This window comes from Frondihabitans cladoniiphilus (assembly GCF_039544345.1).
Taxonomy (GTDB): domain Bacteria; phylum Actinomycetota; class Actinomycetes; order Actinomycetales; family Microbacteriaceae; genus Frondihabitans; species Frondihabitans cladoniiphilus.
Window position 1 is genome coordinate 223227 of sequence record NZ_BAABLM010000005.1, and the last position, 115343, is coordinate 338569.

General features: G+C 70.5%; 85 protein-coding genes and 1 tRNA gene (2 of these 86 cut by a window edge). 44 read left to right on the forward strand and 42 right to left on the reverse strand.

Going from position 1 to position 115343, the window contains the following annotated elements; genetic code table 11:
* From ABEA39_RS13035 to ABEA39_RS13060, 6 genes are all read left to right on the forward strand, one after another.
* Positions 1-225, forward strand: the final stretch of a protein-coding gene (locus ABEA39_RS13035; protein ID WP_345376336.1) for a carboxylate--amine ligase/circularly permuted type 2 ATP-grasp protein. Its footprint begins 2292 nt before the window's first position; the window shows 225 of its 2517 coding nt (coding positions 2293-2517); its start codon lies off the left edge, out of view; the stop codon is at positions 223-225.
* A 16-nt stretch (positions 226-241) separates the two neighbouring features.
* Complete coding sequence (locus ABEA39_RS13040; RefSeq protein WP_345376337.1) at positions 242-2026, forward strand: N-acetylglutaminylglutamine amidotransferase; 1785 nt, start codon at positions 242-244, stop codon at positions 2024-2026.
* 41 nt (positions 2027-2067) lie between these two features.
* The gene (locus ABEA39_RS13045; protein WP_345376338.1) at positions 2068-3900 is read left to right on the forward strand and encodes a S9 family peptidase; all 1833 of its coding nucleotides are present in this window, start codon (positions 2068-2070) and stop codon (positions 3898-3900) included.
* A 168-nt stretch (positions 3901-4068) separates the two neighbouring features.
* On the forward strand, positions 4069-10521 hold the full coding sequence (locus ABEA39_RS13050) for a beta strand repeat-containing protein (protein WP_345376339.1): 6453 nt from the start codon (positions 4069-4071) through the stop codon (positions 10519-10521).
* Positions 10522-10647: 126 nt separating this feature from the next.
* A complete protein-coding gene (locus tag ABEA39_RS13055) occupies positions 10648-12336 on the forward strand; it encodes an APC family permease (RefSeq protein WP_345376340.1) in 1689 nt (562 codons plus the stop codon).
* Positions 12337-12545: 209 nt separating this feature from the next.
* Positions 12546-13190, forward strand: coding sequence for a TetR/AcrR family transcriptional regulator (locus ABEA39_RS13060; protein WP_345376341.1), 645 nt, complete (start codon positions 12546-12548; stop codon positions 13188-13190).
* A 270-nt stretch (positions 13191-13460) separates the two neighbouring features.
* Here the strand turns inward: ABEA39_RS13060 and ABEA39_RS13065 are convergent, their stop codons facing one another.
* From ABEA39_RS13065 to ABEA39_RS13085, 5 genes are all read right to left on the reverse strand, one after another.
* The gene (locus ABEA39_RS13065) at positions 13461-15215 is read right to left on the reverse strand and encodes a hypothetical protein (RefSeq protein ID WP_345376342.1); all 1755 of its coding nucleotides are present in this window, start codon (positions 15213-15215) and stop codon (positions 13461-13463) included.
* A complete protein-coding gene (locus tag ABEA39_RS13070) occupies positions 15212-16156 on the reverse strand; it encodes an amino acid--[acyl-carrier-protein] ligase (protein WP_345376343.1) in 945 nt (314 codons plus the stop codon). The genes ABEA39_RS13065 and ABEA39_RS13070 overlap by 4 nt, the downstream gene beginning before the upstream one ends.
* Positions 16153-17382 (reverse strand): acyl-CoA dehydrogenase family protein, encoded by a 1230-nt coding sequence (locus tag ABEA39_RS13075; RefSeq protein WP_345376344.1) that lies wholly within the window; start codon positions 17380-17382, stop codon positions 16153-16155. The genes ABEA39_RS13070 and ABEA39_RS13075 overlap by 4 nt, the downstream gene beginning before the upstream one ends.
* On the reverse strand, positions 17382-18092 hold the full coding sequence (locus tag ABEA39_RS13080; RefSeq protein WP_345376345.1) for an acyl carrier protein: 711 nt from the start codon (positions 18090-18092) through the stop codon (positions 17382-17384). Before ABEA39_RS13080 ends, ABEA39_RS13075 begins: the two co-directional genes overlap by 1 nt.
* A gap of 167 nt (positions 18093-18259) precedes the next feature.
* Positions 18260-20875, reverse strand: coding sequence for a non-ribosomal peptide synthetase (locus ABEA39_RS13085; protein ID WP_345376346.1), 2616 nt, complete (start codon positions 20873-20875; stop codon positions 18260-18262).
* A 331-nt stretch (positions 20876-21206) separates the two neighbouring features.
* On the opposite strand from ABEA39_RS13085, the gene ABEA39_RS13090 reads away from it, so the two are divergent.
* Both ABEA39_RS13090 and ABEA39_RS13095 read left to right on the forward strand, forming a co-directional pair.
* Positions 21207-21953, forward strand: a complete 747-nt coding sequence (locus ABEA39_RS13090; RefSeq protein WP_345376347.1) for an SDR family oxidoreductase — start codon at positions 21207-21209, stop codon at positions 21951-21953.
* Positions 21954-22006: 53 nt separating this feature from the next.
* A complete protein-coding gene (locus ABEA39_RS13095) occupies positions 22007-23662 on the forward strand; it encodes an ABC-F family ATP-binding cassette domain-containing protein (RefSeq protein WP_345376348.1) in 1656 nt (551 codons plus the stop codon).
* Positions 23663-23720: 58 nt separating this feature from the next.
* On the opposite strand, the gene ABEA39_RS13100 is transcribed toward ABEA39_RS13095, so the two are convergent.
* The gene (locus ABEA39_RS13100) at positions 23721-24287 is read right to left on the reverse strand and encodes a dihydrofolate reductase family protein (RefSeq protein WP_345376349.1); all 567 of its coding nucleotides are present in this window, start codon (positions 24285-24287) and stop codon (positions 23721-23723) included.
* Positions 24288-24424: 137 nt separating this feature from the next.
* Here ABEA39_RS13100 and ABEA39_RS13105 point away from each other — a divergent pair, with 137 nt between their 5' ends.
* Entirely contained in the window at positions 24425-24982 is a 558-nt protein-coding gene (locus tag ABEA39_RS13105; RefSeq protein ID WP_345376350.1) for an acyltransferase, read from the forward strand.
* Between the two features lie 35 nt (positions 24983-25017).
* Here ABEA39_RS13105 and ABEA39_RS13110 read toward each other — a convergent pair whose 3' ends face one another.
* Positions 25018-26223, reverse strand: a complete 1206-nt coding sequence (locus ABEA39_RS13110) for a glycosyltransferase (RefSeq protein ID WP_345376351.1) — start codon at positions 26221-26223, stop codon at positions 25018-25020.
* A gap of 90 nt (positions 26224-26313) precedes the next feature.
* Here ABEA39_RS13110 and glgX point away from each other — a divergent pair, with 90 nt between their 5' ends.
* A complete protein-coding gene (gene glgX, locus ABEA39_RS13115; RefSeq protein ID WP_345376352.1) occupies positions 26314-28341 on the forward strand; it encodes a glycogen debranching protein GlgX in 2028 nt (675 codons plus the stop codon).
* Between the two features lie 112 nt (positions 28342-28453).
* Positions 28454-28969: a GNAT family N-acetyltransferase gene (locus ABEA39_RS13120; RefSeq protein WP_345376354.1), complete on the forward strand. Its 516-nt coding sequence runs from the start codon at positions 28454-28456 to the stop codon at positions 28967-28969.
* A gap of 193 nt (positions 28970-29162) precedes the next feature.
* Here the strand turns inward: ABEA39_RS13120 and ABEA39_RS13125 are convergent, their stop codons facing one another.
* The 7 genes from ABEA39_RS13125 to kdpF all read right to left on the reverse strand — a co-directional run bounded on the left by ABEA39_RS13125 (position 29163) and on the right by kdpF (position 38723).
* The gene (locus tag ABEA39_RS13125) at positions 29163-30089 is read right to left on the reverse strand and encodes a DUF429 domain-containing protein (protein ID WP_345376355.1); all 927 of its coding nucleotides are present in this window, start codon (positions 30087-30089) and stop codon (positions 29163-29165) included.
* 753 nt (positions 30090-30842) lie between these two features.
* Complete coding sequence (locus tag ABEA39_RS13130) at positions 30843-31544, reverse strand: response regulator transcription factor (RefSeq protein WP_345376356.1); 702 nt, start codon at positions 31542-31544, stop codon at positions 30843-30845.
* On the reverse strand, positions 31541-34138 hold the full coding sequence (locus ABEA39_RS13135) for an ATP-binding protein (RefSeq protein WP_345376357.1): 2598 nt from the start codon (positions 34136-34138) through the stop codon (positions 31541-31543). Before ABEA39_RS13135 ends, ABEA39_RS13130 begins: the two co-directional genes overlap by 4 nt.
* A gap of 4 nt (positions 34139-34142) precedes the next feature.
* Positions 34143-34766, reverse strand: coding sequence for a potassium-transporting ATPase subunit KdpC (gene kdpC / locus ABEA39_RS13140; RefSeq protein ID WP_345376358.1), 624 nt, complete (start codon positions 34764-34766; stop codon positions 34143-34145).
* 10 nt (positions 34767-34776) lie between these two features.
* A complete protein-coding gene (gene kdpB / locus ABEA39_RS13145) occupies positions 34777-36939 on the reverse strand; it encodes a potassium-transporting ATPase subunit KdpB (RefSeq protein WP_345376359.1) in 2163 nt (720 codons plus the stop codon).
* A 3-nt stretch (positions 36940-36942) separates the two neighbouring features.
* On the reverse strand, positions 36943-38634 hold the full coding sequence (gene kdpA / locus ABEA39_RS13150; protein ID WP_345376360.1) for a potassium-transporting ATPase subunit KdpA: 1692 nt from the start codon (positions 38632-38634) through the stop codon (positions 36943-36945).
* Positions 38634-38723: a K(+)-transporting ATPase subunit F gene (gene kdpF / locus ABEA39_RS13155; protein ID WP_345376361.1), complete on the reverse strand. Its 90-nt coding sequence runs from the start codon at positions 38721-38723 to the stop codon at positions 38634-38636. Before kdpF ends, kdpA begins: the two co-directional genes overlap by 1 nt.
* Positions 38724-39009: 286 nt before the next feature.
* Here kdpF and ABEA39_RS13160 point away from each other — a divergent pair, with 286 nt between their 5' ends.
* Positions 39010-40167: a VIT1/CCC1 transporter family protein gene (locus ABEA39_RS13160; RefSeq protein ID WP_345376362.1), complete on the forward strand. Its 1158-nt coding sequence runs from the start codon at positions 39010-39012 to the stop codon at positions 40165-40167.
* Between the two features lie 151 nt (positions 40168-40318).
* Here ABEA39_RS13160 and ABEA39_RS13165 read toward each other — a convergent pair whose 3' ends face one another.
* Complete coding sequence (locus tag ABEA39_RS13165) at positions 40319-41170, reverse strand: phosphatase PAP2 family protein (protein ID WP_345376363.1); 852 nt, start codon at positions 41168-41170, stop codon at positions 40319-40321.
* Positions 41171-41297: 127 nt separating this feature from the next.
* Here ABEA39_RS13165 and ABEA39_RS13170 point away from each other — a divergent pair.
* A tRNA-Arg gene (locus ABEA39_RS13170) sits at positions 41298-41373 on the forward strand.
* A 245-nt stretch (positions 41374-41618) separates the two neighbouring features.
* Here ABEA39_RS13170 and ABEA39_RS13175 read toward each other — a convergent pair.
* The 3 genes from ABEA39_RS13175 to ABEA39_RS13185 all read right to left on the reverse strand — a co-directional run bounded on the left by ABEA39_RS13175 (position 41619) and on the right by ABEA39_RS13185 (position 47042).
* Positions 41619-43391 (reverse strand): glycoside hydrolase family 3 protein, encoded by a 1773-nt coding sequence (locus ABEA39_RS13175; protein ID WP_345376365.1) that lies wholly within the window; start codon positions 43389-43391, stop codon positions 41619-41621.
* 64 nt (positions 43392-43455) lie between these two features.
* A complete protein-coding gene (locus ABEA39_RS13180; RefSeq protein ID WP_345376366.1) occupies positions 43456-45675 on the reverse strand; it encodes a glycoside hydrolase family 3 C-terminal domain-containing protein in 2220 nt (739 codons plus the stop codon).
* Between the two features lie 50 nt (positions 45676-45725).
* Entirely contained in the window at positions 45726-47042 is a 1317-nt protein-coding gene (locus tag ABEA39_RS13185; RefSeq protein ID WP_345376367.1) for an MFS transporter, read from the reverse strand.
* 127 nt (positions 47043-47169) lie between these two features.
* Between ABEA39_RS13185 and ABEA39_RS13190 the strand changes: the two genes are divergently transcribed.
* The gene (locus ABEA39_RS13190; protein WP_345376368.1) at positions 47170-47820 is read left to right on the forward strand and encodes a TetR/AcrR family transcriptional regulator; all 651 of its coding nucleotides are present in this window, start codon (positions 47170-47172) and stop codon (positions 47818-47820) included.
* Positions 47821-47866: 46 nt separating this feature from the next.
* On the opposite strand, the gene ABEA39_RS13195 is transcribed toward ABEA39_RS13190, so the two are convergent.
* Positions 47867-49684: an FUSC family protein gene (locus tag ABEA39_RS13195; protein WP_345376369.1), complete on the reverse strand. Its 1818-nt coding sequence runs from the start codon at positions 49682-49684 to the stop codon at positions 47867-47869.
* Between the two features lie 419 nt (positions 49685-50103).
* Here ABEA39_RS13195 and ABEA39_RS13200 point away from each other — a divergent pair, with 419 nt between their 5' ends.
* Genes ABEA39_RS13200 through ABEA39_RS13220 form a run of 5 tightly spaced genes read left to right on the forward strand, consistent with a single transcriptional unit; the run spans position 50104 to position 53173 of the window.
* Positions 50104-50880, forward strand: a complete 777-nt coding sequence (locus ABEA39_RS13200) for a glycosyltransferase family 2 protein (RefSeq protein ID WP_345376370.1) — start codon at positions 50104-50106, stop codon at positions 50878-50880.
* Positions 50867-51490, forward strand: coding sequence for a PI-PLC domain-containing protein (locus ABEA39_RS13205; protein WP_345376371.1), 624 nt, complete (start codon positions 50867-50869; stop codon positions 51488-51490). Before ABEA39_RS13200 ends, ABEA39_RS13205 begins: the two co-directional genes overlap by 14 nt.
* The gene (locus ABEA39_RS13210; protein WP_345376372.1) at positions 51487-52125 is read left to right on the forward strand and encodes an HAD family hydrolase; all 639 of its coding nucleotides are present in this window, start codon (positions 51487-51489) and stop codon (positions 52123-52125) included. Before ABEA39_RS13205 ends, ABEA39_RS13210 begins: the two co-directional genes overlap by 4 nt.
* Positions 52122-52853 carry a glycosyltransferase family 2 protein gene (locus ABEA39_RS13215; RefSeq protein WP_345376373.1) on the forward strand — a complete coding sequence of 244 codons (732 nt, stop codon included), beginning with the start codon at positions 52122-52124 and terminating at the stop codon, positions 52851-52853. Before ABEA39_RS13210 ends, ABEA39_RS13215 begins: the two co-directional genes overlap by 4 nt.
* Complete coding sequence (locus ABEA39_RS13220) at positions 52850-53173, forward strand: hypothetical protein (protein ID WP_345376374.1); 324 nt, start codon at positions 52850-52852, stop codon at positions 53171-53173. The genes ABEA39_RS13215 and ABEA39_RS13220 overlap by 4 nt, the downstream gene beginning before the upstream one ends.
* Positions 53174-53189: 16 nt before the next feature.
* Here ABEA39_RS13220 and ABEA39_RS13225 read toward each other — a convergent pair whose 3' ends face one another.
* From ABEA39_RS13225 to ABEA39_RS13245, 5 genes are all read right to left on the reverse strand, one after another.
* Positions 53190-54449 carry a glycosyltransferase gene (locus ABEA39_RS13225; RefSeq protein ID WP_345376375.1) on the reverse strand — a complete coding sequence of 420 codons (1260 nt, stop codon included), beginning with the start codon at positions 54447-54449 and terminating at the stop codon, positions 53190-53192.
* Positions 54442-56445 (reverse strand): hypothetical protein, encoded by a 2004-nt coding sequence (locus ABEA39_RS13230; RefSeq protein ID WP_345376376.1) that lies wholly within the window; start codon positions 56443-56445, stop codon positions 54442-54444. Before ABEA39_RS13230 ends, ABEA39_RS13225 begins: the two co-directional genes overlap by 8 nt.
* Positions 56442-56648: a hypothetical protein gene (locus tag ABEA39_RS13235; RefSeq protein ID WP_345376377.1), complete on the reverse strand. Its 207-nt coding sequence runs from the start codon at positions 56646-56648 to the stop codon at positions 56442-56444. The genes ABEA39_RS13230 and ABEA39_RS13235 overlap by 4 nt, the downstream gene beginning before the upstream one ends.
* The gene (locus ABEA39_RS13240; RefSeq protein WP_345376378.1) at positions 56641-58443 is read right to left on the reverse strand and encodes a glycosyltransferase; all 1803 of its coding nucleotides are present in this window, start codon (positions 58441-58443) and stop codon (positions 56641-56643) included. Before ABEA39_RS13240 ends, ABEA39_RS13235 begins: the two co-directional genes overlap by 8 nt.
* A 137-nt stretch (positions 58444-58580) precedes the next feature.
* Positions 58581-59816 carry a glycosyltransferase family 2 protein gene (locus ABEA39_RS13245; RefSeq protein ID WP_345376379.1) on the reverse strand — a complete coding sequence of 412 codons (1236 nt, stop codon included), beginning with the start codon at positions 59814-59816 and terminating at the stop codon, positions 58581-58583.
* Positions 59817-60075: 259 nt separating this feature from the next.
* Between ABEA39_RS13245 and ABEA39_RS13250 the strand changes: the two genes are divergently transcribed.
* From ABEA39_RS13250 to ABEA39_RS13290, 9 genes are all read left to right on the forward strand, one after another.
* Positions 60076-60888 (forward strand): GntR family transcriptional regulator, encoded by an 813-nt coding sequence (locus ABEA39_RS13250; RefSeq protein WP_345376380.1) that lies wholly within the window; start codon positions 60076-60078, stop codon positions 60886-60888.
* A 256-nt stretch (positions 60889-61144) separates the two neighbouring features.
* Positions 61145-62062, forward strand: a complete 918-nt coding sequence (locus ABEA39_RS13255) for an ABC transporter permease (protein ID WP_345376381.1) — start codon at positions 61145-61147, stop codon at positions 62060-62062.
* Positions 62059-62979 carry an ABC transporter permease gene (locus ABEA39_RS13260; RefSeq protein WP_345376382.1) on the forward strand — a complete coding sequence of 307 codons (921 nt, stop codon included), beginning with the start codon at positions 62059-62061 and terminating at the stop codon, positions 62977-62979. The genes ABEA39_RS13255 and ABEA39_RS13260 overlap by 4 nt, the downstream gene beginning before the upstream one ends.
* 59 nt (positions 62980-63038) lie before the next feature.
* Complete coding sequence (locus ABEA39_RS13265; protein ID WP_345376383.1) at positions 63039-64739, forward strand: ABC transporter ATP-binding protein; 1701 nt, start codon at positions 63039-63041, stop codon at positions 64737-64739.
* An 80-nt stretch (positions 64740-64819) separates the two neighbouring features.
* On the forward strand, positions 64820-66397 hold the full coding sequence (locus ABEA39_RS13270; RefSeq protein ID WP_345376384.1) for an ABC transporter substrate-binding protein: 1578 nt from the start codon (positions 64820-64822) through the stop codon (positions 66395-66397).
* A gap of 8 nt (positions 66398-66405) precedes the next feature.
* On the forward strand, positions 66406-67029 hold the full coding sequence (locus tag ABEA39_RS13275) for a flavin reductase family protein (protein WP_345376385.1): 624 nt from the start codon (positions 66406-66408) through the stop codon (positions 67027-67029).
* A 50-nt stretch (positions 67030-67079) separates the two neighbouring features.
* Positions 67080-68396: an NtaA/DmoA family FMN-dependent monooxygenase gene (locus ABEA39_RS13280; protein ID WP_345376386.1), complete on the forward strand. Its 1317-nt coding sequence runs from the start codon at positions 67080-67082 to the stop codon at positions 68394-68396.
* Position 68397: 1 nt separating this feature from the next.
* The gene (locus ABEA39_RS13285; protein WP_345376387.1) at positions 68398-69711 is read left to right on the forward strand and encodes an NtaA/DmoA family FMN-dependent monooxygenase; all 1314 of its coding nucleotides are present in this window, start codon (positions 68398-68400) and stop codon (positions 69709-69711) included.
* 121 nt (positions 69712-69832) lie between these two features.
* A complete protein-coding gene (locus ABEA39_RS13290; RefSeq protein WP_345376388.1) occupies positions 69833-70654 on the forward strand; it encodes an alpha/beta hydrolase in 822 nt (273 codons plus the stop codon).
* A 113-nt stretch (positions 70655-70767) separates the two neighbouring features.
* On the opposite strand, the gene ppsA is transcribed toward ABEA39_RS13290, so the two are convergent.
* Positions 70768-73164 (reverse strand): phosphoenolpyruvate synthase, encoded by a 2397-nt coding sequence (ppsA, locus tag ABEA39_RS13295; protein WP_345376592.1) that lies wholly within the window; start codon positions 73162-73164, stop codon positions 70768-70770.
* A gap of 187 nt (positions 73165-73351) precedes the next feature.
* Positions 73352-75187: an FUSC family protein gene (locus tag ABEA39_RS13300; RefSeq protein ID WP_345376389.1), complete on the reverse strand. Its 1836-nt coding sequence runs from the start codon at positions 75185-75187 to the stop codon at positions 73352-73354.
* On the opposite strand from ABEA39_RS13300, the gene ABEA39_RS13305 reads away from it, so the two are divergent.
* Both ABEA39_RS13305 and ABEA39_RS13310 read left to right on the forward strand, forming a co-directional pair.
* Positions 75186-76712: a phosphatase PAP2 family protein gene (locus ABEA39_RS13305; RefSeq protein ID WP_345376390.1), complete on the forward strand. Its 1527-nt coding sequence runs from the start codon at positions 75186-75188 to the stop codon at positions 76710-76712. The two genes, ABEA39_RS13300 and ABEA39_RS13305, sit on opposite strands and share 2 nt — an antisense overlap.
* Before the next feature lie 113 nt (positions 76713-76825).
* Positions 76826-77794, forward strand: a complete 969-nt coding sequence (locus ABEA39_RS13310; protein WP_345376391.1) for a L,D-transpeptidase — start codon at positions 76826-76828, stop codon at positions 77792-77794.
* A gap of 226 nt (positions 77795-78020) precedes the next feature.
* Here ABEA39_RS13310 and ABEA39_RS13315 read toward each other — a convergent pair whose 3' ends face one another.
* Entirely contained in the window at positions 78021-81584 is a 3564-nt protein-coding gene (locus ABEA39_RS13315; protein ID WP_345376392.1) for an esterase-like activity of phytase family protein, read from the reverse strand.
* 167 nt (positions 81585-81751) lie between these two features.
* Here ABEA39_RS13315 and ABEA39_RS13320 point away from each other — a divergent pair, with 167 nt between their 5' ends.
* Positions 81752-82978, forward strand: a complete 1227-nt coding sequence (locus tag ABEA39_RS13320; protein ID WP_345376393.1) for a MalY/PatB family protein — start codon at positions 81752-81754, stop codon at positions 82976-82978.
* A 155-nt stretch (positions 82979-83133) separates the two neighbouring features.
* Here ABEA39_RS13320 and ABEA39_RS13325 read toward each other — a convergent pair whose 3' ends face one another.
* The 9 genes from ABEA39_RS13325 to ABEA39_RS13365 form a co-directional block, all read right to left on the reverse strand.
* The gene (locus tag ABEA39_RS13325) at positions 83134-84054 is read right to left on the reverse strand and encodes a DUF2690 domain-containing protein (RefSeq protein WP_345376394.1); all 921 of its coding nucleotides are present in this window, start codon (positions 84052-84054) and stop codon (positions 83134-83136) included.
* A gap of 178 nt (positions 84055-84232) precedes the next feature.
* On the reverse strand, positions 84233-85291 hold the full coding sequence (locus ABEA39_RS13330) for an AI-2E family transporter (RefSeq protein WP_345376395.1): 1059 nt from the start codon (positions 85289-85291) through the stop codon (positions 84233-84235).
* A 220-nt stretch (positions 85292-85511) separates the two neighbouring features.
* On the reverse strand, positions 85512-87059 hold the full coding sequence (locus ABEA39_RS13335; RefSeq protein WP_345376396.1) for a GMC family oxidoreductase: 1548 nt from the start codon (positions 87057-87059) through the stop codon (positions 85512-85514).
* On the reverse strand, positions 87056-88099 hold the full coding sequence (locus ABEA39_RS13340; RefSeq protein WP_345376397.1) for a gluconate 2-dehydrogenase subunit 3 family protein: 1044 nt from the start codon (positions 88097-88099) through the stop codon (positions 87056-87058). Before ABEA39_RS13340 ends, ABEA39_RS13335 begins: the two co-directional genes overlap by 4 nt.
* 117 nt (positions 88100-88216) lie before the next feature.
* A complete protein-coding gene (locus tag ABEA39_RS13345) occupies positions 88217-90661 on the reverse strand; it encodes a hypothetical protein (RefSeq protein ID WP_345376398.1) in 2445 nt (814 codons plus the stop codon).
* A gap of 139 nt (positions 90662-90800) precedes the next feature.
* A complete protein-coding gene (locus tag ABEA39_RS13350) occupies positions 90801-92177 on the reverse strand; it encodes a glycosyltransferase family 2 protein (protein WP_345376399.1) in 1377 nt (458 codons plus the stop codon).
* A 237-nt stretch (positions 92178-92414) separates the two neighbouring features.
* Entirely contained in the window at positions 92415-93464 is a 1050-nt protein-coding gene (locus ABEA39_RS13355; protein ID WP_345376400.1) for a glycosyltransferase family protein, read from the reverse strand.
* The gene (locus ABEA39_RS13360; protein ID WP_345376401.1) at positions 93461-94402 is read right to left on the reverse strand and encodes a WcbI family polysaccharide biosynthesis putative acetyltransferase; all 942 of its coding nucleotides are present in this window, start codon (positions 94400-94402) and stop codon (positions 93461-93463) included. Before ABEA39_RS13360 ends, ABEA39_RS13355 begins: the two co-directional genes overlap by 4 nt.
* Positions 94403-94437: 35 nt before the next feature.
* Positions 94438-95439 carry an SDR family oxidoreductase gene (locus tag ABEA39_RS13365; RefSeq protein ID WP_345376402.1) on the reverse strand — a complete coding sequence of 334 codons (1002 nt, stop codon included), beginning with the start codon at positions 95437-95439 and terminating at the stop codon, positions 94438-94440.
* Positions 95440-95830: 391 nt separating this feature from the next.
* Between ABEA39_RS13365 and ABEA39_RS13370 the strand changes: the two genes are divergently transcribed.
* The 5 genes from ABEA39_RS13370 to ABEA39_RS13390 all read left to right on the forward strand — a co-directional run bounded on the left by ABEA39_RS13370 (position 95831) and on the right by ABEA39_RS13390 (position 101822).
* Positions 95831-97018 carry a glycosyltransferase gene (locus ABEA39_RS13370; RefSeq protein WP_345376403.1) on the forward strand — a complete coding sequence of 396 codons (1188 nt, stop codon included), beginning with the start codon at positions 95831-95833 and terminating at the stop codon, positions 97016-97018.
* The gene (locus tag ABEA39_RS13375) at positions 97015-98211 is read left to right on the forward strand and encodes a glycosyltransferase (protein ID WP_345376404.1); all 1197 of its coding nucleotides are present in this window, start codon (positions 97015-97017) and stop codon (positions 98209-98211) included. Before ABEA39_RS13370 ends, ABEA39_RS13375 begins: the two co-directional genes overlap by 4 nt.
* The gene (locus tag ABEA39_RS13380; protein WP_345376405.1) at positions 98208-99275 is read left to right on the forward strand and encodes a glycosyltransferase; all 1068 of its coding nucleotides are present in this window, start codon (positions 98208-98210) and stop codon (positions 99273-99275) included. The genes ABEA39_RS13375 and ABEA39_RS13380 overlap by 4 nt, the downstream gene beginning before the upstream one ends.
* Positions 99263-100261, forward strand: coding sequence for a glycosyltransferase family 2 protein (locus ABEA39_RS13385; RefSeq protein ID WP_345376406.1), 999 nt, complete (start codon positions 99263-99265; stop codon positions 100259-100261). The genes ABEA39_RS13380 and ABEA39_RS13385 overlap by 13 nt, the downstream gene beginning before the upstream one ends.
* A gap of 502 nt (positions 100262-100763) precedes the next feature.
* Positions 100764-101822, forward strand: coding sequence for a hypothetical protein (locus ABEA39_RS13390; RefSeq protein WP_345376407.1), 1059 nt, complete (start codon positions 100764-100766; stop codon positions 101820-101822).
* 12 nt (positions 101823-101834) lie between these two features.
* Here the strand turns inward: ABEA39_RS13390 and ABEA39_RS13395 are convergent, their stop codons facing one another.
* Positions 101835-102056: a hypothetical protein gene (locus ABEA39_RS13395; protein ID WP_345376408.1), complete on the reverse strand. Its 222-nt coding sequence runs from the start codon at positions 102054-102056 to the stop codon at positions 101835-101837.
* 186 nt (positions 102057-102242) lie between these two features.
* Between ABEA39_RS13395 and ABEA39_RS13400 the strand changes: the two genes are divergently transcribed.
* The gene (locus tag ABEA39_RS13400; RefSeq protein WP_345376409.1) at positions 102243-102851 is read left to right on the forward strand and encodes a TetR family transcriptional regulator C-terminal domain-containing protein; all 609 of its coding nucleotides are present in this window, start codon (positions 102243-102245) and stop codon (positions 102849-102851) included.
* Between the two features lie 27 nt (positions 102852-102878).
* On the opposite strand, the gene ABEA39_RS13405 is transcribed toward ABEA39_RS13400, so the two are convergent.
* Positions 102879-103859 carry a bifunctional methionine sulfoxide reductase B/A protein gene (locus ABEA39_RS13405; RefSeq protein ID WP_345376410.1) on the reverse strand — a complete coding sequence of 327 codons (981 nt, stop codon included), beginning with the start codon at positions 103857-103859 and terminating at the stop codon, positions 102879-102881.
* A gap of 102 nt (positions 103860-103961) precedes the next feature.
* Between ABEA39_RS13405 and ABEA39_RS13410 the strand changes: the two genes are divergently transcribed.
* The 5 genes from ABEA39_RS13410 to ABEA39_RS13430 all read left to right on the forward strand — a co-directional run bounded on the left by ABEA39_RS13410 (position 103962) and on the right by ABEA39_RS13430 (position 109646).
* The gene (locus ABEA39_RS13410) at positions 103962-104831 is read left to right on the forward strand and encodes a glycoside hydrolase family 16 protein (RefSeq protein WP_345376411.1); all 870 of its coding nucleotides are present in this window, start codon (positions 103962-103964) and stop codon (positions 104829-104831) included.
* Between the two features lie 162 nt (positions 104832-104993).
* The gene (locus ABEA39_RS13415) at positions 104994-105881 is read left to right on the forward strand and encodes a glycoside hydrolase family 16 protein (RefSeq protein WP_345376412.1); all 888 of its coding nucleotides are present in this window, start codon (positions 104994-104996) and stop codon (positions 105879-105881) included.
* Between the two features lie 147 nt (positions 105882-106028).
* On the forward strand, positions 106029-107426 hold the full coding sequence (locus ABEA39_RS13420) for an MFS transporter (RefSeq protein WP_345376413.1): 1398 nt from the start codon (positions 106029-106031) through the stop codon (positions 107424-107426).
* A gap of 144 nt (positions 107427-107570) precedes the next feature.
* The gene (locus ABEA39_RS13425; protein WP_425556980.1) at positions 107571-108497 is read left to right on the forward strand and encodes an aldose 1-epimerase family protein; all 927 of its coding nucleotides are present in this window, start codon (positions 107571-107573) and stop codon (positions 108495-108497) included.
* 549 nt (positions 108498-109046) lie between these two features.
* Positions 109047-109646 carry a TetR/AcrR family transcriptional regulator gene (locus ABEA39_RS13430; protein WP_345376415.1) on the forward strand — a complete coding sequence of 200 codons (600 nt, stop codon included), beginning with the start codon at positions 109047-109049 and terminating at the stop codon, positions 109644-109646.
* Here ABEA39_RS13430 and lgt read toward each other — a convergent pair.
* Positions 109609-110547 (reverse strand): prolipoprotein diacylglyceryl transferase, encoded by a 939-nt coding sequence (lgt, locus tag ABEA39_RS13435; protein ID WP_345376416.1) that lies wholly within the window; start codon positions 110545-110547, stop codon positions 109609-109611. The genes ABEA39_RS13430 and lgt overlap by 38 nt on opposite strands.
* A 75-nt stretch (positions 110548-110622) precedes the next feature.
* On the opposite strand from lgt, the gene ABEA39_RS13440 reads away from it, so the two are divergent.
* Positions 110623-111873 (forward strand): MFS transporter, encoded by a 1251-nt coding sequence (locus ABEA39_RS13440; RefSeq protein WP_345376417.1) that lies wholly within the window; start codon positions 110623-110625, stop codon positions 111871-111873.
* A 169-nt stretch (positions 111874-112042) separates the two neighbouring features.
* Here the strand turns inward: ABEA39_RS13440 and ABEA39_RS13445 are convergent, their stop codons facing one another.
* Positions 112043-113272, reverse strand: coding sequence for an MFS transporter (locus ABEA39_RS13445; protein ID WP_345376418.1), 1230 nt, complete (start codon positions 113270-113272; stop codon positions 112043-112045).
* Positions 113273-113360: 88 nt separating this feature from the next.
* On the opposite strand from ABEA39_RS13445, the gene ABEA39_RS13450 reads away from it, so the two are divergent.
* Entirely contained in the window at positions 113361-114464 is a 1104-nt protein-coding gene (locus ABEA39_RS13450; protein ID WP_345376419.1) for an NAD(P)/FAD-dependent oxidoreductase, read from the forward strand.
* 41 nt (positions 114465-114505) lie between these two features.
* Here ABEA39_RS13450 and ABEA39_RS13455 read toward each other — a convergent pair whose 3' ends face one another.
* Both ABEA39_RS13455 and ABEA39_RS13460 read right to left on the reverse strand, forming a co-directional pair.
* Positions 114506-114745, reverse strand: a complete 240-nt coding sequence (locus tag ABEA39_RS13455; protein ID WP_345376420.1) for a hypothetical protein — start codon at positions 114743-114745, stop codon at positions 114506-114508.
* Positions 114746-114835: 90 nt separating this feature from the next.
* Positions 114836-115343 carry the 3' portion of an MMPL family transporter gene (locus ABEA39_RS13460; RefSeq protein ID WP_345376421.1) on the reverse strand. It continues 1628 nt past the right edge of the window, so the window shows 508 of its 2136 coding nt (coding positions 1629-2136); the start codon falls outside the window, past its right edge — the gene reads right to left on this strand; the stop codon is at positions 114836-114838.

Here is a 115343-nt window from a genome sequence, read left to right on the forward strand (position 1 = left end):
CAGGAGGTCGTGACGCTGTCCTCGCATCCCACCCTCCTGCCCAGCGGTCTCGAGCCGCGCCACGTCGACCTGCGCGCGTTCGTCTATCTGACGGGCATCGCGCCCGGCGAGAGCCGGCTCGCCGACCTCGGGCTCACCCGGGTCGCACCCGAGGGCAGTATGGTCGTCAACTCGTCGCGGGGCGGCGGGGCGAAGGACACCTGGATCATCGGACGGACGAACTGACGAAGGGCACGACCGTATGTGCGGACTAGCAGGAGAGATCCGATTCGACGGTCTCCGCTCGGATGCCGGAGACGTGGCCCGCATGACGGGCTGCCTGGTCCACCGCGGACCCGACGGCGACGGCATCTGGACCCGCGGCCCGGTCGGTCTCGGCCACCGACGACTCTCGATCATCGACCTGACGACGGCCGGCTCGCAGCCCATGGTCGACGCCGAGCTCGGCCTCACCATCGTCTACAACGGGATGATCTACAACTACGAGTCGCTCCGCGACGAGCTCCGGTCGAAGGGGCACCACTTCTTCTCGACCTCCGACACCGAGGTCGTGCTGAAGAGCTACGCCGAGTGGGGCACCGACTTCGTCGACCACTTCCTCGGCATGTTCGCCATCGCGATCTGGGAGCACCGCACCGGTCGGCTGGTCCTGGCCCGCGACCGCCTCGGCATCAAGCCGCTCTACCTCGACCGGACCCCCGAGCGCCTCCGCTTCGCCTCGACGCTGCCGGCGCTCCTCGCCGGCGGCGGCACCGACACCTCGATCGACCGCGAGGCGCTCGCGACCTACATGACCTTCCACTCGGTCGTGCCCGCCCCTCGCACGATCCTCGCCGGCGTGAAGAAGCTGCCGCCGGCGACCGTCGCCGTCGTCGAACCCGACGGCCGCACGACCGAGCACGTCTACTGGACGCCGTCGTTCACGCGCGACCCCGACAAGGCCGACTGGAGCGAGAAGGACTGGCAGGAGGCGCTGCTCGCGTCGCTCCGGACCGCCGTCGAACGGCGGATGGTCTCCGACGTCCCGGTCGGGGTGCTGCTCTCCGGCGGCATCGACTCGAGCCTCGTCGTGGCGCTGCTGGCCGAGGCCGGGCAGAAGGACCTCGCGACGTTCAGCATCGGCTTCGACTCGGCGGGCGGCGAGTCCGGCGACGAGTTCGAGTACTCGTCGATCGTGGCGAAGGAGTTCGGCACCGACCACCACCGGATCCCGATCGACAGCACCAAGCTGCTGCCCGGCATCGACGGGGCGATCGCCGCGATGAGCGAGCCGATGGTGAGTCACGACTGCGTCGCGTTCTACCTGCTCGCCGAAGAGGTGTCGAAGACGATCAAGGTGGTGCAGTCGGGTCAGGGCGCCGACGAGGTGCTCGGTGGCTACGACTGGTACCCGCCCCTCGCCGACGTGCCGCGCGACGGGGCCGCCCGGGCCTACGCCTCCGTCTTCTCGGACCGCTCCTGGCACGACCTCTCCCGCCTGCTGAACCCCGAGTGGTTGGCCGCGAGCGACGTGCCGACCGGGTTCATCGAGTCGCAGTTCGCCGCCCCCGGGGCCGATACGGCGGTGGATGCGGCTCTCCGGCTCGACACCACCGTCATGCTGGTCGACGACCCGGTCAAGCGCGTCGACAACATGACGATGGCCTGGGGGCTCGAAGCCCGGGTGCCGTTCCTCGACCACGAATTCGTCGAACTGGCGGGGCGCATCCCCCCGTCTCTGAAGCTCGCCGACGGCGGAAAGGGCGTGCTCAAGCGCGCCGCGCGCGGGGTCGTGCCCGACGCGGTGATCGACCGCACGAAGGGCTACTTCCCGGTGCCGGCGATCCGGCAGCTCGAAGGCCCGTACCTGGCGAGGGTGCGGGATGCCCTGACCGACCCGGCAGCGCAGCGTCGCGGTCTCTTCGACCAGGCGTCCGTCGAGGCGCTCCTGGCGAACCCGAACGAGACGCGCACCACCCTCGGCTCCAACGCGCTGTGGCAACTCGCGTTGATCGAGATGTGGCTGCAGGCGCAGGGAGTGCAGTGAGTGGAGGGTTCGTGGAGCCCGGCGTCGCTAGCATCGGCGGGATGCACGACGACCTGACTTCTTCGCTGGTGTCCGCCTGGGGTTCGTGGGGCCCGACGATGACCCGGAACGCTCGACGGGTGGCGTTCATCAGCGACCGCACCGGCGTCCCCGAGGTCTTCGTCCAAGACGTGGTCGTCGACGGCGAGCTCCCGACGCCGACCCGCATCGTGCTCGAGGAGACGACCGACCCCGTGGTGGCCGTGTCGTGGTCGGCCGACAGCGCCTGGCTGGCCCTGGCCCTGGCCACCGACGGCGGCGTGCGCCAGCAGGTCTGGGTCGTCCGTCCCGACGGCACCGACGCGCACCGCATCGCCGGGTCGCGCGACCAGCACGCCGAGCTCGGGCCGTGGAGCCGCAGCGGGCACCGGGTCGTCGTGTCGTTGCCGTCGGCCGAACCCGAGCAGCCGGCCCGGTCGTACCTCGTCGATCCCGACTCGGGCGATCGCGACGACCTCGCCGTCGGCGAGCTGATCCACATCCTCGACGTGTCGGTGGAGGAGCGCCTCGTGATCCTGCGCGACGGCCGCCGCGGCGAGGAGTTCGTCGTGGTCGTCGACCGGCTCACCGACGAGGACCACCCGCTGCTCACCTCGCCGCACGCCGGTTCGGCCGAGGTCGCCCTGATCCGCCCGGCTCCGGAGGGCGACGAGAGCCCGCTCGTGGCCTACGTGTCCACCGAGGCCGGGCTGCCGCGCCGACAGCTCGTCTCCATGCCGATCGGTCCGCACGGCTGGCGCGGCACCTCGCAGGTGCTCGCCGGACGCGACGACGCCGAGCTCGAGGCCCTCGACGCCGACGACGCCGGCCGGGTGTTACTGCTGGTCTGGAACGTGGCGGGTCGCAGCGAGTTGGAGCTCTTCGACACGGCCCACGGCACCCGCAGCGTCGTCGACGGCCTCCCCGGCTCCGTCGTGACCAACCCCGTCCTCAGCCGCGACGGTCGAAGCGTGCTGCTCGCCGTCGAAGGCCCCGAGCGCCCCCGTGAGCTCTGGCGCCTCGACACCACGAGCCACACCTGGTCGCGCGTCACGACAGGACCGTCGCTGCCGGAGGTCGACCTGGTCGTGCCGACGCTCGAGACGTTCGTCGCGCGCGACGGCCTGGCGATCACGGGGTGGCTCTACCGGGTGCCCGGCAGTGCATCCCCCGGCCCCGCCCTTCTCCACCTGCACGGCGGCCCCGAGTCGCAGGAGCGCCCGACCTTCTCGGCCCAGCACCAGGCCCTGGTCGCCGCGGGCATCGCCGTGTTCGCCCCCAACATCCGAGGCTCGTCCGGCTTCGGGCGCGACTTCGTGCACGCCGACGATCTCGAGAAACGGTGGGATGCCCTGGCCGACGTCGTCGACGCCGCGGGGTTCCTGGCCGACTCGGGTGTGGCCGACCCCGCGCGGATCGCCGTCACCGGACGCTCGTACGGCGGCTACGCCACCCTCGCCTCCCTCGCGTTCACCCCCGAGGTGTTCGCCGCCGGCGTCGACGTCTGCGGCATGAGCGACTTCGCGACGTTCTACCGCGACACCGAACCGTGGATCGCGGCTGCCGCCGCGACGAAGTACGGGCACCCGGTGGACGACGAGGCGCTGCTCGAGACGCTCTCTCCGATGTCGTGCATCGACGACGTGACCGCGCCGCTCCTGGTCGTGCACGGAGAACTCGACACGAACGTGCCGATCGGCGAGGCGCACCAGGCCGTCGATGCGCTGCGCGCTCGCGGTGCCGAGGTCGAGTACCTCGAACTGGCCGGCGAGGGGCACGAATACCGACGCCTCGATTCGCGGCTGGCGCTGGTCGAGGCGATGGTGGCGTTCCTGCGGCGGACGCTCGACGCCTGACGCGCTCGTGTGCGCTGCCCGACGCGCTCGCGCCCGACGCGCTCGCCGCGCGAGATCACATTCGCCACTCCATTAACAGAAAGGTCTTGGGAAATCCTGCCCCCCGTCCTAGGGTGAAAAACAGACGGAAGGGTTCGGGGCCTCTCCGCAGAACGAAGGCAGGCGTCAGTGGTCGGGTCGAATTCGCGGGGATCGAGCACAGGCGGATCGGGCACCGGCAACGGCAAGGCGGCGCGGCTGAAGCGACGCGGCTTCGCTCTTCTAGCCGTCGTCACAGCTGCCTTCGTGCTCGGAACGACGGCGATCGCAGCCCCGGCGTCCGCCGCGGGTAACGCCGCCCTGACCGTGACCAAGTCCGTCTCGCAAGAGAACCTGGCGCCTGGCGACGAGTTCACCTACTCGATCCTCACCTCCTGTTCCGACAACGACTGCGTCGACGCCACGCTGTCCGATCCGCTGCCCGCCCAGTTCGCCGGATTCCCGATCCTGCAGACCCGGATCACGACGACCTACCCGAGCACCCGGGCGTTCACCGGCTCCTGCGCCACGACGAAGACCGTCTCGAGCGACTGCGTGTTCGGCGTGACCTTCGGCGAGAGCCTGCCGGGAGGCGGTATCGGCATCAAGGCCGGCGACTCGTACACGGCCACGATCACTCTGCAGGTGCCCGCGAGCCTCCCCGCGACCTGGCCGTACAACGGCAGCACGATCCCGAACGTCGCCACGGCCTCCTCGCCGACGGCCGTGCGAGACGCCTCCGACGAGGCCGACGTCGTCGTCACCGTGCCCACGATCGTCGGCACGACGCTCGGCAAGACCTGGGCTCCGGCTTCGCAGCAGTTCTCGCCCGGAGCCTCGTCGACCATCACCCTGACGCCCGCCAACACCTCGAACGTGCCGGCGACCTCGCTCGTCGTGCAGGACCCGACCACCGCGGCCGCCGGTGCGACGACGCTCGACGCCTCCAACCCCTTCACCGTGACCGACTTCGCCGGCTTCGGCACGCCGGTGCTCCCGGCCGGGGCGACGACCGTGCAGGTGGACGCCTACGTGCTCACCGGCGGCTCGTACCAGTGGGTGCCCGGACAGCCTCGCGCCCCCGGAGCCATCGCGCTCCCCGACGGCGTCACTCCCACTCAGGTCGCCGGCCTCCGTTTCACCTTCGGCACGACGATCGACCCGAACGGCGCGGCGGGCAGCGTTCCGATCACCGTCGAGCAGCGCGCGACGCAGCGGGTCGCGACCGGCACCGGCGCGTCGCTCGTCGGCGGGGCCTCCCTGACGAACGCCGCGCAAAGCACCGTGACGACGGCGGGCGGCTCGAAGTCGGCTGCTGCCACCGCTCCCTATGCGATCACGCCGCTCTCGGCGGCCGTCGCGGCCAACAAGACGATCACCCCCGGCACGATCCCCGCCGGCACCACCGCCGCCGCCTCGATCACCGGCACCAACCAGTCGAACGGCCCGCTCGACACCCTCACCCTGGCCGACCGCGACTACTTCACCGCCGACCTGCTGTTCGGCGGTTTCTCAGCGGCGCTCACGTACCCGAGCGGTGCGACCGCCGCATCCGTCGTCTGGCACTTCAGCACCGGACCCGACATCACCGTGCCGTTCGCCTCGGGCAGCACCCCGGCGGCACCCACGCCGCCGGCCGGCGCGTACCTGACCGGCTTCGACCTCACGTACACCGGAGCCATCGCCTCGGGCGCCGCGGCGACCGCGCCGTACTCCATCGCCCCCACCGTCGGCATCGTCGCGGCCCAGAACTCCGTCTCGACCACGAACACCCTCACGGTCTCCGGATCCAACGCGTCCGGTCCGGCCACGCCGGCCACGGCCACAGCGCCTCTCCAGATCGTGACGCCGCAGCTCTCGGTCAAGCTCGCAAAGACCCTCTCGCCCGGCGCGAACAACCCCGTCGCCCCCGGCGGCACCGTCGTCGCGCAACTCAAGGCCACGACCGACTCGGGCACGGCCTTCGTCGACCCGAGCACCATCGTCGTCACCGACGGCGCGGGCTCGAACGCCAGCTTCTGGGGCGCCTTCAATCCGGTGTCGATCGCCTCGACGCAGGTGCCCGCCGGGGCGTCGCTGCTCATCGAGTACACGACCGACGGCACGAACTACCGCACCCTGACCCAGGTGCCCGCGACCGACGGCGGCCAGGTCTACCGCGGTCCGATCGACCCGGCGTTGGTCGGCACGATCACCGGTCTCCGGTACACGTTCTCGAACCCCGACGGCTTCTCGGCCGGCACCACGGTCTCGCCGAACACGGTCTTCCAGGCGCGCTCCACGATCCGCGGAACGTCGACACCCACCTCCGTCGCCGACGCTCCGGCCAGCACGTACACGAACGCCGCAGCGGTGCTCGCCACCGGCACCGTGGCCGGACGCCCGCCGCTGACCTCCACCGACACCGCACAGGCTTCCGCCGCGATCCGCACGTTCTCGGGCGTCGGCCAACTGCTCGCCGACAAGAACTGGACGACGCCCACCTTCTCCGGCGACCTCGCCACCGTCGACGCGCAGTCCGGTCAGCAGGCCGGCACGAGCCTCGGTTGGGGAGTGAACGCGACCGGCTACGGATCCGTCGTGGTGAGCGACCCGAACACCGCTCAGGGCAGCCCCGCCCAGACCACCTTCCAGGCGTTCGACCTCAAGGCCGTCGCCCCGGTGACGTACGCGGCCGACCCGCTGCTCCAGTGGGACTCCGTCTCGACCGTGGAGCTGTACCAGAACGGCGCCTGGACGACGGTCGCACCGCCGACCGGCTCCTGGATGTCGAGCCGGGGGTTCGCGGGCTACACGTTGTCCGCGGGGGAGTCGGCGGCCACGACCGGCGTCCGGATCACAGTCGTGCCGAACGACGCCGCGCGTGCGGCCAGCACCGACCCGACCGCGCCGGTCGCCGGAACCGGCATCGCACCCTCGTCGACCACCCGTCACTTCGGCCTGGTCTGGCAGCTCCGGAACACGGTGCGGGTCGCCACGAACGGCGCGACGCCGTGGGTCACGTCGACGCACGGCTACAACGTGTCGGGCAGCAACAACACCGTGAGCAATACCGATTCCGTCTCGGCGACGCTCCTCGACGGCTCGTCCGGCGGATCGCGGACGGCCTCCGACACCATCTCCATCGTCGACCAGCCGCCGGGGGTGCGGGTGACCAAGACGAGCACCCCGACGACCGTGGTCGTGCCGCAGCCGGGCGACGTGCCGCAGAGCGGGTACCCGACGAGCGCGTTCCAGGTCGTGGCTTCGAACACGTCGACGGCACGGGCATCCTACGTTCGGGTCTCGGATCCGATGCCGTGCCTCGCGACGAACACGGGCGCCTGCACCTCGTCGGCCACCGGCTGGAGCACCGACCCCTACGCCGGGCAGGCCTACTCGGCCACGAACCCGTTCGAGCGGCTGAATCTCACGGGCATCGCCTTCACGCTGCCCGCCGGTCAGGTCGACCCGAACGCCACGATCGTGACCCTGCAGCACTACTCGGGCACCGGCACCGCCACGACGACCACCCAGGTCACGCTCGCTCAGGCGCGCACCCTGACGGCCGCCGCCTTGGCCGACGTGGTCGGGGTCAGCGTGCTGTTCCAGGGCACCGACCCGGCCACGAACGGAGGCTCGATCGGCACCGGCGCCGCCTCGCGTCTGACCATGACGCTGTCGACGCAGGTCCGGGCCACCCTGCGCAGCACTCCCGCGGTGTTCACGACTCCGTTCACGATCACGAACTACACGTTCGCGCAGACCTACGACCCGGTGCTCGCCCCGACCGCCACGCCCAACTCGAACGCCAACGCCCCGCTGGCGCTGACGCAGGGCGCGCTCGACGTCACGGCCTCGAAGGCCATCTCGCCTTCGAGCCTGCTGGAGGCGAACCGGTTCGCGCCCGTCACGGTCACCCTCGGCGCCACGCAGGGGCCCAAGGCGACGGTGCCGACGAGCCAAGTGACCATCACCGACTCCGATCAGACCTTCTGGTCGCAGTTCCGCCTCGCCTCCTTCGCGCCGAGCGATGTCACGCTGCCTGCGGGGGCGACCCGGGTGCAGGTCGACGTGCAGCTGAACGGCTCGTCGACGTGGACCACCGGCACTCCTGCGGCCACCGCCGCCCTGCCAGCCGGCACCGACCTGACCCAGGTGTCGGGCATCCGCTTCGTCTTCGACCGGGCCGACCAGGGGCTGTTCTCGAACACGGCACCGCCGACGACGTTCCAGGCGTCCGCGGTGCTCCATGTCGTGCTGCTTCCGGCGGTGCGGGGCACCGGCGCGGGCACGCCGGCCGATCCGGGCACGCCGATCACCTTCCCGAGCACGATCACCGATCAGGTGCAGACGCTGACGCACCGCTACACCGACTCCGGTCTCTATCCCGACGTCGCGGCGAACGCGAGCGCGGGCATCTTCCTCGACCCCGGCACCTTCCAGCTCGACGTGCACAAAGACCCGCAGGACGGCATCCACACCGTCACGGTCGGTGACCCCGTGCCCTGGACCCTCACCTTCACGAACAAGGGCACCGGCTACCTGACCGTCACGAACCTCGTCGACACCCTGCCGACGTCGCTCGAGTGGGACGGCGTCGCTCCGACCTTCGCCGACTCGAACGGCGGCCTGCTCGGAACGGCCGGCATCACCACGGCCTACGACCCCGCCGGCCGCACGCTGACCTTCACCTGGCCGACCGCCTCGCAGCGCATGGCGCCGGGGGAGTCGATGACGATCACGCTCGGCATCGCCCTGCAGCCGGGCCTCACCGCCTCGCAGCGGGCGACCAATCAGGTGACCGTCACGACCGTGCAGTCGCTCGCCGCCTGCACCAATGCCTCGACCAACGGCCAGGGCACCCTCGCGGGGCTCGCCGACAACCAGTGCGGGTCGTCGAACTTCGTGCAGCCGAGCCCCGGCGCCGCGCTCTTCACGTCGAAGGGCGTGAAGGGCGACGTCGTCGACCCGCTCGTCACGGGAGCGACCGGACCCGCCGGCACCACCTGCCTGCCCGACTCGCAGGGCTTCTACAAGTCGCCCTGCGCGGCGAACACGCGGGTCGGCGGCACCGACGAATGGAAGCTGCTCGCCTCGAACAGCGGCACCGTGCCCTACACCTCGCTGACGCTGGTCGACCCGCTCCCCGTGCAGAACGACCGGCTGCTCGCGACGGGCACGGCGCGCTCGTCGAGCTTCCGACCGGTCTTCGACGAGGGCTTCGGGATGCAGTTCTCGGCTCCGGCCGGGACGACGATCACCTGGCAGGTCACCACCGATTCGAACGTCTGTGTCGGAACGAGCGCGACCACGACCACCTGGGCATCGGGCGACCCGACCTGCACGGCGAACACCTGGACCGCGAACACGGCGTTCACCGGTGACTGGAACACCGTGACGGGCCTCCGCGCCATCCTCGACTTCTCGACGACGGCCGCGCGCCAGCTCAGCCCGGGTGCCGGTGTCTCGGCGATCTATCGCACCGTCGACGCCCCGCGCACCGCGGCGGACCAGTCGCTCGTGCCGACGACGCTGAACTACGCCGACGCAGCCCTGCCCGCCGGCACGGCCAGCCCGTTCGCCTGGAACCAGTTCGGTGCGACGGCCGTGCCGAGCCAGGGCACGCGGACCATCCTCGGTGCGCCGATCAAGGCCGGCGTCACGATGAGCTCGGGCCCGCTGACGATCAGCAAGGCCCTGACCGGGGCCGCAGCCGTCGACGCTCCGACCTCGTTCGACGCGAACGTGGTCTGCACGGTGGCCGGGGCGTCCGTCGACCTGGGCGCGTTCTCGACGGTGACCCTCGACGCGGCCGACGCGTACTCGGTCGTCGTGCCGGGCATCCCCCTCGGCTCCTCCTGCTCGGTCACCGAGGCGGGCGGCCCCGGCAGCTATGGCGAGGCGAGCCGGTCGGTGTCGAACGACAGCGTGCGGATCCTGAGCGCCACGCCTGCGACGACCGGCGCGGGCGACCAGGCGGTCACGATCACGAACGACTACGAGTACGGCCAGCTCACCGTCGACAAGACGGCCTCCACCTCGACCGTGCAGGTCGGGACGGGCGTGCCCTACGACATCACGGTGTCGAACGTCGGCGGGCTGCTCGCCCGCGACTTCACGGTCACGGACACGATCCCGGCGGGCGCCACGGTGGATGCCATCGGCCAGGGCGGAGTCCTCGCGAACGGCGTCGTCACCTGGAACGTGCCGGTGCTCGCCGCCGGGGCCAGCGCGACGTTCACGATCACGCTCTCGTACGCCGGCGCCGGCTCGTTCACGAACCAGGCGGCCGTCTCGGATCCCACGGGCCTCACGCCGTTCCGGCGGTCGCTGGTCGTCGACCCCTGCCTGACGGCGACGACTCAGGCATGCGCGCCGGTGACCGTGACGGTGGCGGCGCCCCCCGGGACACCGGGTGGCGGCGCCGGTGGTGGCAGCACCGGGACGGGCACGGGCTCGGGCGCCGGTTCGGGCGTCTCCGGGAGCGGTGGCCACTCGTCGCTCGCCGCGGGGGTGCTCGCCTTCACGGGCTCCAATCCGACAGGCGTCGTCGGCATCGCTCTGGCGCTGCTGCTGGCAGGCCTGGCCCTGGTGATCGTGCGGCGGCGTCGGCGGATCTGACCGGGGCGTCACGGCCTTGTGAACATCATGTTTCGCAGGGCCGTGACCCCCTCTCGGGGGTAGTAGCTTGGGCGAATTCCTCGCGACCTTTGCGCGGAGTGCAGGTTTCGACCGAGGGGAACGCCCATGACCCAGTCCGTGCAATCGTCAGGAACAGCAGGAGCCGCGGCGGACTCGCCCCGGCTCAAACGCAACGTCGGCTTCTTCGGCCTGACGTTCGTCTCCCTCGGATCGATCATCGGGTCGGGCTGGCTGCTCGGAGCCCTGTCGGCGGCCGAGACGGCGGGCGGCGGCGGCTCGCTCGTCTCGTGGGTGCTCGCGGCGATCATGCTCATCGTGCTCGCGCTGATCCACGCCGACCTCGGCGCCGCGTACCCCGTCTCCGGCGGCACCGCGCGCTATCCGCACTATGCGTTCGGCGGTTTCGCCGGCTTCACGGCCGGGTGGGTGACCTATCTCCAGGCCGTCGCCATCGCGCCCCTCGAGGTGGAGGCGAGCCTCGGCTACGTCAACTCCGTCGGCAGCATCAAGCAGAACTTCGCGCTCGTCAACGTCGACGGCACGCTGACCTACCGGGGCATCATCATCGGCATCCTCGCGATGCTCCTGTTCATGTTCATCAACCTCGGCGGGGCGAAGCTCATGTCCGACAGCAACACCGGCATCGTCATCTGGAAGATCGCCGTGCCGCTCCTGACCGTCATCGTCCTGCTGATCCTGACCTTCCACCCCGAGAACTTCACCCACGGCGGTTTCGCGCCCTTCGGCTTCAAGGGGATCTTTGCGGCACTGCCCGTAGGCGTCGTCTTCGCCCTGCAGGGCTTCGAACAGGCCACGCAGATGGCCGGCGAGGCGAAGAACCCGAAGAAGGACGTCTCCCGCGCCATCATCACCGCCATGATCGTCGGCGCCCTGCTCTACATCCTGCTCGAGGTCGCCTTCGTGGGAGGCCTGAACCCCACCAAGATCGGCGACTGGACGAGCCCCATCGGCTCCGGCGACTACGGCCCGTACTACACGATCGCGATCACGGCGGGCGTGGGCTGGCTCGCCGTCATCCTCATCATCGACGCGGTCATCTCGCCCGGCGGAACCGGACTCATCTACGTCGGCACCACCGCGCGCATCTCGTACGCGCTCGGGCTGCCCAAGGCCCTCTCCCGCCTGTCGATCCGCGGCGTCCCGATCTGGTCCGTCCTCGTGGCGACGCTCTTCGGCATGGTCGCCCTCGCGCCGGCTCCGAGCTGGCAGCAGCTCGTCTCGCTCATCACCGGTGCCACGGCGATCATGTACGCGTTCGCGCCAGTCTCCCTCGGAGCCCTGATGAAGGGCGATCTGCGCCGGGAGCACCCGTACCGCCTGCCCTACCCGAAGGTGCTCCTGCCCGTCGGCTTCGCCTTCGCGAACCTCATCATCTACTGGGGCACCTGGGCCGCCACCTGGAAGCTGGCGGTGGGCCTCCTCCTCGGCCAGGTCATCTTCGTCATCGCCGCCCTCGTGAACGCGGCGAACATCGACGTGGCGAAGGCGCGGTGGAAGTCGGCGCTGTGGATCTGGCCCTGGTTCCTCGGGCTCATCGTCATCGGCAAGCTCGGCAACTTCGGTTCCGACGTCAAGGGCGCCGGCTTCTGGTCGCACCCGCTGCACGTCCTGCCGAACGAGATCGACGCCCTGGTGGTCATCGCCTGGAGCTTCGTCATCTACTACTTCGCCGTCTCGACGGTGCAGAAGACGGAGAACATCGAGGAGATCGTGGCCAGCGACGCCGTCGAGGACGAGTTCGGCGACCTGGCGGTCAAGCCCGGCATCGCCTGAGCGGAGGCGTACGGTGGACGAGCCCCTCCGGAGCGTGATTTCAACACACGAGCCGGCGGGGCTTCGTCGTTCCCGGGTTGCCGGATGCTGTCGAACTGTCGGGCATGCCGGGTAAATGCACGACAGGTGTCGGACAGGGGGATGCACGCTGGTAGAATAAGGGTACGTCCGAGTTTCGTAATCGGTCCCTTGTGCAGGAAGAAGACCCCGTGCCCACAGCCAACCGTGTCGGGCGCCCCCGTGATCCGTTCATCGAGGGCAAGCTCCTCCGCGTCACCCAGCAGCTCATCGCCGAGATCGGGATCGACGCACTCACCATGAACCGCGTGGCCGAACGGGCCGGGGCGAGCAAGGCGACGCTCTATCGGCGCTGGGACGACAAGCGCTCGTTGGTGCGCGATGCCGTGGCCGCCTTCGACGTCGACACGAGCATCCCCAATACCGGCGCTCTCCGCACCGATCTCGAGGCGCTGATCCGCACCTGGGTGAGCCCCATCGGGTACCCGCCGTCGGAGTTCCGACACGTCATCGCGGCCATCTCCCGCGACCCCGACATCTGGCGGGCCTTCGACGCCGCCACGCACGCCGAACGGACTCGGGCCCTGACGGTGGTCGTCAAGCGGGCCGTGCAGCGCGGCGAGGCCGAGCCGCTGCGGTACGACGCCGCGTTCGTCACCCGAGCCGTGCACGCGTTGGCCGTCGAGCACGCCGCCCAGCGCGAACTTCCGCTCGACGAGGCGTTCGTCGCGCGCGTCATCGAGAGCGTCGTCGAGCCGGTCCTGGGCGTCGGCAGGCACCCCGAGCAGGACGCCGCCGACGCCGCGTCGGGGATTCCGCTGCACGTCCGCCGCTGAGCGTTCGAGCTCGGTGTCTTCGGTGCTGCCCGCCGGATTTCGGTCCGTCCCCCGCTTTCGGCAGGCTGGACCCGTCGTTTCGGCTCAGGCCCGTGGTTTCGGCAGGCTGGGCCCGTCGTTTCGGCTCAGGCCCTCGTGATCGCGGACGGGGGCGTGCCGAAACGAAGGGGGCAGCGTGGGGGCAAAGACCAACCCCCGCCACCGGTGGACCCCCTTCTCGAGCATGGGGCCCGCCCGCGACGGGGGTTCAGCAGCGCTGGGTTCGCAGCGCTACCGTCGGTCGTCCAGCCCGAAGGACCGGACGGCCAAGTCGATCGAGCGCTCGATGGCCTCGGCACGGATGCCGGGGCTGTAGAGCGCGTGGTCACCGGTCGCCCGTTCGACGACCTCGAGGTGGCCAGGGGTGTCGGCCAGCCGCTTGACGGCGGTGGCGCCTCCGTGAGCGGCGAAGACCCGTGCATCCTTCGCCCCGTTGAAGAGCAGGACGTCGGTGCCGGAGGCCAGCGCGCGGCGCAGGTTCGGCTCGGCGAACTGCACGTAGCCGCGGGCGGCGAGCGCGTTCAGGGCACGGTAGGGCAGGTGCTCCTTGGCGTAGGCCACGGCGCGGTCGACCCAGCGCGGCCCCACCGGCGGGGCGTCGGCGAGGACTCCCGCGGCCAGCTCGCGCGGTTCGGAGGGGCGGACGCGGTGGTCGTTCATCGCGAGCGAGGCGATGAACTTCGTCTTCTCCGGAGAGGCGACGAGACCCAGCCAGCCGCCGACGCACATGCCGACGACGCCGACCTTCTCGCGCGGCAGGTCGAGGTAGTCGAGCGACGCGTCGCCGTCCTCCACCCAGGCCTGGGTGAAGAGCAGGCTCGGTTCGCCGGGGGTGACTGTGCCGGTCTCGCCCGTGCCGCGGCGGTCGACTCGGAGCACGCGCATCCCCCGGGCCGCCAATTCGCGCGCGAGAACGACCTGGTGCCGCGTCGCACCGGTGCGGTGTTCGGCCGAGCCGTTGTGGAGCACGACGGCGGGGATGCTCGAGTCGGCTCCCCGAGGACGGGTCTCGATCGCGAAGAGCCGGTTCGGCCCCACGCGCACGATCTTCTCGGAGAGGTCGGCGTCGGCCGCCCGGAAGAGGGCCTCGTCGACCGCCACCGGCGCCGTCAGCGGTGACGTCGATCCGGCGAAGTGCTCGGCGAGCCAGTCGACGACGACACGGACGCTCGTCGCGGGGATCGTGGCGAGGATGCTGGAGAGGTCGAGGCTGTCCTCGTGGCCGGGGACGTCGACCGTGTCGATGAGGTCGGTCGCCGACCGGAGGGACTTGGGGACGGTGCCCGTCGGGCCCTCGCGCAGAGCGACGAGCACGGGCATCCGGCTCGCCGTCTCGGGCGCGTAGTCGAGCGACGACACGTGGTCGGCGAACGACGTGGGGAACTCGGCTCCGGCGATCTCGACGACGCCGTCGGGAGTCGGCTCGGCCGTCTCGCCCATCTCGATCGTGTAGAGGGACTTCTGGCGACGCAGCCATTGGCGGCCCGAGGGGCTGGCGTCCCAGAGGACGAGACCGGAGGCGCACACGTCGGAGGCGGCGGCCGCGGAGGCGACCAGGGCGCCGCTGCCCAGGCCGAGGTAGACGATGCGCTCGACGCCGGCTGTGCGCAGGGCGTCGGCCGCGATGGCCGCACCGCGCTCGAGGGAGTCGTCGGCCAGGGGCACGGTGGAGTCGCCGAAGCCGGGGTGGTCGTAGCGGACGGCGGCCACGCCGGAGAGGGCGATGCGGTCGGCCAGGTGGCGGAGGGTCCGATACGCCACGGCGTACTCGTAGCCGAGCGGAGGGCAGATCACGACACCGGTGTCGGCGCCGCCTCCCGGCAGGTGCAGGGTCGCGAGGACGCTGCCGCCGTCGAGCCAGGTGTCGACGACGGTCTGCGTGCCCGGGCGGGACGGCAGGGTCGGGCGCCGGTCCGCCGCTTTCGGGGCGGCGGAGCGGTCCGGGCGGGGCGTACGGCCGGCGGGGGTCGGATGCAGCGCCGTCATCGGTCCAGCGCCAGAAGATCGAGGACTTCCGTGGGCCAGGTCTTCAGGTCGGTCCCGTGGGTGCGGACGAGGGCGAGGACCACGCGCTCGAGGCCCCAGCCGAGGCAGGCGCTGTGAGCGGCGTCGCCCTCGGCCGTCTCGATGCCGAAGGTCGCGCCGAAGTGGTCGCCGTGGCGGTTCGCCGAGGCGATCGCAGTGCCTTCGTCGAGGTCGCCGTAGATGGGCACGACGATCTCGAGCTTGGCCTCGTCGGCGAGCTGGTTGCGGGCGAGGAAGCGGCCGGTGCGACCGAAGAACGGGTCGTTGGCGGCGACCGTCTTCGCGTCGAGGCCGAGTTCGAGCAGCCCCTCGAGCTGGCGGGCGGCCATGTCGTTGCGGAAGGTCCGGGCATCCTCGTCGGCTCCCACGAAGACCAGCTCGTGCTGGCGGAACGCCTGCAGGCGCATGGGGTCGCGCGAGGGCTCGTGGCGGAAGCAGAAGCCCTCGAGGTCGAAGACCTGGCCGCCCTCGGGGAGGGTGCCGCGGAGGCGCTCGTAGAGCGGGTGGCAGACGGCCGGCACGAGCATGGTCTCGGCGGGGCTCAGCCAGGAGTCCCACTGCTCGCCGTTGGCGCGCGCGTTGACGAGCTGCTTGTGCTCGGCCTCGGTGCCCTGGAAGCCGTTGATGGCCCCGGTCAGGTGCGGGAACGAGACGATGTAGTCGGTCTGCTCGAACTCGGCACGCGGGAAGACGGGTGCGAAGCGGAGGCGCGCGGCGTCGAGGTCGGCGAAGCGGGTCTGCACGAAGCGGGCGACGCCCTCCACGGCGTCCTCGAAGCGGCCGGAGCGAGCGTACAGGCCCGGTTCGCCGGCGGCGACGAGCCACTTGGTGTCGAGGATCTCGGCGCGGAACGCGTCGCGGGCGGAGTCGAGGGCGGAGGTCTGCGTGAGGGTGTCGGTCATCGGTGGGCCTTCTTGCGCTGGAGGAGGGAGATCTGGGCGTTGTTGCCGAGGATGCGGTCGTTGTTCACCATGACGGCGGTCCCGTAGGAGTCGCGCAGCAGGCGGCCGACGCTGACCTCGGAGTCGAGTCGGTAGCCGGCGATCCCGGCGATGAGCATCGCTTTCGACGTGATGGCGATGACCGACTCGGAGGCGGTGATCTTGAGGGAGTTGAACCGCATCGTCAGTGCCACGCTGGTGAGGACCTCGGGGTCCTCGACGTGGTCCTCGAAGGTCCTGGTCGCGTCGTCGACCAGTGCCTCGAACGCGGAGAGCTCGGTCAGGAGCTCCGCAAGCCGGGTGGCCGACGGGGGCAGGGTGCCGATCGTCTTGCGAGCGGCGGCGAGCACGACGGCGCGAGCCCGGTCGGCGGCGGCGGTCGCGATGCCGAACCACACGGCGGCCCACAGCACGTGCGAGACGGGCAGCATGGTCTGGCTCGAGATGGTCGCGAAGTCGACGTCCATCACGTGGTCGGCGGGCACCTCGGCGCGCAGCTCGAAGCCGGCGCTGCAGGTGCCGCGGAAGCCGAGAGTGTTCCAGTCGCTGGTCTGCGTGAGGCTCGTCTGCGGGCTCGGGCAGATGACGACGACCTGGTCGGATGCCGCGCTGTCGGCGGTGCGGCGGGCGGTGGCGAGCACCACGTCGGCCTGCGCGCCGTAGGAGATGACCGGGGTGGCCTTCGAGAGCGACACCCAGTCGTCGGCGAGGGGCTCGACGGAACAGCCGCTGGTGCGCGTGTTTCCGCCGATCCCCAGCTCGGTGGTCGCCGAGGCGAGAAGCGAGCCGTGGGATGCCACTCGGGCCAGGGTCGCGCGGGACGTCGCCGAGTCGGCCCCGTGGCGCGTCATCATGAGCACCTGGATCTGGTGCATGGCGAAGACCATGCCCGTGGCGGAGCAGGCCTCGCCGAGGAGGCGCGAGATCTCGACCAGGTCGGCCATGGTGGCGTCTTCGCCGCCGAGGTCTGCCGGGACGGCCGCCGCCAGGAGGCCCGTCGCCCGGAGGGCTTCGAGCGACTCCTGGGGGAAGCGGGAGAGCCGGTCGACGTCGTCGGCGTGACGGGCGGCCACGACGGCGACCTCCCGTGCGCGGTCGGCGAACGAAGCGGTGCCGGGCTTCGAGAAGGTGTCCGGGGTCCGTTCTTCGGAGGCCAGATCGCGGTCGGCGAGCGTCGACTCGGCCATCAGGCGTTCTCGAGAGAGCGCGCGGCGGCGTCGAGGGCGTCGATCGAGGCGAAGGTGTCGCGGGTCAGCAGCTCGTCGGGGAACTCGAGGTCGAGCTCCTCCTCGAGGGCCAGCATGACGTTCACCGTCGCGTGGGAGGTGAGGCCCCTCTTGTAGAGGTCGTCCGCGTCGCCGATCTCGGTGGCCGGGGTCGTGAGGTGGCCGTGGAGGTCGAGGACGGAGCGGATGGTGTCTTTCATGGAACTGGCTTCCTTTCGGGGGAGCAGGGTGATGGCTGTTGCGAAGGCGAGGCCGTGGTCGTGCGAGAGGGAGACGGCGATGTGGCCGATGCCCTGGGTGCGCGCGTGGGAGGCGGCGTGACCGTGGAGTCGGACGTGCGGGGCGCCCGACGGCCCGAGGGCGATCTCGATGTCGCGATAGGGGATCGCGGTGCTGCGGGAGGTGCGGAGGATCTTGACGACGGCCTCCTTGCCGGCGAATCGAGCGGCGAGACGCTCGGGCGTGCGCTCGCTCTGGACCAGTTCGAGGGCGGTGAACACCCGGTCGAGGTACTGGTCTCCGAATGCGGAGATCGACCCCTCGACGTCCGCCACCGAGACGAGGTCCGAGCCGATGCGCGGCACGGTCGTCGAATCGACGCGAGACACGAGCTCGGCTGCGAGAGCAGAGCCGACGGCACGGTGGTCGACGCCAAGCGACTGGACGAACATCAGGAGAAACCCCTCGGGTAGGGCGGCGCCGAGACCTGTGGGTTGTTGCTCGGCTCATTCAGTTTACGGACGCCCTCAGGGCGTGGCCAGGGGTGGTCGCCCCCCAGAACGGGGACACTCGTGTACCCCGTTTTGTCCCCCTCGATGCGGGCTCGCGAGCCCCGACGTCATCCGGCCGGAATCGCGTCGAACGCGTCCCGGAGATGCTCGGCGAGTTGGGCGACGTGCGGCTCGCGGAGGATCGAGGTGTGCTCGGCCTTCATGCCGACGACGGTGACCCGGCCCTTGAGTGCGGCCTTCCAGCCTTCGAAGCCGTCCGGGTTCTCTTCGGCCAGCACCAGGACGACGTCGCCGAAGTACGGCTTGACCTGGTAGCGGCGACCGAGCAGGACGGCGTGGTCGAAGAACGAGTCGTACTGACGCTGGCCCTCGTGTCGCAGGATCCCGGCCAGGTAGGCGCGGAACTGCCGCCCGATGTTCTCGCCCCGGGGGATGCCGTCGGGCACATAGCGGCTCTTGACCCGACCGACGACGTTCTTCGCCGTCGCGATCGGGCTGCCGTCGGCGAGGGCGGGGACCGGCTCGGTGCTCGGACGGTTCGCCTCGTCGAACTCGGTGATGCTCCGCGGCCCGTAGGTGTCGAGGATGACGACCTGCTCAACGACCTCGCCGGCCTCGGTCAGCATGCGGGCGACCTCCATGGCGACCAGGCCGCCGAAGGAGTGGCCCACGAGGCGGTACGGGCCGTGCGGGCGGACGATCCGCATGAGCTGGACGTAGCGCTGGGCCATGGCCTCGAGGCTCCGGTCGGGCAGTGCCCGCTTCTCGATGCCGTGCTGCTGGAACGCGTAGAGGGGCGTGTCGGGGAACTGCTTCGACAGCGGGAAGTAGGTCAGCGCGAGGGATCCCGCGCCGGGGAAGCAGAACAGCGGGGTCGCCGAGCCCTCGGCGTTCAGCGTCATGACGTCGGGGTGACTCGGCAGCGTCGACTCGTCGGAGCCGATCCGCTGGGCGAACTCGCGCAGGGTCGGGAACTTCAAGACGTCCATCGACGGGATCTCGACGCCGAACACGTCCTTCACCAGCACGAGCATCTCCTCGGCCGAGAGGGAGTCGCCGCCGAGGGCCATGAAGTCGTCGTCGAGGTGGAGCTCGGGCAGCTCGAGGACCTGCTGCCAGATCGTCGACAGGGCGAGCTCGCGCTGGTCCATCTCCATCACGTTGGTCTGGCGCGGCGGGACCGGCGGCAGCGAGGTCCGGTCGACCTTGCCGCGCTCGGTACGCGGAAGGGCGTTCAGCTGGACGATGTCGCCCGGCACCATGTACTCGGGGAGGCGCGAGCGGAGGCTCCGCCGGATCGCGGCTCCCGAGGGCGGACGGAGGGTCGACTTGGGGGAGACGTACGCGACGAGGCGGGTCGGAGCGTTGTCGGTCACGATCGGGATGACGACGGCCTCGCCGATCTCGTCGAGCGAGAGCAGCGCGCTCTCGATCTCGCTCGGCTCCACGAGGTAGCCGCGCACTTTGACGCCGGAGTCGGAACGTCCGCCGATCCGCAGGTGGCCGTCCTCGCCGAAGTGGCCGAGGTCGCCGAGTCGCGCGAAACGCCGACCGCCGGCGTCGACTCCGAATTTCTCGGCGGTGAGCTCGTCGTTGCGCCAGTAGCCCGGCGCCAGGTAGTCGGAGTACACCAGGATGTCGCCGGTCTCGCCGACGGCGGCCTCGGTGCCGTCCTCGCGAAGGACGACGACTTCCTTGCCCAGCACGGGGCGGCCCGCCGGAATCATGCCGCGGGGGATGTGGCCGTCGAGGCTCACGTGGAAGAAGGCGACGCTGTTCATCTCCGACGAACCGAACGCGTTGCCGAAGACCGCGGAAGGCACAAGGTGCTTGCGGATCCCCTCCACGTCGTTGCTGTGGACACCCTCTCCCATGGTGACGAGGAGGCGGATCGAATCGAGGACCTCGCCCTCGTCGAGGGCGGCGGTCATGCCGCGGACGAGGTGCGGAGTCGCGTCGAGGAGGTCGATGCGGTGCTCCCGGACGAGCTGGAGCAGCCCGTCCGCGCCGATGTCGCGCGGGTCGGCCAGGACCGCCGTCGCTCCCATCAGCAGGGTGTTGAAGAGGATCAGGCTGCCGGCGACGAACGAGAGAGGGAGGACGAGGCCCGTCTTGTCGCCCGGGCCCATGACGGGCGCCGGCCAGTCGAGGACCGCGGCGGAGGACGCGAGGAAAGTCGCGTGGGTTTGGACGACCCCCTTCGGCACGCCCGTCGAGCCGGAGGTGAAGACGATCTGGACCCCGTCCGCGCCCGTCCGGGAGGCGCCCAGGAACAGTTCGAGGGCGACCCGATCGGCGAGCGCCTCAGCCGAGACGGTGGAGGCCGCGGCATCGGCGATGAGATGGTCGAGCGAGAACGTCGTGGTGAAGACACCGCCGATCGTCGCCATCACCTCGGCGACTGCGCCGTCGACCAGGCAGGTGCTCACACCGGCGAGGTCGACGATCTGCTCGAGCCGCTCGGCCGGGGTGTGCGCGTCGAGCACGACGATCATCCGACCGCTCTTCAGCACGGTGAGGAAGGCCAGGACGGCCGCGGTGTCCTGGCCGAGAAGGGCGCCGATCGGTTCCTCGGACTCTCCGAGGGCCGCGACCAGCTCGAGAGCCATCAGATCGCTGATCCGATCGGCTTCGGCGTAGCTGTACGACGTCGAGCCGGAGACGGCGGCAATGCCGTCGGGCACGGAAGCGACGACGGAACGCCAGCGTCGGAGGAGGGACATCCGTTCCGGTTCGTCCGGGAAGACGAACGGTTCGAGGCCAGCGATTCGGGTGGAGACGATGTGTGCAGTCGTGTTTCGGGCAGGACTGAGCGTCATTGTGGAGATCCCCTTCGGGTAGGGATGAAAGTCGAGCGATTCGGGTAACAGCTCGACCCGAACAGCCTATTTCGCTCTTCTCCGGGAATCCATAGGGAGGACTGCAAAGCAGGACCCCCAGTCTGGGGGACCTGGCTTGTCCCCCGATCCGTACCCCGGCGAGTCATCAGGGGAGCGCGACTCCCCGGATGAGCCCGCCCTGTCGAGCCCGGGAACGCGAGGGCAGAGTGAAGGCATGAAGACGAACGGAAACACCCTATTCATCACCGGCGGCACCTCGGGCATCGGCCTGGGGCTCGCCCTCCGCTTCCAGGAGGCGGGCAACACCGTGATCATCGGCGGTCGACGCACGGAGCTCCTCGAGAAGATCCGGGCCGAGCATCCCGCCATCGACACCGTCGTTCTCGACGTGGCGAGCCCCGAGTCGATCCAGGCCGCCTTCGAGACCGTGACCTCGCGCCACCCCGACCTGAACGCGCTCGTGAACGTCGCCGGCATCATGCTGCCGGAGGATCTGAAGGACCCGGCGCACGTGTCGACCTCGGAGGACATCGTCACCACGAACCTCCTGGGCACGATCCGCGTGACCGCCCTCTTCACACCGTTCCTCCTCGCCCAGCCGGACGCGAGCATCCTCACCGTGTCGTCGGGTCTGGCCTTCGTGCCGCTGCCCCTCACCCCCACCTACAACGCGACGAAGGCGGCCGTGCACTCGTTCACGCAGAGCCTGCGCGTCCAGCTCGCAGACACGTCCGTGCAGGTCATCGAGCTCGTGCCGCCGGCCGTGCAGACCGCGCTGATGGGGCAGGACGAGTCGGGTCGGGGGATGCCGCTCGACGACTACCTCTCCGAGACGATGGAGCTGCTGGGCTCGCAGCCGGAAGCCGAGGAGATCCTCGTCGAGCAGGTGAAGATGCTCCGCTTCGCCGAGGTGAACGGCAAGCACGCCGAGATCGTGGCGATGCTGAACGGTTCGCACTGAGCGTCGCCCCTGCCGCAGCGGCTCCGGGCCCTCCGGTCTGAGACCATGGGGGCATGACCGCAACGCTGGTGGCCAAGGGCCTCTCCGGGGGCTACGCGCATCGCACCCTCTTCGACGACCTCGACCTCACCGTCGCTCCCGGCGACGTGGTCGGGGTCGTCGGCGTGAACGGCGCCGGCAAGTCGACGCTGCTCCGCCTGCTCGCGGGGATCGACGCTCCGCTCGCCGGCACCGTGTCGCTCGCCCCGGCCGACGCCTTCATCGGCTGGCTGCCGCAGGAGCACGAGCGGGTCGTCGGCGAGACGGTCGCCGACTACATCGCCCGCCGCACCGGCTGCGCCACCGCCACGTTCGTCATGGACCACGCCGCCGAAGCCCTCGTGGAGGGAACCGACGAAGCCGCCGACGCCTACGCCACGGCGCTCGACCGCTGGCTGGCGTCCGGCGCCGCGGACCTCGACGAGAGGATGCCCGTGGTGCTCCACGACCTCGGCCTCGCCACCGGGGTCGACGCAGCGGTCGACGGCGCATCCCTCATGACCTCGCTCTCGGGCGGGCAGGCGGCCCGTGTCGGGCTCGCGGCCCTTCTGCTGTCGCGCTTCGACATCGTGCTCCTCGACGAGCCGACCAACGACCTCGACCTCGACGGGCTGGCCCGCCTGGAGGCGTTCGTGCTCGGCCTGCGGGGCGGCGTGGTGCTCGTCAGCCACGATCGCGAGTTCCTCGCCCGCTGTGTGACGCGGGTCCTCGAACTCGACCTGGCACAGGCGTCCAATCGTGTCTTCGGCGGCGGCTACGACTCGTACCTCGAAGAGCGCTCGATCGCCCGCCAGCACGCTCGCGACGCCTACGACGAGTTCGAGTCGAAGAAGGCCGATCTCGTGGGGCGAGCCCGGGTGCAGCGCGAGTGGTCGAGCCAGGGCGTTCGCAACGCGATGAAGAAGTCGCCCGACAACGACAAGATCCGGCGCCGGGCCGCGACCGAGTCGAGCGAGAAGCAGGCGCAGAAGGTCAGGCAGATGGAGAGCCGCATCGCCCGGCTCGACGAGGTCGACGAACCGCGCAAGGAGTGGCAGCTCGAGTTCTCGATCGGAGCCGCACCGCGGTCGTCGGCGGTCGTCGCAACCTTGTCCGACGCCTCGTTCGAGCAGGGCTCGTTCACGCTCGGTCCGGTCTCGCTCCAGGTGAACGGTGGCGACCGCATCGGCATCACCGGGCCGAACGGGGCGGGCAAGTCGACCCTCCTCCGCGCTCTGCTCGGGCGTCTGGCGCCCACGTCGGGCACGGCCTCGCTCGGCACCTCGGTCGCGATCGGCGAGATCGACCAGGCTCGCGGTCTGTTCGTCGGGACGGAGCCGCTGGCCGCGTCGTTCGAGGCACTCGTCCCCGACCTGACGACGGCCGAGGTGCGCACCCTGCTGGCGAAGTTCGGTCTCAAGGCCGACCACGTGAACCGCCCGGTCGGCGAACTGTCTCCGGGCGAGCGCACCCGGGCCGCGCTGGCGCTGCTCCAGGCACGCGGCGTGAACGTGCTGGTGCTCGACGAGCCGACCAACCACCTCGACCTGGCCGCCATCGAGCAGCTCGAAGAGGCTCTGGAGGGCTACGAGGGCACGCTGCTGCTGGTGACGCACGACCGGCGGATGCTCGACACGGTCCGCACGGATCGGCGCTGGTCCGTCGAGGCCGGTCGGGTGACCGAACTCTGACCGGAGGGCGTCGCTCGGTCGGCGTCGCCCGCGGTCGGCGTGGCCCGGTCGGCGTCTCCTACTCGGCGGCGGGGGCGGCGGGGACGTAGGTGAGGACGGCCACGCCCTCCTTCGTCATGTCGGAATTCGTGAGGGTGAGCGCCTGCTCCGGCACGCCCTTCGCCCACAGCTTCTTGCCCCGGCCGACGACGACCGGGAAGATCATGAACCGGTACTCGTCGACGAGGCCGTGGCTCGAGAGCATGTTGAAGAGGTCGGCGCTGCCGTTCAGCAGCAACACCCCCTCGGATTCGGCCCTGAGCTTCTTGATCGCCTCGACCACGTCGTTCTCGCCGCTGTCGCTGAGGGCGGTCGCGTTCCAGGTCAGGGGCTTGCGCGACGACGTCGCCACGTATTTGGGCATGGAGTTCATCCGCTTGCCGAAGTCGCCGGTCGTCTCCTCCATCTGCGGCCAGGCCTCGGAGAACCCCTCGTAGGTGACGCGGCCGAGCAGCAGTGCGTCGGCTCCGAAGAGGTTGTTCCACTGGAACGTGCCCAACTCCTCTCCGAAGTACGGGCCGCTCCATGCGGGTTCTTCGAAGACCCCGTCGAGGGTGATGTATTCGACTGCGACGATCGTTGCCATGTCACGAAAATAGCGGATGCACGGCCCTCGCAGTGGGGTCGGCCCGACATGGTCGTCGGCTTGTGGGCCCCCGCGACACCCAATAGCGTTCAAGGGTGCGCGTGCCGTCGCACGCCGACCGACCTCAGGAGCCCCTCATGACCGTTTCGTCCGAGGCCTCCTCCACCTTCCTCTCCCGTCTCGGGGAGGACGTGTTCCAGGCGTTCCACCACACGGTCTTCACGAGCATCCTCGGATCCGCGTTCGTTCCGAGGGTGGCCCGCCGAGCCCTCCTCCTCGCCGGTGGTGCGCACGCCGAGTCCGGTGTCGGCCTCGGTTTCTCGCTGTCGGGCAGCCCCCGCAACCTGAACATCGCGAGCGGCGTCTACATCAACGGCGGCGTCTCGATCGAGGCGATCGCTCCCGTGACCATCGGCACCGACACGGCGATCGGCATGCAGGTGCTGATCATCACGAGCCACCACGAGATCGACGAGTCGGGTGCCTGGACCGCCGAGGCCACCGGACGTCCCGTCACCATCGGCAAGCGCGTGTGGATCGGCGGCCGGGCGACCATCCTGCCCGGGGCAGTGATCGAGGACGACGTGGTCGTGGCCGCGGGGGCCGTCGTCGCCGGGCGGCTCGAGTCGCACGGGGTCTACGGCGGGGTCCCGGCCAAGCGGATCCGCGAGCTGACGCCCCGCACCGGCGTCTGAGGCGGCGCGCCTGAGGCGCCGCGTCTGAGGCGGCGCTAGTGCAGGGCGGTCTCCGCCGCGAGCAGGGAGCGGTAGACCGCGACGAGCGCCTCCGCGGAGTGGTTCCAGCTCAGGCCGACGGCCCGGACGCGCGCGGTCATCGACAGCGACGAGGCCAACGCCCGGTCGTCGAGCAGGCGCACCATCGCCGCGGCCCAGACGGCGGCGTCGCGCGACGGCAGCACGAGGCCGGTGACCCCGTCGACGACGGCCTCCCGAAGACCGCCGGCCGCCGCGGCGATCACCGGAGTGCCGCTGGCGGAGGCTTCGAGGGCGACCAGTCCGTAGGTCTCGGAGTGCGAGGGCACGACGACGATGGTGGCCTCGCGCAGCAGGGCCGCGAGGTCGCTGCGCGACTGCGGACCGACGAACTTCACGCACGACCCGACGCCGTGCGACTCGGCCAGGGCGAGGAGCTCGTCGGGGTAGTCGCGGTAGTCGACGGACTCCTCGCCGGCGATGACGAGTTCGGGGCGCTTCTCCTTCGGCACGAGCGAGATGGCCTCGATGGCGAGATCGAAGCCCTTGAGCGGGTCGAGGCGGCCGGCAGCGACGACGTAGGCGGGATCCCCCGTCTCGCCGGGATGGAACAGGACCGAGTCGACGCCGGGAGACACGACGCGCACCGAGTCGGGCGCCGCCCCGAGACGCCGCACCACCGTGTCGGCCTCGGCGGCGCTGATCGCGACGACGAGGTCGCTCTCTTTCGCCAGATACGCCTCGCCCGCCAGACGGCCGGGCGATTCGGGCCGTTCGCCCTCGGACAGCGGCGTGGCGTGATCGGCCGCGATGCTGTGGAAGCTCTGCAGATGGGGGATGCGCCGCTCGCGTGCGTAGGGAAGCGCGGCCATGCCCGAGAACCAGTGGTGCGAGTGCACGACGTCGTACGGGCCGAAGGCCTCCATGCGGTCACGGAACTCGTCGACGAACTCCTCGTGGACCCCTTTGGCCACGGGATGCGCGGGGCCGGCGTCGAGGAACCGCAGCGTCACGTTCTCGCCCAGCTCGGTCTCGGCCGGCTGCTCGGTCGACGACCGCCGGGTGAGGATCTCCACCGTGTGCCCCAGAGCCCCGAGCGCGATCGCCTGGTTGCGCACCACGACGTTCATGCCGCCTGCGTCGCCGATTCCCGGGTCGGAAGCGGGCGACGTGTGCAGGCACACCAGGGCGATACGGAGCGGTGTGGAAGTCAGGGGGGACACTCGTGAAATCCTATCCGTCGGGCGAGTCCGCCTCCGGGGGTACGGAAGGCGGCCGGGCGCTCTCAGCCGCGGACCCGTACTAATGGAGGCATGACCTCCTCGTACCCTTACCCCCTCGGCGTCAGTGTCGTCGACGGGGGAGTCTCCGTCGCCGTCTACACGGAGACCGCCACCGGCGTCTACTTCTGCGCGTTCGACGACTCGGGCGCCGAGACGCGCACCCTGCTCGGCCACCGCGACGGCTACGTGTTCCACGACTTCATTCCGAGCATCCCCGTCGGGTCTCGCTATGGCCTCCGGGTCGACGGCGAATGGAACCCCGCCGAGGGCCTGCGCCACGACGTCGAGAAGCTGCTGCTCGACCCGCACGCCCGCGCCATCGAGGGCGCCTACGAGTGGGGTCAGGCGCTCTTCTCGCACGAGTTCGATGACCTGGCCACGCGCAACGACGATGACAGCGCCGCCTCCATGCCGCGCTGCATCGTGACCGACAACTCCTTCGACTGGGAGGGCGACACGGCCCCCCGCGTCTCGCTGGGCGAGACCATCGTCTACGAGGTGCACGTGAAGGGGTTCACGAAGCAGCACCCCGACGTTCCGGAGGAGATCCGCGGAACGTATGCCGGGCTCGCGCATCCCGCGGCCATCAAGCACCTGACCGATCTCGGCGTGACCAGCGTCGAACTGCTGCCCGTGCACCAGTTCGTGCAGGACGACAACCTCGAGGCGAAGGGTCTGCGCAACTACTGGGGCTACAACTCCATCGGCTTCTTCGCGCCGCACAACGAGTACTCGTCGTCGGGTGACGCGGGCCAGCAGGTCGAGGAGTTCAAGTCGATGGTGAAGGCGCTGCACGCGGCCGGCCTCGAAGTCATCCTCGACGTGGTCTTCAACCACACCGCCGAGGGCAACGACCACGGCCCCACCCTCTCGCTCAAGGGCATCGACAACGCGTCGTACTACCGCCTCGTCGACGGCGACCGCGCTCACTACTTCGACACCACCGGCACCGGCAACAGCCTGAACGTCGGGCACCCCGCGGCCCTCCGCCTGATCATGGACTCGCTCCGCTACTGGGTCACCGACATGCACGTCGACGGGTTCCGCTTCGACCTCGCGACGACGCTCACCCGCCAGGACGGCGACGCCGAGAAGCACAGCGCGTTCCTCGACCTGTGCCACCAGGACCCGGTGCTCTCCCCCGTCAAGCTCATCGCCGAGCCCTGGGACACCGCCGGCTACCAGGTCGGAGGATTCCCGGCCGACTGGTCGGAGTGGAACGGCAAGTTCCGCGACGACACCCGCGAGTACTGGGGATCCGGCGACGTGCTGTCGACCTTCTCCGAGCGGGTCATGGGCAGCCCGGACGTCTACCAGGCCGACCGGCGGTCGCCGCTGTCGTCGGTCAACTTCGTGACCGCGCACGACGGCTTCACGCTGCACGACCTCACGTCGTACGCCGAGAAGCACAACGAGGCCAACGGCGAGGACAACAACGACGGCGAGAGCAACAACTCGTCGTTCAACGGCGGCGTCGAGGGTGCGACGGACGACGCGTCGGTCCTCGAGTGGCGGGGGCGCCAGCAGCGCAACCTGCTCGCGACCCTGCTGCTCTCGGCCGGCGTGCCGATGATCCTCGGCGGCGACGAGATCGGCCGGACCCAGGGCGGCAACAACAACGCCTACTGCCAGGACAGCGAGATCTCGTGGTTCGACTGGGCCGCCGTCGACCAGGACCTGCTCTCGTTCACGAAAGCCCTGATCGCGCTGCGCAAGGAGAACCAGACGCTGCGGCCGCACTGGTTCCGCACCGACCCGTCGGTCTCGACCGACGACACGGTGCAGGTGCTCCGCGCCGACGCCAACCACTTCGAGGACGCCGACTGGCAGAACCCGGAGAACCGGGCGATCATGTTCGTGCTCGGCCACGACGGCGGCGACACCTTCGCGGTGCTGTTCAACGCGGCCGGCAACGGGGTCGACTTCACCGTGCCGGCGGCGCCGTTCGGCGAGTGGGAGCTGGCGCTGTCGAGCGACCCCGAGCAGCAGGTCGTCGGCCCGGTGACGACGCTGATCGTGCGGGACGCGTCGTTCACGCTGCTGCGGTCGCGGGCGTAGGTGCAGCGGCGGCTGTCGAGCGGCGGCTGCTGTGGAGGCGGCCGCCGCCGTCGAGCGGCGGCTGCTGTCGAGGCGGCCGCCGCCGTGGGGCGGGGCTGCGTAGGCTGACAGCGTGCGCAGCTCCTCTCTGACAGTGCGGTCGACCACCGAAGAAGACTGGCGGGAGGTCCGGGCCCTGCGGCTCGAGATGCTCGCCGACACCCCGATCGCCTACGGCGAGACCCTCGAGCAGGCCCTCCGTCAGCAGGAGCCGGAGTGGCGCCTCCGCGGCCGCCGCGGCCAGGAGCCCCGCTCGGCCTCGTTCGTCGCCATCGACGGAGGCTCGATGCAGTGGGTCGGCACGATGGGCGGGTACCTGCCGACGGCGCCGGGCGAGGGGCCGCTGCTGGTCGGCGTGTACGTGTCGCCGGGGTTCCGCGGTGCATCCGCCGGTGTCGCCGACGCCCTGCTCGACGCGGTCGAGGGCTGGGCGCGCGGGCACGGCAGCGACCTGACTCTGCACGTGCACGAGGACAACCCGCGCGCCATCGGTTTCTACCAGCGCCGCGGCTTCGTCGACACCGGGCGGCGCCTGCAGTACGAGCTCTACGACGGCGGCCAGGAGTGGGAGATGCGCAAGCCGCTGTAGGTGGCATCCCCCTGCTCTGTCTGCTCCGTTGTGCGTGTGCGTGTGCGCAAATGTCGAGCGATCTGCGTCGTCGCCGCCGGTGCGGCCTGTGTTTCCGGGGTGCGCCGCGCGGATCGCTCGACATTTGCGACCAGTGAGGGAGGCGGGAGCGAGCAGGCGGGGCGGATCAGGCAGGGCGGGAGGGAGGGGCGGATCAGGCGGGGCGGGGGAGGCGCTGGGCGGGACGCGCGGGGGTGACGATCGTCGCGGGGCGGCCCCGTGCATCCCGCGCCTCGTCTCTGCCCAGCACCTGCGTGCGCGCGTCGCCGTGGCGGGCCCAGATCGATGCGGTCCAGGCGCAGAGGGCGGCGTCGAGCAGGTCCTCGCGATGCTTGTGCGCGGGGCCGGCGAGGGGCGTGGGTTCGTCGACGAGGGCACGGGTGACGGGGTGCGATCGCAGGTCGAGCGGGGGATCCGCGGCGTCGAGGCGTGCGGCCCGGCGGATCAGTTCGTCGGTTGCCGCTTGTCGGGCGACACGAGCCTCGGCCGGCGGAAGGCTGCGGTCGAGCCTCTTGTAGCGGGGCCGCTCGTCGTCGTACCCGAGCTCCGCCATGCCGACGAGGGTCGTGTAGGGATAGCACTCGAACATGACGCGAGCATCGAGCGGGGGATGCACGAGCCCGTCCGTGACGACCACCCCGGCCCCCTCGAGCCGGTCCCGCAACGTCACTCCGCCGAGCCAGCCGAGTGCCTGGTTCGTCGGGTTGCACGCCACCTTCCAGCGTCCGTACGCTCGCCCGACCTGCTTCTCGGACTCGCGCATTCCCGTGGCGTTCGGGACCACGAGGGGTGCGTCGACGGCGATGACGGCGCCTTCGTGCGTCGTGTCGTGGGTGGTGTCGTGTGTGTCTTCGTGCGTGTCGTCGGTGCTCGGCACTCTGGTGTCCGGCTCTCTGATGTCTGGCACTCTGGCGTCGGGCTCGATCGCCGCGAGGATCCAGTCGGCGACGGCGGGGATGCCCCGGGCCCACCCCGCGTCGAGCACCCGCCCGTCGGCGTCGATCACGCACAGGCCGGTCTCATTCGCGGGCTTCATCGCCGACCCCTCGCCCCAGGCCAGGTCCACGCCCACGAACTTCATGCCTCGAGCGTAGGCGCGCGGCGCGGACCCGGGGTGCGAGTCCGGGAGGTGGGGGTGCGGGTGCGCGGCGCAAGGGTGCGGGTGAGCCAAGGCCGCGGGGCGCGGACGAGCTGCACCCCGTTACCCGTTGAGGACCCCTGGTTGACGAGGGTTCGTGGCGCGGGCCGAGGGTGCGGTTCCGCGGGGCGGGGGTGCGGGCGTGCTGGGCGGGGGTGCGGGTGCGGCGACCGGCCGGGCGGACGCGCCGGGCCTGCGTGGGACGGGGTGCGGGTGCGCGGCGCAGGTGTGCGGGTGCGGAGGCCGGCCGGGCGGACGCGGCGGACCCGCGTGGGACGGGGTGCGGGTGCGCGGCGGGCGTACGGGTGAGCCCGGGGCGCGGAGGCAGGGAGGAGCTGCACCCCGCAAGCCGCTCGGTACCCCTGGTCGACGAGGGGGCGTGGCGGGCGCCCGGGGTGCGGTTACGCGGGGCGGGGGTGCGGGTGCGCGGCGCGGGGGTGCGGGTGCGGCGACCGGCCGGGCGGACGCGGCGGACCCGCGTGGGACGGGGTGCGGGTGCGCGGCGCAAGGGCGCGGGTGAGCCCGGGCCGCGGGGCGCGGAGGCGGGGAGGAGCTGCACCCCGTAAGCCGCTCGGTACCCCTGGTCGACGAGGGGTCGTGGAGAGTGCCGGGGGTGCGGTTCCGCGGGCGCGGGGTGCAGGTGCGCGGGGCGGGGGTGCGGGGCGGGGGTGCGGGCCCGGCGGGCCGCCCGCCCGCCTACGCCCCGGCCCCGTCGGGCACGAAGCGGTACCCCATGCCGGAGACGGTCACGAGGTAGCGGGGCGCAGCCGGCTCGGGCTCGAGCTTCTTGCGGAGCTGCGCGAGGTAGAGGCGGAGGTAGCCGGTGTCGCGCGAATGGTGCGGACCCCACACCTGGGTGAGCAGCGACTCGCGCGTGACGAGCGCCCCGGGGTTCTGCACGAGGAGCTCGAGGATCCGCCACTCGGTCGGGGTCAGACGCACCGACGCGCGGGCGGCCCCGGTGCCCCGCGAAACGGTCTTGGCCGAGAAGTCGACCGCCACGTCGCCGAACGTCGCCGTGGGCTGGTCGGCCGCAGTCGGCACCACTCGGCGAGTGAGAGCACGGATGCGCGCCAGCAGCTCGTCCATGGCGAAGGGCTTGGTGACGTAGTCGTCGGCCCCGGCGTCGAGCGCGTCCACCTTGTCGGCGGCGCCCGTGCGGCCCGACACGACGAGAATCGGCACCTGCGACCAGCCGCGCAGCCCCTCGACGACCTCGATGCCGTCGAGTCTCGGCATGCCGAGATCGAGCATGACGACGTCGGGATGCTCGGAGATGGCCTTCGAAAGAGCCTCGGCCCCGTCGTCGGCGGTCACCACCTCGTACCCCTGCGCGCCGAGGGTGATTCGGAGCGCGCGGATGAACTGCGGGTCGTCGTCGGCCACCAGGATCTTCACGCGGACACCCCCCGGTCGGTGACGGCAGAGGCGCCAGGATCGGTGCCGGCAGCCGCCCCGGGAGCGGTGCCCGAAACGGTCGCACGCGACTCCGCGCCCCCGGTCGCACGTGACTCCGCGCCCCCGGCCGCCGGCAGCGACACCACCATCGTGAGCCCACCGCCCGGGGTGTCGTCGGCCTCGAGGGTGCCACCCATGCCCTCGGTGAACCCCTTCGACAGGGCGAGCCCGAGCCCCAGGCCGGTGGTGTTGTCGGTGTCGCCGAGACGTTGGAACGGCACGAACACCTCGCTGCGACGCTCGGCCGAGATGCCCGGACCGTGGTCGGCGACGCGGATCTGCACCGACCCGCCGAACGCGCTCGCCGAGACGCGGAGCCGCGTGCCCTCGGGGGAGTACCGGAGCCCGTTGTCGAGCAGGTTGACCACGACCCGCTGCAGCAGCACGGCGTCGGCCGTGGCGCGGGGCAGCTCGTCGGGGAGCCCCAACTCGACCTCGTCGGGCCCGAGCCCGAGTTCGTCGAGCGAGCCGAGCACCACGTCGTCGACGTCGACGGAGGAGAGCGACACCGCGAGCACGCCCGCCTGCACCCGGCTGACGTCGAGCAGGTTGGTCACGAGGGCGGCGAGTGATTCGAGACTCTCCTGGGCGGTGGCGAGCAGTTCGTCGCGGTCGGCGGCGGACCAGACGACGCCCGGGGAGCGGAGGCCGGTGACCGCGGCCGTGGCGGCGGCGAGAGGCCGACGCAGGTCGTGGCCCACTGCTGCGAGAAGGGCCGTGCGCATCTGATCGGCCGCGGCCAGCGGGGCGACCTCGCCGGCGGTGCGGCTGAGGGTGTTGTGCTCGAGGGCGGCGTCGACCTGGGCCGCGATGACCGTGAGGAGACGTCGCGCGGAGGCGTCGAGTTGCGGCCCGCGGAGCTCGAGAGTGGCGTGCTCGCCCGCCGGCACCGTCGTGAGGGAGTCGCCGGAGACCGTCTCGCCGTGAGCCTCGACGACCTCGCCGTCGGCCACCACTCGCACGTCGGACTGCCCGAACGCCTCGCGCGTGCGCATTACCAGCGACTCGAGGGCGTCCTGCCCGCGGAGTACTCCGCCCGCCACTGTCGCCAACAGGTCGGATTCGGCGAGGGCCCGGGCGGCGGCACGGGATCGACGCGCCGCCTGATCGACGACGTAGCTGACGAGGATGCCGTTGATCACGAAGAGCGCGAGCGCCAGCAGATGCAGCGGCCGCGCGATCGTGATGCTGTGCACGGGCGCGACGAAGAAGTAGTCGAGGGTGAACCCGGAGAGCACCGCCGCCAGCAGGGCAGGCCAGAGCCCGCCCACCAGCGCGACGACGACGATCAGCAGTTGGAAGGTGAGCACGTCGCTGGTGAGGGTGTCGGCGCTGCGGAACGAGACGAGCAGCCACGTGACGAGCGGGCCGAGCACGAGGGCGAGACCCGTCCCGACGAGCCGACGGAACAGCGAGAGCGAGCCGCCCACCCGGGGCAGCGCGAAGTGCCCGCCGGCCGCGGCGTGCGTGACGATGTGCACGTCGATGACGCCGGACTCGCGGATGACCGTCGCGCCGATGCCGGGGCCGGTCAGCGCCGCGGCGAGGCGGCTGCGCCGGCTCACCCCGATGACGAGCTGGGTCGCGTTCGCGGCCTTGGCGAACTCGACGAGCGTGCGCGGGACGTCGTCGCCGACCACCTGGTGGTAGGTGCCGCCGAGCTTCTCGGCGAGGGCTCGCTGTGCCGTGAGGGCACCGGGGTGCTCCTGCGCCAGACCGTCTTGCCGGCTGACGTGCACGGCGATCAGCTCGCCCCCGGCCGACCGGGCCGCGATCCGCGCGCCGCGGCGGACGAGCGTCTCGCCCTCGGGCCCGCCGGTGAGTGCGACGACGACGCGCTCGCGGGCCTCCCACTTGGCGTCGATGGCGTGCTCGGAGCGGTACGCCTTGAGGGCGGAGTCGACCTCGTCGGCCAGCCAGAGGAGGGCCAGCTCGCGGAGCGCGGTCAGGTTGCCCAAGCGGAAGAAGTTCGAGAGGGCCGCGTCGATGCGGGCGGCGGGATAGACGTTGCCCTCGGCCAGGCGGTCGCGGAGGGCCTGCGGAGCGAGGTCGACCACTTCGACCTGATCGGCCGAGCGGAGGAAGAGGTCGGGCACGGTCTCGCGCTGCACCGCCCCCGTGATCTGCTCGACCACGTCGGTCAGCGACTCGATGTGCTGCACGTTGACGGTCGACACGACGTCGATGCCCGCGTCGAGGAGGGCCTCCACGTCGAGCCAGCGCTTGGCGTTGACGCTGCCGGGGGCGTTCGTGTGGGCGAGCTCGTCGACGAGGGCGATCTCGGGGCGCCGCGCGAGCACGCCCGCGACGTCCATCTCGGAGAGGGCCACCCCGCGGTGCGACGTCTCGACGCGGGGCACGACCTCGAGCCCGTGCAGCAGGGCCGCCGTCGCCGGCCGTTCATGCGTCTCGACGACGGCCACGACGACGTCGCGCCCCTCGTCGGCCAGGCGCGCCCCCTCTTCGAGCATCGTGAAGGTCTTGCCGACGCCCGGCGCGGCGCCGAGCAGCACGCGCAACCGCCCTCGTCTCATGCCGCTACTCCTTCGAAAGGGATGCCAGAGCCACGTTCAGCTCGAGCACGTTCACCGTCTTCTCCCCAAGGTAACCGGCCCCGCGTCCCCCGATCATCGACTCGACCAACCTGTGGACGACTCCCTCCGACAGCCCCCGGGTGTGAGCGACTCGGGCCACCTGCTCGAGGGCGTAGGCCGGGCTGATGTCGGGGTCGAGTCCGGAGGCGGATGCGGTCAGGGCGTCGACGGGCACGGCAGACGGGGCGACGCCGTCCGAGGCCGCGATCGCCGCCCGGCGTGCCTTCACCGCGGCGATGAGGTCCTTGTTCTCGGGGCCGTAGTTGCTGGCGCTCGAGGCGGTTGCGTCGTAGCCCGCGGCCGGCCCGGATCCGGTCGCCGCCGACGGCCGCGACTGAAACCACTCCGGTCGCGCCTTGCCTGACGGGGTCGTGAACGACTGCCCGATGAGCGACGAGCCGACGACGCGACCGTCGACCTTCACGACCGACCCTTTGGCCGTGGCGGGGGAGACGAGCTGCCCCACGCCGGTGAGCAGAGCGGTGTACGCGACGCCGAGCACGACGGTGAAGACGATCATCGCGCGGAGGGCGACGCCGTACTGGCGGAAGAACGAACGCGAATTCATGGGGGAGTCCTTAGAAACTGGGGAGGAGGGAGACGACGAGGTCGATGATCTTGATGCCGATGAAGGGGGCGATGATGCCGCCGACGCCGTAGATCAGGAGGTTCCGCGACAGGATCGACGACGCGGAGGCGGCCCGGTACTTCACCCCGCGCAGCGAGAGCGGGATCAGGGCGACGATCACGAGCGCGTTGAAGACGATGGCCGAGAGGATGGCCGAGGCCGGCGAGTGCAACTGCATGACGTTGAGCAGGCCGAGCCCGGGGAAGATCCCGGCGAACATGGCCGGGATGATCGCGAAGTACTTGGCGACGTCGTTCGCGATGGAGAACGTCGTCAGGGCACCGCGGGTGATCAGCAGCTGCTTGCCGATCCGGACGATGTCGATCAGCTTGGTGGGATCGGAGTCGAGGTCGACCATGTTGCCGGCTTCCTTCGCCGCCGACGTGCCGGTGTTCATCGCCACTCCGACATCGGCCTGCGCCAGCGCCGGGGCGTCGTTCGTGCCGTCTCCGGTCATCGCGACCAGGTTGCCGCCCTCCTGCTCGCGCCGGATCAGCGCCAGCTTGTCCTCCGGCGTGGCCTCGGCCAGGAAGTCGTCGACCCCGGCCTCGGCCGCGATCGCCCGGGCGGTGAGGGGGTTGTCGCCGGTGATCATCACCGTGCGGATCCCCATCAGCCGCAGCTCGGCGAACCGCTCCGCGAGGCCCGTCTTGACGACGTCCTTCAGATACACGACTCCGAGGATGCGCGCGGCGTCCGGGCCCGAGCCGCTCGCAGCCGACCGCGTGGCGACCACGAGCGGCGTCCCACCCGCGTTCGAGATGGCGGTGACCGCGGCGTCCAGCTCGTCCCGCTCGCGGATCGTCAGAGACCGCACCTCCTCGATCCAGCCCATCACCGACGACGAGGCTCCCTTCCGGACGCTCGATCCGTCGGAGAAGTCCACGCCGCTCATGCGCGTCTGAGCCGTGAACGGGACGATGGTGCCGACGGGCGCCGACGGGATGGCGTAGCCGCGGGTGACGGCGAGATCGACGATCGACTTCCCCTCCGGGGTCGGGTCGGCCAACGACGAGGTCGCTGCCGCCTCCATGAGCGTCGCGACAGTGGCTCCGCCGATCGGTGTGAACTCGGCCGCCTGCCGATTGCCGTAGGTGATGGTGCCGGTCTTGTCGAGCAGCAGGGTCGTGACGTCGCCCGCCGCCTCGACGGCCCGGCCCGACATGGCCAGCACGTTGCGCTGCACGAGCCGGTCCATGCCGGCGATGCCGATGGCCGACAGCAGCGCGCCGATGGTGGTGGGGATGAGGCAGACCAGCAGGGCGATCAGCACCGGGATCGAGACGGCCGCGTTCGAGTGGGCCGCGATCGGGTTCAGCGTGAGAGCGACCACCACGAAGACGATCGAGAGAGCGGCGAGGAGGATGTTCAGCGCGATCTCGTTCGGAGTCTTCTGCCGGGCGGCCCCTTCCACGAGCGCGATCATCCGGTCGACGAAGGTCTCGCCCGGTTTCGACGTGATCCGCACGACGATGCGGTCCGAGAGCACCCGGGTCCCGCCGGTGACGGCACTCCGGTCGCCGCCGGACTCCCGGATGACGGGCGCGGACTCTCCGGTGATGGCCGACTCGTCGACCGAGGCGATGCCGTGCACGATGTCGCCGTCGCCGGGGACGAGCTCCCCTGCCACCACCACGACCGTGTCACCCAGGGCGAGGTCGGCGGAGGAGACGGTGCTGAGCGTCGAGTGGGCGGCGGGTGCATCCCCCGTCTCGTCGTAGTGGTCGACGCGGGTCGCGGTCGTCGAGGTGCGCGTCTTGCGGAGGCTCTCGGCCTGGGCCTTGCCTCGGCCCTCCGCCACCGACTCGGCCAGGTTCGCGAAGAGCACTGTGAGCCAGAGCCAGACGGCGATGGCCCAGGTGAAGGAGCCGGGGACGGTGGATCCGCCCGACGTCCCGGCCCCGCCCTGGAAGGGGGCGGCGATCGCGAGGACCGTCGTGTAGGCGGCCCCGATCTCGACCAGGAACATGACCGGGTTGTGGACCATGTCGCGCGGGTTCAGCTTGCGGAAGGCGCCCGGCAGGGCCTCGAGGAGTTGGGACGCGGAGAACGCGCCCTTCTTCGCCTGCTCGGGGCGGGCATCCGTCGTCTCGGGTTCCAGAAGTGTGGACATGGTCTAGCGCAGCCCTTCAGCCAGCGGCCCGAGCGCGAGCACGGGGAAGTAGGTGAGCGCCGTCACGATCACGGACACCCCGATCAGGAGGCCGACGAACTGCGGCCGGTGGGTGGGGAGGGTTCCGGCCGTGGCGGGGACCTTCTCCTGAGCGGCGAACGAGCCGGCCAAGGCGAGGACGAACACGATCGGCACGAAGCGGCCGACAAGCATCACGACTCCGAGGGCGGTGTTGAACCAGGGCGTGTTGGCGGTCAGGCCCGCGAACGCCGAGCCGTTGTTGTTGGCGGCACTGGTGAACGCGTAGAGCACTTCGGACAGGCCGTGCAGGCCGGTGTTCTCCATCGACGTGCCGACGACGCTCGTCTTGACGGCAGGGATCGCGAAGCTCAGAGCCGTGCCGGCCAGGGCCAGCGTCGACGTCACGAGGATGTAGAGCGAGGCCAGCTTGATCTCGCGCGGCCCGACCTTCTTGCCGAGGTACTCCGGGGTGCGCCCGACGAGCAGCCCGGCGATGAACACCGTGATGATCGCGAGCACGAGCATGCCGTAGAGGCCGGAACCGACCCCGCCGGGGGCGACCTCGCCGAACATCATGTTGAGCAGCGCCATCATGCCGCCGAGCGACGTGAACGAGTCGTGGGCCGAGTCCACCGCGCCGGTCGAGGTGAGGGTCGTGGCCGTGGCGAACAGGGTCGAGCCCCAGACGCCGAAGCGCTCCTCCTTGCCCTCCATCGCTCCGCCGGCGAGTCGGGTGGCCGTGCCGGCGCCGCTCGTCTCGAACAGGGTCATGGCGATCAGCGACGCCGCGAAGATGCTCGTCATGACCGCCACGATCGCGGTGCCCTGGCGAGTGTCGCCGACCATCCGCCCGAAGGTGCGGGGCAGCGAGAAGGGGATGCACAGCATCAGCACGATCTCGAAGAGGTTGGTCCACGCGGTCGGGTTCTCGAACGGATGCGCGGAGTTGGCGTTGAAGAATCCGCCTCCGTTCGTGCCCAGCATCTTGATCGCCTCCTGCGACGCCACCGGCCCGCCGGGGATGCTCGCCGTGCCGCCCGTGATCGTCGTGACCTGGGTGAAGCCGTCGAAGTTCTGGATCACGCCGCTGACGATCAGCACGATCGCGGCCACGACCGACAGGGGGAGGAGCAGTCGCAGCACGCCCCGGGTCAGGTCGACCCAGAAGTTGCCGAGGGTGCCGGTCTTGACCCGGGCGAGCCCGCGGATCAGCGCGACGGCGACGGCGATCCCGACGGCGGCCGAGACGAAGTTCTGCACGACGAGGCCGCCGAGCTGCACCGCGTAGCCCATGGTCACGTCGGGCGAGTACGACTGCCAGTTCGTGTTCGTCACGAACGACGCCGCCGTGTTGAACGAGAGGCCGGCGGGGATCGCCGGGAAGCCGAGCGAGTACGGCAGCACGGCTTGCAGGCGCTGGATCGCGTAGACGAACAGCAGGCCCATGACGGAGAAGGCGAGGACTCCGCGGAGGTAGGCGCGCCAGGTCTGCTCGCTCCCGGCGTCGACGCCGACGAGACGGTAGAAGCCGCGCTCGACCCGCAGGTGCCGCTTCGCCGTGTACACGTGGGCCATGTACTCGCCGAGCGGGCGGTGGATCGCGACGAGGATCACCGCGAGGGTGAGGATCTGCAGGATGCCGGGGAGGACGTCGGCGGCGGCGCTCGTGCTCATCAGAACCGTTCCGGTTTGACGAGGGCGTAGACGAGGTAGCCGAGCGAGGCGACGGCGAGGACCGCGGCGATCGCATCGAAGACGATCACAGCTTCTCCACCCCCTTCGCGACCAGCGCGACGACGGCGAAGGCCGCGGCTGCGACGAGCAGGTAGACGATGTCGAGCACGACGTGTCCGTTTCTTCGAGAGGGGCCGGATCCCCGCCTCCTCGGCGACGGATCCGTGTGCCCGGCGGGGCACGTTCCGATCAGACACCGACGGGGGATGCCCGATCCCGCCGTCTACGGGATCCATACGCCCGGGCCCCGAACCCTTACGGATCTCTTACGGCGGTACTCTGATCGCGTCCCCGCCCGAGGCCCCTGGAGCATGCATGACCGAGACCGTCGTCCCCCCGAAGTCGCCGCGCGACCCGTCCCCGGCCGACCTGCGGCGCTGGCGTCGGTACCTCGCGGACGAGCGCGCCGAAGGGGCCGTGTACCGCGACCTCGCCGCCCGCCGCGAGGGGGAGGAGCGCGACATCCTGCTCGCACTGGCCGAGGCCGAGGGCAGGCACGAGCAGCATTGGCGCGAGCTGCTGGGCGATCGGGTGGGGCGCCCTGCCGGGACGGACCTGCGGACGCGCATCCTCGGACTCCTGGCCCGTCGCTTCGGATCGATCTTCGTGTTGGCGCTCGTGCAGGTGGCCGAGGGGCGCTCGCCGTACGAGAACGACGCCGACGCCACGTCGGCCATGGCGGCGGACGAGCGGATCCACGGCGAGGTCGTGCGTGGGCTGGCCGAGCGGGGGCGCTCCCGCCTGTCGGGGACTTTCCGGGCCGCGGTCTTCGGGGCGAACGACGGGCTGGTCTCGAACCTCGCGTTGATCCTCGGGGTGTCGGCCAGCGGGGCGTCCCACGCGATCGTCCTGGTGACGGGCCTCTCGGGTCTGCTCGCCGGCGCGCTGTCGATGGGGGCGGGCGAGTACGTCTCCGTGTCGTCGCAGCGCGAACTGCTCGCGGCCTCGACCCCCGACCCCGAGGCGCAGACGGCGCTGCCGCACCTCGACGTCGACGCGAACGAACTCGAGCTGGTCTACCGGGCGCGCGGCATGGAGCCGGCGGCCGCCGCCCTGCACGCCCGCGAGGTGCTCGGAGCGCTCCAGGTGCGGACCGGGGCGCTGCCCACGGTCGCCGCATCGGCACTGGAGGCGCCGGGCTCGGAGGGCTCCGCCTCGGAGGGCTCCGCCTCGGGCGTCGACGAGCACGAGGCGATCGGCAGCGGTCTCGGTGCGGCACTCTCGAGTTTCTGCTTCTTCGCGTCGGGAGCGGTCATCCCCCTGATTCCCGTGTTCTTCGGCGCGACGGGTCTGACGGTCATCGTCATCGCGGCGATCCTGGTCGGGCTCGCGCTGCTCGGCACCGGCGCGGTCGTCGGCCTGCTCTCGGGGACCTCGCCCCTCCGCCGCGCCCTGCGGCAGCTCGGCATCGGGTTCGGTGCCGCGGCCGTCACGTACCTGCTCGGCCTGCTGTTCGGGGCCGCCGGCGCCTAGCCGCCCTCCGTGGGTGGGCCCCCTGCCGGTCTGCCCCGCCCCTTCTCTTCTGCCGCAAATGTCGAGCGATTTGCGTCGGCGGAGCTCCGCGCCCGCACAGGTCTGGGGCGGCGACCCCGGAATACTCGCGATGTGTAGCGGTAGGCGGGCGTCAGAAGCTGCGGTCGAGCTTCCAGGCCACCCAGCCGGTCGCGATCACGACTCCGGCCGAGAGCAGCCGCGCTCCGACGAGGACGCCCGGGCCGGTGGACATCGTGATGCTCATGTCAGCGCCGATCCCGATCGAGAAGATGGCCCCGGCGGCGCACAGGGATGCGACCATCGCCAGGCCGAGAAGCCCCGAGGTGAACGCATGAGCGCGCCGACCGACGGTGTCGCGCGGGTCGTTCGACCACACGGCAGCCCCGCTCCGTACCAGGGCGAGCCACAGCATCGAGACCGCGCAGGCCCCGCAGACGTCGCTGACCCGGTGCCAGCCGTAGGCCACCGTCTGTTCGGCGACGACCGCGGCGAAGGCCGTGCCGAGCACGATGACGAGCGGCTTCAGGTGGCGGCCGAACGCCGTGGCGAGGGCGAGGATGCCGGCCACCGCGATCGTGACGTGGCCGCTCGGGAAGCTGTTGCTGAGGGTGGACGAGGTGAGTTCCGGCCTCGGCGCCACCGCCTTGACGACCTGCGCGGTGGCGATCGCGCCCATGATCAGCACGCCCGACTGGACGGCTGCCCCCGGGCGGCGGCGCACGAACGCGATCACGACGACGACGGCCACCACGACGAGGATCGCCGGGATCGAGATGGCGTCGAGCGCGCTGCCGGAACGCAAGAGGGTGCGGCCGTCGACCGACCGCAGCACGCTGTCCTCGATCTGCTGCCCGGGACGCGTCAGGACGGCGACGACGTAGACGCCGAAGAACGCCACCACCGAGACGACACTGGTCAGGATCCACCGAGTCGGCGCCTGACGGCGGACCGTCGGAGGCGCGGAGAGGGTGGTGGCAGGCACTGCCCTATCCAATCGCAGGACTCCTGACAACCACCTCCGTCCCGGCCGATTGGCGGCGGGACCTGCGCTCGTGTAATGTTCCCTGTGGCCATTCGGCCGGTTCCTTGCACCTCAGCAGGGGAGAAATGCGCCTGTAGCTCAACGGATAGAGCATCTGACTACGGATCAGAAGGTTGGGGGTTCGAGTCCCTCCAGGCGCACCAGTGTTTATTCAAAACACACAGTGTTCATTCACGACACTAAAGAATTACGAAGAACTGGTTGAGACAGTAGTCGCTCGTAAGACAGCGATTGGAAGCCCCGCAGCTTTGGCTGCGGGGCTTCTGCTTTTGTCCGGGGCGCCTTGCTGATCGTGCCGCGAGGCCAGTAGGCCCGAGTCGGGCGTGCCGCGAGCCGGGCAGGCCCCCGAGCCTGGCGGCCCGAGGTCGCCCTTTCGAGGCCGGCTGCCTCAGCGGCGGTAGCGGAGCCCGTGGCCGAAGCGGAAGACGGGGTCCTTCGTGTCGAAGGGCACGTCCTCGCGTCCGGCCTCCACGGCCGCCATCGACCGCGGCAGGTCGAAGGGCAGCGAGCCCTGCGGCTCGTCGTCGCCGAAGAGCACAGTCAGGAGTGCGCTGTCCGCGGCACCGAAGTTCGCGACGATGGCCGGAACGAACTCGACCATCTCGGTGAGGATGGCGGGGCGGTCGAGGTAGATGTCGACGACGGTCGGGACCACGGCGGCGAGGGCGGCGATCCGGTCGAGCTCCTCCGGGGGGAACGCCAGAGAGCCCGCCCGGAAGTACGACTCGAGACCGTCGGGGCGGAAGTCGAACGGTGCCTTGAGGCGCAGAATGGCGACGTCGGCGTCTTCGGGGCGGGCGGCCGAGGTCGCGAAGCCCTCGAGGGACTCGGGGGCCACGCCCTCGGTGTACACGCGAATGCCCTTGGTGAGCGGGAGCATCGGCGCGTCCGGCGCCGTCCCGTTCGTCAGGAGGGTGAGGGATGCTCGCTGCGCAGCCAGCCCGGCGGCCCGGAACTCGTCGTTGCCGACGACGATCTCGGCACGGTCCTCGTCCGCGAAGGCGTTCTCGAACAGTCCGAGCGCGAATTTCTCCCGGAGCAGGCGGCGGACGGAGACGTCGAGGCGCGCCTCGGTGACCCTGCCGTCGGCGACCAGTCCGAGCAGCAGATCGGTGCAGTCCTCGCCGCCGAACTGGTCTGCTCCGGCGTCGAGGATCTTCAGCATCCGCTCCTCGCGCGTGAGGTGCTCGACGCCCCAGGCGCGGGCCGCCATCGGGGCCCCCATCATCTCGACGTCGGTGATCAGGCCCCAGTCGGTGCAGATGATCCCGTCGAAGGCGAAGCGTTCGCGCAGGAGGCCGGTGAGGACCGACTTGTTGAAGCCGAAGCCGACCTCTTCGTAAGGGGTGCCGACGGGCATGCCGTAGTAGGGCATCATCTGTCGGCCACCGGCGTCGATCGCGGCTTCGAACGGCTTCAGGTGGTGCTCGAACATACCGCCCGGGTAGACCTGCTCGCGACCGTACGGGAAGTGCGCGTCCTCGCCGTTCTTCTGCGGCCCGCCTCCGGGGAAGTGCTTGGTGATCGTCGACACCGACGTGGAACCGATCTCGTCGCCCTGGAATCCGCGGATGTACGCGACGGCCATGCGGGAGGTGAGTTCGGCATCCTCCCCGAACGTCCCGTTGGCACGCGACCAGCGCGGCTCGGTGGCCAGATCGATCTGCGGATGCAGGGCGACCCGGATCCCGACGGCCACGTACTCCTGCCGCGCGATGTCGCCGAAGGTGCGAGTCAGCTCGTCCGAGCCGATCGCCCCGAGCCCCAGGGGTTCCGGCCACTGCGAGAACGGGCCCGCGAGAATCGCAGTGCCCGGGTTGTCGGTGAAGGAGTGTCGAGGGTCGGTCGAGAAGGTGATCGGGATGCCGAGGGGCGAGGTGAGAGCGATCCGCTGGATCGAGTTCTGCCACGCGGCGAACTCCCGCCCCGTCGGCGTCGAACCGAGCAGGTTGAAGTGGTTCATGCGACGCTCGGTGATCATCGACGTGAGCGAGGGCAGCGTGAACTCGGTGTTGATCACGGTGGGGTCGCTGACCGACGTCATGGTGTGGAACAGGAGCCCCGCCTTGTCGGCGAGCTCGAGCCGGGAGAGGAGATCCTCTACGCGCTGCTCGATCGCGAGGGTCGCGTCCTGGTAAGGGAAGGTGCTGGCTGATGACATCGGTGCGGACTCCTTGGTTGTCGTGCGGACGCGGGCTGCTCTCACGGCGTGACCGTGATCGGAGTCAGCTCGCGTTCGCCTTGTCGAGAATGTCTTCGAGGTGGTCCCGGGTGACCTTGCCGCCGGAGAACGTGATGAGGCGTTCGAGGGGGATGCTCTGCATCATTCGATCGAGGTCCATTCCCAGCGCTTCGCTGCCCTCGTCGGAGAACGGCGTCTCGCGCATGGCAGCCTTGACCAGCGGCGCTCCGACCGGATTCGCCATGACCTCGCTCAGCGTGGACTCGATGTCCAGGGGGATCCGGAGGTGTTCGCCCTCCAGGTGCACCACGGCGTGGGTGCGGAGGTCGCGGCTCGACGACCCGACGGAGATCCCGTAGTCGCCCGGCTCCAGGACGAAGCGGTCGAGACGGATGTCCCAGTACTCGAGCTCCGAGCGCTCGATCCGCACGACGACGTCCCGGCTCTCGCCGGCCTCGAGCTCGACGCTCGCGAAGCCGCCGAGCGACCGTCGCACGCGCACCTGTTTCGAGCCCGGGACGGACACGTAGGCCTGCACGACTTCGCGGCCCGCGCGGGAGCCCGAGTTCGTGATCGTGAGGGCGGCCAGTACGTCGTCGCCCTCGACCGAGAGCGACACCGGCGAATACGCGAAGGTCGTGTACGACAGCCCGTGACCGAACGGGAAGGTCACGTCGAGATCGCGCGCGTCGTACCAGCGGTAGCCGACGAACATGCCCTCGCCGTAGCGGACGTGCTGGTATTCGCCGAGGTAGTCGAGGTAGGCCGGGGTGTCTTCGAGCCGGACGGGCGCGGTCTCGGTCAGTTTCCCGGACGGGTTGACCGCGCCGAAGAGCACGTCGGCGACGGCCGAGCCCACGGCCTGGCCGAGCAGGGCGGCGTCGAGGATGGCGGGGGCCGAGGCGACGACGGGCGCGAGCCGGAGCGCGCCCCCGTGAGAGAGGACGACGACGACCCGGGGCTGGACGGCGGCGACGGCGGCGAGGAGGGCCAGCTGACCCGCCGGCAGATCGATCTCGGTGCGGTCGATGCCCTCCGTCTGCTGGCCGGCGTCCGGGCCCAGGAAGAGGACGGCCGCGTCGGCCGCAGCCGCTGCGGCGACGGCCTCCTCGGCGAGGATCGCCTCGGAGTCGCTGCCGTCGATGGTGAAGCCGGGCGAGAACGAGACCGAGGCCCCGGGAGCCGCCTCGCGGATGGAGTCCACGGGCACGTCGAGACGGGTGGGGTTGACGTTCGAGCTGCCCCCGCCCTGGTAGCGCGGCGTGCGGGCGAATTCGCCGATGACCGCGATCGAACCGCCGGCGGCGAGCGGCAGCACGGAGCCTTCGTTGCGCAGCAGCACGATGCTCTTCCCCGCAGCCTCACGCGCCAGCTCGTGGTGAGCGTCGACGTCGACCACGACGCCGTCGCGGTGTCCGGCCCGGCCCCTCTCGGCCAGGGCGGCGACGGCCGTGGCCGCACGGTCGACGGCCGCTTGGTCGAGAGTGCCCGCTTCGACGGCTCGGACGACGTCGGCGTCGCCGGCGCCCCCGTCGTCGGGCATCTGGAGGTCGAGACCGGCGCGGACGGCCGCCACCCGGTCGACGACGGCTCCCCAGTCGCAGACGACCACGCCGTCGAAGCCCCACTCGTCACGGAGGATCTGGGTGAGGAGGAAGGGGTTCTCGGACGCCCGCACGCCGTTGACCCGGTTGTACGACGACATGACCGTCCAGGGCTTCGCCTCGGTGACGGCCCGACGGAAGCCGCGCAGGTAGATCTCGCGCAGGGGGCGCGGGTCGACGTCGGAGCTCGTCCGCATCCGGTCGGCCTCCTGGTTGTAGAGCGCGAAGTGCTTGAGGGAGGCGCCCACCCCGCGGGACTGGATGCCGCGCACCCAGGCCGACCCGAGCATCCCCGACACCAACGGGTCTTCGGAGAAGTACTCGAAGTTCCGCCCACCGAGCGGGGACCGCTTGATGTTGATGCCCGGGCCGAGCAGCACCTGCACGTCGGCCGCCTGGCACTCGTCGCCGAGGGCCCGACCCACCCGCTCGACGAGCCGGGGATCCCAGCTCTGGCCGAGACCCACCGCCGGCGGGAAGCAGGTCGCCGGGAGGCTCGCCGCGATGCCGAGGTTGTCGCCGCCGGTGGCCTGCTTCCGGACGCCGTGGGGCCCGTCGATCAGCGAGATCGAGGGGATGTCGCCCACGACCTTGGTGCTCCAGAAGTCACGGCCGGAGCCGAGGGCTGCGCGGTCGGCGAGCGAGTCGGGGAGTGTCATGCGGGAATTTCCTTCGTGGATCGAACGGGTGGGATGCAGGGCGCGGGAGGTCAGCGGACTTTCTTCACCCGGAGGACGGAGAGCGCACCGATCACGCCGAAGATCGCGCCGCCGACGAAAAGACCGGGGTAACCGAAGGCGCCGACGACGGCGGGGGCCGCGACGGGCACGAGCGACTGCGGGAGGGCCTGGGCGATGTTGACGACGCCGAGGTCCTTGCCCGAGTCGGCGGCGCTCGGGAGGACGTCGGAGATGAGGGCGAGTTCGACGGCGAGGAACGAGCCCGTGCCGGCACCGAGGATGAGTTCGCCGAGGAGGACGCCGTCGAAGCTGTGCGAGGTCGCGATGATGAGCAGGCCGATCACCGCGACGAACGCGGAGGCGATCACGAACGGCTTGCGACGGCCGACCCGGTCGGAGAGCCAGCCGAGGACGGCCGTCGTCAGGACGATGCCGATCGCGTTGGCCAGGGTCGCCTGGAAGACCAGGGACGGTGCCTTGGTGTCGGCGATGTGGAGGTCGGTGATCAAGAAGAGCGTCAGGTAGCTCGTCGCGGTGGTCTGAGCCGTGATCAGGCAGAAGCGGGTGAGCCACGCCCACCCGAGGTCGGGGAACTTCTTCGGGTTGAACACGAAGGAGCCGAACAGGGTCTTGAGGCTGAAGGTCTCGGCCGGCCGCTCGGTCCGCTTCCGGTCTTTGATGCCCGCGATCATGATGAACATGAAGACGATTCCGAAGGCGCTCGGGAGGAGGTTCTGAGCCGTGCCGATCGCGAAGAGCTGGACGATGAACGTGGCGCCGACGCTGCCGAGGTTCTGGGCGAGGCTCACGAACGAGGCCACGCGACCGCGGCGGCTGGGCCGGATCTGGTCCGGGAGCATGGCGATCAGGGCGGCGAGAGCGAAGTTGAATCCGATCTGCGTGATCGACCAGCCCACGATGATCAGGAGCACGTTCGGGGCGAACGAGATGAGCAGGATGCCGAGGTAGCCGATCAGGGCGCCCACGACGATCCAGGGCTTGCGCATCCCGAACCGGCTCATGGAGCGGTCCGACAGGCGGCCGCCGATCGGGTTGCTGACGAAGGCGAAGAACGCCCCGATGGCGAGGACGAGGCTGAGGTGGCCGGCCGAACTGGCGACGTCCATCTCGCGCAGGCGCAGGGCCAGGGTGACGAGCAGGGGCGGGAGCAGCGCGACGATCAGGCCGAGCATCGCCAACGGGACGGCGAGCATCGGGTAAAGGGGCTGACGGACGGCCGGCATGTTGGTCGTCTCCGGCATCCCGCTCAGGGGGAACCCGGGCATGTCGCCGAGCGGGGCGTCGGGATGCACGGAGGCTCCCGAGGTGGGTCGTGAATCGTCCACAGTGACTCCTTGAAGAATGCGGGCATCGGTGCCCGGAGCGAGCGGCACCGCCCGTCGTCCGCGAACCTATCAGTGAAAATCGCCGCGTGGAAGTTTTCGCGGAAATGTTTGTGGCTACTCTCGACTCATGACGACCAGCGAATCGCCCGGCACCCCTCGCGGCCCGTATGCCAAGGGGGTCCAGCGCCGCCGCGAGATCCTCGATCGAGCCCTCGGCGTGTTCGCCGAGAAGGGGTCGGAGAGCACGTCGCTCCGGGCGATCGGAGAGGCGATCGGCGTCTCCCACGGCGTGCTGACGCACTACTTCGCCTCCCGCGAGGCGCTGCTGGTCGAGGTGCTCCGCGAGCGGGACGAGCAGGCGCGCGCCGAGATGGGTGTGGCGGGCAGTGGGGGAGTGCTCGGGTCGGTGATCGACGCCGTCGAAGGGAACCGCGAGATTCCCGGGATCGTCGCGCTGCACACGATCCTCATGGGTTCCGCGGTCGAGACCGGTCACGATGCGGCGACCGAGTTCTTCACGGAGCGCTTCGCTCGGAACCGGCGGGACATCGTCGCTCAGGTGCGTTCGGTGCTCGCCGAGCAGGGGCTTCCGGAGGGCGTCGACCTCGATGCCTTCGCCTCGCTGCTCATGGCCGCCTCCGACGGACTCCAGATCCAATGGCTGCTCGACGACTCCGTCGACATCTCGGCGAGCCTCCGGCAACTGGAGCTGATCGTCGCACCGCGCGGCTCGAATCCGGCCCCTCCGACCACAGGCGATCCGGCCGTCTCGGGGTGAGGCCCCGCCTTTCTCCCGGCGGAGGGGGTGGAATTCGGGGTGTCGGTCAGGCCCTCGCGGGGTCGGACAGCTCGCGGAGGGCTTCGTCCAGACGGGCGAGCAGGTCGTGGCGATCGGTCGAGTCGTCGGGGCCGCCGGCCAGCGCGTTGACGTAGAGATCGACCTCCGTCGCCGCGAGCACGAGTCGGTCGTCGCCCACGGCGTCCCCCCGCCCGAGGGTGAACGGCGAGGTCGTCACCGTCCGGAGCTGGAAGATGCGCTGGTCGACGACGCGAGCCGCGTGCGTGGCGGACGGGCCATCGCCCGCGCCCTCGAGAGCGGTGAGGAAGTCTTGGACGGACTCGCGGAGGTGCCGGACCGCGACGGCGATCATGGCCTTGTGCGGGATGGGGAACACGACGGCCGTCACGAGAACGGCGATGGCGGCGCCCAGGGCGTTCTCCGCCAGCCGGAGGGGGATGAGCCCGATCGAGAACGCGCCCGTCAGCGCGTAGATCTGGCACAGCGCGACGACGAGCATCACGGTCCAGAGGGCGTAGCGGTGGCCGACCCAGTACATTCCGAGCGCGATGCAGACCATGATGATGGCGAGCGACACCACCGGCGAGTGATTCTGGAGCAGGAGTGCCAGGGGGATGCCGACGACGCCGCCGACGGCGGTTCCCCAGATCCGCTGCCATCCCTTGACGACGCGGTCACGGGTCGAGTTCGTGCCGCCGAAGACGACCATGACGCCGATGATGCCCCAGTAGAAGCGGCCGCCGCCGAGGAGGATCGCCAGGGGCTCGACGGCCGCCCCGGCGATGAGCGCCTGGAGGGCGGTACGAGTGATCGGGCTCAGGTGGATGCGGTGCTTCCGACCGGCCTCGTCCATGATCGTCTTGACGGTGGATCCCGCACCCACCACGCGGCCCCCGGCCACCGTGACGGCGGACCGGAACGTCTCCCGGGGGTCGCTCTCGACGAGGTCGACTCGGATCGCGCGCCACTCGTCGACGTCCTCCGCGAACCCCTCGAGGGTCGCTGCCAGGCGCTCGAGATCGGGATCGGCGACCGCGCCGTCGACTCGAAGGGTCGCCGCGGCCTCCCGCCCGGAGGCGCCGCCCGCGTCGAGGACGATCCGGATGGCCTGCGCGGCGCGTCCGGCGGCGGCGGCTCCGGCTCGTCTCTCCCGCAGAGCGCCGGCGATGCGGCCCAGTTCGAGGACGTCGAGCTCGGTGTCGAACAGGATGCGGTGCAGGCCGAGTGCGCCACGCCCCCCGAGGCCGGAGTCGAGCTTCCCGATGAGGCCGTCGGCCAGCATCGCCGCCTCCTGCACCCGCAGGACGGCGCGATCGAGACGGATCCGAGCGCGGTGGTCACGGCCGTCGGGTGATTCCAGAAGGATCGCCGCCCGGATCAGGACTTGCCGCGTGGCCGCCAGGTAGCCGCGACGAGCCCGAGCGAGCGAGCGGCGGGCGTCCGGTCGGAAGAACAGGGCTCGGAGCACGATCGTCAGCGCGAGCCCGGCGACACCGAGGAGGGCGAGTTCCGGGAACGACGTCGACGGGATCGGCAGGATCAGGCCGCTCATGAAGGCGACGATCGCGCCGATTCCCGCATCGGCGCCCCACGGGGCGATTCGAGCGCCGTAGAACTGGAAGAAGAGCAGCCCGACCATGATGACCAGCTCGACGAGTCGCAGGCCCTGCAGTTCGAGGCTGAGGAAGAGCGCGATGAGGTACGGCAGCACGAAGACGGCCGAACGACGAGCCTCGCGACCCGGCCGTTCGTCCGTCACCAGGAAGCAGCAGATGAAGGCGGGCAGGGCCCCGAGGATGGCGCCGAGAGCGGTCGGGAGTCCGAGCGGGCCGGCCAGGAGCATGCCGAGGCCGGAGGCCGCGAAGGTGCAGACGAAGATGCGGATGGCCGAGTTCGTTCGGACGAAGCCGAGATCGTGTCGGCCCAGCTCGGCGACGAGCCGGCGCCCGAAGCCGATCCGGGGCCGCGATCTCGCCGCCGGGGCCGCCGACTCGGATCGGGGGGATGCGGATGCCTGCGCGATGATGATCTCCTCGACCGGGACGGTGAACGTGTCTGAGGGGCATCACTTTACTGGTACGAAGTCCCGAAATCAGGCCGGGTCGCGACGGCACGGAAGAACGGGCGGCGTCGGCCCGCGAAGGCGCCCCGCCCGCCCTCAGCGCCCCGGCGTACGCGTCCGTTACTCTGGATGGCGACGGGGTGCAGGTTGGAAGATCTCGAACGGCAGCGCGCCCCGCGCGACGAAAGACGATCACCGAGATGTTGAACATTGTCATCCCCATGGCCGGAGCGGGCAGTCGGTTCGCAGCAGCGGGCTTCGTGGATCCGAAACCGCTCATCAAGGTGCGTGGGGTCGAGATGATCCGAGTCGTGATCGACAACCTCGCTCCGTCGGCCGAGCATCGGTTCGTCTTCATCTGCCAGAGCGAGCACGTCGCGGCCTACGGTCTCGAGGAGAAGCTGCAGCGGTGGGCTCCCGGTGCCGCGGTGCTGACAGTCGACGGCCTGACCGCCGGTGCGGCCGCCACGGTCCTCGTCGCCGAAGAGCTCATCGACACCGACGACCAGCTGATGATCGCCAACAGCGACCAGTTCGTCTCGGTCGACATCGACTCCTATCTCGACACGATGGAGTCCGCCCACCTCGACGGGCTGATCATGACGATGACCGCCGACGACCCGAAGTGGTCGTTCGTCGGGCTCTCCGACGACGGCCTCGTCACCACTGTCGTCGAGAAGCAGGTCATCTCGAACGAGGCCACCGTCGGCATCTACAACTTCCGCCGCGGCTCCGACTTCGTCCGCGCAGCCAAGGCGATGATCGAGCGCGACGAACGCTCCAAGGGCGAGTTCTACGTGGCTCCCGCGTATAACGACCTGATCGCCGAAGGGCAGCGCATCGGCATCGAGAACGTCGGGGCCGAAGCCGACGGGATGTACGGACTGGGCATCCCCGCCGACCTCGAGCTCTTCGAGGGGCTCGCCGTCTCCGACCCGATCGAGAAGCTCGCCGAGGTCACCCGTGCGGATTCTTAGTCACCGGGGCCACTGGCTCGACGCCTCGGAGAAGAACACCCTGGCGGCGTTCGAGCGGTCGTTCGCCGGAGGGTTCGGAACCGAGACCGACCTTCGAGACCTCGCAGGCACGGTCGTCATCTCGCACGACATGCCCACCGGGCCCGAGATGACGGCGAGCGATTTCCTGGGCCTCGACCGTGCATCCTCGCTGCCTCTCGCTCTCAACATCAAGGCCGACGGGCAGGCCGACGTCGTCCGCCGGCTCATCGACGCGGCGGGTGCCGATCAGGCTTTCGTCTTCGACATGGCGGTGCCCGACATGCTCGCCTATTTCGCGGCCGGGGTGCCCGTCTACACGCGCATGTCCGAGGTCGAGCGGGAGCCGGCCTGGCTCGAGCGCTCCACGGGCGTCTGGCTCGACGCCTTCGAGGGCACCTGGTACGACCGCGAGCTCGTCGAGCGCCTCCTCGTCGACGGGACCCACGTCTGCGTCGTCTCGCCGGAGCTGCACGGGCGAGACCATCTGGCCACCTGGGAGATCCTCGCGCCGCTCGTCGACGCGCCGAACCTCTCGATCTGCACCGATCTGCCGCTCGACGCGGCCACCGCGTTGGGAGTCGTCTCGTGAGTCACGCCATCAAAGCCGTCGTCTTCGACATGGACGGCGTGCTCGTCGACGCGAAGGAGTGGCACTACGAGGCCCTCAACCTCGCCCTCGGCCTGTTCGGGTACACGATCCTCCGTACCGAGCACCTCGAGACGTTCGACGGCCTCCCGACCAAGAGCAAGCTCGAGATCCTGAGCGCCGAGCGAGGCCTGCCGACCGGCCTGCACAAGTTCATCAACGAGATGAAGCAGTCGTACACGCTGGAGATGATCCACACTCGCTGCCGACCCACGTTCGCGCACCAGTACGCCCTCTCCCACCTGAAGCGCGAAGGGCTCCTCATCGGCGTCGCTTCCAACTCGATCCGCGAGAGCGTCGAGCTGATGATGGAGAAGACGGCCCTGTCCGAGTACCTCGACGTGCTCCTCGGCGCCACCGACGTCGCGAATCCGAAGCCGCACCCGGACATCTACCTCGAAGCGGTCCGTCGTCTGGGCCTGGACCCGACCGACGTGCTCGTCGTGGAGGACAACCAGAACGGGATCGCCGCCGCGAAGGCCGCCGGCTGCCATGTCCTCGAGGTGGCGGACACCCACGAGGTGAACCTGGAGAACATCCACCGGCGCATCGCCGAGGTCGAAGGAGTCCACGCATGAAGGTCCTGATCCTCGCCGCCGGACGCCGCGAGCCCGGCGTGACCGACAACTATCCGGTCTGGCTGGCCGAATTCGCCGGGCAGCCTCTCATCGAGAGCCTGCTCCAGCGAATGAAGTCGTTGGGTGACCCGGAACTCCACGTGGCGCTCCGCTCGACCGAGCTCTCGAAGTACCACCTCGACGACATCATCAAGCTGATCGACGAAGAGGCCACCATCATCCGGGTCGAGAACGACACCCGAGGTGCCACCTGCACGGCCCTCCTGGCGATCGACCACATCGACACCGACGACGAACTGCTGATCGTCAACGGCGACGAGCTCGTCGACCTCGACCTCGGCCCCGTGCTCGACGAGTTCCGCCAGGCCGGGCACGCGGCGGGCACGCTGACGTTCCCGTCCGTGCATCCCCGCTATTCGTACGTGCGTCTCGACGCGGCCGGCATGGTCGTGGAGGCCGCCGAGAAGCGGCCGATCAGTCGTCACGCCACGGCCGGCGTCTACTGGTTCCGTCACGGCTCGGACTTCGTCACCGCTGCCAAGAACCAGATCCGCAACCGCGACTCGGTCGAAGGGCTCTTCTACATCTGCCCGTCGCTCAACGACCTGATCCTCAAGGGGCTTCCGGTCGGAACCCACGAGTTCCCGGCACGCAACTACCACCCGCTGAAGACCGAACGCCAGGTCGACAGCTACAGCAACGCGCTCGAAAGGCCGGCCGGAGAATGAAGCACTCACGACTCGAGGACATGACCGGCGGCTGGTTCGTCGGCGGTTTCACCCCGACCGCCCTCTCGACCGAGAGCGCCGAAGTGGCGGTGAAGTCGTACAAGGCCGGCGATTACGAGGCCAAGCACCTGCACAAGGTCGCGACCGAGGTCACGCTGATCCTGTCCGGACGCGTGCGGATGGCCGGCGGCGAGTTCGGCGCCGGCGACATCATCGTGCTTGAGCCGGGCGAGGCCACCGATTTCGAGGCGCTCACCGATGCAACCAACGTGGTCGTGAAGACCCCTGGCGCTCTCGGCGACAAGTACCTGGTCGACTGAGCCACCACCCGGCGGACTAGTCGGGCAGCGAGGCCTCGAACGTGTGGTGCGCCTCCAAGAAGGCCCGATTGGCTGCGACGAGCTCGGGCCCGCTGACGATCGGGGCGGTCTTGTCGAGGAAGGCCGTCACGCCCCGGGCGACGTCTTTCGCGTCGGTGGGTTCGACGAAAAGGCTCGGATTGAAGTTGATCTGGCCCAGTGACGAGCCGGAGCCCGAGATGGCGGGCAGCCCGAAGGACTGCGCCTCGAGGATCGGCAGCCCGAGCCCTTCGTAGAGGGAGGGGAACAACAGCACGTCGCACGACCGGTACAGAGCGACCAGGAGCTCGTCGGACGCCCCTCGGTACCACGTGACGGCCGCCCCGTTTTCGCTGAGGCGCTCGAAGTAGTCCTCCGGTGCGTGACCGGGCGAGAGTCGGCTGTTGCCGACGATCTCGATCGAGAGCGGCCGGGTGCGGCTCAGGTCGGAAAGGGCACGGGTCACCTGCTCGATGTTCTTGCGCGGATCGAGGACGTTCACCAGCAGGATCCGGGCCGCGCCCGCAACGCCGCCGGGTGCATCCACCGTCTCGACGTCTCGATAGTCGGCCAGGAAGCGATCGAGGTCGAAGGGCACGTCGACGACGACCGCGGTGCCCTCGTCGGGCTCGTAGTAGCGCAGGAAGTCGTCGCGCGTGCTCGTGCTGATGCAGAGGATCGTGTCGACGTGGTCGAGGAAGAACTCGTAGCCGCGATGGTGCGAGTGCGCGAACCCCGTGACGGGCCAGTTGGGCGTGCCGAAGTCCATCGCCTGCGCGGCCAGGAGGTTGGGGACCAGGTCGTAGACGACGCCGTGCGTGAACCGCTCCGAAGGCATCAGCTGGTCGCACAGCCACGGGTTGCTGAGGAGGGAGACATCGAAATCGGCCGCTCGGACCCAGCCGACCAGCGCCGTCGAGAGGTCGAGCGGCTGCTCCGCCGCGAGCGAGGGGGCGAGCGTGGGATGCGCGTGCCCGGCTCTCGCGGTCGCAGTGCTCCACGCGGGGCTCGTCATGCCGCTGCTTCGTCGGGAGATGTCGATGCGGGTGCGAGCCGCGGCCTCCGCGTCCACGAGAGCGAGGACGCCCTGGTGGACGACGGCCAACTCCACCTCGAAGCCGCGGGCGAGCAAGCGCTCCCAGTAGTCGACGATGACCCGGCGGACACCGACGTGCTCCTGGGCGAACCGGGGCTCGACGACCAGCAGGGCGCGGCGTCCGGACGGCTTCATCGCGAGGCCCTCGGCGCCGTCAGGCACGGGCCTGACGGATTTCGCGAGCGGTCAGCGAGTGGAGCGCGATGCCGAGCCGGCGGTGGTCTCCCGAGCCGGTCTCGTCGAGCGGGGCCGAGGGCCAGGCGATCTCGAAGCCGATCTCGAGCCAGCCACGGGTCACCAGGGAGGCAGGCACGGTGAGCGTGCGCTTCTGGAGGTGCGCTTCGGTGAAGGTCCAGATCTCGAGCGGCACCCCGGCCGCGTTCACGACGACGCGCTGTTCTCCGGTGCCGGCCGGGAGGTGCGGCTGGATCTCGGCGGTCACCAGGACGTCGTGATCGGGCGCGATGGGCGGGGCCGGAACCGCCACCGAGGCGCGCTCGCCGACCGACCAGCGGCCCCATGCCTCGGCGTGACTCCAGCCGACGAGCTCCGACGGCTGCGTGAACGTCTCGCTGAGGCTCACCTCCAACGGGAACGACGCGCGCTCGAGATCGAGGTCGAGCCGAAGCGTCGCCAGGACGAAGCCGGCCGGGTCCGCCGAGGTCAGTTGGACGTTGAACGTGTCGCTGTCGTTGGCGAGGTCGTCGGGGATCGCGAAGGTGAGATCGGTGACCTGACCGCGCGACGAGGTTCCGACGAGGGGCGCCCGGCGTCCGTTCACCCAGGCTTCGGTGAGTGCGACGTCGTGGCGTCCGCCTCGGACGCCGAGAGTCAACGACCATCGTCGGTCGGCGACGCCTTCGGGCACCCGGGGACGGACGGAGATCTCGGGCGAGCGGGTCGCGGACCAGTGGAGGCCGTCGGGCTGCGCGTGCCACGCCTGAGGCAGCGTGACGCCGTGGTCGGCGAGCCATTCGGCTCGAGAGGCTGAGGTGAACGACAGGGTGGTTCCCACCAGGTACTTCGGGCCGAGCAGGTCGGGGGTGAGATACTCCGGGCTGTAGGGGAATCTCTGGAAGACGGAGACCTGATCGCTGCGGGTCAGGTCGGTCAGGACCACGACCGACTCGGAGAAGCGGGCGACGACGCCGGCGTTGGCGAGGCGCCGGGTGAGCTCGACGTCCTCGGCCTCGGCCCAGAAGAGCAACTCGTTGAACCGGGTCGCGCGCAGGACTTCGGTGCTGGCGATCATGATGCCGCCGTTGACGTACATCGACGGTGTGTAGTCGCCCGGTTGGAGTTCGCCGACGCTGGCGATGTTCCAGAGGTCGGTCGAGGCGACGCGGGCCGGATAGCGGAATCCCTCGACAGTGCGCTGGGCCGGCACGAGGACGTCGAAATCGGGGCCGAACTCCTTGAGGTTCGTCAGGAAGCCGGGAGTGAACGAGTACCGGTCGTGCGCGAGGACGACGGTGTCGCCGGCCGCTGCCGCCACGAGTCGGTTCTTCTTGTTGGTGATCCAGCCGAGGTCGGCGAAGCGCGAGGACTGCTCGACGAGTCGGGTCCGAGTGAGTTTCTGGTCGATGTGGTCGACCGCACCGGCCGGCCCGCAGACGAGGACCTCGTAATCGACCTCGTCGATGCCGTCCATGAGCATGACGCTGTCGACGAACCGGGTGATGCGCTCGGGGAACCGGCCGTCGGCCACGAGCCCGAAAGTGAGGGAGTCGAGGGAACGCCGGCGGGGCTCGGCGGACAGACGCAGGCCGATCACCTTGGATCGGTCGTCAGCCCAGCGTCGGGAGAAGAGGACCTCGGCCCGACCGCCCGTCCAGGCGTCGATGGCTGTGAGGAGTTCGTGGCTGTTGACGTACCGGTACGGGTAGTAGCGGATGACGAGGGTGCCGGTGCCGTTCGTCAGGTGCAGGAGTTCGTCGAGGACGAGACGCCACTGCTTGACCTGGCCGAGGTCGTGCTCGACGAAGAAGACGCCGTCGAACGAACCGTGGAGATCGGGATCGACGCGGAAGTCGGTGTTCGAGTCGAGGACGTCGAGGGACGACACGAAACCGGGGAGGGGCGGCGTGGATCCGACCCAGTAGTTGAGCTTGGACGGGTCGAGGAAACCGAGTTCGTCGGCACTGAGGAGGTCGGTCATGCGTCGCTCTCCGGAACGTCGGGAAGGGCGGGCACGGTGCGAGTCGGTCGCGAGTTGACGAGCAGGGCGTCGATGATGCCGGCGAGTTCGGTGTTCTTGAGCTGCAGCACGTCGTTCTGTCGGCGGGCCGCCGCCAGCGCGGCTTCGGCGGCGAGGGCCCTTCGACGCTCGCGCCGGAGCTGTTCCAGGGTTTCGTCAGACATGCTCGCCTCTCGCCAGCCAGTTCCAGGTCGCCTCCGCATAGGCCTGCCAACTCGAGAGCGGCGTGCCGTCGGCCTCGGACTTCAACCGGGCGTACTCGTCGGCATCGGTGAGCATCGTCGTGAGAGCCGCGGTCACGGTCGACACGTCGCCCGGAGCGATGAGCAGGGCACCGCCTGTGCGGGCGACCTCGGCCATGCTGCCGAATCCGCTCGTGATGACGGGAGTGCCCACCGACAGGGCTTCCGCGATCGGAAGGCCGTAGCCTTCGACGAACGACGGCAGGACGACGACGTGGGCCTCTCTGTACAACGACCACAGCTCGGCTTCGCTCACGTTGTTCAGAGTGGAGACGGCTCGGCCCAGTTCGGACTGCCGCTCCACCAGTTCGGCGAAGTCGCCCTGGTGCCAGGCGTTCGGGGCGACGAAGACGACTTCGAACTCGATCCCCGCGGACCAGATCGCGGCTGCGGCGGACAGGGTTGCCCGTTGGTTCTTGTGGGGTCCGATCGATCCCACCTGCAACACCAGGGGCAGTTCGGGTCGCTTGCGCAGATGTGCGATCGTCGCGGCCGTCGAGGGCGGGGCTGCGGGGGGCGGGACGATGGGCAGCAGATGGGCTTCGACGACCGGACCGGAGAACCCCTGCGAGGCGAAACCCAGGTTGAGGCCGCGGAACTCGGCGCCGGCGCTCTCGGAGATGGCGGACACCCGGCCGGAGTGCTTGATCATCGACGTGTACACGGCGAAGTCTGCCGTGGTCTGACGAGGCACGAATTCCGATGCAGCCGTGGGGATCGTGTCGTAGACGATCGCGGCCAGCGTGTTCGTCGACGAGTGGCCGACGCACCGGAGGATTTCGAGGTCGCCTGGCAGTTTGAGCTCGGGGACGATGACGGTGGTGTTCCAGGGGACGACGACCTCGGTCGGCAATTCGCCCGCGCCGGCCGGTGCGACGGGATTGCCCATCGCCGAGTCGTCCCATTCGACGACGCGGCCGAGTTCGGCGGCAGTGGGCACGCGGTACGCGCGGGCCGCTTCGTCGAGGACGAGCACGGTGGCGCGGGAGCCCCAGAGCGGGACGACGTTGCGGACGACCCGCTGGACACCCGTGTGCAGGGGAGTGGACGCCGTGTGCGTGACGTCGACGACAGGCGTGCCGATGATCCGGAGGGGAGTCGCCACCTGCCACTGGCCCGTGCGCTGACCGCGCCAGGCGCGCAGGCGTGCGATCGCCCGTTCCGTCTGGCCGGCCGCGGCGTCGGCCAGGACGAGGTCGAGTTGCGAGTCGGTGGGAAGGGAGCCCAGGTAGCCGACGAACACGAGCCACCAGGAGCTCCGGTCGGTCGGCGGTTCGGCCAGGAGGCGGGCCTCGGCCGGAAGGGGGTCGGTCTGGCTTGCGCCGACGAGCGGGGTGCCCAGGGTGGCCAAGACCGTGGTCAGGCGACTGTCGAGGAGGAGGTCGTCGATCTCGCGCGAGATGAAGTGGAAGGCGGGCAGAGCCTCGGCGTGAGGCGGGGCGGGGGCCGGGCGGGGCTGCGGGGGCGGTGTGCTCGAACCGATGCGCCGCGTGAGCCGTCGCACGGTCGGCGCCGCCCGGATCCCGACCTCTTTCGCGTCGCGGAGGTACCGCGTGACCCGCCACGAGGTCGAGCTCTCGAGCTCGGCGATGCGCACACGCAGGGCGTGGATCTCGCCCTCCGAACCGGTGTGGGGGCCGGATGACGGAACCCCGGCGCGTCGGAGGTCGCGAGCTTCGTTCTGAGCCCCCTGGAGTCGACGGACGAGAAGTCTCACGCGACGTTCGAGCTGCTCGATCGTCTTTCGGTCTGATGGCGCCGAGGCGACGTCGGAGGGTGATCCTTCCCCCAAGGCTCGCGCGGCGTCGTCCTTCATTGGTTCCGGCACGTCGAACGACTCTACCGCATCGCTTTTCACGACCGACCGGAGCGACGACGGTTCACGACGAGGCCCGCTTGCCAGCGGACGATGCCGAGGGGACCTCGGGAGTCGAGGTCGTCGAGGCGATGGTGGAGGAGATCGTTCTCGTTGTGCAGATGGACGGCCTCCGTCTCGAGGGCGTCGACGCGATCGGCGAGCTCGGCCACGCGGTTGACATGGGCAGCGAGGTGTCCGGAGAGCTCGCGGATCTGCGTGGTCCGCTGCTGCTCCGTCTTCTGGAGGAGAGCCGCGAGCCGAGCGTGTTCGCCGGCTTCGTATTCGTAGTGGCCGGTGACCCACCGGGTGAAGCCCGCGGCGACCGAGCGGGCCGTGGTCTCCGCGGAATCGCGGATCTCGTCGAGAGAGGGCGCCGTCCGCCCGAAACTGACCCGCGCGTCGTCGACTGCGACATCGCAGAGGGCATCGACAGGGGCATCCTCTTCGGGCGCGGAGGCGAGGGCGGCGGCCCAGCGCTCGCGGAAGAACTCGACGGAGTGGCTGAACGACCACACACGGAACGTGTTGTCGCCGGCCGTCGACGCTCCGGACAGGTGCGTCACTCGAGCGCTCGGTTCTACGACCACGGCGAGCCCCGCCGCTTTGAGCCGGAACTGCAGGTCGACGTCCTCGCAGTAGGCGGGTTCGTAGGCGGGGTCGAACCCTGCGGCGGCCTGGAACGCCGGAGTCGGCACCAGAAGCGCGGCGGCCGAGCCGTAGTCGACCGGACGTCGTTCGAGGAGCCCCTGTTCGGCGGCCTCGTCGAGAGTCAGGCCGTGGCCGAGTTGGATCGTGTCGGCGCTCGCCAGAACGCGGCTCCCGCTCTCTTGCACGGTTCCCGACGGATTGAGGAGGAGGCTGGCGACGGCCCCTACGGCCTCGGTCGCCACCGCCGCCGAGTGCAGCGCCCGGAGCCAATCGGCGTCGACCACGGTGTCGTCGTTCAGGAAGACGAGGTGCTCGCCCCGGGCCGCCGCGGCACCGGCGTTGCACCCGCCTCCGAAACCGACGTTCGCGGGAAGGTCGACGATGGTGGCGCCTCGGACCTCGCCCGCCACGATCTCGCGGACGGCGGCGTCCGCGCCGTTGAGGACGAGGACGACTTCGAACGGCGGAGCGTCGACCAGGCGGGTCAACGACTCGAGGCACTCGATCAGTTCGGTGGTCGTCCGCCAGGCGAGGATCACGATGCTGCAGGTCGGATGCTCGGGCGGAGCGAAGGCAACACTCATCAGCGGAAAGCTCTCCTTGGTCGTGCGTCGGCGAGGAGTCGGCCCGCCGGATGACTCACGGCACCGCCGCTGGTCGCCGCTCAGCCTAGCGCGGGGGTCCTGGCCGTCCGAGGAGCGCTCGCCGCTCCGGGCGGCAGAGGCCGCGCATCCCACGTAACACAACCGTAACGAGCGCGCCATGAGGCCGACGAGAAGCGGAACTAGAGTCCGAAACAGGGCGGCCCTGCCCGGACGAGCCGCCACGATCGAAGGAGCCGCCATGGACGAGCAGATGGATCTTGCCGAAGCGATCGGCCGGGCTCGAGCGGGGAGCCAGGGCCGGATCCGCGCGCTGCTGCAGTCGTCGCCGCGTCGCGCCCACGTGCTCCTGCGGGCGAGCATCCGCCGCGGGGTGCTTCCGGCCTCGTCGAACGTCGAGGAGCAGTCGCTCATCATGTCGATGATGATGAGCCGCAACAGCATCCGCAGCGCCCTCCAGCAGCTCAACAGCGAGGGCCTGGTGCAGCGTCGTCAGCGCCTCGGCACGAGCGTGGTCGGAACCATCTCCGAGCTGCCCCTGCTCGAACTCCTGCCGGTCAAAGGGTGGTCCTCCGCGCCGCGCGAGCAGCACGCGAGCATGTCGCTCGGCATCGAGCACCTCGAGAAGGCCGAGGTCCTCGCCGACGAGCACATCCAGGGGCGCCTCCGCCTCCCGTCGAACCGGGTGATGATGCAGGAGGACCTCGTGACCCGCGGCGGTGAGGTGATCGGCATCATCGTCGGCTATCACCCGATCGGAGCCGACGTCAGTCGCGAGCCCGACGCCGCCGAGGACGACCGCTACAACTACCTGCGGATGATCTCGCGCTCGCACATCGAGGCGACCGTCGAGGCGGTCAACTGCGACGAGCGCACCGCGAAGGTGCTGGGCGTCGCCGAGGGGGCGGCGATCCTGGTCCGCGAGACGCTGCTCTACGACAGCGACGGCGCCCCGAAGATGCTGGCCTACGGGCACTACCGCGGCGACCGGGTCGCGCTCTGGGCCGAGGACGCCGCCGTGCCCGCCATGGTGCCGCCGGGATCCGCGGACTGAGACGGAACGACGAAGGGCATCGGACGACACCCGATGCCCTTCTCTATGAGTCGGCGGTGTCCCCGGGGCGTGAGCCGGGCATCCCACCGGTGGTCGTTTTGTCGGCACCCGTGACGAAAACCCCGATCAAGCCACCATTGCGCGAATGTGACGAGAGCGCAATCAACCTGGAACGGCCCGGGACCGAATCGGAAACGTCGACACGCTTCACTGATGACGTCCCGAAACCGACCCGATCGCAGAAAGGGGGATGCACGTGGCCCGCTTCATCACCCGCCGCCTCATCCAGGGAGTGGTCACCGTCTTCGGTGTCCTGACCGTCACGTTCTTCCTGGTGCGTCTCAGCGGCAACCCCGCGGCTCTCCTCCTCGGCCCCGAGGCCAGCCAGCAGGCCATCGCCGCGCTGAGCCACACCCTCGGCTTCGACCAGCCGCTCATCGTCCAGTACGGCAAGTTCCTCGGCGGCGTCGTCACGGGCAACATGGGTAACTCCCTCGCCCAGAACCTGCCCGCCATGGGGCTCGTCCTGCAGCGGCTGCCCAACACCCTCGAACTCGCGCTGAGCTCGTTCGTGCTCGGCCTGGTCCTCGCCTTCGTGGTCGTCCTCCTCCTCCAGCTCTCGGGCAGCTCGCGTCTCCGCAACGCGATCCTCTGGTTCGCCAGCGCCCGTCAGGCGATCCCGTCGTTCTGGCTCGGCCTGGTGCTCGTGCTGGTGTTCGCCGTGCAGTTGAAGCTGCTGCCGTCGATCGGCAACCAGAGCATCAAGTCGCTCGTCCTGCCGGCCTTCACCAGTGCCACCCTCGAACTCGCCCTCTACATCCGTCTCCTCGACGGCGGCTTCGGCGACCAGCTCCGTCAGGACTACGTCCGCACCGCCTACGCCAAGGGGCAGACCCGCACCAAGGTGATCGTGCGGCACATGCTCCCGAACGCCGTGCTGCCGATCATCACCGTCGCCGGCCTCAACCTCGGATCGCTCCTCGGCGGCACCATCGTGGTCGAGCTCGTCTTCGCCTGGCCGGGGGTCGGGCAGCTTTTGATCAACTCGATCAGCAGTCGGGACTACACCCTCGTGCAGGCCGCGATCCTCGTCATCGCGCTGTTCTTCGTCATCGTCAATTTCCTGGTCGACCTGCTGTATTCGGTTCTCGACCCGAGAGTGAGGCTCCAGTGACCGACATCGCCATCAACGAGACCGGGCTGGCCCCGGATCCCGCACCGGAATCCGCCCCTCGGCTCGGCGACACCCCTCGACGCAAGCGCCGGCTCGGCCTCTCGCCGTCGCTGATCGTGGCGCTCGCTCTCGTCCTGATCGTCGTGCTGATGATCGTCGTCATCCCGTTCCTGCCGGGCTACGACCCGCTGACCCAGGACCTCACCAAGCGGTTCCTGCTCCCCGGCAGCCCCGGCCACCTGCTCGGCACCGACCAGCTCGGGCGTGACATGCTCGACCGTCTGGCCCTGGCCGGCCGCACGAGCCTCAGCATCGCGATCCCCGCGGTCGCCGTCAACATCGTCATCGGCGTGCTGCTCGGCCTGTTCGCCGGCTACTTCGGAGGCTGGCTCGACAACGTGATCTCGGCCCTCGCCGACATCCAGCTCGCGATCCCGATCATGCTGCTGCTGATCGCCATCGTCTCGGCCATCGGTCCGAGCGAGATCACCCTGATCGTCGTCATCGGGCTCACCAACTGGGTCGGCTACGCCCGCGTGTCCCGCGCGACCGCCTGGCAGCTCCGCGAACGCGAGTTCATGTGGGCTCCGAAGACGCACGGGGCGTCGCGGCCGTGGATCATGCGCAAGCACCTGCTGCCCAACGTGATCCCCTCGCTCGCCGTGCTCGTGCCGTTCGACATCGGCGTGATCATCCTGCTCGAGGCCGCCCTGTCGTACCTCGGCCTCGGCATCCAGGCGCCCACCCCCTCCTGGGGCGGGATGATAAAGGACGGTCAGGCCTACCTGAGCCTCAGCCCCCTCACCACGGTGCTGCCCGGGATCATGCTCTTCATGCTCGTGGCCGGCCTCCAGTTCGCCAGCCAGCGGCTCACCGGCGAACGCGACGGTGTGCGTCAGGACGCGTTCAGCCAGTGAGCGACGACCCGAGCACGACCACCCCCACCCCCGTTCCCACTTCGACACCAGGAGGCGCCATGACCGACACGCTGACTCCGACCGTCCACTCCACGGGCGACGTCGGCGATCCTCGGGGAGCCGTGCTGAGCATCCGAGACCTCGTGGTCGAGGCAGGCCCGCGGGATGCACCGATCCGACTCCTGGACGGCGTCTCGATCGACGTGGCCCCCGGCGAGGTGGTCGCCCTGGTGGGCGAGTCCGGTTCGGGCAAGTCCATGACGATGCTCGCGACGATGGGGCTCCTCCCCGCCGGCGTCCGCGTCGTCTCGGGCAGCATCCGGCTGGGCGACCGCGAACTCCGCGGCGCCACTCTGAACGATCTCCGCTCGGTGCGCGGCAAGCAGCTCGCGATGATCTTCCAGGACCCGATGACGTCGCTCAACCCGGTCATGCGGATCGGCTCGCAACTCGCCGAGATGATCACCCTGCACGATCGGCAGGCGACCAGGGAGCAGGTGAAGGCGCGTTCGATCGAGCTCCTCGAACTGGTCCACATGCCGGACCCCGAGCGCCGCCTGCGCGCCTTCCCCCACGAGCTGTCCGGCGGTCAGCGCCAGCGCGTGATGATCGCCATGTCGATCGCCCACGAACCGCGGATGCTCATCGCGGACGAGCCGACGACCGCGCTCGACGTGACCGTCCAGGCGCAGGTCATGAGCGTCCTCCAGGAGGTGCGCGAGCGCCTCGGCTCCTCGCTGGTCCTCGTCACCCACGACCTGGGCCTGGTCGCGCAGAACGCCGACCGCGTCGTGGTCCTCTACAAGGGCCGCATCGTGGAGGAGGGCGACGTCGTCGACCTCTACCAGCGGCCTCAGCACGACTACACCAAGAAGCTGCTGGCCTCGATCCTGCCGATCAACGGCCCCCTCCACGCGGCCGGCGTGCAGGCGGTCGTGACGGAGGAGGTCGTCAAGCCCGCCGCGACGGGCGAGCCGGTCATCACTCTCGAGGACGTCCAGGTCCACTACCCGCAGCGCACCGGCCTCGGCCGCCGAGCCGAGCCGTTCGTCGCCGTCGGCGGTGTGAGTCTCGAGCTCTACGCCGGACGCACCCTGGGCCTCGTGGGGGAGTCGGGCTGCGGCAAGTCGACCCTGGTCCGCACGATCCTCGGCATGACGAAGCCGACCTCGGGACGAGTCACCTACGAGGGCAACCCGATCTCCACCATGAACGACCGGAAGCGGCGTCCGTACCGCCCCGCGATCCAGGCGGTGTTCCAGGATCCGTTCTCGTCCCTCGATCCGCGGATGTCGGTCTTCGACATCGTCGCCGAGCCCCTGCGGATCAACCGGAAGTTCACTCCGGGCCGGGTCCGCGAGGTCCTCGACCAGGTCGGGCTGACCCCGGAGATGGCCAAGCGCCGACCGACGGAGTTCTCCGGCGGTCAGCGGCAGCGTGTCGGCATCGCCCGCGCTCTGGCGCTCAAACCGCAGGTCCTGATCCTGGACGAGCCGACGAGCGCCCTCGACGTCTCGATCCAGGCGCAGGTCATCACCCTCCTCCGCGACCTGCAGGACGAGCTCGGTCTCGCCTACCTGTTCGTCTCGCACGACCTCTCGGTCGTCCGCAACCTCTCCGACGACGTGGCCGTGATGCGACGCGGTCTCATCGTCGAGAAGGCGCCGAGCCACGAGCTCTTCGAAGCGCCGACCCACGAATACACCCGGCAACTCCTCGCCTCCGTCCCCGATCCGGATCCCACCGCCCGCACGCGCTGATCCGGTCCTCCTCACACAGCTCCCTGTTCCTTCACCCCTCCTTGGGCTGCTTCGCGCTGCCCGAATCCGAAAGGCGCACCATGTCCCTGAGAACCACCTTCCTCGCCAAACCCAAGCGGATCGCGGCCGTCCTGCCCGCCGCGGCGCTCGTCGTCGTCCTCGCCGCGTGCTCCTCCGGCGGCGCGACCTCCGGCTCGTCGTCGTCCTCGTCGGCCTCGGGGTCGTCGACGGCGAGCACGAAGATGCTCACCGTCGCCCAGCCGGCCGACCTCACGAGCGACGACCCGGTCATCGACAACGGCCTCTACAGCCTCAACGTGTTCCACGCCGTGTTCGACCAGCTCACGCAGATCTCGCCCGCCGGCGCGATCGAACCGAAGCTGGCCACCAAGTACGTCTCGAGCAACGGCGGCAAGACCTGGACCTTCACGATCCAGAAGGACGCGAAGTTCTCCGACGGCACCGACGAGACGGCCGACGACGTGGCCTACAGCTTCCAGGCCGTGCAGGCCAACCCGAAGTCGCTGAACCAGATCTACACGAAGAACATCGCCAGCGTGAAGGCGGTCGACAAGACCACGGTCCAGTTCGACCTGACCAACGCCGACGCCAACTTCCCCCGCATCGCGTACTACATCTCGGTCGTGCCGCAGGCGCTGTACTCGAAGGAGGGCACGGACGGCTTCGTCAAGGCCCCCATCGGTGCCGGGCCCTACACGCTCGTCAAGTGGACGCCAGGCACCAGCGTCGTCCTCAAGGCGAACGACAGCTACTGGGGAGGCGCACCCAAGATCAAGAACGTCACGGTCGTCCCCGTGGCCGACACCGATTCGCGTCTCAACAGCCTCCTCTCCGGCTCGGCCGACCTGGCGGCCCTCGCCCCGTCCCAGCTGAGCCAGGCCCAAGCGTCCACCACGTCGACCGTCAAGCAGGCGCAGAGCAACCAGGACGTCTACCTCGGCTACAACACGTCGGCCACCTGGCTCTCCGACCCGAACTTCCGCGAGGCCGTCAGCCTCGCCGTCGACCGCAAGACGATCATCTCGACCGTGCTGAACGGTCTGGGCACGATCGGCACGGCCTCGTCGGTGGCCCCGAACGTCAACGGCTACGACTCGTCGCTGTCGGCCATGAAGTTCGACCTCAAGAAGGCCAAGGCGCTCGTCAAGGCCTCCGGCTACGACGGCACGGCGATCCCCTTCCAGTACGCCACCAACGGCGGCATCGCCCAGTCGGACGAACTCGCCCAGTCGATCGAGGCCGAGCTCAAGGCGGCCGGCATCAACGTCACCCTCCAGGGCAGCGACACCGCCTCGTTCAACCTGAGCTGGTCGTCGAAGTCGCTCAAGGGCCTGTACCTGCAGCAGTTCTCGCCGTCGATGATGGACGCCGCTACGACGCTCAACTACCTCTACGGCCCGACCGGCGAGGCCCTGTTCAGCGACCCCGACATCAACAGCCTCATCACCGAGGCGTCGGGGACGACGGATCCCACCGCTCGGAAGGCCGTGATCGCCAAGATCTGGGGCATCAACGCCGACAAGACCTACCTGTCGAACCTCTACTACACGAAGGCGATCTACGGCGTCGCCAACGACCTGAACTGGACGCCTCGCGCCGACGGCATGCTCGACTTCGTCCACGCCTCGTACAAGTAGGCCGCCCGATGTATCTGGAACGGAACACGGACCGGCAGTTCGACTTCATCTGGATGGTGAAGAACGCGGTGGTCCCCCGCCCCATCGCGTGGGTGGGGACCGTCTCGCCGGACGGCGTCGGCAACCTGGCTCCGTACAGCTACTTCAACCTCGTCACCATGGATCCGCCGACGCTGATGATCTCGTTCATCGGCCAGAAGGACTCCTACGACAACCTCAGGGCCTCGGGCGACTTCGTCGTCAACCTGGTCACCGACGGCCTCATCGACGTCGAGACCGACAGCGCGGCGATCCTGCCGCCCGAGGACGACGAGGCCGAGCTGCTCGGCCTCGCCACCGTCCCGTCCGTCCAGGTCGGCCCGCCGCGGCTCGCGGCGGCGAAGGTCGCCCTGGAGTGCGTGTTCGATCGGGAGTTCGAGCTCCACGGCGCACACGTGGTCATCGGAGAGGTCGTCGCCGTCCACGCGGCCGACGACGTCCTCGACGGGACCGGCCGGATCGACATCGCCCGGTACCGTCCCGTCGGCCGGCTGGGCGGGGCCCTCTACACGACGGTCGTCGACGAGGTCCGGGTACCGGTCCCCGAGGCGACACCCGAGTGGCTCGCGGCCGTCCAGGCGCGCGTGCCCTGAGCCGCTCGTCATCCCGATCAGCACCACCCCTCAGAACCAAGGAGCACCCCGTGTCAGCAGATCCCTTCCACCTCGCGTGGTTCACCCCGTTCAAGGTCCCGGCCTGGAAGTCGCCCTGGGCGCAGGACACCCCGTTCACCTGGTTGAACGGCCAGTACTACGTCGACATGGCGCGCAATCTGGAGCGCGCCGGCTTCGACTTCATGATGTTCGAAGACTCCACCCTCGTCAGCGACACCTACGGCGGATCGATGGAGAACGACCTGAAGCACGGTCTCCACTCGCCGAAGGGCGACCCGGTGCCGCTGCTGCCGATGCTGGCGCAGGCGACGAAGCACATGGGATTCATCGCCACGATGTCGACCAGCTTCTACCCGCCCTTCATCCTCGCCCGCGTGATGGCGACCATGGACCACCTCACCCAGGGGCGGGTCGGCTGGAACGTCGTCACGTCGTCCGAAGACCTCGCGGCTCAGAACTACGGCATCGACCACCTGCTCCAGCACGACGAGCGCTACGTCATGGCCGAGGAGTTCATCACCGTCGCGAAGGCGCTGTGGGACTCGTGGGAGGACGGCGCGATCGTCGCCGATCGGGAGACCGGCTACCTGGCCGACCACACGAAGGTGCACCCGATCCACCACGAGGGCAAGTACTTCAAGGTGCGCGGACCGCTGAACCTCCCGGCAGGACCGCAGCACTACCCGACGATCTGCCAGGCCGGCGGGTCGCCGATGGGCCGCGACTTCGCCTCCCGCCACGCCAACGTCCTTCTCGCCACCCCGAGCGGCGTCGACGCCATGAAGGAGTACCGCGACGACATCCGATCGCGTGCGGTGGCGCAGGGACGCGCGGCCGACGACGTGAAGGTCATGTTCATCGTGCAGCCCGTCCTCGGCGAGACCGAGGCCGACGCTCAGGCGCTCGCCCGTCGTCGCTACGAGCTGACGCAGGACCAGATCGAGACGATCCTCGGCATCATGTCGATCACGACCGAGGTCGACTTCAAGCAGTTCGACCTCGACCAGCCGCTGCCGGCCGACGTCACGACCAACGGCCACCAGTCGGGCCTCGACCAGTTCCGCAAAGGGGCCGAGGGCAAGACGATCCGCGAGGCGCTCATGGGTCGTCAGACCGAGGTGCTGCCCCTCATCGGCACGCCGGCGTCGGTCGCCGAGCAGATGGACGAGGTCATGGAGGCGGTCGGCGGAGACGGCTTCCTGATCCGCGGCGAACCGGTGCGCACGCACTCGCGCCGCTACGTCGACGAGATCGCCTCCGGCCTCGCACCGGAACTGCGCAAGCGCGGGCTGATCCGCTCGGACTACACCGAGCCGACGCTCAAGGCGAACCTCGGGGCGTTCTGACATGAGCGCATCCCCCTTCCACCTGGGCTGGTTCCTGAACGGGACCAACGCCCCGGCCTGGGCCCAGCCGTTCTCCGGCTCGATCGGCGAGACCTGGGACGACGCGCAGATCTTCGTCGACCTCGCCCGGTCGATGGAACGCGCGAAGTTCGACTACGTGCTGATCGAGGACAACACCTTCATCGGCGACCGCTACGGCGACAGCATGGAGGTGTACCTCCGGTCGGCCATCCAGGGGCCGCGGCAGGATCCGATGATCGTCGCTACGCTCCTCGCGCAGGCGACCTCGCGGCTCGGCATCGTGCCGACGGCCGGCACGTTCGCCTACCACCCGTACCTCCTCGCGCGGATGATCGGATCGCTCGACCAGCTCTCCAAGGGCCGCATGGGCGTCAACATCGTCACCGGCACCAGCGACCGCGCGCTGCAGAACTACGGCAACGACGGCATGGACGAGCACGACCACCGCTACGAGGTGGCCGACGACTTCCTCTCCGCGGCTCAGGCCCTGTGGGGCACGTGGGATGCGGACGCGGTGGTCGCCGACTGGACGACCGGCACCTTCGCCGATCACGAGAAGGTGCGGCGCGCCGACTACGAGGGCCCGTTCTTCAAGACGCGTGGTCCGCTCAACTCAGGTCCGCTTCCGCAGGGCAGCCCCGTGATCTCGCAGGCGGGTGGATCCCCCCGCGGGATCCGGTTCGCGGCCAAGCACGCCGACACGATCGTCGCGATCCAGGCGACGCCCGAGAAGGCGCGCGAATACCGCGAGGCAGTGCGCGCCTCGGCGGCCGAGCAGGGCCGGAACCCGGACGACATCAAGGTGCTGTTCTGCGTCTGGCCGACCGTGGGCTCCTCCCAGGAGGAGGCCGAGCAGCGGGCGGCCGAGCGCGTCCAGCTGGCCCGGGACAACATCGAGGTGCCGCTCGCGGCCATGTCGAAGTCGACCGACATCGACTTCTCGACGGTGCCCCGCGACGTCCCGCTGGGCGAGCTCGACCTGGCCACCAACGGCACGCAGCTCTTCGCCGACTATCGGGCCCGCAACGCGAAGTACACGCTGCGCGAGGCCGTCGCCCGGCAGGCGAACGGCTCCGGACCGTCGCTCGTCGGGTCGCCCGAGCAGGTCGCCGACCAGCTCGAGGAGTTCGCCGACATCGCGGGCGGCGACGGCTTCCTCATCGCCTCGCACGGAGTCACCCGCCGCTTCATGGCCGAGATCTGCGACGGCCTCGTGCCGGAGCTCCAGCGTCGCGGCCTCACCCGGCGCGAGTACGACCACGAGATGCTGCGGGACAACCTCCGGGCCTTCTGACCGGCTGGGCCCGCGGGCACCGCCTTCTGACCTGCTGGTCCCGCGGGCACCGCCCCCGGACGGCGGCGCCCCGGGCCCCGCCTCCTGCTCCACCCACCACCCACCACCGAAAGGACATGACATGCGCGGATACGTCGACACCGACTGGGGACAGATCCACTACCGGGCCGGAGGGCACCCCGTCGCGGGAGCCTCGAAGGTCATCGCGTTCTATCACGAGTCGCCCCGTTCCTCCTTCGTCTACGAGCCGGTCCTCGACTCGTTCCCGGAGGGCGTGGCGGTCCTCGCCTTCGACACCCCCGGCTTCGGTCAGAGCGACTCGGCCCCGGCCGGCGTCCCGCTGTCCGAGTACGGCCGCGTGCTGATCCAGGCCCTCGACAACCTGGGTGTGGGTGAGTTCCTGCCCGTCGGCATGAAGACCGGCTCGTCGCTCGTCGTGAACATGGCCTCGCAGCTCGACCGCTCGCGTGTGCCGGCCGTCGTGCTCTACAACCCGGAGGCCCCGAACGACGAGGAGAGCGAGCGCTGGGCCCTGACCTGGGCTCCGACGCTCGAGTTCCCCGCCGACGGCTACACGCTCGAGAAGCTCTACAAGAAGAACGTCGGCCTCTACGGCACCGACAACCCCCGGGTGCTCTACGAGGCGGTGGCGGAGACGATCATCAACGCCGACCGCTACAACTCGATCTACCCGACGGTCTTCCGTGCTCACACGCAGACCTGGAACGACATGCACGACCTCATCGCGGGCGGCACCGATGTCACGATCTTCCGGCCGTCGTCGGGACAGATGACCCCGGACGACCCGATCGAGTTCGCCGACATAGAGGGCACGAAGGTCGTGGCGTTCGACGTCACCGGCCAGTTCCCGGCGCTGGCCCACGACGCCTTCGTCGAGGCCGTCGAGGTCGCAGCCGGGCTGCCCGTCCCCGCCGCCTCCTGAGGGGGGCCGCCTCCTGAGGGGAGCCGCCTCCGAGCGCGGGCCGGGTCGTTTCGCGCCGGGGGGATCGTTTCGCGCCGCGGCGCGAAACGACACTCCCCGGCCGAAACGACGCGTCAGGCGGCGGCCGCCCCCAACCGCTCCCAGGTCTCGACCACGGTGTCGGGGTTGAGCGACATCGACTCGATGCCGAGCCCGACCAGCCAGTCGGCGAAGTCGGGGTGGTCGCTCGGCCCCTGTCCGCAGATGCCCACGTACTTGCCGCGGGCCCGGCACGCCGTGACCGCCATCTCGATCAGGCGCAGCACGGCCGGGTCGCGCTCGTCGAACGACGACGCCACCAGGGCCGAGTCCCGATCCACCCCGAGCGTGAGCTGCGTGAGGTCGTTCGATCCGATCGAGAACCCGTCGACGTGGTCGAGGAAGGCGTCGGCCGACAGCGCATTGCTGGGGATCTCGCACATCATCACGATCCTGAGCCCGTTCACGCCCCGCTCGAGTCCGTGGGCGGCGAGCACCTCGATCACCCGCTCGATCTCCGCGACGGTCCGCACGAACGGCACCATCACCTGGATGTTCGTGAGCCCCATCTCGTCGCGAAGCCGACGGATCGCCTCGCACTCGAGCGCGAACGCCGCCTCGAACTGGGCCGACACGTACCGCGACGCCCCGCGGAACCCGATCATCGGGTTCTCCTCCTCAGGCTCGTAGGCCGAGCCGCCCAGCAGGTGGGCGTACTCGTTCGACTTGAAGTCGGAGAGGCGGATGATCACGGGATGCTCGGCGAACGCCGTCGCGATGGTCCCGATGCCCTCGACCAGCCGCTCGACGAAGAACGCCGTCGGCGACTCGTACGCGGCGATGCGGCGCTCGATCTCGTCCCGCACCTCGGGCGGCTGCGACGCCGGGTCGAGCAGAGCCCGCGGGTGGATGCCGATCTGCCGGTTGATGATGAACTCCATCCGCGCGAGTCCGACGCCCTGGTTCGGGATCCTCGACTGCGCGAAGGCGAGCTCGGGGTTGCCGACGTTCATCATCAGCTTCGTCGAGAGCTCCGGCAGGTCGCCCGCGCGGGTCGTGGTGACCTCGATCTCGAGCAGTCCCGCGGAGACGACCCCGGTCTCGCCCTCGGCGCAACTGACGGTGACCTCGCGGCCGGGGGCGAGCATCCTCGTCGCCTCGCCGGTTCCGACCACGGCGGGGATGCCGAGCTCGCGCGCGATGATCGCCGCGTGGCAGGTGCGCCCGCCGCGGTTCGTGACGATGGCGCTCGCCCGCTTCATGATCGGCTCCCAGTCGGGGTCGGTCATGTCGGCCACCAGGACGTCGCCGGTCGTGAAGGAGTCCATGTCGCGCAGCTCGGTCAGCACCGCGACGCGACCACTGCCGGCGCGCTGACCGATGGCCCGGCCCTCGACCAGCGTCGTAGCGGTTTCGGCGCCCACGACGCGGAACTTCTCGGTGATGCCCGACTCGCGCGACCGCACGGTCTCGGGGCGGGCCTGCACGATGAACAGGTCGCCCGACAGGCCGTCCTTGGCCCACTCGACGTCCATCGGGCGACCGTAGTGCTTCTCGATGGCGAGGCCGAGGCGGCCCAGTTCGTGCACCTCCGCGTCGTCGAGGCTGAACACGACCCGGTCGGAGGGGGAGACGTCGACGAACGCCGTCGTCTCGCCGACCCGGGCATCCTCGGTGAACACCATCTTGAGGGCCTTCTCGCCGACGGCGCGCTTCAGGATCCCGGGACGGCCGCTCTCGAGCGAGGACTTCGACACGTAGAACTCGTCGGGGTTCACGGCGCCCTGCACGACCCCCTCGCCCAGGCCGTAGGCGCTCGTGACGAACACGGCGCCGTCGAAGCCGCTCTCGGTGTCGATCGTGAACAGGACCCCCGAGGCGGCGAGGTCGGAGCGGACCATGCGCTGGACGCCGGCCGAGATGGCCACCTCGGCGTGCACGAACCCGTGGTGCACGCGGTACGCGATCGCGCGGTCGTTGTAGAGCGAGGCGAAGACCTGGCGGACCGCGTCGAGGACGTGCTCGATGCCCGCGATGCCGAGGAAGGTCTCCTGCTGACCGGCGAAGCTGGCGTCGGGGAGGTCCTCGGCGGTGGCGCTCGAGCGGACCGCCCAGGTGACCCCGTCCGGGCTGTCGGCCTCGAGGGCGGCGAACGCTGTGCGGAGGGCCCGGTCGAGCTCGGGGGCGAGCGGCGTCGTCTCGATGAGGTGGCGGACGCTCTCACCGGTCGCGGCGAGGGCGGCGGTGTCGTCGGCGTCGAGCCCGTCGAGGAGCTCCCCGATCCGCTCGTCGAGGCCGCTCTGGGCGAGGTGGCGACGGAACGCCTCGGCGCTGGTGGCGATGCCGCCGGGCACCCGCACGCCGGCCTCCTGCAACTCGGAGATGAGTTCGCCGAGCGAGGCGTTCTTACCGCCGAAGCGGTCGACGTCGGTCAGGCGGATCTCATCCAGGCGGGCTACGAGCGCGGCCTGAGACGGCCGGGCGTCGTCCATCGGCTGGGCGGCCTGAGACGGCTGGGCGGCCACGGTGATCGGTGCGGTCTTGAGCAGGGTCATGGTCGGACTCCTCGGTGAATCGACGGGGTGATTTACCGATTCTGAGAGAGCGCGGGATGCGCGAACACCACTTCAGACGGAAAGATTCGCCGATCTTTCCTTCCTGCAAACTTCGCGGCAGAGGTCAGACGGAGGCGTCGTCCCGCTCGGAGAGGGTGAGCAGCGCCAGCCCGAGCACGGTCGCGGCCCGTCGAGGGTCGCGGAACGGCGAACCGGGGGCCCGGGAGGTCGGATCGCCCGCCTCACGGAGCACGCTCACCGCCTGCCGGATCGGAACGTCGGCGGTCGGCTCGGGAAGCCAGCAGGCGGCCATGGCGGCGTACCCCAGATCGGTCGCCGCCTGTTCGGCCGCGCGCCACTGGGCCAGATCGGGATCGTCGGCGGAGGCCTTCGTGGCCGCGGCGCCGTTGGTGATGAGCTCGTACTGGAGTTCGTTCCGGGCCGCGAGGGTCGACGTCGTCCGGCCCCCGGAGGCCAGGCTCGAGAGGACCGACTCGGTGGCCGAGACCGTGCGACGGAACTGCGCCAGAGCGACCCGGCGCGGGAACCGGATGCCGGTCAGCCACACCACGAGGAGTGCGAGCACGGCACCGATCACCGTCTGGAACACCCGGTCGCCGGCCAGCGCGAAGGGCGGCACGGTGCTGCCGATGTCGCTCGAGAGCAGCGCCATGGGGGTGATGAAGATCACGGCCAGGCCGTAGTTCGACATGACGATGAGGTTCATCAGCATCAGGCACGCGATCATCGCGGCCACGTCGCCCCAGGCCGGGAGCTGGAGGACGGCCAGGCCGGCGAACACCAGCACGCCGATCACGGTGCCGAGCGCTCGGGAGACGGCGCGGCGCGTGAGGGCGATCCGGCTCGTCCAGGCGTTGACGATCAGCGTGGCGGTGAGGATCGCCCAGTACGGGTGACCGACCTGGAGCGCCTCGGCCACGATGCCCGCGACGGCTCCTGCCAGGCCGATCCGCCAGGCCGTGAACCAGGCCACCGAGGTGAACCGCAGGCCGTGACGGGCTCGGAAGCGAGGGCTGAGTCTCGTACTCTCGGACGTCGGCGTCTCGACCGATTCGGGGCTCGGCCAGGCGAGGGACCGGGCCACCGCGGCCGCCAGGCGTTGGTTGATGGACATCATCGCCGTGTCCATGAGCTTGTGGCGTCGACGCAGACGGGCGGCGTGGATCACGATCCAGCCGCGGTTCACGGCGTCGTAGGCCTCGTCACGCGCCTGGCGCAGGATGTCCGGCTGGACGACGAGGTCGTTCGCCACCGCGTGCTCGAAGTCCTCGACGGCTTCGCGCGCCGTCATGAGCGCGCGGATCTCGGGGCCGCGCGGCCGGGGGATCAGCAGGAGGCACGAGATCGTCGTCGCGATCAGGCCGGACAGGGCCGTCACCGCGATGAACTCCCACCCCTTGGCCGGGTCCTGGCCGAGGTAGCTGCCGAGCGCGACGCCGTAGAAGAGGTTGAGCGGGCCGGGCCCCTGGAGCTGCACGAACGTGTAGTAGAGCGTCGCGACGACGAGGATCACCAGGACGATGACCGGGGTGTCGAGCAGGCCGAGTCGCGACCCCAGGACTCCCGCCGTCGTCGCGGCCACCGTCGCCAGGGTCGCGGTCAGCATCGAGCGCGCCCGGAGCGAGAACGGGCGGCCGTTGATCCACTGCGACGCCATCGACCCGAAGAGCGAGAACGCCCCGATGACCGGCCCGAACAGCAGGCAGCAGATCACCACGGTGATGCCCGAGACGATGCCGTAGGTCAGGCGCGTGCCTCGCGGCACGGGGGCCTTCGATCGGCGGAACAACTCGACCGTCTCGTTGCGCAGGGTGATGAGACGGAGGGGGATGCTCGTTCCTTTCGTCGATCGGTTCGCCTGTCGACGGTACTCGCGTTCACCTCCGAGTCGCTCGTCGTTCCGAACCGGGTCACTCGGTTCTCCTACCTTCCCGAGCATGCACAGTCCTCGAAGAAGATCACGCTTCACCCGACTCGTCGCCGCCACGGCCGTGGGCACCGCCCTCGTCGTGGGCGCGCCCCTGGCCGCCAACGCCGCGACGACCTACCCCAGCGACTCGGCCAAGCCCGACCTCGTCTCGCTCCTGGGCGGCTACAACGGCTTCTGGACCCCCAGCGGCACCAACGACCTGCACGGCACGGTCAAGGACGCCGCCACGCTCAGCCTGAACGACCAGCTCGCCGTCTGGATCAACAACAACGCCACTCCGGCCCAGCAGTTCAAGGCGCTCCAGGACGCGGAGTACAACAACGCCACGAACACGGCCTACGACCAGTCGTTGACGATCGCCGACTCGCTCGGCTCCGCGCTCGCACCGCTCTACGTCAAGGGCACCGAGACCGGCGCCCTGCCGTTGACCACCGCGCTGATCAACAGCTCGAACGGCACCTCCGGCTCGTACGTCAGCACCGGCACCGCCAAGGCGACCTTCAGCTACCCCCGTCCGTACCTGCCGACCGACCCGACGACGCCCGCGGTCGCCGGAGACGCCGCGGCCTGCGCGCCGACCACCGTGAACGCCTCGTCGACGAGTGCCGACCGCGTCGGCAAGAGCTACGCCGACGCGCAGGGCAACCTCGCGATCAACCGCGTCGCGCCCGTGACCGACACCACCAACGTCTACTCGCCGAACGACGTCACCCTCGACGCCGGTTACGGCACCGTCGGCATCTGCACCGGCGGCTCGTTCCCGAGCGGCCACACGACCACGGCCTACCAGGCCGGGGTGACCCTCGCCACGCTGCTGCCCGAGCTGGCTCCCGAGATCCTGACCCGCGCCTCCGAGGCCGGCAACGACCGCATCGTGCTGGGCGTGCACTACCCGCTCGACATCGTGGGCGGACGCATCGACGGCGAAGCCGCTCTGGCCGCCCGCTGGTCGGACGCCGCCTACCGCACCCAGGTCCTCGAGCCGGCCCGCGCCGAACTCGTGAACTACCTGACGGCCCAGTGCGGCGGCACCCTGACCTCCTGCATCGCCAAGGAGACCGCGTACAGCTCCAACCCCTACGGCGGGGCCGCGATGCCCGGCGGCACTGCGCAGATCGTCACGAACCGCGCCTCGGCCGTCTCGGTCTACAAGGAGCGCCTGACCTACGGCTTCCCGCAGATCAGCGCGACGAACCTCGCCGCCTCGGTCCCGACCGGTGCGAGCAACCTGCTGCTCACGGCGTTCCCGACCCTCACCGACGCGCAGCGCACCGCGGTGCTCGCCCAGACCGAGATCGCCTCGGGCTACCCGCTCGACCAGAGCGGCACGGCGAACGGCTCGTGGCAGCGGCTGAACCTCGCCGCGGCGACCAGCGCAACCGTGCAGCTCGCCGCCGACGGCTCCGTCCAGGTCACGGCGACGGGCGGTCAGGCCACGGTGCTCGCCGCCGCGGTCACCGCTCCGGCCCCCGTGTCGGTCACCCCGGCCGCGCCCGCCGCGACCAAGCCGCACCTGCCCGTCGTCAGCGGCTAGCAGCCCCCGCCGGCAGTCTGTCGGCACCGTTCCACCCCTGCGGGTGTCCGTCCCCGGACGGGCACCCGCAGACCCGCATCACGAACACGTCTCGCGACCACGAAAGACACCCCATGGCTCCGACCCCGTCCTCCCGTGAATCCGGCTTCGCCGCACTCGCTCTCAAGGCCCGACGGCACCGGGGGATGCTCGTGCTCGTCTCCGTGGGAACCGCCGCGCTGGTCGTCGCGGCAGTGGTGGCCGTGCCCGCGCTCGTCGAGGGCCCGGGCCGTGCATCCCACGCTCCCGCCATCGCGGCGACCGTCGCTCCCGTCGCAGCCGCCACGCCCACCGCGGCCCCACGGCCGGCCCCGCCCGTCGTCGCGCCGGCCGCCGTGGCCGCCCTGCCCGAGGTGGACTACAGCGCTGTGATCGCGGGGCTCCTGCCGCAGGCTGCGAAGCTCCCGGCCTCGGCGTCGACCACCGTTTACCACCTGAACACCGACGCGCCGCTGTTCGGGGCCGACCCGACGACCCCGGTGGCGCGATTCGCGGCGAAGGACTTCCTCGGCGCGGACTCGACCGTCGTCGGCGTCGAACAGTCCGGCGACTGGGCGCTCGTGCTGACCCCGGCGCGGAGCATCCTGCCCTCGAAGGCGCCCGCCGGCGTGACCGCGCCCGCCCAGACCGCCGCGTGGGTACCGACCTCCTACCTCGTGCAGGTCGCGACCCCGGCCGAGCACGTCGTCGTGTCCACCGCCGCCCAGACCGTCTCGATCGTCGACCAGGCCGGCACCGTCGTGCAGTCGTTCGGCGCCGGCATCGGCACCTCGACCACTCCGACGCCCGTGGGAGTGACCGGCTACCTCGAGGAGCGCTACGTCGACCCGTCGCAGGGCACCGGCACGCATCCGATCCAGCTGACGTCGTTGCACTCCAGCGCCGCCGACGAGCCCTACGGCGGATCGGACGGCGGCCTGATCGGCGTGCACTACTACAGCGCCCACGCCGGCGCGGTGTCGCACGGCTGCGTGCGCCTCGACGCGACGGCGCTCGCCGCCATCGACGCGTTGCCGCTCGGGACGCTCGTGACCGTGCAGTAGCTGCTGCCGCCCCTGCCACCCCCGCTCCCGCTCCTGCTGCCACCCCCGCTCCTGCCACGGTCCGTGCGCAAATGGCGAGCATTTCGTCCTCCGCCGCCTCCCGGAGCCGCACCAGACGGCCGTCGTGTTGCGGATCGCTCGCGATTTGCGCCGCGCCGCCCAAGGCGCTGCCCACAGAGAAGCCCCGCAGTCGCGCGACTGCGGGGCTTCTCCGGCGGTGAGGCGGCTACCGCGGCAGCGTCACCAGCAGGTTCAGCAGCCGAGTGCGCTGCAGCGCTCCGAAGTTGTCGTCGCTGATCAACGTCACGCCGACCGTGCCGCCCGGCCCCGATTGGGCGCCGGCCGTGATCGCCATGCCCTCGAAGTTGTCGAGCAGCGGGTTCGTCTGCGTCTCGAGTGCGGTCGCGCCGAGCGTCGGGCCCTTCGCGAGGTCGGCCACGAGCGTCTTCGACAGGAACGACCCGGCGGGCGATCCGGACAGGTTCGTGACGCTCGAGACGTCGGCCGCCTTCTGCAACCCCGTGACGGAGTAGAGGGTCACCGCGTTGCCGGTCTCGGGGGAGAAGGAGGCCTCCTCGACGAGCAGGCGGTCGTCGCTGATGGCGGCGACCTCGGGGATGCGCTGCCCGGCTTCGGCCCGGTAGCCGACCTGCTTCACGAGCTTCCAGGTGTTGTAGCCGGTCTGCGTGTACACGAGGAAGCGGTGCGCCGTGGCGTCGCCCGCCGCGGAGACGTCGCCCGAGAGGGCGCCCTCCATGGCGGCGACGATCGTGCGGCCCGAGGGTGAGATGGTGAGGCCCTCCAGCGTGGCGTTCGAGGTCGCCTGGCCCGCGGCCGGTGCGCCCGAGAGGCCCGCCCCGGAGAGCGTCGTCCCCGTCACCGCGAAACGACCGGGCACCGGAAGCTGCGCCTTTTCGACGCCGTTCCGCCCGAAGATCCGGATCGACGGTTCGGTCTCGGAGGAGATCACGTAGTCGCCCGTCGGCAGGACCGCGAGACCCTCGTTGTCGGCGGTGAGCCCGGTGTAGGGCGTGCCGTCGGCGTGCTTGAGGACGAGGGGATCCCGCGTGATCGTCGGATCGGTGAGGCTGCGGAAGAACCAGAGCCGCGACGGGTCGTCGGCGTGGTTGTCGACCGCCGAGACCCACGAGCCGGACAGCTTGTCGAAGGCGAGCGACGACAGGCCGCCGACCTCGGCGCCCTTGGAGGTCAGCTTGTCGAGGCCGTCGCTGTAGCTGACAGCGGTGGTCGACGGTGGCACGACGCGGGACGGCGGCGTGCTGCGACCGAAGAGCCGGACGACCTGGGGGTCGTGGTCGCTCGTCTGGTTCGTGAACTCCGAGTTGAGGTGCAGCACCTGGTAGTCGGGCGTGCCGACGCCGGGAGTGACCAGGATGTGGTCGAGCACCTCGCTGAGACCCTCGTAGACGTAGGTGTACTGCTGGTTCGCCGGCAGGGTGGTGATGAGATCGGTCAGGATCGGCTTGCCCGTCGCGGCACCGGTGAGCGTCTTGAGTGCCGGGCTGAACTGGTAGTCGTTGAGATCGCCGGCCACGACGACCGCGGCCTTCTTGTCGACCTTCAGCAGCGACGCGACGAACTGGTTGACCAGGGTCGCCTGCGCCTGACGCTGCACGGCCGACGACTGCGCCGGGTACTGGTACCGGCCGTCCTGGCTCTGGTCGCCGCCCTTCGAGTCGAAGTGGTTGCCGATCACGAAGACCTTCTTGCCGCGGAACGTGAACTCGCCGACCAGCGGCTTGCGCGAGGAGTTCCACGCCGTGTCCGTCGGGTCGATTCGGCCGGGCGAGAGGGTCAGGTCGGGTGCGCCGTGCGCCTTCGTCACGGCGGTTGCCGTCGTCGAGCGGTCCGTCGCCGCGGAGCCGCGGTCGTCGAACGAGACGCGGGCCGAGTTGAAGAGGAACACGACGCGGATGTTGCCGCCGGGCTGACCGCCGTCCTGCCCGTCGACCGGGTCGATCTCGCGGTACTGGTACGCCGGACCGCCTGCTGCGCTGATCGCCGCGGTGAGCTTGGCGAGCGTCTGGTCGGACGCCACCGTGCCGTCGCTCGTCGCGCCGGAATCGTCCTGCACCTCTTCGACGGTGAGGATGTCGGGCGACGCGAGGTTCGTCACGACTCCCGTGGCCAGGGCCTGGAATTTCGACGCGGGATCGGACGGGGCAAGGTTCTCGACGTTGTAGGTCGCGACCGAGAGCTGGTCGCTCTGCGGTTTCGTCGCCACGCTCGGCGTGAGGCCGTTCGACTTCACGGCGCCGACGGTCGTCGCAGCGAGCAGGTAGCCCCCGTACTGCGAGTAGTCGATCGGCCCGACGGTGGCGCCGGTGAAGACGTCGCCGACGTTCACGCCGGGGTTGGAGCCGTCGACGGGCACGACTTCGAGACGGCCGGACGGCGTCGTGTTCTCGGCGGTCAGCAGCGTGCCGCCGCGCGGGGTGGTGAGCTGAGCCGGCTTCGTCGTGACGTACTGCTCGCCGTAGTCGCTCGACGGGCCGATGACGCGGGCGTCGTCGACCTCGACCCGCATGCCCTCGATCGATTCGTAGAAGTCGAGCGCCGAGCGGCTGGGCGTGATCGGAGTGGTCTCGATGTTCGCGCCGCCGAGATCGGGGGCGTAGGTGCCGGGCACAGTCGTCGGCGTGAGCACGATCGGCGCGGGCAGGGCGTCGCCCGACGAGAGCACCACGGTGGTGGCGCTCTGCAGCTCGGTGATCGACAGGTTCGATGTGGTCGCGGTGGTGTCGCCGGATGCGAGCGGGTAGTAGTCCTTCACCGTGGCGGACACCAGCACGGAGTCGCCGACCTTCACGGTCGGGCTCGTGCTCGTGTAGACGAAGACGCCCTCGCTCGTGGCGGGGTTCGCATCGGCTTCGGGGTCCTGCAGCCAGTAGCCCTTGCTGGTGCCCGAGGTGCGGACGCCCGTGACGATGCCGGGCACGTTCGCGACGGTCTGACCGTTCAGCGGCGAGACCCAGGTCGTGCCCTGGATGTCGTGGATCCGCACCGTGCCGGCGACGGGCCCAGGCCCTGTCGGCGGGGTGACCGGGGCGGTCGCCGTGTTCGCGGCCCCCGGCGTCGGTGCGGCGGCGGCGAAGTCGGTCGCGTCGTCGTCGGTGTCGGCGGCCGCCAGACGCTGCACCGAGTTCACGGCCGAGGCACCCGTGGCAGGGGTGCCCGACGACAGCGCCGCAGCGCCGAACCCCACGAGATCGAGGGATGCACCCCGGCAGCTCGCGCTGTCGGAACACGTGAGAGCAGCGGTCTGGGGCACCACGGCGACGGTGCCGTCGGTGGCGCTCATCGCGATCGTGCCGGTCGCATCGGGCGTCGGCAGCGGTGTCGTGCCGCCCGAACCCTTGGCCTCGGCGACGAGGTACAGGGCGCCGGGAGCGATCGTGCCGGCCAGCGGCGTCGCCTGCCAGGTGCCGGTCGCCGCCTTCGAGTGGTACTGCACCGAGTAGCCGGCGAGGTCGATGGCCGTCGTGCCGCGGTTGGCGAGCTCGACGAAGTCGTTCGTGTAGGTGCTGCCGCTGTTGCCGCCGCCACCGTAGACCTCGTTCACGACGAGACCGGCGGACGGTGCGGCCACGGCGGACGGTGCCGCAGTCGCGGAGGGTGCCGCGGTGGAGGACGGTGCAGCCGTGATGGACGGCGCCGCCGTCGCCGGACCGGCCGCAGCCACCCCGCCGCCGATGAGCGCAGCCAGAGCGGCCGCTGCGCCGACCGGTCGGCCGACCCTCCTGATGTTCTCTGCGAGTGATCGTCGCATTCGTTTCTCCCCTGGATCGATGGCTGGTCGAGCGTGATCAGAACGACGTGGTTCGGTTCGCCGTCGTCCTCGATCTAACAGGGCGCCTGTGACATTCGTGTGTCCTGCAAGTGACGCGATGTGTCTTCCGGCTGGCGTTCGGAGCCGGAGGCGGGCATCGTGAGGGCATGAGCGATTTCACTGCGGAGGAAGTCGAGAACATCCGCAACGATCGAACGAGCATCAAGTGGACGCGCTACGCCCCCGAGGTGCTCCCGCTCTTCGTGGCCGAGATGGACTACGGCGTGGCCGAGCCCATCAAGGAGGCGATCATCGCCCGGGTCCGTTCCTCCGACCTCGGCTACCTCGACGGCCCGGGCCCGCTTGCTCCGGCCTTCGCCGACTTCGCCCTCGATCGCTGGGGCTGGCGGATCGACCCCGCTCGGATCCACATCGCCACCGACGTCAGTGTCGGCATCGTCGAGACCCTCCGTCTCGAACTCGCGGTCCTGAAAGCGCGAGCCGAGGGCGCCGAGACCCGACCGGAGGCCCGCGTCGTCATCACCCCGCCGGTCTACCCGCCGTTCTTCGAGCTCGTCGAGGAGGCCCAGGGTGACATCGTGGAGGTGCCGCTCCGGGAGACCTTCGGTCGCTGGTCGCTCGACCTGGAAGGGCTCGAGCGGGCGTTCGCCGACGGGGTCGGGATCTTCCTGCTCTGCAACCCGCACAACCCGCTGGGCCTCGTGCATCCCCGGAGCGTCCTCGAGAAGCTGGCCGAGCTCGCGGCCCGCTACGACGTCCTCGTGGTCAGCGACGAGATCCACGGGCCGCTGACGCATCCCGGGGTGACCTTCGAGCCGTTCGCCCCGATCGCGGAGGCGGCCGGCGCGCGGTCGGTGTGCGTCACGTCCGCGAGCAAGGGCTGGAACCTGGCCGGGGTGAAGTGCTCAGTGATGGTGGCGGGCGACGACCGGACGGCCGCTCTGCTGGACACGTTGAACGAGGAGGTGGCCTGCCGGGCGAGCATCCTCGGCCTCCACGCCAACGTCGCCGCGCTCTCGTGTACCGACTGGCTCGACGACGCGGTCGTCAAGGTCGCCGCGAACGCGTCGCTCTTGGGCGCGCTGCTCGCCGAGAACCTCCCCGGCGTCGTGTATCACCGCCCGCGGGCCGGCTACCTGGCCTGGCTCGACTTCCGCGGCCTCGGCCTCGGCGACGACCCGGCGGTGAGCCTGCGCGAGAACGCCTACGTCGCCCTCAACTCGGGCCTGAGCTTCGGCCGCGAGGGCCGCGGATTCGCCCGGCTCAACCTCGCCTGCGACCCCGCCACGCTGCGGGAGGCCGTCCTGCGGATCGCCTCGGTCTTCCCCTCGAGCATGCAGGGGGCGTTGATCTGGAGGACGGCCGCGAGCTGATCCCCACGCGACCGTCCACCGGATCACCCGCCCCGGTGTCCTCCCTACGACCGTAGGAGACGGTTCGGCGCGCGTCGACCGATCGGGCCTCCGGACATTCCGGAGCGGGCGCGGCGGAAATTCCGGACGGGCCTCACTCGCGTCTCACTCGCGCGTCAGAGGCAGATCTCGTGCCCGAAGTCGACGGTGGATCCCGACACCGTGACGCTGCCGGTGGCGCAGATCGTGGTCTTCGGGGTCGGCCGCACGAGCAGCGTCGTGTACGCGCTGTCGACGTCGGGCTCGGTGGTCTCCTGCCGGTCCGATGCCTGCGGCGACGCCTTGCGGAAGATCTGCGCCGACACCTCGTTGCCCTCCGACGCGTTGTCGTAACGGGTGATCCGGGCCCAGGCGGCATCGCACGAGGCCGACCACACGATCTGCAACTGCGTGCCCAGGGCTCCCGTCTCGCTCGCGGCGACCACGGCGTCCTTCACGCAGGCGGTGTCGGCCGGGTCGGCGCCGACCTTCACGACGACGTGGGGCGCACCGCTCGTCGCGGTGCCGCTCGAGGACTCCGCCGTCGGGGTGCCGGCCGCGGAGGTGCGGCTGCTCATGCCGAGACCGACCGCGGTGGTCGCACCGACACCGACGACGAACGCCAGCACGACGAGGGCTACGGCCGCTCCGAGACGGATGCGGCGGGGTTCGCGGCGACGGTCGCCCCGGCCGGTGGCGTCGTTCGGGGCCTGCGGCGCGGGGGCGGGCGAGGATGCACGCGCCTCGCTCGAGGCGTCGGCCGGTGCATCCCGCGGACCGACCCCGACCGCCGGCGTCGGCCGTTCGAGGGCGTCGCGGCGACCCAACCAGGCGCCCACGTCCCCCTCGAGCACGGAGACCACCGCTCGCACGGTCCGCGCACTCGGCAGCTTCCGGCCGGCCAGGGCGTCGGAGACGACGGACTTCGAGACTCCGGTGGCCTTCTCGATGCCGGCCAGGGTGGGGTTGCCCGCCTCGAGCCGGAAGTGGCGCAGGTCGCGGGCGAACTGCTCGACGGTGTCGGGCGCGGTGGGATCGGGCGGGATCGGGTCGGTCATGGCGGATTCCGGTCGTTCGGGCGGACGGTCTGCGGGGCGGCGGCTCTGCGTGGGAGCACAGCGCCGTGATCCCTTCCTACCAGTCCGGTCGGCTCCACGACACGCCGCTCATGTTTCGCCGGACCCGTGCCTTCCGGAGTCGCGGCAGCGGGACTGGTGGCCGCACGAAGCGCCGGCCTCAGCGCGCGTTCTGTCTCGGCACGACGACCTCGCGGATGATCAGCAGCACCGCCGCCGCGATGGGCACGGCGATCAGCGCGCCCAGCACGCCGAGCAGGGTGCCGCCGACGAGGGCGGCGATGACCACCATCGCCCCGGGGACGTGCACCGCCCGTCTCATGACGCGGGGCGCCAGGAGATAGGCCTCGACCTGCATGTAGACGAGGTACCAGATGGCCAGGATGATCCAGATGTGCGGCTCGGTCGGCGTCAGCGCGATCTGGGCCACGACGATCACGGCGGCGGCCGAGACGGTTCCGACCAGGGGGATGAGCGCCCCGAGGAACGCGAGGAAGGCGAAGAATGCCGGCAGCTTGGAGCCGGTCAGGCTCAGCACGATGAAGCTGCAGACGCCGTTGAGCAGCGCCAGGGCGACCTGCCCCAGCACGTAGCGCCCGACGGACTCGCTGATCTGCTCGGAGAGCCGCTGGAACTCGGGCCGGCTGGTCGAGGGGACGAGCGAGTACAGGCCGCGCTTCATGCTCCGCAGCGAGGCCATGAAGTAGAGGGTGAGGATCAGGACCACGATCGTGCCGGCCACGCCGTTGCCGATCGCGACTCCGACCGCGAGGAGACCACCGCCGATGGAGGCGAGGTTCTTCGGGTCGCTGACGAACGAGATGCCGCTGTCGATGGCGTTCTGCACGTTGAACGCGCTCTTCGGGACGAGCGACTGGAGGTTGTCGATGATGCCCTGCGCCGTCGTGCTCTGCACGTACTGGGTCAGGTTCGTGACGAGAGTGGTCGTCTGCCCGATGATCGTCGGGACGATGGCGAGCACGATCCCCGCGACCGCCAGCAGCACGACCACGGTGACGACCGTGACGGCCAGGGGACGGTTGAGGTGTCGCCGCTCGAGCCAGACGACGAGGGGGTCCAGGCCGAGCGCGAGGAAGAGGGCGATCCCCACGTAGGTGATGACCGTCGACAGCTGCCCGATAGCGAGGCCGATGGCGATGGCGGTGAGGACGCCCAGGCCGCCGAGGAGGCCGAGGCGATAGGCGTGGTGGATTTTCATCGTGTTCCCAGAATGCTCTATCGACGGCAATCCCGCGGGCCGGTCGACGGGAGCAGCGCGCGAACGCCCCGGCCGAGACCAAACCGTTACCAAGACGGCGCCGAAGGAAGTGCTGAGTGCCGACGCCCGCCCCGAAAGCGCGGGTCGGCACCCTATGCGTCCCCGGGGTACCCGACCCCGGGGGCGCATCCCCCGGACAGGGCAACCGCGCGGGGCCGCGTCAGGCTGCGGCCAGGAAGCGGTCCGCAGTCCTGAGACCCAGCGCCATGATCGTCAGGGCCGGGTTGGCGATCAGCGACGACGGGAACACCGAGTTGTCGGCGACGAAGAGGTTCGGCACGTCGAAGCTTCGGCCCTCGGCGTCGACCACGGCGCCTTCGGCGGACGTGCCCATGCGGGCCGTTCCGACGGTGTGGGCCGTCCGCGGCAGGACGAACGTCTCCGTCGCCCCCGCCGCCTCGACGATCGAGGTCATCACACGGACGGCGTGACGGTCGAGCGCCTCTTCGTTGGCGGACGGGCCGAAGGTGATGCGGGCCTTCGGGATCCCGAACTCGTCCGTCTCGTCGCTCAGCACGAGCCGGTTGTCGTCGGAGGGGAGGCACTCGCCGTTGATCCCGACGCCGGCGAGGTAGCGGTAGCCGTCCATCGCTCGGACGAGGTCGGCGCCCCACAGCCCGGCGCCGCGGGTCATCGTCGTGGCCACGGTCAGGGGCATGGCGCCGAGGCTCTGGATCAGATAGCCGCCGGCGAAGTCCGCATCGGTGGGCCGGACGAAGTCCTCCGAGATGATCGACGACGGGTAGCCGCGGTAGCTGCGCATCTCGTCGGGGAAGCGACCCCAGACCTGAGTGGCGCCGTGGGCCATGAAGTTGCGACCCACCTGGCCGCTCGAGTTGGCCAGGCCCGTGTGCAGCAGGAGCCTCGGCGTCTCGACCCCGCCGGCGCAGAGGAAGAGGTTCGCGCAGAGCTGGCGGTGCTCGACCCCGTCGCGGACGTAGACGACCGCGGTGACCCGGCCCCGGGCATCCCGCTCGATTCCGGTGACCATCGATTCCGGTCGGATCTCGGCCCCGTTCGCCACGGCCTGCGGCAGGTACGTGGTGTCCATGCTCACCTTCGCGGCGTTTCGGCAGCCCTGGTGGCAGCTGCCGCAGGCGGCGCAGGCGTGGCGCGTGCCGTAGTGCTCCTGCTCCCACTCGCGGGTGACGACGGCGGCCGGCGCGTCGGTCGCCCGGATGCCCACGGCCGCGCAGCCGCGCAGCATCGCTTCGGACGAGCCGTTGCGGGCGGTCGGCGCCATGAGGTAACGGCGCGAGGGATCCCACGGGTACTCGGCCGGGCCGGAGACGCCGACGAAGTGCTCGACCTCTTCGATGTAGCGGGTGAGCTCGGCGTGGTCGATCGGCCAGTCCTCGCCCTGGCCCGAATCGCGCTTGAGCCGGATGTCGTTCTCGGTCGGGCGGGGCGTGAACGCACCCCAGTGCAGCGTCGAACCGCCGACGCCCCAGCCGGAGTTGTTGGCGCCGAACGAGGTCGGCGTCGAGCCGCCGGAGAGCCGTTCGCCCATCCAGTTGATGTCGACGCCCTCCATCTCGTCGGGCGTGTGATCGTCGGGCTCGAAGTTCGGGCCGGCCTCGAGGGCGACGACGCGGAGGCCCTGAGCGGCGAGGCGGGCCAGGATCGGAGCCCCGCCGGCGCCGGTGCCGATCACGACGGCGTCGACGACCTCGTCGTCGGAGTAGCGGCGCATCGGTTCGAGTCTCATCGGGTGACCTCCATGGCGGGTTCCCACGCCTCTCGTTCATTCGGCAGGAGCAGTTGGAACCCCTGGATGTTCGTCCCGTCGCCGCCGTTCGCGAACGCGTCCCAGCCGATCCGGTTCAGGGTCGCGGGATGCGCGAGCCACTGTCGCACGAGATCCACCCGGGCGTCGTCGAACCAGGCGGAGAGCTGGGCCGAGGTCCAGGCGGGGGCGCCGGCGCCGAGGCCGCCGCGGGTGTCGGTGCCGTCGAGGGCCGTGCCGTCGACGATGGAGCCGAGCCGTGCATCCCGCGCTTCGGGCTCGTCGTCTTCGAACCCGGCGAGCAGATCGAGCGCCTGCCCGTACGCGACCTGGTCGGAGGGCAGCGTCGGGTCGCGGAACCCGTCGCCGAGCCCGGCTGCGAGCTGGGCGTCGACGCGGGCGGCGAGGTCGATCGTCGGGCCGTCGCCCTGGGGCACGACCCGGTCGGCCACGGCCCGCAGCGTCGTCAGCTGCGAGGGGGTGAGGATGCTCGGGGCGAAGTCGGGGTCGTCGGCCAGCGCCCGCCGCGCGAGGATTCCGCGAGTGCGGCTGCTGGTCCGGGAGGAGGCGATGGTCTTGGCGAAGTCGCTCGGCAGCTCGGGCGAGGTGCCGGCCCAGGATCGCCAGAAGTCGAGGACCGCCGCGTCGTCGGGGGCCGCGAGGGACAGACGGGGGAGCGGGGGAGCTGTGACGCGGAGAGCGCCGGCGGGGGCATCCTCACCCAGGACCACGACGCCGGTGAGGCCGAAGACCCCCGGTTCGCCCGCGAGGACGCGATTCGCCACCTCGACGACGACCTCGGCGGGTCCGGCGAGGAGCCAGCGGGTCGAGCCCGTGCGGCGGATGGTGCGGATCACGTCGTCGGCCGTCGCGCCCTCGGTCGGGACCACGTCGAGGACGCCGTTCAGAGCGGCCTCCGATCCGCCGACGCCGAAGCCGGTGCCTGCGGGGTCGGGGCTACCGGGGGTCGCCCGGGGGATCACGAAAAGCGACGGGCGTCGCGCGGGCGCAGTGGTGTCCAAAAAGCTGTCTCCTCGAGTGCCGCCTCGATGGCGACGCCCTTTCGACAGTACGTCCGGAGGTGCGGGCCCGTCCGGTGGATGCGCTGAGTGGGTGTCCCCCGGCGGACCCGCCGCGCCTCAGCGCAGGAACGTGTTCGTGTACCAGAGCGGAGTCGACCCGCGATAGAGCACCAGGTTGCCGTCGCTCTGGACGATCAGGCGATTGCCCGAGCCGGTGCCGCTCGTCTGGCTGTTCCAGAGGGCGACACCCGACTTCGAGTAGACGACGAGGTTGCCGTCGCCCTGGAGGACAAACCAGGCGCCCGGGTTGCCGGAGGTGCCGGAATTCCACCGCGCTGTGCTGTTCTGGTAGAGGACCAGGTTGCCGTCGCTCTGCATCACGAAGCGGGAGATCCCGCTCGCGTTCTGGAGATACCAGTCCGACGTCAGCTTCTGGTTGGCTGCGAGTGTGTCCACCGCCGGCATGACGTGCCAGGTCAGGGCCAACTTCGTGCTGCTCGTCTTCGCGTATAGGAGGATGGCACCATTGGACACCACGGCCACCTGCGGGGACGTGCCCTGGCCGGCCGTCTGACTGTTCCACAGCGGCGTGGTGCCGTCCTTGGCGTAGACCACGGCGTTGCCGTCGGACTGGGCGATGAAGGTCGCGCCGGGGTGGCCGGACGTCTGAGTGTTCCAGACCGCCGAGCCCGCCCCGCCGCCGCCGTATTCGACCAGGTTGCCGTCGGTCTGCATCACGAGGAGGTACTGGCCGCTGTCGGACGCGAGCGATGCGCCCGATGCCAGCGTGGTGCCCGTGCCGGCCGGGAACGTGGGTGTCGGTGTCGGTGTCGGTGTGGGTGTGGGTGTGGGTGTCGGTGTCGGCGTCGGCGTCGCGGTCGGCGTCGTCGAACTCGGACTGGTGCAGGTGGAGTTCGGCAGAAGGTACTGCGCGAGGGCGGTCCAGTTCGGCGAACCGAGACCCGTGGCCCGGTCGTACCCGGCGCCGGCGCTGTAGGTCAGGTTCGTCCCCGTCGTGACGTCGCGGAAGGTCGTGGGATGCGCGGCGGCGGCCGTGTAGAGAGCACTGTGGATGTCACCGACGCCCGTCGTGCAGCCGAGGCTCGTCAGCGTCGCGGCGAACTGCGCGGCCATCAGTGGGGCCGCGGCGCTGGTGCCGCCGAACACGCCCCACCCTTTGGCGCCGTTCTGAGTGACGTAGACGCCGACGCCGTTGCTCGGATCGGCGACGGCCGCGATGTCGGGGACGAGTCGGGTGCTGCCGGAGATCGCGAGGTTCGCCTGGTACGAGGGGCGAGTCGTCGACAGGGAGGCTCCGCCGCCGCTGGCGTGCTGCGTGCTGGAGTCGCCCCAGGCGCTCTCGGTGTAGGAGCTGCCCGACTTCGTGAGCTTCGTTCCACCGACGCCGATTACCTCGGGCACGACGGCCGGGTAGTCCACGTCGGGCGTGGCTCCCGAGGCCGCGACCGCGGACGAGGTGCAGTCGTAGGCGCCGTCGTCGCCGGAGGCGGCGAAGGTCGTAGCTCCGGCCGCGATGGCGCGGTCGATCTGGTCGGTGATGGCCTGCTTCGTCGAGGGTGCCTGCGCCAGCGTCGACTCGCAAAAACCCCAGGACGTGCTGACAGCGGTGATGCCGCTGCCCGCAGCGTCGGACGCGACTGCGCTGTAGGCCGCGAGGATGCCCGACGCGTTGTTGTTGGCCACGTACACGCGTTGCTTGGCTGCGGGGGCCCCGGCGGCGATCATCTCCTGGTCGAGGGCGACCTCGGTGTCGCCTCCGCTTCCGTCGGGCGTGCTCACCGAGGCGCCGCCCACGGAGATCTGGGTCAGGCTCGGAGTGGCGATGCCGGCGGCCTGGCTGTACGTGGTCAGGACGGAGGAGTCCCAGCCGGAGAACTGGACGGTCGCGACCGTGGCCCCCGCGCCGGTCCCGGTCGAGGTCGTCGTCGGCACGCTGTAGGCCGCGGCGAGGTCGCTCGGGCCGTAGCCCATCGGCACGGCGTTGTGGTGGAGCAGGGGGCGCTGGTCGAGGCCGACGACGGCACTCGCCACCGACCCGAGGGAGCTCGGCAGGGTCGGGGTGCGGTCGGGGTGCTGGTCGTCACCGCTGCCGACGAGGTCGACGGAGAAGAGCGACTCGGCCTGCGCCTCGGTGGCACGCACGTGGACGGCCCAGGGGGTCTCGGAGGTCACCTGCATTCCCGCCGCCGTCAGCGCTGCGGCGGCCGTCGAGCGGGCCGTCGCGGTCGGAGCAGCCTGGGCGAGGGCGGATTTTCGAGCGCCGAGCGAGAGGGTGCGGGCCTTCTGGGCGGTCGCGCGGAGCACAGCGCGGTCGGAGGGCTGCAGCGCGATCGTGAGGTCGAGCGTCGCCGAGGAATCGGTCGGGGTCGAGGAGGCCGTCGGCGGAGCCGTGTCGGTCGGTGTGGCCGAGTCGGTGGGGGCTGCGGAGGCCGATGTCGACGGCGTCGGGCTCGCCGCGTCGGCCAGCGCCGGGGAGGCCCCGGCGACGACGGCGACGATCGACAGGAGCACACCGGCACCCAGTCCGACGGATGGGAGCACTCGTGCCCGGCCTTGGTTGCGCATTCTGCCCCTGCTCTCGTTCGGTCGATGGCTTCCGCAGTTTATTGAGTGCCACTCCTGTATTTCGACTGCGCAGGCACCCCCAGTGCTGGTCCGCCCCGAAAGGGGTCCGGAGCCCTCAGCCCCAACCCCCGAGGTACGCGGCCAGCGGCGGCTCCGGGTCGAGCAGCGTCAGCCAAGGAGCCGACCGCTGCGACGTCTCGAAGAGGCCGGGGCCCCAGCGCCGCTCGCGAATCGCCGCACGACTCGACGTGATGCGGAGCGCGACCGCACCGGCCACGACGTACTCGACCGAGCCGAGCATCCCCACGCCCACGCCGTTCGCGCCCTCGGCGCCGACTACGGCGAGCAGAGCGGGGGATGCCCCCTCCGAGTCGACCCGGAGGGGCACGAGCACGTCGAGCCGCACGCGGGGCGGAGTCCGGGCATCCCCCGCTTCGGGCCCGGTCACCCGCTCGTCGCACCGGAACACGGGGGCCACCTCGGCCGGAACCACCACCCGCGCCATGGGCAGCACCGCCAGCAGGGAGTCGACGGTCACGAACGCCGCTGCGGCCGTGGGCGACCCGTGCAGGCGGATCTCGACGTCGACGGAGCGGGAGCGGACGGCGCGTCCGCGCGAACCGGCCACCGGGACGGCGTCGGCGAGGCGCAGGGTCTCGGCGTTCTTGCGGGCGCGGCGGCGGGCCTCCTCGTCTCGAGCGTCGGCGTCGGCGGCACCGTTCCCGTCGGCCCGAGCGGCCCACTCCGGCCCGTCGTGCCAGGCCTCGGCGCTCGGCACGAAGGCGAACACGGCGCCGGCGAGCCAGGCGCGGTGCGACCACTCCCAGTCCTCGCCGCCGTAGTCGCGGAACGACTCGTCGAAACCGCCGCACTGCGACAGGAACCACCGGCTGCAGGTGATGACGGCCCCGAGCAGGTGGCGGTAGGAGCGGTCGTCGGCGTCGAGGAGGTTGTGCGACCGGTCGTAGGCGTCGACGAGCCACTGCGGTTCGGGCAGCTCGTGGGCGGGGCCGGCCTCGTCGACCGGAGCCTCGACGGGAAGGCCCGCGAAGTCGGCGTGGCGGCGGCGCCCGGTCACGACGGCCTCGGGAGCGAGGGCCGGGAGCCGGGTCGCTTCGGCGACGTACGACGGCGACGGGGACGTGTCGGCGTCGAGGAAGCACACGATGGCGCCGGTCGACGAGCGGATGCCGAGGTTGCGGGCGGCGGCCACGCGGAAGCCGTCGTCCTCCTGTACGACGAGCGTCACGCCGTCGGGGACGACCGGGGGAGTCGGGGAGCCGTCGTCGACCACCACGATCTCGAGCAGATCGGCGGGGTAGGTCTGTCGGGCGAGCGCGGCGAGAGTGCGGTCGAGCTCGGCCTGCTGGCGGTAGTGCACGACGATCACAGAGACCGTCGGCAGCGGATCCGGCCGCATGCCTTCGAGCAGGTCCCAGCGGTTGCCGGGGAGGCCGCGCCCGAAGGGTGGGCGCTCGGGCGTCGACGTCATTCGCTGGACGGTACCCGGCAGCGCTGACGACACACGGCGTCACATGTACCCCGGCAGGGCTGGCGCTTCCCAGCCGTCGGGTGTTCAGTGATCGACGTCGGGAAAGATCCCGCCGGATCCTCCCGTGGTGTCGTCACCGGGCCTGTCCGACCGCCCTGCAACACGGGCGGCCGATGAACACCCGCACGACCCACGTTCCGCCCCTGACATCGACGTCGGGGGCGGAACTCTCGGCGGCTACAATGTCTCCCACCACGACAGGTACGAGCGGGCCACCGCCGCCCAGTCGGGGGCCGTCACCGCTTCCGCCTCCAGCCACGTCGACTCCGGCTCGTCGAGGGCGCGCGCGATCGCCGTGGTCCAGTCGTCGTCGGCCACGAGAGTCAGGGTGCCCGGGCGCAACGCGTCCATCTCGCGCGAGTACCGGTTGTCGGCCACCAGGGGGCGTCGTCCCGCCGCGATCCAGGCGGTCAGCGACGCCGAGGCCGACACGTGCCGATGTGCGATCACGGGCACCGACGCGTGCCGGCAGCGTTCGACCAGCGTCGCGTCGTCGAGGTAGCCGGTCACCTCGACAGCGACGCGTCGAGCGGCGGCGGCGGCGAGCAGGGCGTCGAGCTCGCCCTCGTGCCCCGGCGACGCCCGACCCAGCGCGGCGAGGCGGAGGGGGTGGGAGTGGAGTCGTGCGGGGAGCGCGGCCAGGGCATCCACCGTCTCGGCATGGCCCTTGCCCGGGTAGAAGAAGCCGATCAGGGCCACCGACCCGTCCGGCTCCGGGCGCACGGCGGGGGCGGGGAGCATCTCGACCGGCAGGGGGATCACGACAGCGGGGGATGCGCCGCCCCCGTATTCCGCGAGCAGCTCCCGCTCGTGCCGGCTGTTGCACGCCACGCCGCTCGCGAGCTCGACCACGCGGGCGTAGCACTCGCTCCGCCGGCGCAGGTTGCGCTCGCCGTCGCTCGGCTGCGGCAGGTCGTGCAGCGTCACGCTCACGGCCGTGTGGGCGGCCAGCTCCTCGAACCGGACGGCGGCCTCTTCGGGCGACCCGGCCCACAGCCGGTCGGTGAAGTGGAGGTGGGCGCGTGCCGGGGGAGCGTGGCCGGTCAGGGCTTCGGGCTGGAGGGTCAGCTCGGCGACGCGTCGTCCGGTCTCGCGGGCGACCGCCGCGGCCAGGTCGCGGGCGTAGGCGGCCACCCCGTGCTCGGCGTGCGGCGTCACGACCAGGGCGGGCGCCGCGGCCGGGGCGGGCGCCGCGTCCGGGCCGGGCGGCGCGTCGGTCGGGCTCACGCCGACTCCAGCAGGGCGAGGGTGTCGGCGTGCCGGGCGAGACCCGCCGCGACGACCTCGGGATGCTCGGCATACCAGTCGAGATGAGCCCGCCGCACCTCCTCCGAGGTCACGACCCGACCGTGCACGAGCCAGTTTTCGGTGGGGGAGCCGTCCAGTTCCCACGCCTCCAGGACGACCTCTTCGTGCGGCGCATGCACCGAGTCGAGCAGCGGTCGCCCCGGGTCTCCGTCGTGCGCCGGCCAGCCGAGGCGCTCGCGGACCCGGCCGGCCAGCGCGTTCCACACCGGGTTGCCCGGGTGGTTGAGGGTGCGCATGAGGTCGAACGACGGCCGTTCGAACAGGTCGGATGCCACGACGGTGTCGAAGGCCTGCTCGCGCTTGCGGAGCTCGGCCAGCGAGTGCGCGCCGACGGCCCGGACGACGTCGGTGGTCAGGGGCCGCGCTGCCTTGTCGCGACCCGCGGTGCCGGCCCGGCCGCGCCCCGCGGCCTCCGCGAGCAGCCGGAGGTCGTGGTACTCGACGACCGGCGGCACGAGCGACGGATCGCTGGGCGGGCGGACGAGGGCGGCGGCGGGGAAGAGCCCGGCGAAGCGGATGACGGGCACCGTGACCGTGACGGAGGCGACGCGCATCCGCCCGCTCATCTCGGTCGTGCCGAGCGGCAGTCCGTGGTAGCCGTCGCGGATGGGCTGAGAGACGAGCACGTCCGCCTCGCCCAGCCAGCGGTCGAGGTACGGCAGATCGGACGCGACGAGTTCGTGGACGGCGGGCAGGCGGACGGAGCGGACTCCGCCGCCGTCGAGCACGATCCGCAGCGACTCGGCCTGGCAGTTGCCGACGATCACGACGACGGGTCCGTCGCCGGGCGGCTCGGAGAGGCCGTAGAAGTCGCCGTAGTGACGGGTTCTCGGATCGATCGCGTCGGCTGATGGCATGGGGACATCCTGTCGCGTCGGCGGCATCCGCGGTGTCAGGCGCCGAAGGCGCGACTGCCGGCGAGGAGACGATCGAAGGCGGCGTCGACGGCGGGATCGACGACGCGGCGGGAGGGGTCGGCGTCGAACCAGTCGACGATCTCCCGGGCGCCGGTCGCCCACGACGTGGTCGCCTGCCAGCCGGGCACGAAAGCCTTGACCTTCGAGTTGTCGAACACGACGGAGTGCGTCTTGTCGCCGAGGAGCCCGGGCCCCCACTCCGGTCTGACGGTGGCGATGCTCTCACTCGCCACGTGGATGAGCTTCGGGTCGTCGACACCCGCTGCGGCGGCGAGGGTCGTGTAGATCTGGTTCCACGGCAGGGCCTCGTCGGAGGTGATGTGGAAGACGTCGCCGACGGCGGCGGGAAGGCCGAGCAGCCCGACGAAGGCGCGGGCGAAGTCGGTGTGGTGGGTCAAGGTCCAGAGCGAGGTGCCGTCGCCGGGCACGACGACCTCGAGGCCGCGACGGAAGCGGTCGATCGCCGTCCAACCGCCGGTGACCGGTAGAGACGTGCAGTCGTAGGTGTGGGAAGGGCGGACGATCGTGACGGGGAAGCCCGTCGAGCGGTGGGCCCCGATGAGAAGGTCCTCGCAGGCGATCTTGTCGCGCGAGTACTGCCAGAACGGGTTGCGGAGCGGCGTCGACTCGCGAATCGGGAGCGCCGCGACGGGCTTCTGGTAGGCCGAAGCCGAACTGATGAAGACGTACTGGCCGACGCGGCCGGAGAAGAGGTCGATGTCGTTCTGCACCTGGTCGGGCGTGAAGGCCACGAAGTCGACGACGACGTCGAAGTGCCGGTCGCCGATGGCGGCGCGGATGGATGCGGGGTCGGACACGTCTCCGGTCAGGACCTCGACCCCCTCCGGAACGGGGCGGGTCGTCGACGACCCGCGGTTGATCACGGTGAGCTCGTGGCCGAGCTCGAGGGCCCGGACGGCGGCTGCGGAGCTGATGATTCCGGTACCGCCGATGAAGAGGACAGTCAGCGCTGACATGGAGGAGTCTGCTTTCTCGTTGAAGGACCGCCCCAGTCTGCTCGCTTCCTGCACCGGGCAACCGCCTCCGCCCTCGTGCCGGTGCTCGTGCCGATGCTCGGGCCGGCACGCTCGCCGAATGCGCACTTTCCGGGGTGGAACCGGCCTGCGCGCCCCGATTTCGTCCATACGGCGCTGGAGGGCCGGGGGGCGCTCCGCCGAAGTCCGCCTCCAGAGCGCGGCTGAGCATCCGCTTCCTGCACCGGGGTACAGCGCGTGAAGAGCGCTCACCCGCCGCGGTCTACGTTGAGCGAACGGCCCTCCTTCCCAGGGGCCCCCCTCGTCGACACGGCCCGACATCAGGGCCCGACGAGTCGCCCCGGCTCAGCTGAACACCGCCGAGGAGGCACTCATGAACACCCGTCCCATCCGTGTCGCATCCGTCCCTGCGGGCCACCCCTACGTGGCTCATCTGACGTCCGACCAGCCCGCACCGGCTCACCAGCCCGGTACCGGCATCGTCCGCCTGCCCGACCCGCTGCCCGACGGCGCGGCCCCCGGCCAGTGGTGGCCGCCGGTCGTGCTCGACGCCGCCTGGATCCGCGCGCACCGCGACGACTTCGATCTGCTGCACGTCCACTTCGGCACGGAATCGTTCTCGACCGAGCACCTCGCCGGGGTCGTCGACGCCCTCCACGAGGTCGGTCACCCGCTCGTCTTCACCGTGCACGATCTCGAGAACCCCCAGCTCGTCGAGCAGGACGCCCACGTCCGCCACCTCGACCTGCTCATCCCGTCCGCCGACGCCCTGATCACGCTCACGCCCGGGGCCGCCGACGAGATCCGGCACCGCTGGAATCGGACCGCCACGGTCATCCCGCATCCCGACATCCTGCCGCTCGACGTCCCGATCCCCGGCGGCACGCCCTCCGAGCAGATCGTGGTCGGGCTGCATCTGCGCGACCTCCGACCCAACGTCGATGCCGTCGGGGCGACCCGCACCTTGCTCGCCGCCGTCGCGGCCCTCCGCGAGCCGACGTCGGGCAGCGCGCTCGACGTCGTCGCGCGCATCGACCTGAACGACCGCGTGCGAGACGAGGATGCCCGGGGCCGGGTGGCCACGCTGGTCGCCGCCAGTCCCTTCGCGACGCTCCACGAGCATCCCCGGCTCTCGGATTCCGACCTGGCGGCCTCCCTCGCGGACCTCGACGTCGCCGTCCTGCCCTACCGGCACGGCACCCACTCGGGCTGGGTGGAGCTCTGCTTCGACCTGGGCGTGCCGGTCGCGGGCCCTCCGGTGGGCTACGCCGCCGAGCAGCACCCGGAGTCGTTCGCCCGCTTCGGCGGATTCGCGGAGGGCGACGCCGAGTCGCTCGCCGCCGCGATCCGGACGCTGGTGCAGGACGCCGCTGGCCGCCCCGGCGCCGCTGGCCGCCCCGGCGCCGCTGGCCGCCCCGGCACCGCCGCCCGCCCCGGAACTGCCGCCCGTCGTGCTCTGACTGCCGCCCGCCGCGAGGCCCGCCGTGCCCAGCGGCTCGAGGTCGAGCAGGCTCACGCCGAGGTCTATGCCCGCGCGCTCTCCGCCGTGGCCGTCGCATGAGCCGCCCCCTCCGCATCGCCGTCATCGCTCCGCTCCGCTACCCCATCAGCCAGCCGCATGCCGGCGGTCTCGAGTCGTCGGTCTGGAACCAGGTCCGCACCCTTCGCAGCCGCGGCCACCGCGTCGTGCTCTGCGCCACCGAGGGCTCCGACTTCCTCGACGGCGGTCCGGCCGAGTTCACCCTGCCGCGCCCGGTCTGGGACGACGAGAGCCTCGCGACGGACACCACCTATCCCGACGGCTACCTCGACCGGGCCTTCGCGGCGCTCGACCGGGCGATGGAGTACTTGCGCGACCACGCGGACGACTTCGACGTCGTCGACAACCACTGCTTGCACGGACTGCCGCTCGGCTGGGCCGACCGGCTCGGGATCCCGATGGTCTCCACCCTGCACACGCCGACGCTGCCCGCCCTGCTCGAGGCGCACGCCTCCTGCGGCGAGCCGCGCAGCCGGTTCCTCGCCGTCAGTCGGCACACCGCCCGCGAGTGGGCCGTCGAGGGGATCGAGACGACGGTCGTCCCCAACGGCATCGACACGGACCGGTGGATGCTCGGGCCGGGCGGCCCGGACCTCGTCTGGTTCGGCCGCATCGTCCCCGAGAAGGGCGCCCATCTCGCGATTCGGGCGGCTCGGCTCGCCGGCCGTCGGCTCGTGCTGGCCGGCCGCATCGGAGACGCCGACTACTTCGAACGCGAGGTGGCGCCGTTCCTCGGGAACGGGGTCGAGTACGTCGGTCCGCTCGGCCAGGCGGATCTCGCCGAACTCGTCGGCCGGAGTGCCTGCGCCCTCGTGACCCCGGTCTGGGAGGAGCCGTTCGGCCTCGTCATCGCCGAAGCCCTCGCGACCGGGACCCCGGTCGCCGCGTTCGACACCGGCGGCGTGGCCGAGGTGGCTGGGAGTTCGACCGGAGCCCGGCTGGTCGCGATGGGCGACGTCGAAGCGCTCGCTCGCGCGGCGACCGCATTGGCTGAGGGCGCTGCCCACGACCGGCACCTGCGGGCGGCGATCCGGGACGGCGTCGTCGAGCGGTTCTCGCTCGAAGCGCGCGCGGCGACGCTCGAGGGCATCTACTCGGCGCTGGCGGACGGGTTCGCCGGGGAGGGTGCGAGCCCTGCCGCCGACGCCCGGCACCACGCCGGCCTCGCCCCCGGCCTCGCCCCCGACCTCGCCCCTGAGACGGTGGGCGCGTGACGGTCGTCGGCTGGTACGTGCACCACCACGGCGCCGGCCACGTGACCCGGTTCCTCGCCGTCCGGCCGCATCTCGCCGCCGACGTCGTCGTGTTCAGCTCGCTGGCGGCGCCCGTGCCGCTCCCCGCCCGGACCACCTGGGTCGAGCTCCCCCGCGACGACGAGCCGGTCGCCCGCGACGACGGGACCCTCGACGCTGCCGCCGAGCGGTTGCCCACGGCGCAGGGAGTCCTGCACTGGGCGCCCCTCGCGCACCCGGGCCACACGGCCCGCCTCGGTCTCCTCGCCGCACACGTCTCCGCGGCCGTCGCGGCGGGCGCCCCCTACGCGGCCTTCGTCGTCGACGTCTCGGTGGAGATCACCCTCTTCGTCCGCCTCCTCGGCGTGCCGATCGTCGTCGTCTCGCAGCCCGGCAACCGCTCCGACGCCCCGCACCGGCTCGCCTACGACGTGGCCGCGCGCATCCTCGCCCCCTGGCCGGACGGCCTGCACGTCGGCCCTGCGCTCGAACGGGTCCGCGACCGCGTGCGCTGGGTCGGCGGCATCTCGCGGCATGACGGTCGGGCATCCACCTATCTCTCCTCGAGCACCGGCACCCCCGGCGCCGTGCTGGTGCTGGGCGGCGTCGCCGGCGAGAGCGGGGGATGCCCGGGTCGACTCCCGGCGCCGGTCGCCGAGGCCGCCGCTGCCACGGGCCCCTGGTCGTGGCAGGTCGTCGGCGCCTCCGCCGAGTCGTGGGTCGCCGACCCGTGGGAGGACCTGCGGAGTGCCGAGATCGTCGTCAGCGCCGCCGGGCAGAACAGCGTGGCGGACCTCGCCGCGGTCGGGGCGCGCGCCGTGATCGTGCCGCAGGAGCGCCCGTTCGGCGAGCAGTTCGCCACCGCTCGAGCCCTCGACGATCAGGGCCTCGCCGTCGTGGTCGACGAGTGGCCGACACCGGCCGAGTGGCCGGCGGTCATCGAACGCGCCTGCGGACTCGAGCCGGAGTGGACGCGCTGGCAGGTCTCAGGCGCGGCCGAACGAGCGGCCGCAGTCATCGCGGAGGTCGCCGCGTGGGCTCACTGACCGTCTCGGCGGCTGCGATGGGCTCGTCGGCGCCTCCCGGCGCGTCGACCGCCGTCGTCACCCTCGCGTCGGACGCCCGCCTCGGTCATGTCCGGAATCAACAGCGGATGCTCGGGCTCGTGGCTCCTGAAGTGCTCCGCGTCGTGGTCTGGCTCGACGTCGCCGCACCGCCCGCCGTCCACGAGTTCGGCGGCGCGCTCCTCGTGCACGTGCCGCCGGGTGCGCACGGCCTCCGCCTGGCCGAGGGGCGCAACCGGGGAGCCGCCGCCGCCCTGGGGGCCGGGGCGGGCATCCTCGTCTTCCTCGACGCCGACTGCCTGCCGGGAGCCGCGCTCGTTCCCCTGTACGAGCGCGCCGCCCGTGCCCATCCGGAGGCGCTGCTGTGCGGACCGGTGACCTATCTGCCCGAGGGGTTCGCGCTGCCCGCTGCGGTCGGCCCTGCTGCGGCCGGCCCTGCTACGGCCAGCGCCGCCGCAGTCGGCCCTGGCCCTCACCCCGCCGCAGCCGCGCTCGCCGAGGCGACCGCCCCGCATCCCGCCCGCCCTGCCCCGCCCGAGGGGTCGACGGTCGTGGCCGCCGCATCCGAGTACACCCTGTTCTGGTCGCTCTCGTTCGCCGTGACCGCCGCCTCGTGGCGGACGCTCGGCGGATTCGACACCGGCTACGAGGGCTACGGCGGCGAGGACACCGACTTCGCCTTCACGGCCCGAGCCGCCGGCGCCCCGCTCGTCTGGGTCGGCGGTGCCGACGCCTACCATCAGCACCACCCCACGTCGTCGCCGCCCTGGCAGCATCTGGACGACATCCTGCGCAACGGCGCCCGGTTCGCTTCCCGCTGGGAGACCTGGCCCATGGAGGGTTGGCTGCGGGCGTTCGCCGACGCCGGAGCGATCGAGTGGCACGCCGGCTCCTGGCGGCGTGTCTCCGAGGCTGCTCCTGCGCCAGTGCCCGCCCCTGCTCCTGCACCCGCACCCGCACCCGGCTGATCCTCCGCCGACCACGCGCTCGCCCGTCCGACTCCAGAACACGCCGCTCATCTTCGGCCCGCCCCGTCGTTCCTGGAGTCGCGGGCTGCGATGGGGTGCCGGAGCTGGGCTGGGCTGCGTAGCGGGGCTGGGGCCGACTCCAGGAAGTGCGGCCGCTTCCAAACGTGAGCGGCGTGTTCTGGAGTCGCGGAAGCGTGGCCCGAGCAGACGCGAGACCACCGGCCCGAAGAGAGAGGGCGAGGTGTGGTTCAGCAGCAACCCGAATGCGGCTGCACCACACCCCGCCGGCGCAAACCCCTCGAAGCGACCCGAATCGCTACCGGGGCCCTGATGCTCTGATCGGAGCATCTGCGCTCGTCCACCGTAGGCCGTCTCGGCCCAGGATTCCAGTGGGCCGAAGAGCGGACTTCCCACATGCCCCGTACCCCGGCGTCCTGTCCCCCATTTCGCGCCGCGATCCGGGGCGTGGCGAGTCGCGATCCGGGCGGGGAGAATGGGCCGGATGGACACGAGTCGCTACCACCCCTACGAGCTGGAACCCCGCGCCGCCCGGCCGGTCCTGCGTCCGACGACCTACCTGCCCGTCGACGCCCTCCCGATCGTCGCCGAGGGGCAGACCATCGGCTGGCTCTGGTGGAACGACTCCGACCTCGCCGCCCAGGTCGAACCGGTGCGCCTCGGCGGCTCGCCCGCGGATCCCCGCCTCGCCTCCGCCACCTGGAACACCGCCCTGGCCGACCTCGTCGCGCGCGGCTCCCTGCCCTCGAGAGCGGTCGAACTCCTCCGCAGTGCCGGGCCCGACACGGTCGGCGCCGCAGAACCGAATGCCGGACGCCCCGAAGCGGGGGATGCCCGAGCCCACGTCCCTGAAGGCGCCGAACCCGTCCGCCTCCCGTACCGGCACCTGCTCCACCGCGCGGGTTCACCGGGCGCCGTCGCCGCTCCCGCCCCCGCGGCCCACCCCGCCTGCACGCAATCGCCCGCCGGCACGCAGCCGCCCGCCGGCGCTCAGCCCGCACCCTCGAGCGGTCTCGACGCGTACGCCCGCGACATGGACCCCGCCCTGCCCGTCGCCTACGCCGCCTTCGAGACCGACGGCGAGGTCACCGGCTGGCTCTGGTGGAACGACGACCAGCAGGCGCTCGGCCACGTGGCGAACCACTTCGCGGCATCGGCTCGCGAGGCCGACGGAACCACGATCCTCGGCGAGCATCCCTGGCAGGCCGACCTGCGCATCCCCCGTTCCGAAGGCCTTCCGCCGAGCGCGGCCGTGCGGCGTCTGATGAGCGACGAACCGGACGAGGCCGGGCACCGCATCCCCGTCGAGCTGCCACAGCGGGCTCGGTCGCTCGCGCACCTGCGCGAGATCGCCGGCCAGGACGACTACGACGAGGCCCGCGTGCGATTCGAGGCGGACCAGGCAGAAGCGGGGGATGCCCGCCGAGCGCTCGAGGCCGCGTACTACGCCGAGCATCCCGACGAAGCGGGCTCGCCCACGCGTCCGCCCCGCGCGTCGAAGCCGCGAGGCCTCTTCGCACGGCTCTCCGCGCGCCGACGCTGACCGGCGCCGTGGTCAGGCGATGACGGCGCTGGTGACCTCGGTGTGCAGTCGCTCGAGACGGACCATCGCGTCTTCGGCGGTGAGACGGCCCTCGTTGAAGCAGTCGACGATGGTGATCAGCTGCAGTCGGAGCCGTGCCCGCTCGAGGAGGGACAGCGCGAAAGAGGCGTCCAGCTCGCGGGCGATGTCGAGACGCAATTGGATGATTCCAGCGATCTGCGGGTCGGTTCTCATGCTCTGCTCTCGGTCGGACCGTCGTCGTTGACGGCACTTGCACGATACCCTCCGGGGGTCCCGACGCACTCAGGGACGGGCATCCCCCGGCCGCCTCGGGGACCCGTCGCCGGGCGCTCCCGTCACACCGGAACTGGGGGATCCTCAATCCTTTTAGGGACTCCACCGCGCCCCTAGACTCGGGCCATGACGCCAGACCAGCCGTCGCGTTCCGACGGACGCCACTCCGAGATCGACGATGCCGCGCGCCAGATCGCGCTGGCGGCAGGTCTCGCAGCCATCACCCTCCGCCGCCTCGCTTCGACCGCGGGCGTCGCCCCGGGGGTCATCGCCGAGCACGAGCCGTCGATCGGCGCTCTCGTCGCCCGCACCTTCCAAGAGCTGGTCCAGGAGGAACTGCTCGAGACGACGGCGCACGTGGCCGAGATCTCCGATCCTCTCGAGGCCCTGCGGATGCTCGTGGACATGCTGGTCGACGACAGCCACGAGGGCTACAACTCGGTCTGGGCCGACGCGTGGAGCCTCGGCCGACGCAACCCGCCGCTCGCTCGCGCCGCCCGCGAGAACATGGTCGAGTGGAACGATTTGATCAAGGGCGTCATCGCCCGGGGTGTGGAGACGAAGGCGTTCGGCGGGAGTGATCCCGATCTCGTCGCCATGCAATTCCTGGCCTTGATCGACTCGACGACCGCCTACGCCCTCGTCGACTACCGCACCCACGAGGAGAGGGTGCACCTCATGCGGCGCACCCTCGAGATCTCGCTGGGCCTGCCCGAAGGCACGCTGGCCCCCTAGGCGGTGTCGCCGCCCGGGGTTCCGTCGCTACTGAGCCAGCGACTCCTCGCGCTTCGGCAGCTTCCAGCCCGGCCGCACGTAGTGGCAGGTGTAGCCGAACGGGTCCTTCTCGAGGTAGTCCTGGTGCTCCTCCTCGGCCTCCCAGAACGGGCCCGCCGCGGTCACCTCGGTGACGACCTCGCCGGGCCACAGGCCGGAGGCGTCGACGTCGGCGATCGTGTCGAGGGCGACCCTCTTCTGCTCGTCGCTCGTGTAGAAGATCGCCGAGCGGTAGCTGGCCCCCACGTCGTTGCCCTGGCGGTTCTTCGTCGACGGGTCGTGGATCTGGAAGAAGAACTCCAGGATCTCGCGGAACGAAGTGACCTCGGGGTCGAAGACGATCTCGACCGACTCGGCGTGCGTGCCGTGGTTGCGGTAGGTGGCGTTCGCGTTGGTGCCGCCGGAGTAGCCGACACGGGTGGAGATGATGCCGGGCCGACGACGGAGGAGCTGCTGGGCTCCCCAGAAGCAGCCGCCGGCGAGGATGGCGGTCTCGGTGGTTCCTGACATGCGGGGTTCCTCCTTGGTGGTGAAGATGGTTCGGTAGTCGCCGTACCCCTCGGCCTCGAGGTCGTCGTAGGCGACGAAGCGGAGCGCGGCGGAGTTGATGCAGTAGCGGAGCCCGCCGTCGGCGAGCGGCCCGTCGTCGAAGAGGTGGCCGAGGTGGCTGTCGCCGTCCTTCGAACGGACTTCGGTCCGCTTCAGGAACAGCACGCCGTCCTTCTTCTCGACGACGCGGTGGGCTTCGATGGGGCGCGAGAAGCTCGGCCACCCCGAGTGCGAGTCGAACTTGTCGACGGACGCGAAGAGCGGCTCGCCCGAGACGACGTCGACGTAGATGCCCTTCTCGTGGGAGTTCCAGAACTCGTTGCGGAAGGCGGGCTCGGTGCCCTTCTTCTGTGTGATGCGATACTGCTCCCGGCTGAGTCTCGCGATGGCTTCGGGATCCCTGCGGTAGTCGTTCGGCATTCGTGCCTCCTGATAATCTTCTGCTCTACCCAACGCTTCGGAACCCTGGGATGTTCCGGCGGGCTGGCGCCCGTCCCTCTTCAGCAACCCGATCGGTCTCCCGTGCTCCGTCCCACTCGGTTCCGTCCGCGCAGTGTCGCGATCGCCTCTCTCGTCGGCCTCACCGTCCTGCTGGCCGCGTGCAGCTCGTCGGCTCCCGCTCCCAGCACGACGACCACCACGCCGAAGGCCGGAGCGGTCCTTTTCCAGGACGACTTCTCGGGAGCCAAGGGGACCGCCGTGAACGGCTCCCACTGGAGCAACGATGTAAGCGGCACGGGCAACGGCAACGACGAGCTCGAATACAACACCGCCGGTACCGCGAATGCCGCGCTCGACGGAGACGGTCATCTCGCCATCACCGCCAAGAAGGGGAGCGGTGGCCACACCTGCTGGTACGGCACCTGCGCCTACACGTCGGCCCGGCTCGTCACGGCCGGCAAGTTCCAGACGCAGTACGGCCTCGTGGAAGCGAGGATGAAGCTCCCCGCCGGCCAGGGCATCTGGTCCGCTTTCTGGATGCTCGGGGCCGACGTCGACACGAACCCGTGGCCCGGCGCCGGCGAGATCGACATCATGGAGAACATCGGCAGCGAGTCGGGCACGGTCCACGGCACCCTGCACGGCCCGGGCTATTCGAGCGGTGCCACGACGACCGACACCTACTCGCTTCCCGACGGTGAGGCCCTCTCCGACGCCTTCCACACCTTCGCCATCGACTGGACGGAAGACAAGGTGGAGTTCCTCGTCGACGGCACGGTGTACCAGACCCGCACTCCCGCCGACGTCGAGGGCAGCACCTGGGTCTTCGACAAGCCGTTCACGCTGCTCCTCGACCTCGCCGTCGGCGGCACCTTCCCCGGAAACCCCGACTCGAGCACCGTCCTGCCGGCGACGCTGCTCGTGGACTGGGTCAAGGTCGTCCGGAACTGAGCCGGCGCCCGGCGCCGATTCGCGGGTCCCCCATACGGGTCCCCCATTGGGAGGACTTGACACCCGGACGGGGACCTCGTTTTCCTCCCGTTTTTCGACATACTGGTGGGACCGTGACGATTCCTCGACGCGGCGAATCGACCCCTCCAGAATGGCGCCCTCGTGTCCCACCTCCTCCGTCGCCGAGTGCGTGCCGTGGTCGCTGCCGCGACCCTCGTGGCCGTGTCGGCGCTGCTGACGGGGTGCGCGACGACCGAGATGGTCCCGGGGGCCGCTCCCGCGGCGGCGTCCACTCCTTCGCCGACGCGGAGCGTGCTCTTCTACGACGGGTTCGACGGGGCGGCCGGCTCTGCCGTCGACGCGTCCAAGTGGACGAACATCGTCTCCGGCAACGGGAACGGCAACCACGAGCTGCAGTACGACACCGCCGGCACGGCCAACGCCGCTCTCGACGGTCAGGGCGACCTGGCCGTGACGGCGCGCTACGCGACCGAGACGAACGCCTGCTGGTACGGCGTGTGCAAATACACCTCCGCCCGGCTTTCGACGGCCGGCAAGTTCTCGGTGAAGTACGGAGTCGTCGAGGCCCGGATGAAGTTGCCCGCCGGCGTCGGCCTCTGGTCGGCGTTCTGGATGCTCGGGGCCGACGTCGACACGAATCCCTGGCCGGGTGCGGGGGAGATCGACGTCATGGAACATGTCGGGACCCAGCCCACAGCCTCCCAGGGGACCCTCCACGGCCCGGGTTACCAGGGCGGCGACAGCCAGGAGGGCGGTTTCACCCTGACGAACGGGCAGACCTTCTCCGACTCCTTCCACACCTTCGCGGTCGACTGGGAGCCGAACAAGGTGCAGTTCCTCGTCGACGGCCACGTCTATAGGACCGAGACGCCGCAGACCGTGACCGGCACCTGGGTGTTCAACAAGCGGTTCAACATCCTGCTCGACCTCGCCGTACCAGGCAGCCCGACGATCATGACCGATTCGGCGCCGGACTTCCCGGGCACTCTTTTGGTCGACTACGTCGCGGTCTACGGCCAGAAGCACTGACTCGCACGAGAACGAGCACCTGGCAGGAAGCTGCCCACTCGCGCGGGGGACTTGAGACATGCACGAATGTGCATCAGACTTGAACATGCGCCCTCGTCGTGGAGTGGCATTCCCCTTCCGCCCTCCGCTCAGAAAGTTCCGCGACGAATGCAGACCTCCGTCAGTTCTCCGCGCACCACGTCCACCCCGACGCCGCAGCCGCACCGCCTGACCCCGGCGGCCGTCGTCGGCATCGCCGTCCTCGGCCTCGCCTGCTTCTTCGCCATCACGACCGAGCTGCTCCCGGTCGGTCTGCTCTCGACGATGAGCACGTCGCTGCACGTGAGCGAGTCGACCATGGGCATCGTCGTGACCGTCTACGCGCTCGCCGTCGCCCTGCTCGCTCTCCCCCTCACCTGGGCGACGGCCCGGTTCCCGCGCAAGACGATCCTCGTCGCGACGCTCGGCGGCTACGCGCTCTCGAACGTGATCGTGGCCATCGCCCCGAGCTTCGCCGTCGTCTGCGCCGGCCGGGTGATCGGCGGCATCGCCCACGCGCTCTTCTTCTCGGTCGCCTCCGCCTACGCGACTCGCATCGTCCCTCCCCGTCTCGCCGGTCGCGCCATCGCGTTCGTCTACTCGGGCAGCTCGCTCGGATTCGTGATCGGCGTGCCGCTCGCCACGACCGTCGGCGACCGGTTCGGCTGGCGACTGGCCGTCGGCGGGGTCGCGGTGGCCGCGGCGGCTCTCGCTCTCGTGGCGCTGGCCTTCCTACCCCGGGTGGCCGGGGAGTCCAGCCCGCACCTCGGATCCCCCCGTGCTTGGCAGCGCTCCGGGCTCCTCGCCGTCGTCACCGCCGACCTCCTGCTGTTCGCCGGTCACTACGTCGTCTACACCTACATCGGCCCCTATCTGGTCACGGCCGGGCTCGGGGCCGGCGAGGTCGGCGGCGGGCTCCTGATCCTCGCCGGCACGGGCATCGTCGGTCTGCTGCTCGCCGGGGCGTTCGTCGACCGGGCTCCCCGCCAGACCCTCCTCGTCGCCGTCGGCGCGATGGCGGTCGCGCTCGCCGCTCTCCCCTTCGTGCACGGGTCGCTCGTCGCGACCTTCGTGGTGGCCGGCGTCTGGATGGCCGCCAACGGCACGACCGGCACGCTGTTCATGGCCGCCGCGATCCGGGCCGGCGGCATCAGCCCGGACATCGCGGGCGCTCTGATCAACGCCGGATCGAACGTCGGGATCGCCGCGGGTGCCGCCGTCGGGGCCCGCGTGTTCGGCATGGCCGGGCTGGGCGCCCTCCCGTTCGCCGCGGCCGTGGTCGTCGCGGCCAGCTTCGCGCTCATCGCCGTCGCCCGTCGAGGCTTCCCCCTCCACGGCCACAGCCAGCCCACGCTGTCCACGTCGTCGATCCGCACGATCACGACGTCCGTGGCCGTCGTGACGTCGTCGATCTCCGTGATCACCTCGGCGATACCGACCCTCCGAACGGGATCCGTGCGGGCACAGCGGTCTCAGCCGGCCACGGGGTCCGTCGCCGCAGTGACCGGATCGATCCGCCGGCCGTAGCGTCCGCCGGTCGTAGCGTCCGCCGGTCGCAGTGTCCGCCGCGCTCGGCTCCCGCGCTCGGCACCCGTCGTCGCGGCAAACGAAAGAGTTCGGTACTTGCGGGCCGGGCGGGGCCACGCACTACAGTGATGCTTCGTGAGCGACATCGAAGTCCCTATCTCGGGTGAGCAGATCGACCTCGTCGCCGGTGACTACACCGCGACGATCGCCAGCGTCGGAGCGAGTCTGCGAACGCTCCGCTTCCGCGATCGCGACCTCGTGGTGCCCTTCTCGGCCGACGAGCTGCGTCCGTCCTTCCGGGGCGCGACCCTGGCCCCCTGGCCCAATCGCATCGTCGACGGCCGCTACACGTTCGACGGCGCCGAGCAGCAGCTCCCACTCACCGAGCCGGCACGGGGCAACGCCCTTCACGGCCTCGTCGCCTGGCTGGACTTCGAGGTCGTCGACCGCACGGCCTCGAGCGTGGTCCTCTCGGCGACGATCGCGCCGCAGCTCGGCTACCCGCACCGTGTGGCGGTGGTGGTGTCGTACACCCTCGGCGAGGCGGGGCTCGAGACCGAGGTGGAGGGCACGCATCTCGGGGCCGGAGTCGCCCCCTGGGGTGCCTCCGCGCATCCCTATCTCCTTGCCGGTCCCGGCCCCGTCGACGACTGGACCCTCATCGTGCCCGCCGACACCGTGCTCGAGACGGCGGGCGAGCGCCTGCTGCCGGCCGGTTCGCACCCGATCGACTCGGTGCGTGGTGGAGAGCTCGACTTCCGCTCGGCGCGATCGATCGGCGACACGTTCGTCGACCACGCCTACACCGACGTCCATCGGGACGACTCCGGGTTCGCGACGGTCACCGTGACCAATCGAGCGGGGGATGCCGGGGTCGCCCTGGTCTGGGACGCCGCCTGCGAGTGGGTCCAGATCCATACGGCCGACAGGCCCTCCCCGGAGCCGAGCCGGATCGGCCTCGCGGTCGAGCCCATGACCTGCGCACCCGACGCGTTCAATTCGGGCGACGGCCTCGTCCGGCTCGAGTCCGGTGCGAGCCACGCCGCGTCGTGGCGGATCCACGCCCTCTGATCTGCGCCTGGTCACGCCCGGAGCGACGCCCCGCCGCTCGTGCGGCGGGGCGCCTCCTCACCTGTCTCGCCAGAGATCGACCGCGAAGCGCGCCACCGACACGACGAATGTCGCGATCGGCAGCCACAGCGGCGGCTTCTCTCGGCGGTTCCGTTCGTCTTTCGACATCGAAACACCTCCTGGTGTCTGCGCCGGCGGACACCGCGAGAGCGAGGATGCAGAGCGCCCCGATATTTGCATATCTGGAGAGGCGGATCTAAACTCTCCGATGTGGTTCCGGGGATGTCTCTGCATCCTCAGCTCTTCTATCGGAGGGCAATTCGAAGCCCAGGGTCGCTGTTACGGCCCTGGGCTTCACCCTTGCCCGGACCGCTACCCGGCGGTGTTGCGGCCCTGCAGAGATCGTATCGATTTCTCGAATGTCATACATGATGTACTCGAATGCATGTATCGGCCGCGATCGGAGCGACGGCCCCGGAAGTGGGGGCAGTGAAGTGGCTGACATCCGGGCGGCGACCCGCCAAGCTGGTACCCCACCCGGAGGATCACATGGAGACACCCGCTGTCGACGCGCCCCGCGCGCTGGGCCTCGACGTCCGAGGCCGCATCGAGATCGTCGAGGGCGCGATCCGCACCTTCGCGAGCCGCGGCTACCGAGCCACCACTCGCGAGGACATCGCCCTCGAACTCGGCATCACCGTCGACGAGATCCTCAGCCAGTTCCCCTCCTGGCCCGGTCTGCTCCTGGCCGTGATCGACCGGTGGAACAACCACCGTCTGCTCGCCGTCCAGCGCGCCGTCGGCGACCGCGGCACCCTCGAGTTCATGCGCGAGCTCATCGAGCACAACGTCCGCGAACCCGGTCTCATGAGGCTCCTCGTCGGGGTCTCCTCCGAGGCCGCCGACCCGACGCATCCGGCCGCGCCCTACTTCCGAGAGCGGTACCAGCTCTTCCACGAGCTGATCGAGGCCGGAATCCAGAACGACGTCGACCGTGGTCTCGCCCCGACCGGTCTCGTGCCGTCGATCATGGCCGATCAGCTGATCGCGCTCTACGAGGGTCTGCAGCTCCAGGCGATGCTGCGACCGGAAATGGACCTCGCGGCCTCGTTCAATCGGGCCGTGAAGTATCTGACCCAGGGCTGGTGACCGCGAGGTCGTCGTCGGCCGAGCCGTTGACCCCGTCGGCTCCGTCGGCTCGGGCCTGGGAGGCGTCCGGCGCCGAGCGCGGGTCGACCACCGGATCCACCGTTCCGCGTCGCCCCTGAATCACGAAGAGCACGACGCCGACGATCGCCATGAGGATCGCGATGTCCTCGTTGATCTTGAGGCCCAGGAAGTAGAACTCGGTCGGATCGAGCCGCAGCGACTCGAGCACGGCCCGGGCGCAGCCGTACCAGACGAGGTAGGAGGCGAGCACCTGGCCCCGCTTGAAGGCGATGCGGCGGCCGAGCGCCATGATCAGCAGGGCGCCGATGATGTTCCAGACCATCTCGTAAAGGAACAGCGGCTGGAAGAGCGTGCCGGCGGGGAGGCCGGCCGGATAAGCGGGGCTGCTCGTCGAGATCTGCAGGCCCCACGGCAGGGTCGTCGGGCTGCCGTAGAGCTCCTGATTGAAGTAGTTGCCGAGGCGACCGAACGCCTGGGCCAGCAGCAGCCCGGGCATGAGCGCGTCGGCGAAGGTCACGAAGTCGACCTTCGCCCGCCGGCAGCCGATGTACGCGCCGAGGGTGCCGGCGAGGATCGAGCCGAAGATCGCGAGGCCGCCCTCCCAGATGGCGAAGACGTTCCAGAGGTTCGCGCCGGCGTAGAAGTAGTCGTGCGGGTGGGTCACCACGTGATAGAGCCGCCCGCCGATCAGGCCGATCGGGACCGCCCAGATGGCGATGTCGAGGATGACCCCGGACTCGACGCCTCGTCGCTTCAGGCGGCCGTTGGTGAGGACGATGGCGATGACGATGCCGACGAGGATGCACAGCGCATAGAAGTGCACGGTCAGCGGACCGATGTCGAAGGAGTTGATCGACGGGCTGGGGATGCCGGCGGACATGGCGGAGCCTTCTGCTGGGGATGCTCGGGGGATGCTCGGGGAGGCGAGACGCGACCATCGTACGAGAATGGACCTATGACCCGAACGAGAAGCCTCCGCCTCGTCACCGTCGTGATGGCGCTCACCTGCGGGTTCACCGTCGCGAACATCTACTACTCGCAGCCGTTGCTCGGTCTGATCGCCCACGACTTCTCGGTCTCCGAGGGCACGGCCGCGCTGGTCGTCACCCTCACGCAGCTCGGCTACGCCCTCGGCATGATCGCCCTGGTGCCCCTCGGCGACAAGGTCGAGAACCGCGGTCTCGCCTCCTGGACCCTCCTCGGCACCGCCGTCGCGCTCGGCGTCGCGGCGTTCTCGCCGTCGTTCGGCGTCTTCCTCGCGATGTCGATCCTGATCGGCGTCACGAGTGTGGTGGTGCAGGTGATCGTGCCCATCGCAGCGAATCTGGCGCCGGAGGGGCAGGGCGGCCGCGTGGTCGGTCAGGTGATGATGGGGCTGCTGTTGGGCATCCTGCTCGCCCGGACCCTCGCGAGCTTCGTCGCCGCCGCATGGGGGTGGTCGTCGATCTACCTGATGAGCGCCGTGGTGATGGTGGTCCTCAGCTTCCTGCTGCGGGGCATCCTGCCGAAGCGTCGCCCGGCCACGCCCGTGTCGTACGGGGCACTGCTCAAGTCGATGGTCGTCCTGGTCCGCCGCCACGAGCCGCTGCGTCGTCGCGCCCTCAGCCAGGCGCTCATCTTCGGGGCGTTCACGGCGTTCTGGACAGCCGTGGCGTTCCACCTCATCGCTCAGTTCGGCTTCGGCCAGACGGCGATCGGGCTGTTCGCGCTGGTCGGGGCGGCCGGAGCCCTGGCCGCACCGGTCGCCGGCCGTCTGGGCGACCGCGGGCTCGGGCACCTCTCGAGCGGGGCGGCCATGCTTCTGGCGGTGATCGCGCTGCTGATCGTCGCGGTTCTCCCGACGAGCATCGTGGCGCTGGCGGTCGGGGCGATCCTGCTCGACTTCGCGGTACAGAGCCATCAGGTGCTGGGGCAGCACGAGGTCTACGCGCTCGATCCGTCGGCCCGCTCGCGCATCAACAGCGTCTACATGTTCACCCTGTTCGTCGGGGGCGCGATCGCCTCGGCGATCACCGGGCTGCTGTACACGGCCGGGGGATGGGACGCGGTCAGCCTCTTCGGGGCGGCCCTCCCGTTCGTCGGGCTCCTGATCTGGCTGGCGCACCACCTGCGGCACGTGCGTCCGGCGGCTCGCGAAGCGGCTCGGGCCGTCGCTGCCGCGTCGTCTTCGGGTGCCGCTGCCCGGTCCCCGCAGCCCACGCCCTAGGTCGTCGCCGCTCGGGCTCGCCGTGCATTCGGTGGTGCGCAAATCGCGAGCGATTCGCAACCCCCGTGCGATGAATCCGGGGCGCTGCGGCGCGCGCACCCGGGATCACTCGACATTTGCGCACAGGAAGGCTGCTGAGGGGGAGAAGGGAGGGAGGAGGGGGAGAAAGTCAGTCGGTCGGGGGCGCATCAGGGCGAGGACGACGGGGGATCCACTTCGCCAGGGTCGCCGCCGCCGCGAACCCGACGAAGCCCGAGACGACGATGCCGACGGCGAGCCCGGCGAACCCGGTCACGATCGACAGGATCAACGGCCCGATCGCACTGCCGCCGTCGGCCAGCTCGCGCCAGAGCCCCAAGAACGTGGGTCGCCCCACGGCCGGCGACGCGTCCGAGCCGAGCGTGTTCACGATGCCCGACCCGATGCCGTTGCCGAAGCCCATCAGGACCGACACGAGGGTCAGCGTCACGGCCGCGTGCGTCAGCGGCATGAGCAGGAACGAGATGCCCATGATGATCGTGCAGGGAATGGCGATCCACTTGCGGCCGTACTTGTCCATCACGTACCCGGCCGGATAGAAGATGGCCGCGTCGACCACCCCCGCGATGCCGTAGACGATCGAGGTCTGACCGGCGTCGAGGCCGATGTGGGTCGCCCAGAGAGGCACGACCACCTGGCGAGTCGACCGGATGGCCGAGAGCAGCAGGATGCCCGTTCCGAGCATCGCGAAGGTGCGCCAGTGCGTCTTCAGCATGCCGAGCGTCGTCGCTCGGGCCGGAGCCGGTCCGCCCGCCGCGGCCGCGCGTCCCGCCTCGGTCTCCTCCTCGGACAGGTCCGGCACCGTGTAGGCGATCGCTCCCGCTGCCAGGATCGCCACGAGCCCGATCAGGTACGCGCCGGAGAGACCGATCGTGCCGAGAGCCGCCGCACCGATGAACGGGCCGACGAAGACGCCGATGCGCTGGGCGCCGCCGAGGGTCGAGAGTGCTCGGGCCCGCATGGACTCCGGCACCATCTCCGTCATGTACGACTGACGCGCGAGGAGGAACACGGAACTCGCGGCGCCGATCAGGAGGATGCCGAGGGCGAAGACCAGCAGGTCGGCGTTCAGCAGGCAAAGGATGAGGCCGACGGCGCTGAGCCCGGCCGCGCCGACCATCGAGCGGCGCTCGCCGATCCGGGTCGTGATGACGCCCGCCGGGATGTTGGTGAGGAGCGATCCGAGACCCATGATCGCCACGACGAGGGAGGCGACGGCCTCGGTGGCGCCCCGGTCGATGGCGCTGATCGCGACGACCGGGAGGATCGCGCCCTGCGAGAAGCCGAAGAGGACGGACGGACCGAATCCGGCTACGGCGATGCTCCGGAGTCGGAAATCGCTGTCGGCCGGAGAACTCATCGATCCCACCCTAGACCCGAGTATCTCGACGTCGAGACACTTTTCCCGACGCCGGCCTTCGCCGACGGGTGCTGGCTACGCTCGAACCATGGTTCGCGATCCCCTCTCCGTCGTCGTCATCGGTTCCGGAGTGGCAGGAGCGTCCACCGCCTTCGACCTGGCCCGAGGGGGTGCCCGCGTGACCGTCGTCGACGCCGACCTCGTCGGGACGGCCACGAACGCCGGAGCGGGCATCATCCAGCCCTGGTCGGGCACGACGACGGGGGCCTTCTACGACCTCTACGCGCAGGGCGCCCGGTACTACCCGGACCTCGTCCGAGCGCTGGCCGACCTGGGCGAGCACGAGACCGGCTACGGCCGCCCCGGCGCCCTGGTCGTGAACGCCGATCCCGCGAAGCTCGACGCCGTGGCCGCGCGCCTGGCGGAGCGGATCGGTTCGGCTCCCGAGATGGGTGACGTGAGTCGCCTGACGGCGGTCGAGACGAGGATGCACTTCCCGCCGCTCGCCGAGGGGCTCCCCGGCATCCACCTCACGGGCGGGGCGCGGGTCGACGGGAGGCTCCTTCGACGCGCCCTGCTCGCGGCAGCCCGCAGGCTCGGGGCCGAGGTGGTCGAGGGGCGGGCCCGTCTCGAGGAGCGCGGGACGGGCATCCTCGTCACCGTGGGCGACAGCCCTCTCGCGGTCGACGCCGTCGTGCTCGCCACCGGCGCCTGGACCCCGGCCCTGCTCGCGGGCCTCGGCCGACCGCTGGCCCTGGAGCCGCAGCGTGGCCAGATCACGCACCTGCGCCTCGACGGCGTCGACACCTCCGGCTGGCCGTCGGTGCACCCGATCGCGGGCAACTACCTCGTCGCGTTCGACGATTCGCGGGTGGTGGCCGGGGCGACGCGCGAGACCGGCAGCGGCTTCGATCCGCGGGTCACGGCCGGGGGCCAGAGGCAGGTGCTCGAGGATGCACTGGCCCTCGCACCGGGCCTCGCCGACGCCACCCTGCTCGAGACGCGCGTCGGTCTGCGCCCCGCGGCCGGGCGCGAACTCCCGTTCGTCGGAGCCCTGCCCGGAGGGGACGGGGTGTGGGTGAACGCGGGGTTCGGGGCGGCGGGCCTGACCATGGGGCCGGTCGTCGGGCGGCTGCTCGCTCGGCGGATCCTCGGAGAGGCCGTGCCGGAGCTGGAGCCGCTCGCGCTCTGACGCCCGGACGGACTCGGTTCAGGCCGCGAGCAGCTCGACCTTCAGGCCGCGAGCAGCTCGACCTTCCACGGGCCGAGCTCGCCCCGCCAGGTCCGCGGGGAGCTGGGTCGGTGCTCGTCGAGACCGAGGGCCTCGCCCCACCGCTCGACCGGCTCGGAGGGGCCGGTGCCCTCGACGTGGATGTGGCCGTTGACGGTCAGGACCATCCAGGCCAGAGGAGGGAGGGCGCGATCGCGTCCGAACCCGTCGATGGTGTCGAGGACCTGCTCGTCGATCTCCATGGCCGTACCGCCTTCATTGGTGGTTACCCCGGTTGTTCCCTGATTCGTGGAATCTACACGGCCTTGTGGTACCAGGTCCAGCAATGTTTCTCACTGCGCGAGAGAGCGCCTCGACGGCCACCAGAAGCGGTCGCCGGTCAGGAACACCAGAGCGGGGACGACCAGGGTGCGCACGACGAGAGTGTCGATGAGCACCCCGAGGCAGACGATGATGCCGACCTGCGTCAGAGCGACGACCGGCAGGACGCCCAGGACGGCGAAGACCGCCGCGAGCAGGATGCCCGCACTCGTGATCACGGCCCCGGTGGATCCGAGAGCCCGCACCATTCCCTCGCGAGTCCCGTGCGCCTGACGCTCTTCTCGGGCCCGGGTGGTGAGGAAGATGTTGTAGTCGACTCCCAGCGCCACCAGGAAGAGGAAGGCGTACAGCGTCACGCTCGTGTCGAGGGCCGGGAACCCCAGGAGGTGGGTGAAGGCCCAGGTCGAGGCGCCGAGGCTCGCGAAGAAGGTGGCGAGGACGCTCGCGATGAGGAGGACGGGCGCGACGAGCGAGCGGAGGAGCAGCCCCAGCACGACGAACACGATCGCGAGGATGATC

Excerpts from the sequence above, each read along its gene's own strand:
- ABEA39_RS13040 (WP_345376337.1), top strand. The coding sequence starts at position 242 with ATGTGCGGACTAGCAGGAGAGATCCGATTCGACGGTCTCCGCTCGGAT.
- ABEA39_RS13045 (WP_345376338.1), top strand. The coding sequence starts at position 2,068 with ATGCACGACGACCTGACTTCTTCGCTGGTGTCCGCCTGGGGTTCGTGG.
- ABEA39_RS13055 (WP_345376340.1), top strand. The coding sequence starts at position 10,648 with ATGACCCAGTCCGTGCAATCGTCAGGAACAGCAGGAGCCGCGGCGGAC.
- ABEA39_RS13065 (WP_345376342.1), bottom strand. The coding sequence starts at position 15,215 with ATGACGGCGCTGCATCCGACCCCCGCCGGCCGTACGCCCCGCCCGGAC.
- ABEA39_RS13070 (WP_345376343.1), bottom strand. The coding sequence starts at position 16,156 with ATGACCGACACCCTCACGCAGACCTCCGCCCTCGACTCCGCCCGCGAC.
- ABEA39_RS13075 (WP_345376344.1), bottom strand. The coding sequence starts at position 17,382 with ATGGCCGAGTCGACGCTCGCCGACCGCGATCTGGCCTCCGAAGAACGG.
- ABEA39_RS13080 (WP_345376345.1), bottom strand. The coding sequence starts at position 18,092 with ATGTTCGTCCAGTCGCTTGGCGTCGACCACCGTGCCGTCGGCTCTGCT.
- ABEA39_RS13085 (WP_345376346.1), bottom strand. The coding sequence starts at position 20,875 with ATGTCCCTCCTCCGACGCTGGCGTTCCGTCGTCGCTTCCGTGCCCGAC.
- ABEA39_RS13090 (WP_345376347.1), top strand. The coding sequence starts at position 21,207 with ATGAAGACGAACGGAAACACCCTATTCATCACCGGCGGCACCTCGGGC.
- ABEA39_RS13095 (WP_345376348.1), top strand. The coding sequence starts at position 22,007 with ATGACCGCAACGCTGGTGGCCAAGGGCCTCTCCGGGGGCTACGCGCAT.
- ABEA39_RS13100 (WP_345376349.1), bottom strand. The coding sequence starts at position 24,287 with ATGGCAACGATCGTCGCAGTCGAATACATCACCCTCGACGGGGTCTTC.
- ABEA39_RS13105 (WP_345376350.1), top strand. The coding sequence starts at position 24,425 with ATGACCGTTTCGTCCGAGGCCTCCTCCACCTTCCTCTCCCGTCTCGGG.
- glgX (WP_345376352.1), top strand. The coding sequence starts at position 26,314 with ATGACCTCCTCGTACCCTTACCCCCTCGGCGTCAGTGTCGTCGACGGG.
- ABEA39_RS13125 (WP_345376355.1), bottom strand. The coding sequence starts at position 30,089 with ATGAAGTTCGTGGGCGTGGACCTGGCCTGGGGCGAGGGGTCGGCGATG.
- ABEA39_RS13135 (WP_345376357.1), bottom strand. The coding sequence starts at position 34,138 with ATGAGACGAGGGCGGTTGCGCGTGCTGCTCGGCGCCGCGCCGGGCGTC.
- kdpC (WP_345376358.1), bottom strand. The coding sequence starts at position 34,766 with ATGAATTCGCGTTCGTTCTTCCGCCAGTACGGCGTCGCCCTCCGCGCG.
- kdpB (WP_345376359.1), bottom strand. The coding sequence starts at position 36,939 with ATGTCCACACTTCTGGAACCCGAGACGACGGATGCCCGCCCCGAGCAG.
- kdpA (WP_345376360.1), bottom strand. The coding sequence starts at position 38,634 with ATGAGCACGAGCGCCGCCGCCGACGTCCTCCCCGGCATCCTGCAGATC.
- ABEA39_RS13160 (WP_345376362.1), top strand. The coding sequence starts at position 39,010 with ATGACCGAGACCGTCGTCCCCCCGAAGTCGCCGCGCGACCCGTCCCCG.
- ABEA39_RS13175 (WP_345376365.1), bottom strand. The coding sequence starts at position 43,391 with ATGTCATCAGCCAGCACCTTCCCTTACCAGGACGCGACCCTCGCGATC.
- ABEA39_RS13180 (WP_345376366.1), bottom strand. The coding sequence starts at position 45,675 with ATGACACTCCCCGACTCGCTCGCCGACCGCGCAGCCCTCGGCTCCGGC.
- ABEA39_RS13190 (WP_345376368.1), top strand. The coding sequence starts at position 47,170 with ATGACGACCAGCGAATCGCCCGGCACCCCTCGCGGCCCGTATGCCAAG.
- ABEA39_RS13195 (WP_345376369.1), bottom strand. The coding sequence starts at position 49,684 with ATGCTCCTGGCCGGCCCGCTCGGACTCCCGACCGCTCTCGGCGCCATC.
- ABEA39_RS13200 (WP_345376370.1), top strand. The coding sequence starts at position 50,104 with ATGTTGAACATTGTCATCCCCATGGCCGGAGCGGGCAGTCGGTTCGCA.
- ABEA39_RS13215 (WP_345376373.1), top strand. The coding sequence starts at position 52,122 with ATGAAGGTCCTGATCCTCGCCGCCGGACGCCGCGAGCCCGGCGTGACC.
- ABEA39_RS13220 (WP_345376374.1), top strand. The coding sequence starts at position 52,850 with ATGAAGCACTCACGACTCGAGGACATGACCGGCGGCTGGTTCGTCGGC.
- ABEA39_RS13230 (WP_345376376.1), bottom strand. The coding sequence starts at position 56,445 with ATGACCGACCTCCTCAGTGCCGACGAACTCGGTTTCCTCGACCCGTCC.
- ABEA39_RS13235 (WP_345376377.1), bottom strand. The coding sequence starts at position 56,648 with ATGTCTGACGAAACCCTGGAACAGCTCCGGCGCGAGCGTCGAAGGGCC.
- ABEA39_RS13245 (WP_345376379.1), bottom strand. The coding sequence starts at position 59,816 with ATGAGTGTTGCCTTCGCTCCGCCCGAGCATCCGACCTGCAGCATCGTG.
- ABEA39_RS13250 (WP_345376380.1), top strand. The coding sequence starts at position 60,076 with ATGGACGAGCAGATGGATCTTGCCGAAGCGATCGGCCGGGCTCGAGCG.
- ABEA39_RS13265 (WP_345376383.1), top strand. The coding sequence starts at position 63,039 with ATGACCGACACGCTGACTCCGACCGTCCACTCCACGGGCGACGTCGGC.
- ABEA39_RS13270 (WP_345376384.1), top strand. The coding sequence starts at position 64,820 with ATGTCCCTGAGAACCACCTTCCTCGCCAAACCCAAGCGGATCGCGGCC.
- ABEA39_RS13275 (WP_345376385.1), top strand. The coding sequence starts at position 66,406 with ATGTATCTGGAACGGAACACGGACCGGCAGTTCGACTTCATCTGGATG.
- ABEA39_RS13285 (WP_345376387.1), top strand. The coding sequence starts at position 68,398 with ATGAGCGCATCCCCCTTCCACCTGGGCTGGTTCCTGAACGGGACCAAC.
- ABEA39_RS13290 (WP_345376388.1), top strand. The coding sequence starts at position 69,833 with ATGCGCGGATACGTCGACACCGACTGGGGACAGATCCACTACCGGGCC.
- ppsA (WP_345376592.1), bottom strand. The coding sequence starts at position 73,164 with ATGGACGACGCCCGGCCGTCTCAGGCCGCGCTCGTAGCCCGCCTGGAT.
- ABEA39_RS13305 (WP_345376390.1), top strand. The coding sequence starts at position 75,186 with ATGCACAGTCCTCGAAGAAGATCACGCTTCACCCGACTCGTCGCCGCC.
- ABEA39_RS13300 (WP_345376389.1), bottom strand. The coding sequence starts at position 75,187 with ATGCTCGGGAAGGTAGGAGAACCGAGTGACCCGGTTCGGAACGACGAG.
- ABEA39_RS13310 (WP_345376391.1), top strand. The coding sequence starts at position 76,826 with ATGGCTCCGACCCCGTCCTCCCGTGAATCCGGCTTCGCCGCACTCGCT.
- ABEA39_RS13315 (WP_345376392.1), bottom strand. The coding sequence starts at position 81,584 with ATGCGACGATCACTCGCAGAGAACATCAGGAGGGTCGGCCGACCGGTC.
- ABEA39_RS13320 (WP_345376393.1), top strand. The coding sequence starts at position 81,752 with ATGAGCGATTTCACTGCGGAGGAAGTCGAGAACATCCGCAACGATCGA.
- ABEA39_RS13325 (WP_345376394.1), bottom strand. The coding sequence starts at position 84,054 with ATGACCGACCCGATCCCGCCCGATCCCACCGCGCCCGACACCGTCGAG.
- ABEA39_RS13330 (WP_345376395.1), bottom strand. The coding sequence starts at position 85,291 with ATGAAAATCCACCACGCCTATCGCCTCGGCCTCCTCGGCGGCCTGGGC.
- ABEA39_RS13335 (WP_345376396.1), bottom strand. The coding sequence starts at position 87,059 with ATGAGACTCGAACCGATGCGCCGCTACTCCGACGACGAGGTCGTCGAC.
- ABEA39_RS13350 (WP_345376399.1), bottom strand. The coding sequence starts at position 92,177 with ATGACGTCGACGCCCGAGCGCCCACCCTTCGGGCGCGGCCTCCCCGGC.
- ABEA39_RS13360 (WP_345376401.1), bottom strand. The coding sequence starts at position 94,402 with ATGCCATCAGCCGACGCGATCGATCCGAGAACCCGTCACTACGGCGAC.
- ABEA39_RS13365 (WP_345376402.1), bottom strand. The coding sequence starts at position 95,439 with ATGTCAGCGCTGACTGTCCTCTTCATCGGCGGTACCGGAATCATCAGC.
- ABEA39_RS13370 (WP_345376403.1), top strand. The coding sequence starts at position 95,831 with ATGAACACCCGTCCCATCCGTGTCGCATCCGTCCCTGCGGGCCACCCC.
- ABEA39_RS13375 (WP_345376404.1), top strand. The coding sequence starts at position 97,015 with ATGAGCCGCCCCCTCCGCATCGCCGTCATCGCTCCGCTCCGCTACCCC.
- ABEA39_RS13390 (WP_345376407.1), top strand. The coding sequence starts at position 100,764 with ATGGACACGAGTCGCTACCACCCCTACGAGCTGGAACCCCGCGCCGCC.
- ABEA39_RS13395 (WP_345376408.1), bottom strand. The coding sequence starts at position 102,056 with ATGAGAACCGACCCGCAGATCGCTGGAATCATCCAATTGCGTCTCGAC.
- ABEA39_RS13400 (WP_345376409.1), top strand. The coding sequence starts at position 102,243 with ATGACGCCAGACCAGCCGTCGCGTTCCGACGGACGCCACTCCGAGATC.
- ABEA39_RS13405 (WP_345376410.1), bottom strand. The coding sequence starts at position 103,859 with ATGCCGAACGACTACCGCAGGGATCCCGAAGCCATCGCGAGACTCAGC.
- ABEA39_RS13420 (WP_345376413.1), top strand. The coding sequence starts at position 106,029 with ATGCAGACCTCCGTCAGTTCTCCGCGCACCACGTCCACCCCGACGCCG.
- ABEA39_RS13430 (WP_345376415.1), top strand. The coding sequence starts at position 109,047 with ATGGAGACACCCGCTGTCGACGCGCCCCGCGCGCTGGGCCTCGACGTC.
- lgt (WP_345376416.1), bottom strand. The coding sequence starts at position 110,547 with ATGTCCGCCGGCATCCCCAGCCCGTCGATCAACTCCTTCGACATCGGT.
- ABEA39_RS13440 (WP_345376417.1), top strand. The coding sequence starts at position 110,623 with ATGACCCGAACGAGAAGCCTCCGCCTCGTCACCGTCGTGATGGCGCTC.
- ABEA39_RS13445 (WP_345376418.1), bottom strand. The coding sequence starts at position 113,272 with ATGAGTTCTCCGGCCGACAGCGATTTCCGACTCCGGAGCATCGCCGTA.
- ABEA39_RS13450 (WP_345376419.1), top strand. The coding sequence starts at position 113,361 with ATGGTTCGCGATCCCCTCTCCGTCGTCGTCATCGGTTCCGGAGTGGCA.
- ABEA39_RS13455 (WP_345376420.1), bottom strand. The coding sequence starts at position 114,745 with ATGGAGATCGACGAGCAGGTCCTCGACACCATCGACGGGTTCGGACGC.